106 protein-coding genes and 3 pseudogenes (2 of these 109 running past the window's edge) are annotated in these 115,343 nt (G+C 66.4%); 72 read left to right on the top strand and 37 right to left on the bottom strand.

Annotated elements, in window-relative coordinates; translation table 11 throughout:
* The 6 genes from ACOGJB_RS06930 to ACOGJB_RS06905 all read left to right on the top strand — a co-directional run.
* Nucleotides 1-413 carry the 3' portion of an SDR family NAD(P)-dependent oxidoreductase gene (locus ACOGJB_RS06930; protein ID WP_419840081.1) on the top strand. It extends 364 nt beyond the left edge of the window, so only the last 413 of its 777 coding nucleotides appear in the window; the start codon falls outside the window, past its left edge; its stop codon occupies nt 411-413.
* 48 nt (nt 414-461) lie between these two features.
* Nucleotides 462-908: a glycine/sarcosine/betaine reductase selenoprotein B family protein gene (locus ACOGJB_RS06925; RefSeq protein ID WP_419840080.1), complete on the top strand. Its 447-nt coding sequence runs from the start codon at nt 462-464 to the stop codon at nt 906-908.
* An 18-nt stretch (nt 909-926) separates the two neighbouring features.
* The gene (locus ACOGJB_RS06920; protein ID WP_419840079.1) at nt 927-1,607 is read left to right on the top strand and encodes a hypothetical protein; all 681 of its coding nucleotides are present in this window, start codon (nt 927-929) and stop codon (nt 1,605-1,607) included.
* A gap of 158 nt (nt 1,608-1,765) precedes the next feature.
* Nucleotides 1,766-3,067, top strand: a complete 1,302-nt coding sequence (locus ACOGJB_RS06915; RefSeq protein ID WP_419840078.1) for an MFS transporter — start codon at nt 1,766-1,768, stop codon at nt 3,065-3,067.
* Nucleotides 3,068-3,229: 162 nt separating this feature from the next.
* Complete coding sequence (locus ACOGJB_RS06910; RefSeq protein WP_419840077.1) at nt 3,230-6,805, top strand: indolepyruvate ferredoxin oxidoreductase family protein; 3,576 nt, start codon at nt 3,230-3,232, stop codon at nt 6,803-6,805.
* Between the two features lie 48 nt (nt 6,806-6,853).
* Nucleotides 6,854-7,792 carry a phenylacetaldoxime dehydratase family protein gene (locus tag ACOGJB_RS06905; RefSeq protein ID WP_419840076.1) on the top strand — a complete coding sequence of 313 codons (939 nt, stop codon included), beginning with the start codon at nt 6,854-6,856 and terminating at the stop codon, nt 7,790-7,792.
* 21 nt (nt 7,793-7,813) lie between these two features.
* On the opposite strand, the gene ACOGJB_RS06900 is transcribed toward ACOGJB_RS06905, so the two are convergent.
* Nucleotides 7,814-8,173, bottom strand: a complete 360-nt coding sequence (locus ACOGJB_RS06900) for a DUF5615 family PIN-like protein (protein ID WP_419840075.1) — start codon at nt 8,171-8,173, stop codon at nt 7,814-7,816.
* A gap of 42 nt (nt 8,174-8,215) precedes the next feature.
* The gene (locus ACOGJB_RS06895; RefSeq protein ID WP_419840074.1) at nt 8,216-8,638 is read right to left on the bottom strand and encodes a CopG family transcriptional regulator; all 423 of its coding nucleotides are present in this window, start codon (nt 8,636-8,638) and stop codon (nt 8,216-8,218) included.
* Between the two features lie 208 nt (nt 8,639-8,846).
* Between ACOGJB_RS06895 and ACOGJB_RS06890 the strand changes: the two are divergent.
* From ACOGJB_RS06890 to ACOGJB_RS06870, 5 genes and pseudogenes are all read left to right on the top strand, one after another.
* Nucleotides 8,847-9,803 (top strand): annotated as a pseudogene (locus ACOGJB_RS06890) (PLP-dependent cysteine synthase family protein); the annotation flags it as partial.
* 169 nt (nt 9,804-9,972) lie between these two features.
* The gene (locus tag ACOGJB_RS06885) at nt 9,973-11,004 is read left to right on the top strand and encodes a hypothetical protein (RefSeq protein WP_419840073.1); all 1,032 of its coding nucleotides are present in this window, start codon (nt 9,973-9,975) and stop codon (nt 11,002-11,004) included.
* 1,676 nt (nt 11,005-12,680) lie between these two features.
* Entirely contained in the window at nt 12,681-13,022 is a 342-nt protein-coding gene (locus ACOGJB_RS06880; RefSeq protein ID WP_419840072.1) for a hypothetical protein, read from the top strand.
* Between the two features lie 53 nt (nt 13,023-13,075).
* Nucleotides 13,076-14,275 carry a cystathionine gamma-synthase gene (locus ACOGJB_RS06875; protein ID WP_419840071.1) on the top strand — a complete coding sequence of 400 codons (1,200 nt, stop codon included), beginning with the start codon at nt 13,076-13,078 and terminating at the stop codon, nt 14,273-14,275.
* A gap of 226 nt (nt 14,276-14,501) precedes the next feature.
* Nucleotides 14,502-17,897 (top strand): choice-of-anchor R domain-containing protein, encoded by a 3,396-nt coding sequence (locus ACOGJB_RS06870; RefSeq protein WP_419840070.1) that lies wholly within the window; start codon nt 14,502-14,504, stop codon nt 17,895-17,897.
* Between the two features lie 62 nt (nt 17,898-17,959).
* Here ACOGJB_RS06870 and ACOGJB_RS06865 read toward each other — a convergent pair whose 3' ends face one another.
* Entirely contained in the window at nt 17,960-18,088 is a 129-nt protein-coding gene (locus tag ACOGJB_RS06865; RefSeq protein ID WP_419840069.1) for a hypothetical protein, read from the bottom strand.
* Nucleotides 18,089-18,203: 115 nt separating this feature from the next.
* Here ACOGJB_RS06865 and ACOGJB_RS06860 point away from each other — a divergent pair, with 115 nt between their 5' ends.
* Nucleotides 18,204-19,418, top strand: coding sequence for an ammonium transporter (locus tag ACOGJB_RS06860; RefSeq protein ID WP_419840068.1), 1,215 nt, complete (start codon nt 18,204-18,206; stop codon nt 19,416-19,418).
* 80 nt (nt 19,419-19,498) lie between these two features.
* Here the strand turns inward: ACOGJB_RS06860 and ACOGJB_RS06855 are convergent, their stop codons facing one another.
* Complete coding sequence (locus ACOGJB_RS06855) at nt 19,499-20,809, bottom strand: hypothetical protein (RefSeq protein ID WP_419840067.1); 1,311 nt, start codon at nt 20,807-20,809, stop codon at nt 19,499-19,501.
* A 200-nt stretch (nt 20,810-21,009) separates the two neighbouring features.
* Here ACOGJB_RS06855 and ACOGJB_RS06850 point away from each other — a divergent pair, with 200 nt between their 5' ends.
* Complete coding sequence (locus tag ACOGJB_RS06850; protein WP_419840066.1) at nt 21,010-21,756, top strand: histidine phosphatase family protein; 747 nt, start codon at nt 21,010-21,012, stop codon at nt 21,754-21,756.
* Between the two features lie 130 nt (nt 21,757-21,886).
* Here ACOGJB_RS06850 and ACOGJB_RS06845 read toward each other — a convergent pair whose 3' ends face one another.
* Together ACOGJB_RS06845 and ACOGJB_RS06840 are read right to left on the bottom strand one after the other, a co-directional pair.
* Nucleotides 21,887-23,188 (bottom strand): M18 family aminopeptidase, encoded by a 1,302-nt coding sequence (locus ACOGJB_RS06845; RefSeq protein WP_419840065.1) that lies wholly within the window; start codon nt 23,186-23,188, stop codon nt 21,887-21,889.
* A 22-nt stretch (nt 23,189-23,210) separates the two neighbouring features.
* Entirely contained in the window at nt 23,211-24,059 is an 849-nt protein-coding gene (locus ACOGJB_RS06840; RefSeq protein WP_419840064.1) for an LLM class F420-dependent oxidoreductase, read from the bottom strand.
* A 43-nt stretch (nt 24,060-24,102) separates the two neighbouring features.
* On the opposite strand from ACOGJB_RS06840, the gene ACOGJB_RS06835 reads away from it, so the two are divergent.
* Entirely contained in the window at nt 24,103-24,882 is a 780-nt protein-coding gene (locus ACOGJB_RS06835; RefSeq protein ID WP_419840063.1) for a hypothetical protein, read from the top strand.
* A gap of 29 nt (nt 24,883-24,911) precedes the next feature.
* Nucleotides 24,912-26,618, top strand: a complete 1,707-nt coding sequence (locus ACOGJB_RS06830) for a SulP family inorganic anion transporter (protein ID WP_419840062.1) — start codon at nt 24,912-24,914, stop codon at nt 26,616-26,618.
* Here ACOGJB_RS06830 and ACOGJB_RS06825 read toward each other — a convergent pair.
* On the bottom strand, nt 26,615-27,346 hold the full coding sequence (locus ACOGJB_RS06825; RefSeq protein WP_419840061.1) for a DNA alkylation repair protein: 732 nt from the start codon (nt 27,344-27,346) through the stop codon (nt 26,615-26,617). The two genes, ACOGJB_RS06830 and ACOGJB_RS06825, sit on opposite strands and share 4 nt — an antisense overlap.
* A 234-nt stretch (nt 27,347-27,580) precedes the next feature.
* Between ACOGJB_RS06825 and ACOGJB_RS06820 the strand changes: the two genes are divergently transcribed.
* Nucleotides 27,581-28,378, top strand: a complete 798-nt coding sequence (locus ACOGJB_RS06820) for a rhomboid family intramembrane serine protease (protein WP_419840060.1) — start codon at nt 27,581-27,583, stop codon at nt 28,376-28,378.
* A 143-nt stretch (nt 28,379-28,521) separates the two neighbouring features.
* Here ACOGJB_RS06820 and ACOGJB_RS06815 read toward each other — a convergent pair whose 3' ends face one another.
* The gene (locus ACOGJB_RS06815; protein ID WP_419840059.1) at nt 28,522-29,400 is read right to left on the bottom strand and encodes an EamA family transporter; all 879 of its coding nucleotides are present in this window, start codon (nt 29,398-29,400) and stop codon (nt 28,522-28,524) included.
* Nucleotides 29,401-29,568: 168 nt separating this feature from the next.
* On the opposite strand from ACOGJB_RS06815, the gene ACOGJB_RS06810 reads away from it, so the two are divergent.
* The 6 genes from ACOGJB_RS06810 to ACOGJB_RS06785 all read left to right on the top strand — a co-directional run bounded on the left by ACOGJB_RS06810 (nt 29,569) and on the right by ACOGJB_RS06785 (nt 36,406).
* Nucleotides 29,569-30,828 carry a branched-chain amino acid ABC transporter substrate-binding protein gene (locus ACOGJB_RS06810; RefSeq protein WP_419840058.1) on the top strand — a complete coding sequence of 420 codons (1,260 nt, stop codon included), beginning with the start codon at nt 29,569-29,571 and terminating at the stop codon, nt 30,826-30,828.
* Between the two features lie 23 nt (nt 30,829-30,851).
* Nucleotides 30,852-31,961 (top strand): branched-chain amino acid ABC transporter permease, encoded by a 1,110-nt coding sequence (locus ACOGJB_RS06805; protein WP_419840057.1) that lies wholly within the window; start codon nt 30,852-30,854, stop codon nt 31,959-31,961.
* Nucleotides 31,958-33,892, top strand: coding sequence for a branched-chain amino acid ABC transporter permease (locus ACOGJB_RS06800; RefSeq protein WP_419840056.1), 1,935 nt, complete (start codon nt 31,958-31,960; stop codon nt 33,890-33,892). Before ACOGJB_RS06805 ends, ACOGJB_RS06800 begins: the two co-directional genes overlap by 4 nt.
* Nucleotides 33,889-34,725: an ABC transporter ATP-binding protein gene (locus tag ACOGJB_RS06795; RefSeq protein WP_419840055.1), complete on the top strand. Its 837-nt coding sequence runs from the start codon at nt 33,889-33,891 to the stop codon at nt 34,723-34,725. The genes ACOGJB_RS06800 and ACOGJB_RS06795 overlap by 4 nt, the downstream gene beginning before the upstream one ends.
* 113 nt (nt 34,726-34,838) lie before the next feature.
* On the top strand, nt 34,839-35,558 hold the full coding sequence (locus ACOGJB_RS06790; protein ID WP_419840694.1) for an ABC transporter ATP-binding protein: 720 nt from the start codon (nt 34,839-34,841) through the stop codon (nt 35,556-35,558).
* The gene (locus ACOGJB_RS06785) at nt 35,555-36,406 is read left to right on the top strand and encodes a DUF1932 domain-containing protein (protein ID WP_419840054.1); all 852 of its coding nucleotides are present in this window, start codon (nt 35,555-35,557) and stop codon (nt 36,404-36,406) included. Before ACOGJB_RS06790 ends, ACOGJB_RS06785 begins: the two co-directional genes overlap by 4 nt.
* Nucleotides 36,407-36,426: 20 nt before the next feature.
* Here the strand turns inward: ACOGJB_RS06785 and ACOGJB_RS06780 are convergent, their stop codons facing one another.
* The 3 genes from ACOGJB_RS06780 to ACOGJB_RS06770 form a co-directional block, all read right to left on the bottom strand.
* Nucleotides 36,427-37,323: an LLM class flavin-dependent oxidoreductase gene (locus ACOGJB_RS06780; protein ID WP_419840053.1), complete on the bottom strand. Its 897-nt coding sequence runs from the start codon at nt 37,321-37,323 to the stop codon at nt 36,427-36,429.
* A gap of 147 nt (nt 37,324-37,470) precedes the next feature.
* A complete protein-coding gene (locus ACOGJB_RS06775) occupies nt 37,471-37,629 on the bottom strand; it encodes a hypothetical protein (RefSeq protein WP_419840052.1) in 159 nt (52 codons plus the stop codon).
* Between the two features lie 4 nt (nt 37,630-37,633).
* A complete protein-coding gene (locus tag ACOGJB_RS06770; RefSeq protein ID WP_419840051.1) occupies nt 37,634-38,125 on the bottom strand; it encodes a hypothetical protein in 492 nt (163 codons plus the stop codon).
* A gap of 201 nt (nt 38,126-38,326) precedes the next feature.
* Between ACOGJB_RS06770 and ACOGJB_RS06765 the strand changes: the two genes are divergently transcribed.
* From ACOGJB_RS06765 to ACOGJB_RS06755, 3 genes are all read left to right on the top strand, one after another.
* On the top strand, nt 38,327-39,121 hold the full coding sequence (locus ACOGJB_RS06765) for an SDR family NAD(P)-dependent oxidoreductase (RefSeq protein ID WP_419840050.1): 795 nt from the start codon (nt 38,327-38,329) through the stop codon (nt 39,119-39,121).
* A gap of 78 nt (nt 39,122-39,199) precedes the next feature.
* A complete protein-coding gene (locus tag ACOGJB_RS06760) occupies nt 39,200-39,850 on the top strand; it encodes a GGDEF domain-containing protein (RefSeq protein WP_419840049.1) in 651 nt (216 codons plus the stop codon).
* A gap of 136 nt (nt 39,851-39,986) precedes the next feature.
* Complete coding sequence (locus ACOGJB_RS06755) at nt 39,987-43,088, top strand: N-6 DNA methylase (RefSeq protein WP_419840048.1); 3,102 nt, start codon at nt 39,987-39,989, stop codon at nt 43,086-43,088.
* Between the two features lie 26 nt (nt 43,089-43,114).
* On the opposite strand, the gene ACOGJB_RS06750 is transcribed toward ACOGJB_RS06755, so the two are convergent.
* The 3 genes from ACOGJB_RS06750 to ACOGJB_RS06740 all read right to left on the bottom strand — a co-directional run bounded on the left by ACOGJB_RS06750 (nt 43,115) and on the right by ACOGJB_RS06740 (nt 46,204).
* Nucleotides 43,115-43,606 (bottom strand): hypothetical protein, encoded by a 492-nt coding sequence (locus ACOGJB_RS06750; protein WP_419840047.1) that lies wholly within the window; start codon nt 43,604-43,606, stop codon nt 43,115-43,117.
* A 49-nt stretch (nt 43,607-43,655) separates the two neighbouring features.
* Entirely contained in the window at nt 43,656-44,447 is a 792-nt protein-coding gene (locus ACOGJB_RS06745; protein WP_419840046.1) for a hypothetical protein, read from the bottom strand.
* A gap of 143 nt (nt 44,448-44,590) precedes the next feature.
* Nucleotides 44,591-46,204, bottom strand: a complete 1,614-nt coding sequence (locus ACOGJB_RS06740; RefSeq protein ID WP_419840045.1) for an acyl-CoA dehydrogenase family protein — start codon at nt 46,202-46,204, stop codon at nt 44,591-44,593.
* Nucleotides 46,205-46,333: 129 nt separating this feature from the next.
* On the opposite strand from ACOGJB_RS06740, the gene ACOGJB_RS06735 reads away from it, so the two are divergent.
* Together ACOGJB_RS06735 and ACOGJB_RS06730 are read left to right on the top strand one after the other, a co-directional pair.
* Nucleotides 46,334-46,855 carry a MaoC family dehydratase gene (locus tag ACOGJB_RS06735; protein WP_419840044.1) on the top strand — a complete coding sequence of 174 codons (522 nt, stop codon included), beginning with the start codon at nt 46,334-46,336 and terminating at the stop codon, nt 46,853-46,855.
* Between the two features lie 35 nt (nt 46,856-46,890).
* Entirely contained in the window at nt 46,891-47,799 is a 909-nt protein-coding gene (locus tag ACOGJB_RS06730) for an A/G-specific adenine glycosylase (protein WP_419840043.1), read from the top strand.
* A 104-nt stretch (nt 47,800-47,903) separates the two neighbouring features.
* Here ACOGJB_RS06730 and ACOGJB_RS06725 read toward each other — a convergent pair whose 3' ends face one another.
* Both ACOGJB_RS06725 and ACOGJB_RS06720 read right to left on the bottom strand, forming a co-directional pair.
* The gene (locus ACOGJB_RS06725) at nt 47,904-48,422 is read right to left on the bottom strand and encodes a UGSC family (seleno)protein (RefSeq protein ID WP_419840042.1); all 519 of its coding nucleotides are present in this window, start codon (nt 48,420-48,422) and stop codon (nt 47,904-47,906) included.
* A gap of 86 nt (nt 48,423-48,508) precedes the next feature.
* Nucleotides 48,509-50,053: a thioredoxin family protein gene (locus ACOGJB_RS06720; protein WP_419840041.1), complete on the bottom strand. Its 1,545-nt coding sequence runs from the start codon at nt 50,051-50,053 to the stop codon at nt 48,509-48,511.
* A gap of 96 nt (nt 50,054-50,149) precedes the next feature.
* Between ACOGJB_RS06720 and ACOGJB_RS06715 the strand changes: the two genes are divergently transcribed.
* Nucleotides 50,150-50,644: a flavin reductase family protein gene (locus ACOGJB_RS06715; RefSeq protein ID WP_419840040.1), complete on the top strand. Its 495-nt coding sequence runs from the start codon at nt 50,150-50,152 to the stop codon at nt 50,642-50,644.
* A 36-nt stretch (nt 50,645-50,680) separates the two neighbouring features.
* A complete protein-coding gene (locus ACOGJB_RS06710; protein ID WP_419840039.1) occupies nt 50,681-51,055 on the top strand; it encodes a MauE/DoxX family redox-associated membrane protein in 375 nt (124 codons plus the stop codon).
* 166 nt (nt 51,056-51,221) lie between these two features.
* On the opposite strand, the gene ACOGJB_RS06705 is transcribed toward ACOGJB_RS06710, so the two are convergent.
* Complete coding sequence (locus ACOGJB_RS06705) at nt 51,222-53,315, bottom strand: S9 family peptidase (protein WP_419840038.1); 2,094 nt, start codon at nt 53,313-53,315, stop codon at nt 51,222-51,224.
* A gap of 266 nt (nt 53,316-53,581) precedes the next feature.
* On the opposite strand from ACOGJB_RS06705, the gene ACOGJB_RS06700 reads away from it, so the two are divergent.
* From ACOGJB_RS06700 to ACOGJB_RS06685, 4 genes are all read left to right on the top strand, one after another.
* Complete coding sequence (locus ACOGJB_RS06700; RefSeq protein ID WP_419840037.1) at nt 53,582-54,787, top strand: ATP-binding protein; 1,206 nt, start codon at nt 53,582-53,584, stop codon at nt 54,785-54,787.
* Nucleotides 54,788-54,822: 35 nt separating this feature from the next.
* Nucleotides 54,823-55,341 carry a gamma carbonic anhydrase family protein gene (locus tag ACOGJB_RS06695; protein WP_419840036.1) on the top strand — a complete coding sequence of 173 codons (519 nt, stop codon included), beginning with the start codon at nt 54,823-54,825 and terminating at the stop codon, nt 55,339-55,341.
* A gap of 69 nt (nt 55,342-55,410) precedes the next feature.
* Entirely contained in the window at nt 55,411-56,316 is a 906-nt protein-coding gene (locus tag ACOGJB_RS06690; protein WP_419840035.1) for an LLM class F420-dependent oxidoreductase, read from the top strand.
* 193 nt (nt 56,317-56,509) lie between these two features.
* Nucleotides 56,510-57,787 (top strand): ATP-binding protein, encoded by a 1,278-nt coding sequence (locus tag ACOGJB_RS06685; protein ID WP_419840034.1) that lies wholly within the window; start codon nt 56,510-56,512, stop codon nt 57,785-57,787.
* A gap of 78 nt (nt 57,788-57,865) precedes the next feature.
* On the opposite strand, the gene ACOGJB_RS06680 is transcribed toward ACOGJB_RS06685, so the two are convergent.
* Together ACOGJB_RS06680 and ACOGJB_RS06675 are read right to left on the bottom strand one after the other, a co-directional pair.
* Nucleotides 57,866-58,126: a DUF4160 domain-containing protein gene (locus tag ACOGJB_RS06680; RefSeq protein WP_419840033.1), complete on the bottom strand. Its 261-nt coding sequence runs from the start codon at nt 58,124-58,126 to the stop codon at nt 57,866-57,868.
* 2 nt (nt 58,127-58,128) lie between these two features.
* Nucleotides 58,129-58,428 (bottom strand): DUF2442 domain-containing protein, encoded by a 300-nt coding sequence (locus ACOGJB_RS06675; RefSeq protein ID WP_419840032.1) that lies wholly within the window; start codon nt 58,426-58,428, stop codon nt 58,129-58,131.
* Nucleotides 58,429-58,548: 120 nt separating this feature from the next.
* On the opposite strand from ACOGJB_RS06675, the pseudogene sufB reads away from it, so the two are divergent.
* The 14 genes and pseudogenes from sufB to ACOGJB_RS06605 all read left to right on the top strand — a co-directional run.
* Nucleotides 58,549-59,439 (top strand): annotated as a pseudogene (gene sufB, locus ACOGJB_RS06670) (Fe-S cluster assembly protein SufB); the annotation flags it as partial.
* Between the two features lie 144 nt (nt 59,440-59,583).
* A pseudogene (locus tag ACOGJB_RS06665) lies at nt 59,584-60,393 on the top strand (LAGLIDADG family homing endonuclease); the annotation flags it as partial.
* A gap of 57 nt (nt 60,394-60,450) precedes the next feature.
* Nucleotides 60,451-61,188, top strand: coding sequence for a SufD family Fe-S cluster assembly protein (locus ACOGJB_RS06660; protein ID WP_419840693.1), 738 nt, complete (start codon nt 60,451-60,453; stop codon nt 61,186-61,188).
* Nucleotides 61,188-62,246: an HpcH/HpaI aldolase/citrate lyase family protein gene (locus ACOGJB_RS06655; RefSeq protein ID WP_419840031.1), complete on the top strand. Its 1,059-nt coding sequence runs from the start codon at nt 61,188-61,190 to the stop codon at nt 62,244-62,246. Before ACOGJB_RS06660 ends, ACOGJB_RS06655 begins: the two co-directional genes overlap by 1 nt.
* 132 nt (nt 62,247-62,378) lie before the next feature.
* The gene (locus ACOGJB_RS06650; RefSeq protein WP_419840030.1) at nt 62,379-63,254 is read left to right on the top strand and encodes an HpcH/HpaI aldolase/citrate lyase family protein; all 876 of its coding nucleotides are present in this window, start codon (nt 62,379-62,381) and stop codon (nt 63,252-63,254) included.
* A 14-nt stretch (nt 63,255-63,268) separates the two neighbouring features.
* The gene (locus tag ACOGJB_RS06645) at nt 63,269-63,682 is read left to right on the top strand and encodes a hypothetical protein (RefSeq protein ID WP_419840029.1); all 414 of its coding nucleotides are present in this window, start codon (nt 63,269-63,271) and stop codon (nt 63,680-63,682) included.
* Nucleotides 63,683-63,748: 66 nt separating this feature from the next.
* The gene (sufD, locus tag ACOGJB_RS06640; RefSeq protein WP_419840028.1) at nt 63,749-64,999 is read left to right on the top strand and encodes a Fe-S cluster assembly protein SufD; all 1,251 of its coding nucleotides are present in this window, start codon (nt 63,749-63,751) and stop codon (nt 64,997-64,999) included.
* A gap of 69 nt (nt 65,000-65,068) precedes the next feature.
* The gene (locus tag ACOGJB_RS06635; RefSeq protein ID WP_419840027.1) at nt 65,069-65,401 is read left to right on the top strand and encodes a non-heme iron oxygenase ferredoxin subunit; all 333 of its coding nucleotides are present in this window, start codon (nt 65,069-65,071) and stop codon (nt 65,399-65,401) included.
* The gene (gene sufC, locus ACOGJB_RS06630) at nt 65,398-66,288 is read left to right on the top strand and encodes a Fe-S cluster assembly ATPase SufC (protein WP_419840026.1); all 891 of its coding nucleotides are present in this window, start codon (nt 65,398-65,400) and stop codon (nt 66,286-66,288) included. The genes ACOGJB_RS06635 and sufC (ACOGJB_RS06630) overlap by 4 nt, the downstream gene beginning before the upstream one ends.
* A gap of 99 nt (nt 66,289-66,387) precedes the next feature.
* Complete coding sequence (locus ACOGJB_RS06625; protein ID WP_419840025.1) at nt 66,388-66,684, top strand: 4a-hydroxytetrahydrobiopterin dehydratase; 297 nt, start codon at nt 66,388-66,390, stop codon at nt 66,682-66,684.
* A gap of 76 nt (nt 66,685-66,760) precedes the next feature.
* Nucleotides 66,761-67,249 (top strand): NUDIX domain-containing protein, encoded by a 489-nt coding sequence (locus ACOGJB_RS06620; protein WP_419840024.1) that lies wholly within the window; start codon nt 66,761-66,763, stop codon nt 67,247-67,249.
* Nucleotides 67,250-67,260: 11 nt separating this feature from the next.
* Entirely contained in the window at nt 67,261-67,467 is a 207-nt protein-coding gene (locus tag ACOGJB_RS06615; protein WP_419840023.1) for a hypothetical protein, read from the top strand.
* Nucleotides 67,468-67,651: 184 nt separating this feature from the next.
* Entirely contained in the window at nt 67,652-67,939 is a 288-nt protein-coding gene (locus ACOGJB_RS06610) for an AbrB/MazE/SpoVT family DNA-binding domain-containing protein (RefSeq protein ID WP_419840022.1), read from the top strand.
* Nucleotides 67,939-68,328: a PIN domain-containing protein gene (locus ACOGJB_RS06605; protein ID WP_419840021.1), complete on the top strand. Its 390-nt coding sequence runs from the start codon at nt 67,939-67,941 to the stop codon at nt 68,326-68,328. Before ACOGJB_RS06610 ends, ACOGJB_RS06605 begins: the two co-directional genes overlap by 1 nt.
* Nucleotides 68,329-68,430: 102 nt before the next feature.
* On the opposite strand, the gene ACOGJB_RS06600 is transcribed toward ACOGJB_RS06605, so the two are convergent.
* The 5 genes from ACOGJB_RS06600 to ACOGJB_RS06580 form a co-directional block, all read right to left on the bottom strand.
* Nucleotides 68,431-69,612: an acyl-CoA dehydrogenase family protein gene (locus tag ACOGJB_RS06600; protein WP_419840020.1), complete on the bottom strand. Its 1,182-nt coding sequence runs from the start codon at nt 69,610-69,612 to the stop codon at nt 68,431-68,433.
* 189 nt (nt 69,613-69,801) lie between these two features.
* Nucleotides 69,802-70,308, bottom strand: coding sequence for a Fe-S cluster assembly sulfur transfer protein SufU (sufU, locus tag ACOGJB_RS06595; protein WP_419840019.1), 507 nt, complete (start codon nt 70,306-70,308; stop codon nt 69,802-69,804).
* Nucleotides 70,309-70,339: 31 nt separating this feature from the next.
* Nucleotides 70,340-71,587: a SufS family cysteine desulfurase gene (locus ACOGJB_RS06590; protein WP_419840018.1), complete on the bottom strand. Its 1,248-nt coding sequence runs from the start codon at nt 71,585-71,587 to the stop codon at nt 70,340-70,342.
* Complete coding sequence (sufC, locus tag ACOGJB_RS06585; RefSeq protein ID WP_419840017.1) at nt 71,584-72,366, bottom strand: Fe-S cluster assembly ATPase SufC; 783 nt, start codon at nt 72,364-72,366, stop codon at nt 71,584-71,586. Before sufC (ACOGJB_RS06585) ends, ACOGJB_RS06590 begins: the two co-directional genes overlap by 4 nt.
* A gap of 75 nt (nt 72,367-72,441) precedes the next feature.
* Complete coding sequence (locus ACOGJB_RS06580; protein WP_419840016.1) at nt 72,442-73,815, bottom strand: M20/M25/M40 family metallo-hydrolase; 1,374 nt, start codon at nt 73,813-73,815, stop codon at nt 72,442-72,444.
* 148 nt (nt 73,816-73,963) lie between these two features.
* Between ACOGJB_RS06580 and ACOGJB_RS06575 the strand changes: the two genes are divergently transcribed.
* Entirely contained in the window at nt 73,964-75,403 is a 1,440-nt protein-coding gene (locus tag ACOGJB_RS06575; RefSeq protein ID WP_419840015.1) for an amidase, read from the top strand.
* Between the two features lie 131 nt (nt 75,404-75,534).
* On the opposite strand, the gene ACOGJB_RS06570 is transcribed toward ACOGJB_RS06575, so the two are convergent.
* From ACOGJB_RS06570 to ACOGJB_RS06560, 3 genes are read right to left on the bottom strand one after another with little or no spacing between them, the layout of a single operon-like run.
* Nucleotides 75,535-77,298 (bottom strand): ATP-binding protein, encoded by a 1,764-nt coding sequence (locus ACOGJB_RS06570; protein WP_419840014.1) that lies wholly within the window; start codon nt 77,296-77,298, stop codon nt 75,535-75,537.
* 17 nt (nt 77,299-77,315) lie between these two features.
* Nucleotides 77,316-78,389, bottom strand: a complete 1,074-nt coding sequence (locus tag ACOGJB_RS06565) for an SIR2 family protein (RefSeq protein WP_419840013.1) — start codon at nt 78,387-78,389, stop codon at nt 77,316-77,318.
* 31 nt (nt 78,390-78,420) lie between these two features.
* Entirely contained in the window at nt 78,421-81,480 is a 3,060-nt protein-coding gene (locus ACOGJB_RS06560) for a class I SAM-dependent methyltransferase (protein ID WP_419840012.1), read from the bottom strand.
* A 61-nt stretch (nt 81,481-81,541) separates the two neighbouring features.
* Here ACOGJB_RS06560 and ACOGJB_RS06555 point away from each other — a divergent pair, with 61 nt between their 5' ends.
* Genes ACOGJB_RS06555 through ACOGJB_RS06545 form a run of 3 tightly spaced genes read left to right on the top strand, consistent with a single transcriptional unit; the run spans nt 81,542 to nt 83,670 of the window.
* A complete protein-coding gene (locus ACOGJB_RS06555) occupies nt 81,542-81,676 on the top strand; it encodes a hypothetical protein (protein ID WP_419840011.1) in 135 nt (44 codons plus the stop codon).
* Nucleotides 81,677-81,727: 51 nt separating this feature from the next.
* Nucleotides 81,728-82,834 carry an ATP-binding cassette domain-containing protein gene (locus tag ACOGJB_RS06550; RefSeq protein WP_419840010.1) on the top strand — a complete coding sequence of 369 codons (1,107 nt, stop codon included), beginning with the start codon at nt 81,728-81,730 and terminating at the stop codon, nt 82,832-82,834.
* On the top strand, nt 82,831-83,670 hold the full coding sequence (locus ACOGJB_RS06545) for an ABC transporter permease (protein WP_419840009.1): 840 nt from the start codon (nt 82,831-82,833) through the stop codon (nt 83,668-83,670). The genes ACOGJB_RS06550 and ACOGJB_RS06545 overlap by 4 nt, the downstream gene beginning before the upstream one ends.
* 12 nt (nt 83,671-83,682) lie before the next feature.
* On the opposite strand, the gene ACOGJB_RS06540 is transcribed toward ACOGJB_RS06545, so the two are convergent.
* Both ACOGJB_RS06540 and ACOGJB_RS06535 read right to left on the bottom strand, forming a co-directional pair.
* On the bottom strand, nt 83,683-84,324 hold the full coding sequence (locus ACOGJB_RS06540) for an MBL fold metallo-hydrolase (RefSeq protein ID WP_419840008.1): 642 nt from the start codon (nt 84,322-84,324) through the stop codon (nt 83,683-83,685).
* 141 nt (nt 84,325-84,465) lie between these two features.
* Nucleotides 84,466-86,232 carry a molybdopterin-dependent oxidoreductase gene (locus tag ACOGJB_RS06535; RefSeq protein ID WP_419840007.1) on the bottom strand — a complete coding sequence of 589 codons (1,767 nt, stop codon included), beginning with the start codon at nt 86,230-86,232 and terminating at the stop codon, nt 84,466-84,468.
* Between the two features lie 218 nt (nt 86,233-86,450).
* Here ACOGJB_RS06535 and ACOGJB_RS06530 point away from each other — a divergent pair, with 218 nt between their 5' ends.
* From ACOGJB_RS06530 to ACOGJB_RS06515, 4 genes are all read left to right on the top strand, one after another.
* Nucleotides 86,451-87,563 carry an acyl-CoA dehydrogenase family protein gene (locus ACOGJB_RS06530; protein WP_419840006.1) on the top strand — a complete coding sequence of 371 codons (1,113 nt, stop codon included), beginning with the start codon at nt 86,451-86,453 and terminating at the stop codon, nt 87,561-87,563.
* A gap of 67 nt (nt 87,564-87,630) precedes the next feature.
* Nucleotides 87,631-88,077: a hypothetical protein gene (locus tag ACOGJB_RS06525; protein WP_419840005.1), complete on the top strand. Its 447-nt coding sequence runs from the start codon at nt 87,631-87,633 to the stop codon at nt 88,075-88,077.
* A gap of 2 nt (nt 88,078-88,079) precedes the next feature.
* Nucleotides 88,080-88,301, top strand: coding sequence for a hypothetical protein (locus ACOGJB_RS06520; RefSeq protein ID WP_419840004.1), 222 nt, complete (start codon nt 88,080-88,082; stop codon nt 88,299-88,301).
* A gap of 176 nt (nt 88,302-88,477) precedes the next feature.
* Nucleotides 88,478-89,242 carry an alpha/beta hydrolase family protein gene (locus ACOGJB_RS06515; RefSeq protein WP_419840003.1) on the top strand — a complete coding sequence of 255 codons (765 nt, stop codon included), beginning with the start codon at nt 88,478-88,480 and terminating at the stop codon, nt 89,240-89,242.
* A gap of 25 nt (nt 89,243-89,267) precedes the next feature.
* Here the strand turns inward: ACOGJB_RS06515 and ACOGJB_RS06510 are convergent, their stop codons facing one another.
* Together ACOGJB_RS06510 and aceE are read right to left on the bottom strand one after the other, a co-directional pair.
* Nucleotides 89,268-89,729: a MaoC family dehydratase gene (locus ACOGJB_RS06510; protein ID WP_419840002.1), complete on the bottom strand. Its 462-nt coding sequence runs from the start codon at nt 89,727-89,729 to the stop codon at nt 89,268-89,270.
* Between the two features lie 97 nt (nt 89,730-89,826).
* The gene (gene aceE / locus ACOGJB_RS06505) at nt 89,827-92,529 is read right to left on the bottom strand and encodes a pyruvate dehydrogenase (acetyl-transferring), homodimeric type (protein ID WP_419840001.1); all 2,703 of its coding nucleotides are present in this window, start codon (nt 92,527-92,529) and stop codon (nt 89,827-89,829) included.
* A gap of 21 nt (nt 92,530-92,550) precedes the next feature.
* Here aceE and ACOGJB_RS06500 point away from each other — a divergent pair, with 21 nt between their 5' ends.
* Nucleotides 92,551-93,612: an RNase H family protein gene (locus tag ACOGJB_RS06500; protein ID WP_419840000.1), complete on the top strand. Its 1,062-nt coding sequence runs from the start codon at nt 92,551-92,553 to the stop codon at nt 93,610-93,612.
* A gap of 65 nt (nt 93,613-93,677) precedes the next feature.
* Here ACOGJB_RS06500 and ACOGJB_RS06495 read toward each other — a convergent pair whose 3' ends face one another.
* From ACOGJB_RS06495 to ACOGJB_RS06485, 3 genes are all read right to left on the bottom strand, one after another.
* A complete protein-coding gene (locus tag ACOGJB_RS06495; protein ID WP_419839999.1) occupies nt 93,678-94,139 on the bottom strand; it encodes an SRPBCC family protein in 462 nt (153 codons plus the stop codon).
* 8 nt (nt 94,140-94,147) lie between these two features.
* Nucleotides 94,148-94,372: a TlpA family protein disulfide reductase gene (locus tag ACOGJB_RS06490; protein WP_419839998.1), complete on the bottom strand. Its 225-nt coding sequence runs from the start codon at nt 94,370-94,372 to the stop codon at nt 94,148-94,150.
* 69 nt (nt 94,373-94,441) lie between these two features.
* Nucleotides 94,442-94,777: a hypothetical protein gene (locus ACOGJB_RS06485; protein ID WP_419839997.1), complete on the bottom strand. Its 336-nt coding sequence runs from the start codon at nt 94,775-94,777 to the stop codon at nt 94,442-94,444.
* A 247-nt stretch (nt 94,778-95,024) separates the two neighbouring features.
* Here ACOGJB_RS06485 and lpdA point away from each other — a divergent pair, with 247 nt between their 5' ends.
* From lpdA to lipA, 3 genes are read left to right on the top strand one after another with little or no spacing between them, the layout of a single operon-like run.
* Complete coding sequence (gene lpdA, locus ACOGJB_RS06480) at nt 95,025-96,488, top strand: dihydrolipoyl dehydrogenase (protein ID WP_419839996.1); 1,464 nt, start codon at nt 95,025-95,027, stop codon at nt 96,486-96,488.
* Nucleotides 96,489-96,533: 45 nt separating this feature from the next.
* Nucleotides 96,534-97,928 (top strand): dihydrolipoamide acetyltransferase family protein, encoded by a 1,395-nt coding sequence (locus ACOGJB_RS06475; protein WP_419839995.1) that lies wholly within the window; start codon nt 96,534-96,536, stop codon nt 97,926-97,928.
* Between the two features lie 4 nt (nt 97,929-97,932).
* On the top strand, nt 97,933-99,675 hold the full coding sequence (lipA, locus tag ACOGJB_RS06470; RefSeq protein WP_419839994.1) for a lipoyl synthase: 1,743 nt from the start codon (nt 97,933-97,935) through the stop codon (nt 99,673-99,675).
* A gap of 78 nt (nt 99,676-99,753) precedes the next feature.
* Here the strand turns inward: lipA and ACOGJB_RS06465 are convergent, their stop codons facing one another.
* Nucleotides 99,754-100,020: a hypothetical protein gene (locus ACOGJB_RS06465; RefSeq protein WP_419839993.1), complete on the bottom strand. Its 267-nt coding sequence runs from the start codon at nt 100,018-100,020 to the stop codon at nt 99,754-99,756.
* A 377-nt stretch (nt 100,021-100,397) separates the two neighbouring features.
* Here ACOGJB_RS06465 and ACOGJB_RS06460 point away from each other — a divergent pair, with 377 nt between their 5' ends.
* The 5 genes from ACOGJB_RS06460 (at nt 100,398) to ACOGJB_RS06440 (ending at nt 104,552) form a co-directional block, all read left to right on the top strand.
* Nucleotides 100,398-100,625 (top strand): hypothetical protein, encoded by a 228-nt coding sequence (locus tag ACOGJB_RS06460; RefSeq protein ID WP_419839992.1) that lies wholly within the window; start codon nt 100,398-100,400, stop codon nt 100,623-100,625.
* Complete coding sequence (locus ACOGJB_RS06455) at nt 100,622-101,035, top strand: type II toxin-antitoxin system VapC family toxin (protein ID WP_419839991.1); 414 nt, start codon at nt 100,622-100,624, stop codon at nt 101,033-101,035. The genes ACOGJB_RS06460 and ACOGJB_RS06455 overlap by 4 nt, the downstream gene beginning before the upstream one ends.
* 170 nt (nt 101,036-101,205) lie before the next feature.
* Entirely contained in the window at nt 101,206-102,741 is a 1,536-nt protein-coding gene (locus ACOGJB_RS06450; RefSeq protein ID WP_419839990.1) for an Eco57I restriction-modification methylase domain-containing protein, read from the top strand.
* Nucleotides 102,738-103,688 carry a BsuBI/PstI family type II restriction endonuclease gene (locus ACOGJB_RS06445; protein ID WP_419839989.1) on the top strand — a complete coding sequence of 317 codons (951 nt, stop codon included), beginning with the start codon at nt 102,738-102,740 and terminating at the stop codon, nt 103,686-103,688. The genes ACOGJB_RS06450 and ACOGJB_RS06445 overlap by 4 nt, the downstream gene beginning before the upstream one ends.
* 12 nt (nt 103,689-103,700) lie before the next feature.
* Nucleotides 103,701-104,552, top strand: a complete 852-nt coding sequence (locus tag ACOGJB_RS06440) for a hypothetical protein (RefSeq protein ID WP_419839988.1) — start codon at nt 103,701-103,703, stop codon at nt 104,550-104,552.
* Between the two features lie 17 nt (nt 104,553-104,569).
* Here the strand turns inward: ACOGJB_RS06440 and ACOGJB_RS06435 are convergent, their stop codons facing one another.
* The gene (locus ACOGJB_RS06435) at nt 104,570-105,394 is read right to left on the bottom strand and encodes an enoyl-CoA hydratase/isomerase family protein (protein WP_419839987.1); all 825 of its coding nucleotides are present in this window, start codon (nt 105,392-105,394) and stop codon (nt 104,570-104,572) included.
* Nucleotides 105,395-105,644: 250 nt separating this feature from the next.
* Here ACOGJB_RS06435 and ACOGJB_RS06430 point away from each other — a divergent pair, with 250 nt between their 5' ends.
* From ACOGJB_RS06430 to ACOGJB_RS06405, 6 genes are all read left to right on the top strand, one after another.
* Nucleotides 105,645-107,021, top strand: a complete 1,377-nt coding sequence (locus ACOGJB_RS06430; RefSeq protein WP_419839986.1) for a 4-hydroxyphenylacetate 3-hydroxylase N-terminal domain-containing protein — start codon at nt 105,645-105,647, stop codon at nt 107,019-107,021.
* Entirely contained in the window at nt 107,018-107,965 is a 948-nt protein-coding gene (locus tag ACOGJB_RS06425) for an ABC transporter ATP-binding protein (RefSeq protein ID WP_419839985.1), read from the top strand. Before ACOGJB_RS06430 ends, ACOGJB_RS06425 begins: the two co-directional genes overlap by 4 nt.
* Complete coding sequence (locus tag ACOGJB_RS06420; protein ID WP_419839984.1) at nt 107,962-108,912, top strand: hypothetical protein; 951 nt, start codon at nt 107,962-107,964, stop codon at nt 108,910-108,912. Before ACOGJB_RS06425 ends, ACOGJB_RS06420 begins: the two co-directional genes overlap by 4 nt.
* The gene (locus tag ACOGJB_RS06415) at nt 108,909-109,925 is read left to right on the top strand and encodes an ABC transporter ATP-binding protein (protein WP_419839983.1); all 1,017 of its coding nucleotides are present in this window, start codon (nt 108,909-108,911) and stop codon (nt 109,923-109,925) included. The genes ACOGJB_RS06420 and ACOGJB_RS06415 overlap by 4 nt, the downstream gene beginning before the upstream one ends.
* Nucleotides 109,922-110,722, top strand: a complete 801-nt coding sequence (locus ACOGJB_RS06410) for an ABC transporter permease (RefSeq protein ID WP_419839982.1) — start codon at nt 109,922-109,924, stop codon at nt 110,720-110,722. The genes ACOGJB_RS06415 and ACOGJB_RS06410 overlap by 4 nt, the downstream gene beginning before the upstream one ends.
* Before the next feature lie 66 nt (nt 110,723-110,788).
* The gene (locus tag ACOGJB_RS06405; RefSeq protein WP_419839981.1) at nt 110,789-111,805 is read left to right on the top strand and encodes a glycosyltransferase family 2 protein; all 1,017 of its coding nucleotides are present in this window, start codon (nt 110,789-110,791) and stop codon (nt 111,803-111,805) included.
* A gap of 105 nt (nt 111,806-111,910) precedes the next feature.
* Here the strand turns inward: ACOGJB_RS06405 and ACOGJB_RS06400 are convergent, their stop codons facing one another.
* The gene (locus ACOGJB_RS06400; RefSeq protein ID WP_419839980.1) at nt 111,911-113,674 is read right to left on the bottom strand and encodes an acetyl/propionyl/methylcrotonyl-CoA carboxylase subunit alpha; all 1,764 of its coding nucleotides are present in this window, start codon (nt 113,672-113,674) and stop codon (nt 111,911-111,913) included.
* A 153-nt stretch (nt 113,675-113,827) separates the two neighbouring features.
* Between ACOGJB_RS06400 and ACOGJB_RS06395 the strand changes: the two genes are divergently transcribed.
* Together ACOGJB_RS06395 and ACOGJB_RS06390 are read left to right on the top strand one after the other, a co-directional pair.
* Complete coding sequence (locus ACOGJB_RS06395; protein ID WP_419839979.1) at nt 113,828-114,808, top strand: biotin--[acetyl-CoA-carboxylase] ligase; 981 nt, start codon at nt 113,828-113,830, stop codon at nt 114,806-114,808.
* 117 nt (nt 114,809-114,925) lie between these two features.
* On the top strand, nt 114,926-115,343 hold the beginning of the coding sequence (locus ACOGJB_RS06390) for a leucyl aminopeptidase (protein WP_419839978.1). It continues 1,079 nt past the right edge of the window; 418 of the gene's 1,497 nt are visible here — the first part of the coding sequence; the start codon lies at nt 114,926-114,928; the stop codon falls past the right edge of the window.

The following is a 115,343-nucleotide window of genomic DNA, read 5'->3' as shown; positions in this document are numbered from 1 at the left end:
CGATGCTGGCCCGGGGCGAGGGCTACCTGGTCCACACCGCCAGCGCAGCCGGCCTGCTGGCTGCGATGGGCTCGGCGCCCTACTCGGTCACCAAGGCTGCCTGCATCAAGCTGGCCGAGATGGAAGCAATCCTCCACGGCGACGACGGCATCCGCGTGTCGGTGCTGTGCCCCCAAGGCGTCAACACGGCCATGGCCCCGCAGCGACTCGCCGACGGCGGTACCGACGGCATCGTCGAACCCGAATTCGTTGCCGCAGTCATCACCGAGGCCATGGCCGAAGAGCGATTCCTCATCCTGTCCCACCCAGAGGCCCAGACCTACGTAGAACGCAAAGCCTCCGACCCAGACCGCTGGCTGCGAGGAATGCGCCGCCTCCGCCAACGCTCCCTCAATCTGGAACAACCCGCCTGAGCCCCCGCTTCCGAGCGAGGGACTGCCTCACGTCCTAGCGTTGCCGCCATGGCTGATTCCGATGTCAAGGCACTGACCGGCGGGCTCGAGATGCCCGACTTCGAGACGACCGCGTTCGCGACGCCCCCACCGTTGGCCGAGGCCACGGTCGCGATCGTGACCTCCGCCTCGCTGCACCATCCCGACCAGGACGACTTCGCACCGATGGACACCGGCTACCGCATGCTCGATGGCAGCCGGCGCGACTACATGTGCGGCCACTGGAGCCCCAACTTCGACGCCACCGGCATCGCCCTCGACCTCAACACGGTGTTCCCGATCGACCGTCTCGATGAGCTCGCAGCCGACGGCACGATCGGCAAGGTTTCCGACATCCACCTGTCCTATGCGGGCAACCAGTTCGACCTCTCGGCAGTCCGGATGGACTCCGGGCCTGCGGGCGCAAGGTTCCTCCGCGACCAGGAGGTGGACGTCGCTCTGTTCACCCCTGTCTGACCGTTGTGCACGCGTACCGTGAGTACGCTCGCCCACGTCTTCGAGGAAGCCGGAATCGCCACGGTGGCGCTGGGCTCCATCGGCGCCCACATCCAAGGCACGGCCCCGCCCCGTGGGCTCTGGTGCGAATTCCCGCTGGGCCGCCCGCTCGGCAAGCCCAACGACGCGGATTTCCAGCACCGGGTCCTGGCCCACGCCTTCGGGCTGCTGCGCTCGCCCGAACCGGTCGTGGAGAAGTTTGCCGAGTCCATCACCGACGACGGCAGCGAGACCATGTCGTGCGAGCTGCCGCCCCGCCACGATCCCAGCCTGCATCCCGCTGTGGACGAGGCCAACGGGCTGCGGCCCGCCTACGACCGGGCAGTGGCCAAGCTCGGCAACCGGACTGGCGCAGGCCGCACCGTCAGCGCGGACGACATTCCCGCAGCGGTGCAGTCGTTCATCAATGTTGCCGAGGGCACCCCATGGAAGGAAGCCGGCATTCCGGGCATTCCCGCGCGTGTGGCCCAGGACATCCGCGGCTACTACGAGACGGCTGCACTGGCACTCGCCGAGCACGCACCCGCCGCGTGGGCCGGCGCTCGGTGGTTCTTCACCTCGACGGAGGCCGGCCGCACCATCCTGGCTGCCCGCAAGTCCATGGCCGATGCCGGCGAGAAGCACCCCATCTGGTTCTACATCACGCCCGGCGACATGTAGCGATGTGACCGCAGCCGACCGCTGCGGCGCTCGTATCACCCCAGAGCCTTCCCCGTGACTTCGCCTGCCGCTCCACCGTCTGACGCAGCGGCATGCTTGGCGTCGCGCCAGTGCGCGGCTGGCGCAGCTCCGATGGCTGTCCACGCCCCAGTCGACGCATGCTGATCGGCCAGCCGTTCCACGGCTGGCGCGTGGCGTGGGCCGGCTTCTGGGTGCTGTTCATCGTCTACGGCATCCAGTTCAGTTACGGCACCTTCGAGGGGGCCATCAGCGCAGACAAGGGCTGGTCGGCAACGTGGCTGCAGCTGGCGTATGCCTCCTACATCCTCGCCTACAGCGCCGCCAGCGCCTTCACGGGGCAGCTCACCGACCGGTTCGGCCCGCGCAGGGTGATTGCCCTGGGCGCAGTGCTGCTCGCAGCGGGCTACCTGGTGCTCTCAGCCGCAGGGAGCCTGGCCGTGGTGTTCATCGGCCTTGCGGTGATCGCCCCCCTCGGGATGTCGTCGTCGTGGGTGCCTGCGAACGCCACCGTGGTGCGCTGGTTCACCGACCGGCGTGGGCTGGCGACCGGCATCGTCGGCTCTGGCGGGAGCGCAGGAGGGATCGTTGCGCCGCCGATCGCCGCCTGGCTCGTCTCCCAATACGGATGGCGGACCGCCATCGCGGTGATGGCGGTGACGGGCGGCGTGCTCATGGCGGCAACCGCGATGGTGTTCGTGCGCGACCCCGAGTCGATCGGCCAGCGACCCGACGGGCGCACGCCCGATCCTGCCGAGCGTCCGCTCAGGCGGTCGCGGGTCGCATCCCAGCCGACGGCGTTCGTCGTGGACGCCGAACGCACGAGCGAACCGGACGGCGAGAATCCCGCAACTGCGTGGACCGCTGCCCAAGCGTGGCGCAATTCGGTTTTCTGGCGCATCTTCGGCATGTTCGCCCTGACGTTCGTCGTGGTGTTCGTGCCCTTCGCACATGGCGTTCAGTACGCCCGAAGCCTCGGCTTGGGGCCGCTGTGGTCGGCAGGCGTCATCAGCTCCATCGGCATCGGCGGGCTCGTCGGGCGCATCGTTACCGGCCCGCTGTCGGACCGCATCGACCGTCGCCGCGCCGTGATGCTGGCATTGGCGGTGGAAACGTTCTCCTTCGTCGGCATCGCGGTGTCCGACGGGCTGGTGCTGCTCTATGCCTCGTCAATCGCGTTCGGCCTGTCCTACGGCGGCAGCGTGGCGGTGTTCCCGGCACTGGTCGCCGACTACTTCGGCCGCACCAACGCCGGCGCGATCGTGGGACGCTTCTTCGCGACAGCCGGATCGTTCGCTGCGGTGGGTCCCTACGTCGCTCAGCTGCTGCTCGGGACGACCGGCGGCTACGGCTGGACGTTCTCCATGGCTGCCGCCTCGAATGCCTGCGCGCTCGGCTTGGCCTTCACGCTCCCGCGCCCGGTCTTGCTGCCAAAGCGCTGATCAATCAGCGAGCCGTCGCAACGCCTCATGCTTCCCGCTCTTGTTCGCTGTCGCTCACGGGCTGCTCGGGCCCCGGCCTCCGGCGCCCTCACCTCCCGGGCAGGCTTTTGGGCTGACGGGTAGCCTCCGCAGGAAGCCATGACGGCGGATCAGGGGGATTCGATGGCACTCGCAGACTTCAAGCTCGAGGATCGCTTCGACCGCGCCGAAGGCGATGTCGCAATGTCAGGTGTGCAGGCCCTGCTGCGGGTGCTGCTCGACCAGTTGCGCGCCGACCGCCGAGACGGGCTCAACAACGCGGCGATGGTGTCGGGATACCGCGGCTCGCCGCTGGGCGGCATCGATGCGCTGATGACCGGCAATGCCGAGGAGCTGAAGCAGAACAACATCAGCTTTGTGCCCGGGCTCAACGAGGACCTCGGCGCAACCACCGTGTGGGGCAGCCAGCTCGCCAACCGCAACTTCCAAGGCATCTACGACGGCGTGCTGGGCATGTGGTACGGCAAAGCCCCCGGCGTGGACCGCTCTGGTGACGCCATCAAGCATGCGAACGTCTGCGGCGTCGATCCCAAGGGCGGCGTGCTGCTCGTAGCGGGCGACGACCCGGCTTCCAAGTCGTCCACGCTGGCGTCGGAGTCCGAGCCGGTGCTCATTCACTTCCAGACGCCGATCCTGTATCCCGGCTCGGTCCAGGAAGTCATCGACTACGGCCGCTGGGGCTACGAGCTGTCCCGTTACTCGGGCTTCTGGTCGGCGCTGAAGATCGTCACCAATGTGGCCGACGGCTACTCGACCGTCGAGGTCGGCCCCGGACGGGTGAGTGCCACGCGCCCCGCCTTCGAATGGGAAGGCAAGCCCTGGGCACACACCCAGCAAGACGCCCTGTTCGGCCCCAACGCCGTGCGCATGGAACTCGAGATCCATGAGGGCCGCATGGTTGCAGTCGAAAAGTTCGTGGCGCAGAACAAGCTCAACCGCCAGACCGTCACCAGCCCCGACGCCAAGGTGGGCTTGGTCGCGGCCGGCAAGACCTACTACGACCTGCGCGAGGCGCTCGACCGTATGGGCCTCAGCCCCGCAGAGCTTTCTCGCCGCGGCATCCGCATCTTCAAGCCGACAGTGGTGTGGCCCCTCGAGCCCACCAGCCTGCGCGAGTTCGCCCGCGGGCTCGACGTGATCGTCGTGGTCGAGGAGAAGCGCTCGGTCATCGAGACCCTGGCCCGCGAGATCCTCTACGGCACCCCCGATGCTCCGCGCATCCTGGGCAAGCGCGACGCCTCCGACGGCTTCTGGTTCCCCGGCCATGGCGAGATGGACGCGGATCTCATCGCCCGCAAGATCCGCCCGTTCCTGGTGGACCGGTTCGGCGGTGACGGCATCGGCCCTGCGGTGCCCGAACGCATCACGATCCCGCTGGCGGTGACCACCAAGGACGGGGCCAAGGCCGCAGGCCGCACCCCGGGCTTCTGCTCGGGCTGCCCGCACAACCGCTCGACGTGGGTGCCTGAGGGCTCCGAGGCCGGCGGCGGCATCGGCTGCCACGGCATGGCGGCCATGACGCCAACCCGCAACGTCCGCGGCACCACTCAGATGGGCGGCGAGGGCGTTCAGTGGGTAGGCGCAGCGCCGTTTGTGACGATGGATCACCGCTTCCAGAACATCGGCGATGGCACGTTCCATCACTCCGGCTCGCTGGCCGTCCGCCAGGCCGTCGCGGCAGGCACCAACGTCACCTACAAGATCCTCTACAACGCAGCGGTCGCGATGACGGGCGGCCAAGACGTGGACGGCGGCATGGAGGTGCCGGAGCTGACCCGTTCCCTGCATGCCGAGGGTGTGGCCAAGGTGATGGTCGTTGCCGACGATCCCTCCAAGTACCCCTCAGACGCGCAGTTCGCGCCCGACACCGACGTCTGGCACCGTGACCGTCTCGACGAAGCTCAGCGAGTGCTGCGTGACATCGAGGGCTGCACCGTGCTCATCTACGACCAGGCGTGCGCCGCCGAACTCCGCCGCGACCGCAAGCGCGGCAAGGTAGCCGAGCCTGCGACGCGGGTCTTCATCAACGAGGCTGTCTGCGAAGGCTGCGGCGACTGCGGCGAGAAGTCGAGCTGCCTCAGCGTGCAGCCGGTCGAGACCGAATTCGGCCGCAAGACCCAGATTCACCAGTCCTCGTGCAACAAAGACTTCACCTGCCTCGACGGCGACTGCCCGGCGTTCATCGAGGTGGTCCCCGGCGGCAAGGTGCCCACTAAGGCGACCGCAGCCGTCGACGAGATCGGCGACGACCTGCCCGAACCGGATCGGCTCGACGAGGGCAACATCTTGATGATGGGCATCGGCGGCACCGGTGTGGTGACCGTGAACCAGATGCTGGCCACAGCGGCGCTGCTCGACGGCAAGCAGGCCAACGGGCTCGACCAGACAGGACTTGCCCAAAAGGGCGGCCCGGTGGTGTCAAACCTGAAGGTCCGCCGCCGGGAGGCTGAGCCGAATGGCGAAGCCGGGGCCCGAGCGGCCCGTGAGCGAAGCGAACAAGAGCGGGAGACAATTGGCGGCGACAACGCCGATCCTGATGCCGGCGAGGCCAACAAGATCGGCACCGGCGAGGCCGACGCGTACATCGTGTTCGACCTGCTGTCGGGCACCAACCCGGTCAACCTCGAGAAGGCCCAGGCTGGCCGCACGGTTGCGCTGGTGTCCTCCTCGAAGGTGCCGACCAGCGCGATGGTGCGCGACACCTCAGCAGAGTTCCCGGAGTGGACCGAGTTCCAGCGTTCCATCGACGATGCCACCACGCCCGAGCGCAATATCTACTTCGATGCAGGCACGCTGTCGGACAACCTGTTCCGTTCGCACATGCCGGCCAACGTGCTGGTCCTCGGCGCCGCCTACCAGTCGGGCGTGGTGCCCATCAGCGCCTCGGCGATCGAGCGGGCCATCGAGCTCAACGGCGTTGCCGTCGAGATGAACACCCAGGCGTTCCGCATCGGCCGCAAGATCGTGCTCGATCCCGACTTCATGGCGACGCTGCATGTCGACCGTGTCGGCCGTGTGAGGCGCGACAGCGGCCCGTCGAAGCGTGAGCAGAAGCTCATCGACGCGGTCTCCGATCCGTCCGAGGAACTGGCACGGCTGCTGCGCATCCGTGTGCCCGACCTGGTGGGGTACCAGAGCGTCGACTACGCGGCGGCCTATGCCGAGTTCGTAGCCAAGGTGCGCGAGGCCGAGGCTGCTGCGGGCGACGACACAGCGCTCAGCGAGACCGTGGCCCGGTACCTGCACAAGCTGATGGCCTACAAGGACGAGTACGAGGTTGCCCGCCTGCATCGCAACAAGGCCTTCCAGCAGGCCGTTCGCGACCAGTTCGGCGACAAGACCGAGGTCACCTACAAGCTGCACCCGCCGATCATGCGGCGCATGGGTGTCGAGAAGAAGATCGGCCTCGGCCGGTCAGGTGACGTTGCGTTCGCCCTGCTGGCGCGGATGAAGGGCCTGCGTGGCGGGGCGCTCGACATCTTCGGCAAGACCGCTCATCGCAAGATGGAGCGAGAGCTGATCGACGAGTACCGAGGGATGATCTCCCGGGCACTCGACACGTTGACGAGCGGTGACAGCGCCGCCTACGCCCGTGCTGTCGAGATCGCCGAGCTGCCCGACATGATCCGCGGCTACGAGGACATCAAAGAAGCCAACGTCGAGCAGTTCCGCACCCGCGCCGCCGAACTCAACGCCTGAGCGGAACTCGGCGAGCGGCCGCCGCAGCATGACGGCACCTGCTGGCTGATGGCAGCGAACCGGCCCGAGGGGCATACGCCCAGCGCACCGGCGTGGTGCGTGGTCGATTTTCCTGAGGTGACGGCTTATTCGATGATCTTCTCGAAGGGTCCCGGCAATGACGAGACCTTGGCAGATCTGCAAGCGGCACTGGCTGGTGGCGACGACCGGCCCGATCACGTGGAGCGGGCGCGCATCGTCAACTTCACCGACGAGGGCGACGACGCGGCCGAAGCGCAGGGCGATGTCGAGACCGTGTTCATGGCCTACTGGGTCGATCCGGCGGTCTACGAGCGTTGGCGGCAGGCCTGCGATGTGCTCCACCGAGCCGGGGTCTATTGCGAGACGGCCGTCATTCCGGCAGATCGCTGGGAGACCATCGCGGGGACCAAGCGGCCTCTGCCCGGCGTGCGCAACTTGACTGAGGTGGACATCACCGAGCTGCACGACTACTGGGGCGCCGCACGCGATCGCATGGCGGCCAGCGCTGAGGATCCCTTCGAGGCGGCGCCGGGGTCACCGCTGCCGGCCAACTTGTGCCTCATCCGGTCGGGCCAGAAATGGGACGAGTGCCTCGACGACGAGCGCGAGATGTACTTCACCGACATCGAACCGAAGCTGCGTGCCGGCATCGACTTCCTGGCCAACAACCCCGACACCGGCTGCATCTCCAGTCGGTTTCTGCGGGAGCAGACGATCGACGGCGAAGACCTGGAGTCCACCAGCTTCGTCGGATGGTTCGAGGACCTGGAGTCGCTCGAAGCGTGGTCGCGTTCGCACTCCACGCACTTGGCGATCTTCCACTCGTTCCTCTCGACGGTTCAGCTCCTCGGCCGCCCGCCCAAGCTGCGCCTGTGGCACGAAGTCTCGGTACTGCCCGAAGGCGGAGTCGAGCTGCTCAACACCGACCTCTCTCCGCTCGCCAACCTCGTCGACCCCGCCGCCTGACCCGCCGGCACAGCGACGACCTCACCGCAGCCACCAGATCCACGAGTCGCCTTCGAACGGCGGTGCCGCGAGGAAGTGGCGCAGCGCGTCGATGACGTTGTTGGGGTAGGCGGGCGGCTTGCGGAAGAACCTCGCCCGGTCGGTGACAACGATGCCGCAGTGGCTGTGGCCAGCGGCGATCGTCTGCGAGGCGAGTCTGGCAAAGTCGTTGCCGTCTTCGGTAACGATCACACGACCGCTCTCGGTCGCGTACTTGAGCAGAGCGACGTCTGGACGACCGCGAAGTGAGCTCTCCGTCGCGACGGCTACGACGTCCCAGCCGTCGGCGCGCAGCGCCTCAGCCACTCGCGGCGAGTGCATCTCGTCGATGAGCAAGCGCACGCTGCTCGATGTCCGGCTGGCAATCGGTGCGGTCGGGTGCTGTCAGGTCGCGAGCAGCTCTTGGTGCTGTCGCCACTCCGTTTCCAACTCGGCCGCGACCCGCTGCCGATCGGCGATGTCCTCGTCTATCTCGTCGGTGTATTCGGCGTAGTACGCGAGCGCGGCGTCGACCTGAGTCAGACTCAAGTTCATCACCTCGGCGGCCCAGGCGCGGCCCTGTTCGCGAGTCATCTCGCCATTGACGATCACGTCGATCACCCAGACCAGGAGAGGTCCGCCGACGAGCGCCGGATAGCGGCCCGTGGACTGCTCGCGGAAGTGGATAAGCGGATGAGCGTCCATGCGCAGCCCTTCGTCGATCAAGCGTTGCGCGAGCGTAGAGATCGACACTTTCTGGCGTCCAGCGATTTTCTTGAGCCGCTCATGCAGCCGGCCGTCCGAGAACCTGATCGACACGACCGGCATGACGACAGAGTAGTTGTACGCCGCCCCTGGCCGAGCTCGCCGACCCGGCTGCCTGACCCACCGGCACAGCGACGACCTCACCGCAGCCACCAGATCCACGAGTCGCCTTCGAACGGCGGTGCCGCTTCGAAGCGGCGTGTCGAGTTTGCCTTTCGTAGGCTGTGACGCCGTGACTGACGCCGGTCCGATGCCCGGGGCCCTCGAGGGCTTGGACATAGCGCCTTCGGTGCTCGATCTCGTCGGTCAGACGCCCTTGGTACGGCTGGGTCGGGTGGCGCCCGACATTGCCACCCCGGTGGTGGCCAAGCTCGAGACCGCCAACCCCGGCGGATCAGTGAAGGACCGTGCCGCGGTCGCCATGATCGACGCCGCTGAGGCCGACGGGAGCCTGCAGCCCGGCGACACCATCGTCGAACCCACCTCGGGCAACACCGGCGTGGGCCTGGCCGTAGTGGCCGCTCAGCGGGGTTATCGCTGCCTGTTCGTGTGCACCGACAAGGTGGCGCCCGAGAAGGTGCAGCTCTTGCGGGCCTACGGCGCCGAAGTGATCGTGTGCCCCGCCAAGGTGGACCCTGAAGATCCCCGCTCGTACTACTCCACTGCGGCACGGCTGCGCGACGAGACGCCCCGAGCCTTCTCGCCCGATCAGTACTCGAACCAGAACAACCCCCGGGCGCACTACGAGACCACCGGGCCCGAGATCTGGGCCCAGACCGGCGGGCGGGTCACCCACTTCGTCGCCGGTGCTGGCACCGGCGGCACCGTCAGCGGCGTCGGCCGCTTCCTCAAAGAGCAGAACCCGGCGATCGAGGTCATCGTGGCCGACCCGCCCGAATCGGTGTACGCAGGCGGCGACGGGAGCCCCTATCTCGTGGAAGGCATCGGCGAAGATTTCTGGCCCACCACCTACCACGCCAAGATCATCGACCGGGTGCTGCCGGTGGCCGACGCCGATTCGTTCGCCATGGCCCGCCACGTCACCCGCGCCGAAGGGCTGCTCATCGGCGGCTCGGGCGGCACCGCCGTCACCGGCGCCTTCCGCATCGCCGCCGAGCTCGACGCTGCAGGCCAGGCCGCCGAGTCGCTCGTTGTCACCCTCATCCCCGACTCGGGCCGCCTGTATCTCACCCGCTTGTTCGACGACGACTGGCTGGAGTCCCGCGGGTTGCAACCGGGCCACGAGGTTGACCTCAACCCGCCAGCTGATCGCGAGGAGGCGTGATCTCGAGCCTCGGGTGTCAAATCGGCTGTGTTCCGAAGGCTGCCCCTAGTAGAACTAGCAGTGTGGCAGGCAATCGGCACCAGAATGGTCGGACGACGGTGCGGCCGGTGACATGTCTGGTCTGAGGTTGTCCAAGCTGGCGGCTGAGCCGTCACAACCGCTTGATCTTTCCAGTCTCCGAGACACCGCGACCATCCAGCCCGGCGATCTCGCACATGCGCTCTGGGTACTAGGTACACCGCAGCCGCCGTCCAAGATCATCCTGCCTGAGTCGCAGAAGATCAGACGCCGTCTCGCCCGTGCGGGCGTCGTTTTTGCGGCCGATCGACGGCAGATTCCACTGGAGATAGAGCGGGAAGCAGTCTCGGTGCCGGAAGCCATCGGAGTCGCGGCTATCGATCAGCCATTCGCGCTCGGCTACTACGACTTTGGAGTTTCCGACCGTCTACGCGTGATGTCGCAGCTGGAGTCCGAGCGACGCAGGCCTCCGGCGCCAGATGATCACGGCAGGCGATACCACTGGCTCGACGGGCTGCATGTCGCCAACGGACATCCGGAACGGAAGCGCTTCGAACGCCAAGCCGACCAGTGCCTCTATGAGTTGGTGGACAACGTTCACAGGTGGGCAAGCGCCGGCCGAGCAATGGCGTTCGTCAGCGCGACGACCGGAGGTGGGGAAGAGAGCCACAACAGGCTTCAAGTAGTGGTCGCAGACGACGGTGTCGGCATTGTCGCCTCAGCGAAGGCCAAAGCTGCAGCGCTGGCTGCCCGGGGCCGACGAGTCAGATGTCTCTCCAGCGGGGACGGGCCCTCCGCCGAAGTTGCGCAGGCAGTAATGACGAACCTCGTTCGAGCCGTGTATGAAGAGCGTGAAGTTTGCGGTGCCAGGGACGGCCACGGTCTCTGCACCATCAGCGGATATGTCTCGCGTTGGAATGGGACCATCAACCTCATCTCGTCGTTTGGGCTCGACCACGCGATGCACATTGGAAGACGGGGCAGGTCCGGAGACTGGAGCCCCACCGAGTACATCGCCCGAGGTCTCCGAGGCACGATTGCTCACCTGACCTTGGACGCCACGAGAAGCGAGACCACGCCTGCGTCGGAAACGCGCCAGGACGCACTCGCACTCGCACTCGCGTGAGTCGCTGAACGGCCGATGATCGAGAACCGAGACGCGTACGCGCGCCTTCCGTTCCGATCTGATCGAGCACGGCGTGCGAGCGACACCGGAGGTGGCTTGACATTTCTGGATCTTGCAGATCGAGACGCGAATGTGGACACCGTCGCCGGCCACCTCAGAGAAGTACCGCTCGATCTCATCGGGCGGCTGCGCCCGACTCCTCAGCCGAGGTTCGACCTGTGGTTGCGCTGGACCGCTATCCATCCAACGCACTGGGCCTTCAACGGAATCTGTTTCGCGTCTCGCCTGACAATCCCGTGCTTGGGTTGGTGTCCGTCACCGACAGCGGGGGGGTTTCGCCGAACGGCTCCTGAGCGCTTGTGCAGCGTTGGGTGTCCCAAGAGTTCGAATCGAGCAACTGGTCTCGAGACAGCTTCCCGCTAGCACACGCGTTCACGGAGTGACCGCGTTCGCTGAGGGCCCAGCGGGCTCGGAGACCCACCCCGAGGAACGTCCGTTAGCGGCGGTGGCGGTCGCTGCACCAAGCAGGACTATCGAGGACCCGTGGTTCAGCCTGGGCGACTACGACGAGTCAGGTTTCGCCAACCATGACTGTCCGCTGTGCCGAGACTCGAGCACGGCTCGGCTCGTCCGCATCAACCCACGCGCGATGTCGGCCATGGTGTTGCCCGAACCCGAACTCGTCGTGCCGGACATCTTCGACGCCCGCCGTAACGCGACCCTTTGGGAGGCATACAACGAAGCCGGAAGGCCGCGCGACTGCATCAGTCTGCTCGGACCGACCGGCACACGACCGGATTCGGAATCGGGTCGCGTCACTCACGAGTCCGTTTTCTTTGAACCTGCGCGACTCGTCACGCAGGACGCGAGCGGCTTGATTGGCGGCCGCCTCGCTGAATTCAACAGTTATCCGAAGCGGAGTGGAGAAGACCCGGCACGCGCCCGGGTACAGGACGCCCTCAGACTCGTGGCCACTGGCGCGTCAGTTGTTATCTACGAGCAGCAGGAGCGAGAACTTCTCTCAGACGACGATTGGCATGGACTGCGCAACGCTCTGGTCGAGCACAGATTCGTGGCAGAGGGAGCCAGGTGGTGCGACTACTCATTTGATGATGGGTTGGAGGCGCCGACGGACCCAGTGGAGGCGGACACGTCGGGCGTGTTGGTGCTCTCGATTGGGACCCGCACTGGTCTGTCCTGCCAGCGCATGTTCCTCGCTGGACGTCGACGATGGCCAGACGCCAGTTTCCGAGGGCTGGTCATTCACGCGCATCCCGAGGACGCTCGAGTGTGGGCGAGTATCCGGAACACCTTTACCGACTCGGATGGCCAGAGACGTCTGCTCGCCTTCTGGTTGACCCACTTGCCCGACGAGTCGCCCCTCGCCGACGAGCGGGCCACTTACCTGGCTGCACAGCGGCGGGGTCTCGACACGCCGGAACTGGCGGCGCGCCTCGACGAGTTGGGGACGCACGCGCAATTGGACGGCCAACCGCCCACCGGTACGGCGCTGCTGGGGAGGATCGCGCCCAAGCTTCAACCGCACTCCTATCTCGGCGAGGAACTCGGGAGCAGCGAGGCACTTTGTGCCATCGGAGCGTCGATGCAGTCTGCCCGCATTCGAGCGATGACACCCGGCGCACCTTCTTGGGCGCAGTTCGATCTTCGGAGAATCCTTGAGGTCGTACTTCGACGGCCTGATCCATGCTTGTGTGCTCCGCTGGTGCGAACCGCAGGAAGCGTGGTGGGGACCCAAGCGAGACGACTGCAAGGATTTTCTGCAGGAACTCGAAGGCGTCGATTTCGACTTCGACTTGCTCTTGCCCGAACTCTTGCTTGCGTGTGCACAGGGGAAACTCCCGCAGAGCGCCCTCGCGCACCTCATTCTCGTCGCGAACCAGCGGCTCAGTTCCGTCAGCGAGTCGCTTGACCAACGCACTTGTGATCACCTCCGGCTCGGCGTCGACGTCGGAGAATTGGCACTCGAAGATCCGTTGGCGTCGCCGCACGCTCCGTAGGCTCCAACAGCGATGCGCGTGGAAGTGGTCGCCGTTGGGCGACTGGAGGGCTGATGCTGGGTGGTAATCCGCAGGTTTCGGGGTTTGAGGATCCTGACGAGTTCGGCTTTGAGACTCGGGCGATCCGGGCAGGCCAGCCCCACGATCCCTACACCGGTGCCGTCGTCACACCGATCTCGCTGGCCACGACCTTCGCCCAGGAAGCTGTCGGCCAGCCTCGTCATGGCTATGAGTACGGTCGCACCGGCAATCCGACGCGTCACGCCTACCAGGTGTGCGTGGCATCGTTGGAGGGGGCCCGGCATGGCTTCGCCTTCGCCAGCGGGTTGGCGGCATCCGATGCGTTGCTGCGGGTGCTGCGGCCTGGTGACAGCCTGCTGCTCGGCGACGACGCCTACGGCGGCACCTTCCGGCTGATCGACACGGTGTTCGGCAACGCAGGCATCGGCATGGCGGCAGCCGATCTCACCGCGCCCGACAAGATCCGCGACGCCTGGACGCCCAGCACCCGCATGGTGTGGCTGGAGACGCCTACCAACCCGCTGCTCACCGTCTTCGACATCGAGGCCATCTGCGCCGTCACCCACGAGCTGGGCGGCATCGTCGTGGTGGACAACACATTCGCCACGCCGTACCTGCAGCAGCCGCTCGCGCTCGGCGCGGATGCCGTGGTGCACTCGGCCACCAAGTATCTCGGCGGCCACAGCGATGTCGTGGGCGGCTTCGTGGCCACCAACGACGACGAGCTGGCTGACCACCTGGTGTTCACCCAGAATGCCGTGGGCGCCGTGCCGAGCCCGTTCGACTGCTACATGACGCTGCGCGGCGTCAAGACCCTCGGCGTGCGCATGGACCGCCACGGTGCGAGCGCGCAGGCGATCGTCGAGCTTCTCGACGCGCACCCCGCCGTGCGCTCGGTGCTGTACCCGGGACGCCCCGATCACCTCGGGCACGACATTGCCGGCCGCCAGATGAGCGGCTTCGGCGGCATGGTGTCGTTCCGACTCCACGGCGGGCGCGCGGCAGCCGAGCGTGTGGTCACCTCGACGAGGGTGTTCACGCTGGCGGAGTCGCTGGGCGCGGTCGAATCGCTGATCGAGCATCCCGGTGCCATGACCCATGCATCGGCCGCCGGCTCGGCGCTCGAGGTGCCCGACGATCTGGTGCGCTTGTCGGTCGGGCTCGAGACTGTCTCGGACCTGACCGATGATCTCGGCGCTGCGCTCGACGCCGCATCCAGCGGTGCTGACTAGACGGTGAGTTCCATGGGTTGGGATCCACCCGTTGTGGGTGGGGGCACCCGAGCCGGCCGGGTCCTTGTCGCCGACAAGGGCTTCGTGTCTGATCTTCCCTCTTGTGTGAGGGTGTAGTATCCCGTGTTGCTCATCGTTGTCCGTGGAGGCCCTTGATGTCTGTGGTACGTACGTTCCGGGGGGGGGGGGGGGGGGGCTTCTTAGGAGCCTTGTAGCGGTTGCTGTGGTGGGCGCGTTGTTGGCGTCGGTGCCGTTGTCGTCGGCCGGCGCGCAGGCGCCGACGACGCAGGTGCTGGTGAGCAATCTGGGCCAGGCAGACCAGAATCACTTGAACAACAGAGCGTTTGATTATGCGCAGGCGTTCTCGACGGGCGGCAACGCGGCGGGTTACACGCTGAGCAGTGTCGATGTGCGGTTTTCTGAGTTGGCCGATGCTGCTGCGGCTTCGAAGTTGTCGGTGTCGGTGCATGCTGAGGCGTCCGGCCGCCCGGGCGCGGTGGTCGGCACATTGACGTGGCCCGCATTCACGCCGTTCAACGGCGATCAGACGCTGCGCTTCGCGGCGCCTGAGGGGGGCATCAGCCTCGCGGCGGACTCCACGTATTTCGTGGTGTTCGACACCGCTGGCTCTGACGCTCCCAGCGGTCATAACTCGCTCATTGACACGGCCTCGGACGGCGAGGACGCGGGCGCGGCGTCCGGTTTCAGCATCGCTGACGGCAGCTTGTGGCGTCTGGCGATCGTGACCTCTTGGCTCAACGGCGGCAACAGCCTTAAGATTGCGGTGAACGGCGTGGCGGTGGGAGCGGCGCCGTCCGGTTTGGTGTCGGCGCCGTCGGTGGTGTTTGTGCGTGAGGGTCAGACGGTGTCGGTGCGTTTGGATTTGGCGCAGGAGGTGACGGCCAGGGTGCCGGTGTCGGCGGCGTCGTCTGATTCTTCTCGTTTTTTGGTGAGTCATCCGCGGTTTTTGCATATGCCGGGGGGCCGTCGGGTGCAGACGCAGTTCGAGGCGTGGGGGTCGGGTGTTGGTACTCGCGGGATTGATTACGGGATTCGGCAGTTGTCGCCGTCGGGGTCGATCGATCTCAGCTTCGACGCTCAGGACTGGGCGGGTTACGGGCCGGATTCGCAGAAGGGCTATCGGGTGGTGGAGGTCACGGCGTTGCGCTCGGGTGCGGGCGGTCAGCCGGGCACGTCGCCGGATGCGGTGTTCGATTTGGTGTTGTCGTCGACCGATTCGTCTGTGGTGTTGCCGTCGGTGAAGGTGGTGGTGCAGCGCGGTCAGGGTGCTCTCGATCCGCGGTTCGATCCTGATCCGCTCGGGGACGCGGAGTGCCGTTTGGTGGAGTGTCTGAGTGTGGTGGAGGGCGGTTCGACGTCGTACACGGTCCGCAATTTCGTGGTGCCACAGCCGGGTTCGCCGTTGACGGTCACTCCTACGGCGCTGGGCGGGGGGCTGTCGTTCTCGCCGTCGTCGGTGTCGTGGTCGTCGGTTGACGATTTCGGCGAGGAGCGCACGATCACGGTGACCGCCGCCCACGACGCGGACGCGAAGGACCGCACGGTGGTGATTCGTCATGTGTTCAGCGACAACTGGGACACCAACGGTGCGTTGAGCGAGGCGTTGTTGGACACGTCGCGGGCGTTTCATTATTCCAAGGCGCAGCAGGACAGCCAGTTCGACATGGCGGTGCGCGTCGCGGACGACGACAAGCTGGGCTTTGCGACGTTCGCGAACGCCGGTGCGCACGACGACCGGCTGGACGGTGCGGCGACGGCGCAGGTGAAGGTCGATTCGAGTGCGGGGATGGGGCGCGGCTCGTTCGACGTGAGGCTGAATCAGCCGTTGGACTGCTCGTCCAAGACGCGGCCTCGTTACGGCCCGGAGCTGCAAGAGGGTGTCGGCCCGATCGCGACGCCGTGCTATGAGACGCTGTATGTGCGGCTGCAGTCCCGCACTGACGGGGGGTGGGTGAACAGTCACGGCATCGAGGTGAACGTGACGCGGACGCTGCCCATCAGCGGCCGCAATGTGACGCGCACTTATTGTGAGTGGCTGCCGATCATCAACAGCCTGCCGTCACGAAGAGACTCCGCGCTCGCTGCGATACAGGGCAATGTGAGGGGCCAGAACGCCGATCCGCGGGCTTTGGAGTGCCACAAGGTCGTGAGTTTCCACAATGCGCCGATGACGGCGTCGGTGACGCGCTGGGCGCCGGGAGGAGCGAGCTTCGAGGAGGTGTCGCCCAGCGGCCGTTTCCACGCGATCCGTGTCACCCCCGACACGTGGGATCACACGTTCCGAGTCAACGTCGACTTGGACGCTTCGGTGATCGGCGGCAGCGACGGCCATTACGACGTGTCGATGAGCCTGACCCGACCCGGCGAGCCGTCCGCGAAACGCAAGCTGAGAGTCAGCTACGGCGCCAACCCCGACACGCTGCCCGACTACGCGCCGTCCGCTGACGACGTCGGCTCCTGGGCCGAAGCAGACGACAACAGCGGCGACTTCTGGGTGCCCGACAACGCCCAAGCCCACGGCGACGGCACCCCCCAAACCGACAACCAGCAACAGCAGCCCGCCGACAACCCTCAGCAGACCGACAACCAGCAGCAGCCTGCGGACCCGCAGCAGCCTGCGGACTCCCAGCCCGAGCCGGCGCCGTTCGCGGCGGACCCCCAGGTCGTCGCTGCGGTGCAGTATCTGGCGTCGCAGACCCATCACGGCTTCGCGCACGTGAACCGCTGGCAGCGCGCACTCGCCGCGATCGGCGCACTGGACCCCGCCGGCATCGACGGCGGCGCGCTCACCCTCGCCGAAGCCAAGCAGAACACCCGCAGATACAGCAGCCCCGTGTGGGCACAGATCGTCACCGAGATCGAGGCCCGACAAGCACACGACACCGCACAGCAACAACAACAACAGCAACAACAACCACAGCAGCAGCAGCAGCCGCCGCCGCCGGTGGTGCCGACGGTGACCGTCACCGCCGACGGCGACGTCACTGAGGGCGACCCGGCGACCTTCACCGTCACCGCGGACGCTGCGCCCGCAGCCGACCTGGCGGTCATCGTCGAAGTGACGGCCTCAGGCGACTACGGCGTCACAGCCGGCGTCCGCACCGTCACGATCCCCGCAGGCGCCACGACCAAGACGCTGACCGTCGCCACCGTCGACGACACCGCGGACGAGCCCGACGGGTCAATCACAGCGACCGTCACAGCCGGCGACGGCTACACCGCCGGCTCCGCCGCCGCGGCGACAGTCGCCGTCGCCGACGACGACCCGCCGCCGCCGGTGCCCGAAGTCGTGCCCGACACCGACCAGGCCCCCGACACCGACCAGGCCGACCCGCCCCAGCCGGTGCCGTACACAGCGGACCCGCAGGTCGTGTCCGCGGTGCAGTACCTGGCGTCGCAGACCCATCACGGCTTCGCGCACGTGAACCGCTGGCAGCGCGCACTCGCCGCGATCGGCGCACTGGATCCCGCCGCGGTGGACGGCGGCGCGCTCACCCTCGCCGAAGCGAAGCAGAACACCCACAGATACAGCAGCCCCGTATGGGCACAGGTCGTCACCGAGATCGAGGCCAAAGCCGCCCACGACACCAGCACCGGCTAGACGGCCCGATCCACAGGGTCAGCCTCGTCGCGCCCGACGGTGCACGGGAACGCGTCTGGGGTTCAGGCGTCGCTGAGATCGAACAACGGGATGCCCATCGCGTCGGCGGCATCGTTCATGCGATGGTCATATGAGGCCAGTTCGATGCTGCGGCCGTGGCGGTGCAGGTAGTCGCAGGCCGCCAGGTGCAACGCGTCGAGCGTGCGTACCGATGAAGATGTGTGCGGGGCGGTTGACCTGCCATGATGTGCGGATCAGCCCCAGAAGTGTCCACTGAAGCGCTGACGCGCGACGAGGAGGAAATTGATGGAAGGCAACATCGCCTGGGTACTGACAGCAGCGGCATTGGTGCTGTTCATGGTGCCGGGCCTGGCCCTGTTCTACGGCGGCATGGTCCGTGCCAAGAACGCACTGAACATGCTCAACATGAACATGTGGTGCCTCGGCATTGTGCCGGTGATCTGGGTGCTCGTGGGCTTCAGCCTCGCGGCGGGCGAGAGCGGCCTGCCGATCATCGGCGACTTCTCGTTGATGGGAATGGCCGGCATTCACGACGCCGAAGGGCTGGCCACGTTCGCCTTCCTCATGACGTTCGCCGCCATCACCCCGGCGCTCATCTCGGGCGCAGTCGCGGACCGCATGAAGTTCTCGGCCTGGATGGTCTTCGTGCCAGTGTGGTCGCTGCTCGTCTACTCGCCGGTCGTGTACTGGGTGTACGGCCCTGACGGCTGGATCCTCAACCTGCCGGCGCACGACTTCGCAGGCGGCACAGCCATCCATGTGAACGCCGGCGCAGCAGCCATGGCGCTGGCGCTGGTGGTCGGCAAGCGCTCAGGCTGGCCCGACAACCGGCCCGTGCCCCACAACGTGCCGTTCGTCATGCTGGGCGCAGGCATCCTGTGGTTCGGCTGGTTCGGGTTCAACGCCGGCTCGGCGCTGGCAGCCGACGGCGCCGCGGCGCAGGCATTCGTCAACACGTTCATTGCCGCAGCAGCCGGCATGGTCGGCTGGGCGTTCGCCGAGTACGCACGGCACCAGCGGGTGTCGACCATCGGCATCGCCTCGGGCGTCGTTGCGGCGCTCGTGGCCATCACGCCCGCAGCGGGCTTCGTCGGCTCGATGCACTCGCTGGCGTTCGGCGCGATAGCCGGCGTCGTCTGCTTCTTCGCCATCGAGGCCAAGTTCCGGGTCGGTTTCGACGACAGCCTCGACGTGGTCGGCATTCACTGGGTGGGCGGCGCCGTCGGCGGCATCCTGCTCGGCTTCCTCGCCGACTCGTCTGCGGTGCCCGCCCCTGCGGGGGAAACTCAGGACTTCATCGACGGGGTGTTCTTCGGCGGCGGCGTGCTGCTGTGGAATCAGGTCCTGTCGATCGCCGTGGTCACCTTGTACTCATTTGCGGCCACATGGATCATCGCAACGGTGATCAAGTTCACCATGGGCATCCGGGTCTCCGCGGAGGTGGAGATGGCCGGCATCGACGTCAGCGACCACGGCGAAGCCGCTTACCAGATCGAGTAAGCAGAAAACTCGGTGTGTTGCCGCATTGCTGCGCAGATGTCGCTCGCACGGCGCAGAATGGAAGCAGTCGTCCGAATTCGTCAGCGTGAGCGGTGCCGACCTTTGTGGCCTGCGGTCAGGATGCATCGCGCCTGCGCACGAGGCATCGGTGCATTGCACTTCGGACGACGAGAACTCCGAACCGGCGGCTCGGAGTTGTCGTGTTCGGCACGGCACGCCAGGAAGCGGGCTTCGCGCGACACGAGCTGGTTGACGTTCCCTGCTGACATCAGGCCCGCGATTTCGATGGATCCGTCGGGCTGTACGGTTGCACACCCAATGTCGACGAGGTGCCGTTCCGCCTTGGCCAGCACCGAAGGTGTCTCACCTACTCGAGCCGCAACCTGCTCCGGCGCTGCGACGCCGCCCAGTTCCGCGACGGCCTGCAAGACAGCCTGCTCTGTCGCGCTGAGGCTGTGCCAGGTGGGCGTCGCGATGCGTTCATGCACCACTCGACCGGTCTCACGAGCGGCCATCGTGGCAGCTTGTTCATCGATCGGCGAGAACGGAGCGTCGGCGATCAGCCATCCGTGGTAGCCGGCGAGCTGCATCCGGTAGGGCAGCGTCCCCGAAGCCTCCGCGAGGATGGCCAGCGCATCGCCCTCAAAGGCGCCGCCGGCGTCGCGGACAGTCTTCGACAGACAGCGCATGGCATCAGCCGGGCTGAGCGGCGGCATGTCGAAGCGTGTGCACCGCTGGAAGAAGGTCATCTTCTTGTCCTCCAGCAGCGTGTGTTTCATCTCGGACAGTCCTGCACCGACGAATGCCAAGGGAAGCTCTTCGCGCTTGGTCATGTGCTGCATGTCGGCTGACAGCCGCCGCAGTTCTTCCCGGATTCCGCTGTGCATTTCGTCGAGGGTGAGCAGCACCGCTGACCCGCGCGCTGCTGCGTGTTCCGCGAGTGTGGTCAGCTGCCGCCGCAGGCTCCACTTCGGCTGGACGACCTTCGCCACTTCTCGCTGCCACTCCACTGCCCACAGGCGCACTCCAATCGAGGATCGCACTGTTGCGGAGGTCTCAGACCCGGGCAGCGAGCCGTGGCGCTCGCGCGCCCACGAGATGAACTCGTCAAGCCTGTCGTGAATGCCGGCGGTGCTCGCATCGAGGGGGAGCACGATCCAGCCGGCCTCATATGCGATGTCCTCGATGAGGTTCAGCGCTACGGTCTTGCCCGATCCGCGCGGTCCGAGAAGCAAGGATGTGAAGCGATTGTCTCGCGGGCCCGCGCCGAGTCCGGCTTTGAGCGAGCTGAGCAGGTCGTCACGTCCGACATAGGAGTGCGGCTGTTTCCCGAAATCCGGCGTGAAGAGATTCGGCGGAGACACGGGACTGCTTCCGAGAAGATCTGCCACGAGCGAACTGTAGCGCAAATCAGCGCACAAACGCACAAAGTGGCGCACAAACACACAAACTGGCGCACGTACCTGCCGAGACGGCCTTGGAAGCCTGCAAAGAGTGCCGATGTAGCGCTGTCGTCTGAACAGAGCCACTAATCCGAGACTCGTGATGGCGGTCAGCCTCGAACCATTCAGCAGGCAACTAGCGTGCCGCCGTGACCCAATCCGAAGACGGCCTAGCACCCTCCGGCGAGGTATACGACGACGACCTCGTGGCCTCCGACGCCGAGGTGCGACAGTTCGAGCAGCAGCGGTGGATCCGGCCGCCCGGCGCCACCGAAGTGCTGCTGGTACGCCACGGTGCGTCGCAGGCGTTCATTCCCGGCGAGTCCTTCCCGATGCTTGGCGACCAAGGCGATCCCGCGCTGGCCCCGGCGGGGCACACCCAGGCTGCGATGATGGCCCGCCGCTTGGCTACCGAGCCAATCGACGCGCTCTACGTGTCATCGCTGCAGCGCACCCAGCAGACCTTTGCGCCGCTGGCTGAGCGATTGGGCATGACCCCCGTCGTCGAGCCCGACCTGCGTGAGGTGGCCCTGGGGGAGTGGGACGGCGGGAAGATCCGCCAGTTCGCGGCCGAGAACCATCCGCTGTACGAGCGGCTGCACACCGAACGAAGATGGGACGTCATTCCCGGGGCTGAGTCGAACGAGCAGCTCATCGCACGGTGCATGGGCGCGCTCGGGCGCATCGCCGACACGCACCCCGATCAGCTCGTGGCCGCCTGCGTCCACGGTGGGGTGATCGGGGCCGTTCTCGCGCACATCACGGGGTCGACGCCATTCTCATTCGGCGGCGCCGACAACTGCTCGATCACCCAGGTCGTTCGCTGCGACGGCGACTGGGTGCTGCGCCGCTTCAACGACTGCTCACACCTCGACGACCACCTGCACCACGGCTGAGGCGAAGCCGGGGCCGCAGCGGCCCGTGAGCGCAGCGAACCAGAGCCGGGCGCAAGGCGTTCGGCATCGTGAGGTGTCAACACTTGCCCCTTGCCGGGGGCGAAGCCGGGGTCTCATCGCTGGGCCGGCTTCAGCCGTTGGCGAGGAAGGCGCCGAGCGCTGCGGTCAGCATTGCGGGGTCGTCTGCGCCGCCGAGTTCGCGGGCGGAGTGCATCGACAGCTGCGGCGAGCCCACATCGACCACGCTCATGCCCAGCCGGGAGGCCGTTATCGGCCCGATGGTCGAGCCGCACGGCAGGTTGCCGCGGTGCGAATACACCTGGTGTGGCACCCCGGCCGCATCGCATGCCGCCGCGAAGCGGGCGTGAGTGCGTGCATCGGTGGCGTAGCGCACGTTCGCGTTCGTCTTGACGACCGGGCCGCCGTTCAGCACCGGCAGGTGACCGGGCTCGAGGCGCTCGGGATAGTTCGGATGCACGGCGTGGGCCCCGTCGGCCGACACGCACAGCGAGCGAGCCACGGCTCGCAGGTACTGCTCGCGGTCGCCGCCGAGGCTGTGAGCGATGCGCTCCAGCGCATCGGCCAAGATCGGGCTGCCGGCGCCGGTAGCAGAGTCGCTGCCGATCTCCTCGTGGTCGAACAGCACGACGACCGCTGCCGTGTTCGCCGGCACGGCCTCGAGCCCGGCCAACGCCTCGATAGCTGCATGGCACGAAGCCAGGTTGTCGATGCGAGCGGCTGCGTACATCTCGCCGTGTCGGCCTAGCCGGGCTGGCGGGGTGAGATCGTGCGCCATGACATCCCACGCCAGCACTGCGTCGGGCTCGACGTCGAGATCGGCGGCCAAGAACTCGCGGAACCCATCCGCGCTCGGCGCGCCGAGGCCCCACACCGGTGTCATGTGCTGCTGGCGATCCAGCTTCAGACCGTCGTTCACGTCTCGGTCGAGATGGATCGCGAGCTGCGGCACGCGCAGCAGCGCCCGGTCGCAGCGCCACAGCACCGTTGCCGTGCCACCCGACATCGCGTCGCGTACGACGACTCGGCCCGACAGGCCCAGGTCGCGATCCAGCCACGAATTCAGCAGCGCACCGCCGTAGACCTCCACGCCGAGCTGGTGGTAGCCGAGCGTGCCTGCGTCGGGCAGCGGGCGAATGCGCAAGTTGGGGCTGTCGGTGTGCGCGCCGATCACGGTGAAGCGCAGCTCCTGCGGATTGATGTCCGGGCTGGCACGTACGGCGACCACCGTGCCGCCGTCCCGAACTGCCAATCCAGCTGTGAAGTCGAATTCGCTCCAGTTGTCGCTGCGCCCGGCTTCGGCGAAGCCAGCAGTCCTCAGCCGCTCCACGGCCGCTGCAGCTGCGTGGAACGGCGACGGTGACGCCTCGATGTAGTCGAACAGTGCCTCGAGCGCAGAGTGAGCGTCAAGCACGGGTTGAGCCTCGCTTGCAGGTTCAAGCGTCGGCGTACGCGGTGATGATGTCCCGGCTGAAGTCGTCGAACTTGGACCGCGACATCGGATTGGTGATGAGCCGGGTCACGCCGATTGCTGCGTACTTCTCGACCCACTCGGGAGTAGCCGCCCCGATTGTCGTGAAGTCGAGCCCGTCGGGGTCTCGCCCGGCCGTCTGTGCGCAGCGCTTCGCGTGGTCGAAGAGCATCGCCATCTCGTCGAGGTCACCCGACACCGGGAAGAACCCGTCGCCGAACTCGCCCGCCCGCCGCGCAGCGCGCTTGCTGTCGCCGCCGACAATGATCGGGATGTTCCCTCGCGGTTGGGGCCGGCAATACACGCGGTCGAACGAGACGTGCTCGCCCTCGAACGAGCAGACGTCTTGTTGCCAGAGCGCGCGGTACGCGCCGAGATGCTCGTCGGTGATGTAGCCCCGGTCTTCGAATGGCACGCCGAGCGCGTCGAACTCCTCCTTCATCCACCCTGCGCCGATGCCGAGCAGCACCCGGCCGCCCGAGAGCCGATCAAGCGTCGCCACGGCCTTTGCGGTGACGGCGAAGTTGCGCTGCGGCACGATGAGAATCCCGGTTCCCAGCTTGATCTCTGAGGTGACCGAGGCGACGAAAGCCATCCACATCAAGGGGTCCGGAATGTCGATGTCGTCCCGCTTGCCGGGCATCTTGCCGTCTTCGGAGTACGGGTACGGCGTCTGGTAGCCCTCGGGCACGACGACGTGTTCGACCGTCCACAGCGACTCGAAGCCGGCTGCCTCTGCCGCTTGCGCATACGCAATCGCCGATTCGCCCTCGATGTTGGGGCCCGTATTGGCCAGTGTCATTCCGAATTTCACTGTGCATCTCTTTTCGCTTCGCTGCAGGCCATAGTCTGCCCGTATGCGACGCATCCCTGCTTTGTTCGCGATGCTTGCCCTGGTTGCTGCCGCATGCGGCGGCTCTGACGACGATCCGCCTCCCACCACCGAGGCGGCTGCGGCGACCACCACCGCGGCGACCACGGTTGCCACCACGGAAGCGCCGCCGCCCCCCACCACGGCGGCCCCGCCCCCCACCACGGCGGCCCCGCCGCCCACCACGACTGAGACGCCGCCCCCGACGACCGAGGCGCCGCCTCTCACCACCGAGGCTGCACCGGCGGCGAACGCGCTCCCCCCCGCCGTCGAGGGCACCCTGCTGGAAGGCCAGACGCCCGAGGGATTCGACACGCTCCGGTCGGAAACGAACGCTGTGCGAGCCGAGACCTGCCCCGGCACCCCGGCCTACGACGGGATCGTGCCGGTGGCGTATTCCGAGTCGACGTGGGCGGTCGATCCGCTGACGGGGCCGTTCCTCGATGTCTCCGTCGCCCGATTCGAGTCGCCCGACGTGGCGTCGGAGGCATTCAACGACTATCGCGAGGAGATCGTCGCGTGCGGTGCGTTCCCCGAGCCGTCGAGCGGCGCGGTGGGTGCCTTCACCTACGGCGAGGACCCTGAACTCGGTGACGAGTCCTTCGGCACCGACTGGGAGGCAACGCTCCAGGGGCTTCCCGTCAACCGCTACGGCGTCCTCGCACGCGTCGGCGACTCGATCTACAGCGCGGGTGCCACGTACATCTTCGTGGATCCAGACAAGGCTCTCGTGCTCGCGGCGTTGGACACCTTCCTCGGGCAGTAGTCGGACGACCGACGTGACTCGGCGGTGACATGTCGAAGCTGAAGGCGCCAAAGCTGAGTTACAACGCAGAACAGTTACGCGGCGATGTGTTCGGCGGTCTCACCGCGGCGGTGGTCATGCTGCCGCTGTCGCTGGCGTTCGGCGTGGCCTCGGGCCTCGGCGCGATTGCCGGCCTGTACGGCGCCATCGCCGTCGGGCTGCTGGCATCGATCTCGGGCGGCTCCAGAACGCAGATCTCGGGACCGACTGCACCGCTGTCGGTGGCGATGTCTGTCGTGGTCATCGACTACGCCGGCGAGGACCCGGCAAAGGCGCTCGCGATCGTCGCCTTTGCCGGAATCATCCAGATTCTGCTCGGAGCGCTGCGGCTCGGCAGCTACGTGGCCTACACGCCCTACCCGGTGGTGTCAGGCTTCACCTCGGCCGTCGGCGTCATCATCGTGGTCGTACAGTTGGTGCCCTTCCTGGGCAGCGACGTGGCGCTCGGCGGAGTGTCGGCCTCCATTCGCTCGCTTCCCGACGCCATCGCAAGCGTCGAGACCGGAGCCTTGGTGCTCGGCGTGCTGACCATCGTCGTGTGCATGTTCTGGCCCCGGCGACTGCGCCGGATGCTTCCCCCGTCAGTCGCGGCATTGCTCATCGGCACGCTGGCCAGCGTTCTGTGGTTCGACGACGTGGATGTCATCGGCCACGTTCCTTCCGGGCTGCCTGAGTTCGCGATGCCCGAGTTCGGCTGGGGAGACCTCGCAGGTGCCTTGGCGCCCGCTGTGACGCTGGCGCTGCTCGGCTCGATCAACAGTCTGTTGACGGCCATGGTCGCCGATTCGATGACGAGAGACCAGCATCAGCCGAATCGTGAGCTGATCGGGGTCGGGTTCGCCAACATCGCCGCCGCCTTCTTCGGTGCTGTGCCCGGTGCGGGCGCCACCTCAGCCACGGTCGCCAACGTGAAGGCCGGCGGACGGTCACGGGTCTCAGGCGTGCTGTGCGCGCTGGTGCTGCTCGCGCTGGTGCTCGGCCTCGGCAGCTACGCGGAACTGATCCCGCACGCGGTGCTCGCCGGCATCCTCATCAAGATCGGCTTCGACATCATCGACTGGCAGTACTTGACTCGGGTGCGCCGGGTTCAGCTCGATCAGTACGGCGTGATGGTGTTGACGCTGGGCCTGTCGATGGTGGCGGACCTCGTCGTGGCGGTCGGCGCAGGCCTCATCGCAGCGGCGATGACCGCTGCCCGGCAATTCGAGCGATTCGAGCTCGACACGGTGGTCTCGACCCCATTGCTGGACATGACGTTCCTGAACGCTCCTGACGAGAGCGACGGCGATGTTGCCGGCGGCGGCCTGCCCAGCTATGACCTCGACGGTCCCGATCCGTTCGCTGCGCGCACCGGGCTGCTGTCACTGCGCGGCACCTATACCGCCGCGTCCTCCATCAAGCTGCTCAAGTCGATTACCACCGATGTGGCCGAACATGAGGTGGTGATCTTCGATTTCACCGACACGCGCTACATGGACGACAGCGCCGCCTACATGGTGGGTCATCTGGTCGACGTCGCCGTCGAGGGGGGCGCGAACTGCATCGTGATGGGCATCGAGGCGTCGCAGGCGGCGAGCATCAGGGAGCTGAACGTCCTGCGTTCGGTTCCCGTAGAGCACTTTGTGGCCGACCTGGACGAGGCCCGGGTCGTCGCCCGTCGACTGCTTGACGAGCCTGGCGGCTGCGACGGCAGCTAGGCGCTGGCTCTCGCAGCTGCCTTGGCCGCAGCCTTTTGGGCCCGCCGCTGCGCCATCTTGCGCCGATGCGCCAGCGTGCGATCGACGTAGGGCGCGATGGCGGGTGTCTTGCAGCCCGTCTCGCCGTGGTCCACCTCAATGGGGCCGATGCGGCTGTCCACTTCGAGCACCGAACGTCGCAAGTTGTCGTCTCGCAGCGCGATCGCGATGAGCACGCCGTTCATCTCGTGACGCACCCGGTTCGGCCGTTCATCGATCTCCGATTCGATCTGGGTGAGGAGTCCTCGCAGCTCGCCGGTCGACCACACATCGGTCTGCTCTGCGGTGCAAGTCACGATGAACCAGCCCACCGAGGCAGGCCACTCACGGGGCGAGTCTCGCCATTCGTCGCTGAGCTCCCGGGCGTGCGGCGATTGTGCGAGCAGCCCGCCGAGCGCCTCGGCCAAGATGTAGTTGTGGACATCGCGCAGCCAGCGTCGTGCCCGCGTCTTCGTCATCGCAGCAGCATCGGCGATGCGCAGCGCCAGCACACGGGCATCGTGATTGCCGGAGTCCCACAGGTCGCCTGCCAGCGAGTGATCGGTCTTCAATGGCTTGGCAATGCGGCCGAGGTCCTTGTAACTCACGCCGAACATCGGCTCGGCGGCACCGTGGCGGGCGTACACCTTGCGATTCTGCGCTGTTCCGGCGCTCTGCAACTGCGCCATGAGATCCGCCAGATTCGACATCTCACTCGTCTCTCTCAGCAATCGGTTGAATCGCGCTGACGAGCAGGAAGGCGCTGTCGGCAGCACATGCCTGCGCGCTCGGGGAGTCCGAACGCTACTGCTGTCTGCGTAGACCCGCTGCCCCCGACGTGGGAGGAGCGTGGGCCTGCCGAGCATGCACGGTGCCGCGTTCGCGTGCGCGAGAGCCGAAGGCCGTGCCGGTGTGCGCCGGCGCAACTCGTAGGGTTCAGGGCCGTGCGCGGGCTTGGTGTTCGACGCGGCGGGCAGCCGGCAGCAACCATTGCGCTCGCCGCCGTCTCGGTGGCAGTTTTCTTCGGGACCCACAATCTCGCGCGGATCGTGCCGTTCGCACGATGGTCGCTGCGCGACTCCCCGTTCCAGGACTACGCCACCTACGGGCCTCTCATTTCTGAGTACTACGAGACGCGGCGACTCATCACTGGAGCATTCCTGCATACAGACTGGTGGCGGATCGTGACCGGCACGGTCCTGCACGCCGATCTGCGACACCTGCTGTTCAACATGTTGGTGCTGTACCTGCTGGGCCGTCGGCTGGAGCCTGCAGTCGGACCTGCCCTGCTGGTGGGCACCTATGTCGTTTCCCTGCTGGGCGGCTCGGCGGGCGCCCTGCTCCACAAGCCGGAAGTGCCAGTGGTGGGGGCTTCAGGCGCCGTGTACGGCCTGATGGGCGCGGCCTTCGTCGTGGAGTACCTCCGTGGCGGCAACCCGTGGCGGGACGGGCTGGGCAGCCTGATCATCATCAACGTCTTCATCTCGCTCTTCATTCCGAACATCTCCATCGGCGGGCATCTCGGCGGTCTCGTGGCTGGCGTGCTGGCCGGCTTCGCGATCGGCGATACGAGCCGGCGGCAGCACCCGCCCACGCTCGCCGAGCGGCTCTCGGGCGAGCCTGTTGACGCACGTATGCGCCGCTCGCCCTTGGTGGTCTGGGGCTTGCTGGCACTCATCGGATCGGCGTCATTCGCAGGAGCGCTGGCGGCGGCGTCTACTTGGCGCAACCCGCTGTTCTAAGAGGCAGCGCCAATAGGTGAACCCTTGCGTTGTCGCACCAGTCGTTTCCCGCTCTTGTTCCCGATTTCCATTGACTCGGCGCTCACGGGCCGCTCGGGCCACGGCATCGCCTGTCGGCTCAGCCGCTGAGACGGTCGCGCTGTTCAGGGAAAGACGTCGCCTGGCGCGGGATCGGACTCGCGGTTGATGACGATGGCGGCGATCACCGCCGCGATGCCTGTCACCTCACGCACGTTCGGAACCTGGGAAAGCCACACCAGCCCGATCAGCGTTGCCGTCACGGGCAGCAGCGCTTGCAGCAGCGCGAATCGTGCCCGTGAGAGACGCTGCATCACGAGCTGGTCGATGCCGTAGGGGATGACGTTCGACAGCACGCCCGCTGCGACGCCGCCCAACAGCAGCAGCGGTGCTCCCACCGCGGCATCGAGGCCGTCGAAACCGGCCGGGCTGATGACGACGGCGCCGATGAGCATGCCGACGCCTAGCCCGTCAACCGCCATGCCTGAGCGGGCCACCCGGTGCCCCAGGATGATGTAGCCCGCCCACAGTGCCCCCGCGATCAGCGAGAACAGCGCGCCGAGCTGTGCCTCGGGAGGCGCGAAACCGGCCAGCACCACGACTCCGGCAATTGCCAGCGCCAGCGCCCAACCTGATCTCAACGTGCGGGTGCCAAACGCTGCGACGGCAATCGGGCCGATGAACTCGATGGCAACCGAGTTGCCGAGCGGCACCCGCTCGATGGCGAGGTAGAAGAACAAGTTCATCGAGGCCAGCGAGATGCCGAACGCGGCCGTCCACGCCAGCTCGATGCGTGACCAGTGTCGCCGCCACGAGCGCCGCAGCACGACGAGCACGGCACCGGCGCCTGCGACCCGCAGCAGTGCGACGGTGCCCGGCCCCATCTCGTCGAACAACTCGAACGCCGTGGCGGCGCCGAGATACTGCGACACCGCGCCGACGGCGAACAGCGCCTCAGGCGAGATCCGGCCCAGCCCCCAACTGCGTTCGACAGATGCGCTCAATGAGTGCCTTCCGATGACTGGCGTCATCTAGGGTCTGGACGAGACGCATTCAGCTTGGCAAACCATGCTGGCACTTGTGCACGAAGCCGACGGCTGCGGCCGCAAGTGCCGGACGCGCTGGCACATTGCGCAGGGTCGACAAGCTGACTCACCGGGGAGGATTTGCGCATGAAACGAAAGCTCTTGACGCTTGTGGTGGCGCTGTTCGCGCTCTCGCTGTTTGCCGCTGCGTGCGGTGACGACCGACCTGAGGCAGGTGCACTCGGAGTGGTCGAGATTGACGAAGGCGAGGCGGTGCAGATCCGCTCGCTCAATGCGATCACCGGCGACGTCGCCTTCTTCGGCCTGCCGCTCGAACGTGCGGTCATGTTGGCCATCGAGGACTACGGCCCGATCAACGGATTTGAGGTCGACCTGGGCACCGGGCTCGATGACCTGTGCTCAAACGACGGCGGGCAGGCGGCCGCTCAGATCATCGTCTCGGACGAAGACGTGCTCGGTGTCATCGGTACCTCATGCTCGGGCGCGGCGGTCGCTGCGGCACCGCTCATCACCGACGCCGGCATGGTGCTGATCTCAGGGGGCAACACGTCGCCTGCGCTCACGTCGGACCTGGCGGGAACCGCTGGCGAGAACTACAACGTCGGCTACTACCGCACCGCTCACAACGACCTGTTCCAGGGCGCCGCGATGGCGAAGTTCGTCTTCGGCGAGCTGGGGCTGACCACGGCCGCGGCGATCCATGACGGCGACCCCTACACGCAGGGACTCGCGCAAGCCTTTGCCGACGCCTTCGAGGCCGAGGGCGGCACCATGACCGGGTTCTCAGCGGTCAACAAGGAAGACACCGACATGGTGCCCGTGCTGACCGAAATCGCTGCGGGCGGACCCGAGGCGCTGTTCTTCCCGATCTTCCAGCCGGCCGGCGACTTCATCGCCGATCAGGCACCGGGAGTCTCAGGCTTGGAGAACACGGTGCTGCTGGCCGCTGACGGCCTGCTCAACACGAACTACCTGGCGCTGTCGCAGACCGTCGGCATGTACTTCTCGGGCCCGGACACACGCTTCGGTGAGAACGTGAACCAGAGCACCGACAAGACGGCGCAAGACTTCTTGGCGGTCTACGAGGAGCGCTGGGGCGAGTCTCCGGCAGCGCCGTTCTGGGCGCACGGCTACGACGCGACGACGTTGTTGCTGGACGCGATTGCGGCGGCCTCGTTCCTCGACGGTGACACGCTCGTGGTCGACCGCCAGGGCATCCGCGACCACCTCAACAGCGTCGAGGGATACAGCGGCCTGATCGGCACGATCAACTGCGACGAATTCGGCGACTGCGGTGCGGCTCGGATCACGGTTGTGCAGAACATCGGCGGGGAGGACAACGCCGAAGCCAGCATGGACAACGTGGTGTTCTCCTTCGCTCCGTGAGCAAGGGAGGAAAGTTCTAGGCTGTGAGCGCTCGGCTGTTCCGGCCCCGCACCCGGGTCGACTGGTTCCTCACGGTCATCCGGACGGCGGTGCTGATTGTTCTCACGGTCGGCTTTGCGGCCTTCATCGCCCAGGAGATCAACCCCGACAATCCGTTCGCCCAATGGGCGAATCCCGATGCGACCGGCCTGACCGGCGCCCAGTTCCGGGGGCTGGTCGTATCGGGCATCGCCCAGGGCTCGATGTACGGGCTGATCGCGCTGGGCTACTCGATGGTCTACGGCGTGCTGGGGTTCATCAACTTCGCCCACGGCGAGGTGTTCATGGTTGGCGCCATGACCGGCATGATCACCTCGAACAAACTGGCCGACGCCGGGCTGTGGGAGTCGAACTTCATCGGCTCGCTGATGTTCATCGTGGTCGTGTCGATCATCGTGTCGTCGCTGACGGCGGTGATCATGGAGCGGGTCGCGTACCGCCCGCTGCGCGGCTCGCCGCGGCTGATCCCGCTGATCACCTCGATCGGCGTGTCGTTCTTCCTGCAGAACGCTTCCGTGGTGCTGCTGGGGCCCGCCAGCAAGTCCTACCCCGACGTGCCGGACTGGGTGAAGGCCAAGCACACGTTCCTGCAGATTGAGGGGGCGAAGATCCTGGTGGTGGTCGTGGCTGCGCTGTCGATGGCGGCGCTGTGGTATTACGTCGACCGCACCAAGACCGGCAAGGCGATGCGTGCCGTGGCCGAAGATGCCGAGATAGCGGCGCTCATGGGCATCGACGTGAACCGCACCATCGTGAAGGTGTTTGCGGTGGGCGGTGCCATGGCGGGGATGGCTGGGATTCTGTGGGGGATCCTGTTTCGCAGCGTCATCCACACGACGGGATTCCTGCCGGGCATCAAAGCGTTCAGTGCTGCGGTGGTGGGCGGCATCGGGCACCTGGGCGGTGCGATGGCGGGAGGGCTGTCGATCGGCGTGGCCGAGTCGGTCGGGCCGCTGCTGATCTTGGAGCCGCTGGGCGTGAGCGGCGTGTCGCAGCTGCGCGACGCGGTTGCGTTCTCGATGCTCATCATCGTGCTGCTGGTGAAGCCCGCCGGCCTGTTCGGCGAGCGGTTGCCTGCGGAGGACCGGGCATGAGCCTGACCGAACCGATGCCAGCCGGTGCGACGGGGCCTGGGCCAGTGCTGGCTGGCAACGATGCGCCGCCGCGCCCGCCGTTCGCCCAGGACTGGCGCCGCATAGCGCGCATGGGCGCGGTGGGTGCTCTCGGGCAGATCTTCATCGCGCTGTCCAACATGCCCGTCAAGCTCGACGGCCGGGCGATCATTGAGGGCATCCTCAGCTTGGGGTACCTGTCGCTTGTGGTCCTGCCGTTCGCTGTGGGAAGCCGCGTCGGGTATCAGGTCCGCCGCGAAGGTGTGCCGTTCCACCGACCCGGCGCGTACGAGGTCGTCGGCGGGACAGCGTGCGGCGCGGTGGTCGGCGGGGGTCTGTCGCTGCTGGCGATCCTGATCGCCAACTTCGACTTGCGCGAGCCGCTGGTCAACTGGAGCCCGATCCTGGCGGACCTGCTGGCGTTCAACCGCGGCACGGCGTTCGCGGTGCTGATCTGGCTCGTTGTGGGCGCGGCAATCGGTGCCTTCGGCGGGCTGCTGCGCGTCATACCACCCCTCGCCAAGCGGATCATGTGGACGGTGGTGCTCACGCTGTTCGGCGCTGCCGTCTTGGAATCGCTGACCACCGACCTGGCCGAGGGCATGGGCCTCGAGGGGCCGGTCGAGTGGTTCTACGCCCCTCGCGGCGGGCTGACCGTCACCGGCGCGATCGCATTGGCGATCGGGTCGGCCGTGCTCGCCGTGGTCGGACGCGGCCGCGTCAAGGGGGCAAAGGCCCGTATCGACTCGCTCGAAGGCCCGGCCCGCACCCGAGCGCATCTCGGGCTGATCCTGGCTACCGGCGCGGTGCTGGTGATCCTGCCGATGTTCGCGGGCAAGCTCACCAACGAGCTGCTGGCCAACGTGGGCCTGTTCGTGCTGCTGGCGCTGGGTCTGAACGTGGTGGTCGGGCTCGCCGGCATCTTGGACCTGGGTTACGTGGCGTTCTTCGCCGTCGGCAGCTACAGCACTGCAGTCCTCACAGCGGCTGCCTCACCGCGGATCAACCCCGAGCTGCCATGGTTCGTTGCGCTCATCGGCGTCGTGATCCTGACCGGGCTGGTCGGGCTGTTCATCGGCGCGCCGGTCATCCGCATGCGCGGCGACTATCTCGCCATTGTCACGCTCGGCTTCGGCGAGATCATCCGGCTGCTGTTCCTGTCGGACTGGCTGTCGGGCTGGTTCGGCGGCTCGCAGGGCATCACCAACATTCCCGGTGCGGAGATCTTCGGCCTCGCTGAGGTGTCGGGCACCGATCCGCGCAGTGTCTTCTATCTGGTGCTGGCGTTCTGCGCGATTGCGATCTATGTCTCGTGGCGGCTGGAGCGATCGCGTATCGGGCGGGCCTGGATGGCGGTGCGCGAGGACGAGACCGTGGCCGAGGCCATGGGCATCAACACGGTCAACGTCAAGCTGCTGGCGTTCGTGGTGGGGGCGGTGCTCGGCTCGTTCAGCGGGGCGATCTTCTCGGCGAAGGTGGGCTCGGTGTTCCCCGCCAGCTTCCTGATCCTGGTTTCGATTGTCATCCTGGTGGTGGTCATCTTCGGCGGGATGGGCAGCATCGTCGGCGTCATTGCCGGCTCGGCCGTGCTGATCGGCGTGCTGGGAGGGCCCAAACAGCCCGGCCTGCTGGCAGAGTTCTCCGAGTTCAAGCTGCTGATCTACGGGGCGCTGCTGGTGTGGATGATGCTGGCCCGACCCGAAGGGCTCATCCCGAGCGTGCGCCGCACCCGCGAGCTGCATCAGGAGGAGATGGCCCAAGACGCCTGGCTGCGAGGCCAGGCAGCCGATGATGCGTCCGGCGATGACGGTGCCGGGCACCACAACGGGTCACACGCCACCAGCGGCGCCGCCGCACGCGCCGACGGCCACAGTGGCCCCGGTGCGGACCAGGCTGGAGGTGAGCCGGCATGAGCGCTGTCACCGCGGATGGCGCTTCTGAAGCGCAGACAGCAGCCTCACGCCAGTCTCCGCTTCTTGAGACCGTCGGCCTCAGCGTGGAATTCGGAGGGTTGCATGCGCTCGACGGCTTGGACCTGGCCGTGTACCCCGGCGAGATCGTCTCGGTGATCGGGCCGAACGGCGCCGGCAAGACCACGCTGTTCAACGCCGTCACGGCCACCGTGTCGGCCTCGGCGGGCGACATCGTGTTCGAGGGCGAATCGCTGATCGGTCTCGACCCCAATCGGGTCACCTCCCGCGGCATCGCGCGCACCTTCCAGAACGTCCGCCTGTTCGCCAACATGACTGTGCTTGAGAACGTCATGGTCTCCCAGCACTGCCGGACCCGCCAGAGTGTGTTCGGGGCGCTGCTGTGCACCAAGGCGTTCCGCGACGAAGAGGCCGAGATCACCGAGCGAGGCAAAGAAGTGCTGTCGTTCTTCGGCCACCGGCTCACCGGCTACCGTTTCGACCAGCCCGCGTTCACCCTGTCTTACGCGAATCGCCGCCGGCTGGAGATCGCCCGGGCTATGGCCACACAGCCCAAGCTGATCCTGCTGGACGAGCCGGTCGCGGGCATGAACCCCACCGAGTCGGCTGAGCTGACCGGCCTGATCGGGCGGCTGCGCGACGAGTGGGGATTTGCCATCGTGGTCATCGAGCACGACATGGAGGTGGTGCGCGAGGTCTCGGACCGGGTCGTGGTGCTGGACCATGGCGTCAAGATCGCCGAGGGCGACTACGCCGATGTGTCGGTGGACCCCCACGTCATCGAGGCGTACCTGGGCCACGGGGCCGCAACATGAGCAGCGCGGCGGGCAGTGCCGAGCAGCGCGATGACTACAGCACAGCGAGCGGTGCTGAGCGCATCGACACCAGCGACACGGCGATCAGCACCGAGCAAGTGCCGCTGCTGGAGATGCGCAAGGTGAACGCGCACTACGGCGCCGTGCATGCCCTGCGCGACGTGAACCTGTCGATCTACGCCGGCGAGCTGGTATGCCTGCTGGGCGGCAACGCCAGCGGCAAGTCGACGACGCTCAAGACGCTGCTGGGAATGCTGACGCCCACCTCAGGAGAGGTGGTGCTCGACGGCGAAGTCGTCAATGGCCGGCCCACGAGCTATCTGGTCGCCCGTGGCGTCACGATGGTCCCCGAGAATCGACGGCTGTTCAAGCGGCTCACGGTGCGGGAGAACTTGCAGCTCGGCGCTTACCTCCGTAAGGACTCTGAGGCGGTTGCATCCGACTTGGAGCGAGTCTTCGAGCTGTTCCCACGTGTCAAAGAGCGTCTCGGCCAGAAGGCGGGCACGCTGTCGGGCGGCGAGCAGCAGATGGTGGCCATCGGCCGGGCGCTCATGTCGCAGCCGCGTGTCCTGCTCATGGACGAGCCCTCGATGGGTCTCGCTCCGGCGCTGGTGCAGCAGAACTTCGAGCTGATCTCTCAGATTCACGAAGCCGGCATGACGGTGTTCATGGTGGAGCAGAACGCCAACATGGCGCTGGGCATCGCGGATCGGGGCTGGGTGCTGCAGACGGGCCGGGTCGTGCTCGACGACACGGCCGAAGCACTGCTGGCCAATCCGGCCCTGCGCACGTCCTATCTGGGCGGCGGCAAGGACGACTCCGACCCGTCGTGAGCACTGGAATCCTGCACCCCGGGGCTATGGGCGCGACCGTGGCGGCTGCGTGCGGCGGCACGGTGCTGTGGGCGGGCGAAGGCCGCTCGGTCGAAACCTGGCAGCGGGCGGAAGGTGCTGAGCTCACCGATGCGGGCGACCTCAAGTCGTTGGTTGCTGAGGCCGACATCGTGATCTCGGTCTGCCCGCCGCATGGGGCCGAAGCGCTAGCGGGCTCGGTGGCTGATGCCGGATTTGTGGGCTGCTACGTCGATGCCAACGCCGTCTCGCCGGCAACCGCACGCCGCATCGCCGAACGCTTCGAGGACTTCGTCGACGGCAGCCTGATCGGCCCGCCGGTGCGGGAGCATGGAACGACCCGGCTCTACCTGTCCGGAGCTTCGGCCGACCGGGTAGCTGCACGATTCGAAGGCTCCGCGCTGGACGCCCGAGTGCTGGCCGGGGGCGAGCCGGGTGCTGCCTCGGCGCTGAAGATGGCCTACGCGTCGTGGACCAAGGGGACGAGTGCCCTGTTGATGGCGGTGGCGGCGCTGGCGGCGGCCGAGGGCGTGTCCGACGAGCTGACCGCCGAGTGGGCTTTGTCGCAGAGCGGCCTGTCGCAGCGCTTGGCGTACACATCCATTGCCGTCGCCCCCAAGGCATGGCGCTGGGTGGGCGAGATGGACGAGATAGCAGAAACGTTCGCCGCGGCAGGTCTGCCAGACGGCTTCCACCGTGCCGCGAGCGAGGTGTACGAACGTCTCGAAGCCTTCAAGAACGCCCGAAGTGCCTCCGTTGAGCAGATGCTCGAGGCACTGCTGAGTCCCGCCGCAGAGGTCGAAAACGAGTCACCCGATAACGCTGGCTGACGCCGAGCGCTTCGGCAGGGCTAGTTCTGCAGCGGGAGGACGGCGTCGGCGACGCCTTCGAGCTCGGCGAACCAGTCCTCGGGTTCGCCGACCAGGATCGGCACGAACTTGGACGCGCCTACCTCGATGAATCGCTGCAGTTGGTCGCGCAAGCCGTCCCAGCCGGTCGGGATGATCTCGCTCGGATCGATGCCGGGCGCACGACGTTCGAGGATTGCCTTGTAGCCGGCGGTCATCTCCCCGTGGGTGTAGGGGACGAGGACGCCGAAGTGCTCCGGGTCGATCCAGCGCTCGTGCTCGTCGGCGGCCTCGTTCACGATCTTCCAGCCGGCCGCTGCGATGTCGGGCGTGCAGAACGACGGCAGCCAGCCGTCGCCGAAACGGCCACAGCGGCGCAACTCCACTTCGGCGGCACCGCCCAGCCAGATGTCCATGGGCTTTTGGGCCGGCTTTGGCAGCAGCGACACCTCGTCGTAGTCGTACCAGTCGCCGTGGTGTGTGACTGGCTCGTCCTCCCAGAAGCGCTTCAGCAGCGGCAGAGCCTCGTTGAACATCTTCGCCCGCTCGCGGCGCTCGACGCCGAAGGCAGCCTGCTCATGCACATCGGCGACGCCGAGCCCGAAGGCCGGCAGCAGCCTGCCGTCGGACAGCCGGTCGAGGCTGGCGAGCTCCTTGGCCAGCACCGCGAGGTTGCGGCCGGGCAGCACCAGCACCGACATGCCGAACTTCATGCGCTTGGTGCGACCGGCGGCATAGGCCAAGCCCACAATCGGGTCGGGGCATTCGCCGCCGAGCCGCTCGCTCAGCCACAACGAGTCGAAGCCCAAGTCCTCCAAGGCGTCCACGAACGGGTCGAAGGTGGCGTGGTCGTTGGTGAAGCTGCGCGTGCCCAGCCCGAAGCCGATCCGGATCTTCATGGCCCACACGCTAGGACACCGCAGCCGCGTCGGCCCGGGTCAACCTCACGGCGTCTGGCCCCAAGGACTGCGCTGCTGTGTGGCTCGGCCGGATTGCGGCTCGACGAGACGGACCGCCCGAACCGCTCAAAGCCGCCCGGGCGATTCTCAGGTCTTCGCGTCGCGCCGGTGCTTCTCGGTCCAACGGCGCCAGAAGAACCACGACTCCGGAATGAAGCCTTGATTCTCCGTGATGCTCCTGATCCGCGGGACATCGCCGAGCAGCTCGTCGCAGTCCAATTCGATGTCGGCGTCGTCGTGCTGCATGGGCTCAAACTACCGCGACGAGGCCGCCGAGCAGAACTGCGATCCCGGAAAATGCCATGCATGCCTGAATGGCCACGAGCCCGCGGGTCCTCCTCAGCGCAGCATCGTTTCGCCGGTAGTCATCACGCGCAGCGATGACGAGCGCGAGCACAAGTTCCTCGGGGGTTCGACGCGGTTGATGAAACAGTTTCAGGAGATCATCGACATCAGGCCCCGCCTGCCATCGGTGGGCAATTCCCTCAATCGGGATCATGCTGAGGCCCAGAACGAGCGCGACGACGAACACGATGATCGCGGTGAGCACGGCGAGATCGTCCTTGAACACGGCGACCGCAATGGTGCCGGTGGTCAAGAAGACCGTCAGCGTTCCTCCCGCCAGTCGCAGCAGTGCGCGCAACTTGGCGTCTTGCTTGTCTCGCAACTCCCGTTGCTCGCGCATGATGAGTCCGAGCACCGCCGACTCCGTCGGATCTGCGTGCGAACCGGTATCTGCCACGTCAATGTGAAACTATATCAATATATATTCATTAGTTTCAGATGCATTCATATTCGACTTCGGGTGTGTGCTTGGGGAGATGGACCAGTCGCATGATGCCGAAGCGCCGGTGTGCGACCAGGCCACGGCTGCAACAGAACCGGACAACGCCGTACCCTCGGGCGCCGACAACCAGGTGCCATTGCCGATGAAGGGGCGTCGATGAACCAGCCAGCAGCGAACGGGCAGATCGACCTGACCTCGCCGTTCCGGCTCGACGGGCAGGTCTGCTTGGTGACCGGTGCATCGAGCGGCTTCGGTGTCCGGTTCGCCGAGGTATTCGCAGCGGCGGGGGCTCAAGTAGTCGTCGCTGCGCGGCGGGCGGATCGGCTCGAATCACTGGCGTCGCGTCTGCCCGATGCTGTGGCCGTCCCGTGCGACGTCGGCGACGACGATGCTTGCCGCGATCTTGTCGCCCGAACCATCGAGCACTACGGCAAGGTTGACGTGCTGGTCAACAATGCCGGCGTGAGCGACGCCATCAACCCCGGCGAGCAGGCCGACGTGGAGAGCTTCCGGCGCGTGGTCGACATCAACCTGAATGCGTGCTTCTTGCTGGCGGGGCTCGTGGCCGCCGACATCATCGGCCGGGAGGCCGCCGGCAGCATCATCAACGTGGCGTCGGTGCACGGGCACGTGGCCTCGGCGCCGAATCTGCAGCCCGCCTATGCGGCTTCGAAGGCCGGCCTGGTGAACCTGACCCGCGACCTGGCCGTGCAGTGGGCGACCCGGGGCGTGCGGGTGAACGCCCTGTGTCCCGGCTACTTCGAGACCGAGCTGACCGCACCGATGTTCGACGACGATCGCTCGATGGCGTGGATCAGCCGCAACGCCCCGATGCGGCGGCCCGGGCACACCCACGAGCTGGACGGGGCGCTGCTGTTCCTGGCCAGCGAGGCCAGCAGTTACGTGACCGGCAGCTCGCTGATGGTGGACGGGGGCTGGACAGCACGCTGAGGTGCGCGGTACAACGGTCTGGGTTCTGTCGGATGAATCGCCCTGTGAGCGGGCGTGGAAGAACCCAGGGGATAGACGATGAACGTGATCGTCGCGGCACTCGCCGCTGCCGGAATCATGTGCTTCGCGCTCGGTGCGCTGTGGGGCGCCAAGAGCGGGCGCACCACCAAGATCGACTCGCTGACCGGAGCCGTGAGCCGCAAGGACGCCTTGCGGCATCTCGATGGGCTGCTGCGCCGCCCCCGGCGGGGCGACTACGTCGTCGGCGTCGCGTTCTGCGATGTCGACGGGCTCAAGGACGTCAACGACAATCACGGTCATGCTGTCGGCGATCAGGTGCTGCAGCATGTCGCGGCGCGCCTGCGCAATGCGCTTCGACCGTCCGATGTGGTCACACGTCTCGGCGGTGACGAATTCCTCGTGATCTGCGATGGAGTGCGCACGCGCGCGGACATGGACCGCATCGCGCTCAGGCTGCGCGAAGCCGTGTCGCCGGCGATCCTGCTTGACGACGCACAGGTCGGTGCGGACCAGCACGGACTGGTCGCGGTGTATGCGAGCATCAGCATCGGGACGGCAGCCTCTGATGCCACCACGCGCGATGCCGAGCATCTCATCGCCCGCGCTGACCGAGCGATGTACCACAGCAAGCGCATCCGCGAGGAACTGCCGATCAGCGGGGGACCGCCGTCGCCCATTCGCCTGCGCGCCCGCCTCGACTCCCGCTGAGGTCGCCGAGCTGGCCGGGTTAGCCCAGGGCGGGAGTGCCTTCGAAGTTGACGGGGGCTGGACCGCCCGGTGAGCAGGCCGCTGGCTCCGTTCTCGATCACCGTTGGCGTAGCAGCCAGATGACACACTCACAGCCGTGGCCTCGTCGACCGAATTGAGCGCGGACGATCCTCGTTTCGTCGAGTTGGCTCGTGAGCTGCTCCATTGGCACGGCACAGATGCGCACGAGGACAACGTCAGGTCGGCTGTACGAAACTTCCTCGTCGGCACCGAGCTGACGGACTTTTATGAGATCGAATCCGAAGCCAGTCCCAACCCTCAGCGCATCAGGCGAAGTCGCGTCGATCTCGTCCTGTTCGATGCGTTCGTAGAGGTCAAGACGCGGATCGGCACCGCAGCAGATGCGGCGATGCCGGCCGCCGATCACGTTGCCCAACTCGACGGCTACCTCGATTCATCTCAAGATGTGAATCTCGGGGTGCTCACCGACGGGCGTCACTGGCTCCGCAGGACAACCGGCCAGTTGGAGGTGCAAACTGCGTATCCGTGGGCCTTCACGTTGCGCGAACCTGGCGACGGCGTGGAGCTCTACCGATGGCTCAACGAGTACATCTTCAGCGGCCGACGGGCAAAGCCAATTGATGCGGACTCGGTCGGTACGGAATTTGGTCCTTCCAGCCCGGTTTACGCGACCCACATCGAACTCATTCGGCGACTCTTCGAGCAGTGCGGCGACGATCGCACGGTTGCGATCAAGTACGACCTCTGGCAAGAACTTCTGGAAGTTGCCCTTGGAGAAGTGGTCGGAGCTGGAGAGACCGAATCGCTGCACAGCCTGTTCGTCCGGCACACGTACTTGGTGACCATGATCGGCATGATCACCCAAGCGACGTATGGGGTGGACGTCGAGCGTCTGTCCGCCCAGGACCCGTTGGACCTGCTTGTCGGGCGTCTTTTTGCCGCCGATACCGGCCTCGTAGGCGTCATCGAGACTGACTTCTTCACATGGCTGGGCGAAGTCGATGGCGGCGTGGACGTCATTCGGGAGATGGCGGCGTGGACGGCCTCGTACGACTGGTCAACTGCTGAACTGGGGATGGCGTCGACGCTCTACCAGAGCGTCATACCCGCAGCGGAGCGCGAGCAGCTTGGCGAGTACTACACGCCCGGTTGGCTCGCCGACGCCCTGGTCCAACAGGCCGTGACAGACCCGCTCTCACAGCGAGTGCTGGATCCGGCGTGCGGCTCGGGGAGTTTTCTTGTTGCTGCGATTCGACATCTGCTTGCAGCTGCGCGCGGAGCGGAACTGACTCCCGCCGAGACCCTTGCCAGGCTGCGCCGCAATGTCATCGGTGTTGATGTGCACCCGGTGGCCGTCCACCTCGCACGGTCTGAATGGGTGCTTGCTTCACGCGAGGCCATCGCAGCTGTAGCCGGCCGACCGGACTTCATGCCACCCGTCTACCTCGGCGATTCCCTGCAACTGTTGACGACGGCCGATCAACTGCTGGGCCGCGCAGAAGTCAGCATCCCGGTGACAGGCGATCCACTGCGCCGCGAATTGCGCTTCCCTCGTTCGCTGATCGAGCGTCCGGAGATTTTCGATGCGGCCATGGAGCAGGTGGCCGATCAAGTTCGAGTCGGCGGCGATCCCCGACGACCTCTTGACGATGCCGGGATTTCTGAGGCGGAGCGCGCAGCGCTGGCGCCAACGCTCGCCCTCCTCGAGGCACTTCATGCTGAAGGCCGAGACCACATCTGGAGCTACTACACCCGCAACGTGGTGCGTCCTCTCGTGCTCGCTGAAGAGACAGTTGATGTTGTCATCGGGAACCCGCCGTGGATCACCTACAACCAGACAGTCGATCGCCTCGGCGAACGCCTCAAGAAGCTCAGCACCGAGTACGGCATCTGGATGGGTGCCCAGTTTGCTGCCAACGCCGACCTAGCTGCACTCTTCTTCACGCGTTGTGCGGATCTCTATCTCGCCCCCGGCGGTATCTGCGCCATGGTCATGCCGCACTCCGCGCTCGCGCAGGGCCACTACGCGAAGTGGCGGACCGGGCGATGGACCAAGCCTGACGCACCGCTCAACATGAATCTCGCGCATTCGCTCCCCTGGGACTTGGAAACGCTGGATCCAAATGACTTCTTTCCGGTTCCCGCATGCGTCGTCGTTGGCAGCCGGGCGGAATCCGGCAGCGCGCTGCCCAACGAGGTGGAGCGGTGGACAGGCGTGCCGGGCACTCACGGAGTCGAGCGAATCGTGTCTCGGCTCGCACACGACGAGGAGCTTCAATCGCCGTATGCGAACAGAGCGCGTAATGGAGCGACAATCTTCCCCCGCCGGCTCTTCTTCGTTGTTGAGGACCCGCTCAGGGGTCCGGTGGTCGCCGCCAACTCAATTCGCACCAACCCGCGACGAGGGGCACAGGACAAGGAACCTTGGCGGTCTGTGGACCTCGGCGCGATCCATCAGCAGACCGTGGAACGGACTCATCTGTTCGATGTCGCTCTCGGCGAGAGTGTCGCGCCCTATTGCATGCTCGACACGCTTCCTGCGCTGCTGCCGATCAGTGACGAAGGCTCAATTGTCCGGCAGGTCAGCGATCGTCGTCGGATCGACCCGGCATCATTGCGTTGGCGAATGCGGGAGCGCTGGAGCTTCGTGTCGGAAGTGTGGGAGCAGCGCCGCTCGACGACCCTCGCGGATCAACTGGACCACATGGGCAAGCTCTCGGCGCAACTTGCCTGGCGCTCGTCAGGCGCAGGCGATGATGCCGGTCCGCGGGTGCTCTATTCAGCATCCGGGCATCCCACTGCGGCGATGTGTTCCAACGCGGAGATCATCGTCGAGAACTCCCTCTACTGGTTGCCGACCGATTCGGGTGATGAGGCTCTTTACCTTTGCGGAATCCTGAACTCGCTCACATTGCGGACTCTCCTTGAGCCACATGTGCCGAAGGGGCAATGGGGCCCGCGCCATGTGCACACACATGTGTGGAAGCTGTGGATACCGCCGTACGACGCCGCGGACCGGACGCACTTTGGACTCGTCGAAGCAGCGAGCACTGCTGCCGACGGCGTCGCAGATCTTCTCAGCCAAGAACGACGACAGCGTGCGCCGGATGGCCTGAACGTGCGATCGGCAAGGCAGCTAGCCCGTGAGTGGCTTGCCGCATCCGAGGAAGGTGTGGCAGTGGAAGAGGCTGTCAGGCGGGTGCTCGACGGCAGCTGAAGGTGGGGTAACCGGGCTCCGCGGGGCTAGACGAGCGCTGGGGTACCTTCGAAGTTGCCCGGGTCTTCGGCGGTGGGCAGCACCGGCCGTGCCCGCCAGTCCATGGCGTCTTCGACGCCGTTGATGACGTCGGACCACTCGGCGGCATTCCAGCCTTGGGCTGAGCCGAGCACGCTGGCGTCCTGGGCGAGGTGCACGAGGGCCGGCAGCCGCTCGAGGCCGAGCGAGCGCACGAACTCGCGCTCGGGGTCGAGCAGCACGAAGTGCTCGTCGGCGAAGCGGCCCAGGAAGCTGCGAGCGCCTTCCGCATCGCTGCACACCACGAAGGCGCAGCGCACGTCGGCCTCCTCGTAGACCACGAACAACCGCGACGCCGTGGGCAGTATCCAGCCGCTCTGGTGGGTGTAGGGGTCGATGACGACGCCCATGAGATTGAACACCACCAGCCATTCGCCCAGCGTGTGGGTGTGGCCGGAAAGCGTCTCGAGCTTGATGTCGGTGGACGGCGCGTCAAGCACGGCAGGCAAACTAGCGCTCCCGGTCGGCTCGGCCACGGTTCACCAGATTTCAGATCGCAGGCCGCAGCAGTTCCGCGGCGAGGGGACAGTCGGCTCGCTGCCAGCCGGCGGCGGGCTCGATGCCGTTTGGGCCGACGACGTGGCTGAACAGGCCGAGCGGCACCACTTCCTCGTCGCATTCCCACGGCTCATCTGCGACGGTGCTCGCTGCGGCCTCGAAGAACTGCTGGGGCAGTGCGCGACCCTGCCCGGCAATGCACCAGACGTCGACCCCCGACACGTACCCGACAGCGGCGGCAGCGTGGGAGCCGCCCGCAGCGATCACCGCTTCGGGCCCAGCGACGGCGGCCTCCACCAAGATGACGTCTGCGTTCGAGCACGCAGCCGCCAGGCCGGCGAGCGGCACGTCGGTCACGTCGCAGCCGTTGCCGGCGAGCCGTCGCGCCAGGCCGGCACCCTCGCCGTAGGCGTCGATGACGCGCACGGTCACGTCTGATCGTCGCCCCAGTCCTTCGGCGGCAAGGTCGGGCCAACCCAGCAGGCAGACCGTCGCATCGGCAGGCAGCGCATCGGCAGCGTGATGAGCGGTGTCGTCGGCACGCAGCTCGGACGAGAACTCCCGTGCAGCCCGGTAAGGCTGCGCAGACGTGCACACCCGGGCCGCCATCGACCACAGCGCCCCGGCGACCGGGTACTTGTCGAGAATCCGACGGCACACGGTGACCAGCTCCAGCGGGTCAGACGCCAGCGCGCCCAGAGCCGAGGCCGTCTCGCGCACCAGCACGTCCTGGGACAGGTCGCCCGCACGCGCCACATAGCGCAGGTGCTCGATCGGGTGCACGCGCCGAAGCTATCCCGTGCCCGGTCGTGTCTTCCTGCACCGAGCCGTTGCTGCAGTGTTTCTGTGTGCACAATCGCCGCCTCAGGCGGCGTTTCTGTGCAGAAAATGAACGTGAGTCCGCCCCTGCACGCCCGCGGGAGTGTTCAGGCGCTTTGAGTTTGCAGCCGGCGCGCAATCACCTTGAGGCACAGCGTCTCGTCTGCGCCCTCGAAGATTGACAGCACCCGGGCGTCGACGAACAGCCGACTGACCGTGTATTCCTCGGCGAAGCCGAACCCGCCGTGGATCTGCTGTGCCTCGCGGGTCACCCACTCTGCGGCCTTGCAGACGTACGCCTTGATCATCGACGCCTCGAGCGCCCCGCTGCCTCGCGCCATCATGCGAGCTACCTCGTGGCTGTACTGGCGGGCCGCGGCGATGATCGCGGCCATGCGGCCCAGCTTCGCCTGCGTGAGCTGGTACTCGGCGATCGGCTGGCCGAACACCTGGCGCTCGTCGGCGTACGAGCGGGCCTCGTCATAGGCCGCCTGCATGACGCCCACGGCCCGCGCCGCCGTCTGCAGCCGACCGTTCTCGAACCCGGCCATCTGCAGGTAGAAGCCCTGCCCGATGCCGTCGTCGCCGCCGATGAGGTTCTCTGCGGGCACGAACCAGTCGTCGAAGGCGATCTCGAAGCTGTGCATGCCCCGGTAGCCCAGCGTGGCGATGGCCCGCCCCTCGGTGGTGCCGCCCCGATCGTCGGTGAATTGGAAGTCGTGACCCTCCGCCTGGGGCTTGGGCACGATGAACAGGCTGAGGCCCCGGTGTGCCTTGCGCCGGTCGGGGTCGGTGCGGGCCAGCAGCATCAGCACATCGGCCCGGCCGGCGAACGTGCACCACGTCTTGGTGCCCGAGATCAGCCAGCCGCCCTCGGTAGGCGTCGCCGACACGACCAGATTGGCCACGTCGCTGCCGTAATCGGGCTCGGTGACGGCGACCGCCACCATGGTCTCGCCGGTGGCGATCTGGGGGAACCAGTGCTTCTTCTGCTCCTCGGTGCCGCCACGCTCCAGCGCCCGCGTGAGGATCTCGGGCCGGGTGATGAGCGAGCCGCCCGCACCCAGCGATGCCCGTGACAGTTCCTCGGTGGCGATGACCATGCCCAGATAGTCGCTCTCAGAGCCTGAGGCGAAGCCGCCGTATTCCTCGGGCACCGACAGGCCGAAGCAGCCCAGCTCGGCGAGGCCCGCGATGAGGTCTTCGGGGATGTCGGTGTCGCCGCGGTGGATGTGCTCGGCGGCCGGCACGATCTTGTCCTCGCCGAAGCGGCGGAACGTCTCCGCGACGAGCTCGAAGTCTTCGTCGAGGTGGCTGGGCGGGGCGAGCTCGGCGAGCGTGGCGACGTAGGCAGGGTCGCGGTAGGCGGCCACGAAGTCGCGGGCGCTGTCGAGTGCGCCCGATTCGAGGCCCCATTGGGCTTCGCGGGCGAACAGCCGGGCGTGGAACTCGCCGAGCGCGTCGGCGATGAAGCCGCACGCGAGGCGGGCCTCGGCGTCGCCCAGCGCGCCCCAGTCGAGCAACGATTCGCAGATGCGCAGTGCCGAAGCGGTGTGCGCCAGGTCGTAGAGGAAGCACTGGTGATCGTCGCCCTTGCCGACCGCGTGCGCGCAGGCTCGGCTCACGGCCTCGGTGCCCGCCGCCAGCGCGTCAGCCGCCGCCTGCATATCCGGCTCGGCAGGTGCCGCAGCCGTCCCAGCGATTGTCCCCGTCGTCGTCACAGCCGCACAGGCTAAAGCCGACTCCCGCAAGCGACCCCGCCGCAGCCCGGTAGCCGCGAGCCGTGCGCCGTACGATGACTCGACCCACCCACCAGCACCACTGCTCCAAAGCACCGCACGGAGGTTCCCGTGACCGTCCATGACCGCCCGTTCGGGCGCTACTTCGAGGATTTCGAGATCGGCGACGTGTACCGGCACTGGCCGGGCAAGACGATCACCGAGGCCGACGATCACCTCTTTTGCATGATCACCATGAACCACCACCCGCTGCACACCAACGAGTGGTTCGCCCAGCACGAGACGGTGCACGGCAAGAATGTCGTGGTCGGCAATCTCGTGTACTCGCTGGTGCTGGGCATGAGCGTGCCCGACGTCAGCGGTGCGGCCATCGCCAACCTCGAGGTCGAGACGCTGACGCACTCGCGGCCGACCTTCCACGGCGACACCATCTATGCCGTCACCAAGGTGCTCGACAAGCGGGAGTCGAGTTCACGGCCCGACCGGGGTGTGGTGACGGTCGAGACTCGGGCAGTCAACCAGCGATCCGAAGAGGTCTGCTACTTCCGGCGCAAGGTGATGATCTGGAAGCGGGATGCATCGCCTGAGCGACGCTTCCCCTACAGCGACGAGGCTGCAGTCGGGCAGGGCTGAGCTGCCGCTCCACGCCGAGCTGGGATGAGCGTGGCGTGATCCGCGCTGAACGAGATAAGCGCGGCGAGCGCTGCACCGTGCCGGATGCGCATGGCTCGCGCCACGCCGATTTGCTCCAGTGGTGGGCGACCGAGCGACGGGACTTGCCGTGGCGGTGCACCCGCGATCCGTGGCTCGTGCTGGTCTCGGAGGTCATGCTGCAGCAGACCCAGGTTGATCGCGTGCTGCCCTACTTCGAGTTGTTTGCTGAGCGCTGGCCTACGCCTGGGCACTTCGCGCAAGCGGAGCTGTCTGACGTTCTGGCTGCTTGGCAGGGTTTGGGGTATCCCCGGCGCGCTCGCAACCTGTGGCACGCGGCGAAGGTCATCTCCTCCGATCACGGCGGTGAGCTGCCCGTCGATCTGGACAGCCTGCTGGGGCTGCCTGGCGTAGGTCCCTACACCGCTCGGGCCGTGCAGGCGTTCGCCTTCGGCATCGACGCCGGTGTGGTTGATACCAACGTGGGCCGCATCCTGGCCCGCTGGACGGGCCGCCGGCTCAGCGGGGCGGAAGCCCAACAGCTCGCCGACGAACTGGTGCCGCCGGGCGAGAGCTGGCGATGGAATCAGGCAATGATGGATCTCGGCGCACGGGTTTGCACCAAGCGAGACCCGAGCTGTGGCGGGTGCCCTGTCGAGCAGTGGTGCGCGTGGGCGGGGTCGGACTCACCTGACCCGGCTGATCGCAGCGCCGGGGTCAGTGCGCGGCAAGCGCCGTTCGAAGGCAGCGACCGCCAAGCCAGGGGCCGCCTGCTGGCCGCGCTCTCCGGCGGTGCAATCAAGCGATCCCAAGCTGCTGAGGCGATGAGGCTCGGACGCGATGAGACCCGGGCGTACCGGCTCATCGATGGATTGATTGCGGAGGGCTTGGTCACCGCAGACGGCGACCAGCTCCGGCTTGGCTAGCTCAAGCAGCTATGCCGTGCCCTTTGGCTCGTAGCTCAAGCAGCTACGCCGTGCCCTTTGGCTCGTAGCTCAAGCAGCCACGCTGTGCTCGATTGGCTCGTAGCTCAAGCAGCTACGAGCTGTTCAATCAGCTCGTCGAAGGCTTTGTCGGCGATGGAGACCATTTCATCGTCGGTGCGGTCCTGGATGGGATGCTCCACCCACACAGCGGCGGGGTCGAAGCCGAGCGCCTTGCCCTGCACCTCGGCCCCGTCAATGAATTGGACGGTGGCCACGAAGACAGACGGGATGCCGCGGCGTTCCAGATCAGCGATGTCGTGCACACTGCACGACGTGCAACTGCCTCAATCGGCTAGCGCTTCGATCACCACGTCGCACTTGGTGGCAATCTCGTGGCGCAGGTCGACAGGCGCCGGCTTGGTGAACGTGGGCTTTGAGTAGCGCTCGACCCGCAGTCCACGCTCGGTCAGCCGCTCCTCCAGCCGATTCAGGAAGCGGTCGCCGCGAGGCTTGCTGATATCCAGCAGCCCGACGGTGAGGCCGTCCAGCTTGTCGGGTCGGGCCACACGCTCGCGATGCGAAGGCGCTGCTTCGTTCGTGGGGTCCAAGACAACAGTGCTCATGTGGTTCCCCCTGGGTTGGATCCGGTGGGCACGTTCCGACCGACTGTAGCCGCTGATCTGCAGACCTCTCCGGCGAACGAGCCGTGCTAGCGCCAGGGATCGATCTCGACGCAGACCGGCTGAGCGCCTACCTCGCCGTTCACCCAGCCGCCGATGACGGCCGAGAACAGGCCCGCACCGCCGCCGCAGTGCACCAGGTGCAAGCCGCCCTCACGGAACTTGGGCAGGTCCGTCTCGGCCAGGAACTCGGGCACGCCTTCGGCGATGTCGCCAGCACCGCGCACCAGCTCGGCGCCCGGTCGGGTCGTCAGTTCATTGATGCGCTCGGCAGTCTGCTGGCGTGACCAGCCGCTTTCGATGAAGACGCGGGAGTGGTCGGGGGCCACCGCCAGGATCGCATCGAAGCCCAGCACCAGCTTCGGGTGATGGATTGCGTTCAGCGCGGCGGCCAAGGTGCGGGCCAGCGACTCAGGATCGCGAGAGAGCTGGTCAACCACCGAGCGGGGCGCCTCGCCGGGGAAGGCCGTCACCGAGTTGGTGCCGGCTTCGAAGCCAAAGTCGGTGCACAGCGGATCCCAGCCCGTGCTGGGGCCGCTGCCGCCGTTTTCGCTGGCGTTTCCAGAGGTCCCGGCGGGCGCAGCCTCGGCACCGCCTTCGATCTCGGCGAAGCAGAAGCCCACCTTGCCCGGCTGGCCCAGGGCAGCCCGGTCCACCTCGCCGGGGCGTCCGCCGCCGACGTTGCGCACGATCAACTGCACGGCCCGCCCGATCGTGCTGTTGGCGCGGTTGCCCTGGCCGAACACGTTCATCCCGCTGTTCATGCCGATCTGGCGGGCGATCGGGCCGTTGACGATGAAGACCGGTCCGACCGGCATGGTGGTGGCCAGCATCCCATGCATGTTGAACGTGTCGTTGCAGACGGCGGTCAGCGCTGCGAGCACAACGGGGAAGTACTCGGGCTGGCAGCCGGCCATCACGGCATTGACGGCCGCCTTCTCGACGGTGCAGTCGGCAAGATCCGGTGCGACGTTGGCCACCATGTCGCCGGGTGCACGCGACGTTCCCGCCAGCATGGCGGCCACCCGCTCGGCAGTCGGGGGAACGAGCGGCAGGCCGTCTGACCAGCCGCGGTCGTACATCGCCTCGTGGATGTCCTCCTGGCTGCCGAACTCGACGCGGCGAGCACTGAGTCCTGAGCTCCCGAAACGAGCTTCCAAGGCGTCGGCGTGGGCTGGATCGACCGACAGCGAGCCGCAGCCGGGGCGATGTTCGGGCAAGTCGCTGCCAAGTGCGGTCAGCTCGGTGAAGGCTTCCCATTCGGGCCGTGACCAACCCAAGATGCGGCCGGCCTCGTCGCCGCCGGCAAAACGCATGAGCGTCGGGACGGTCTCGATGTCGTGATGCCAGGAGAACCCGAGGTCGTCGTCGTGCACCTTGGCGGAGACCGCCTCGGGGAAGGCGGGATCGTCCTGGGTGTACACGGTGAGCGAGGTGCGGGCCTCGATGTCTGCAAGCACGGGTTCGACGAGCTCGCACGTCGGGCAGTCCCGCTTCACCACGGCCACCAAGCCGTCGTGCGGGGCGCTTGCCGCCTCGCCGTTTGAGGTGTCGCCGCCAGCGCTCGAAGTCATGGTCGGAGGCTACATACGGCCATCGCAGCCCGACCGAGGGCGGCAAGCGCCTCGGGGCGGGGAAACTGCCCCAGCGCCGTGTCTAGGGTTGCAGCCGTGACTGACGCAAGCGACCAGCCGACCATCGACAGCAGGCTCTTCCGGGACGCACTGGGGCACTTCCCGACAGGCGTGACGGCCGTGACTGCCGTGAACGAGGGCCGGCCCGTCGGCATGGCCATCGGCTCGTTCACGTCGGTGTCGCTGGACCCGCCGCTCGTGGCGTTTCTGCCCACCAAGGACTCGTCTTCGTGGGGGGACATCCGTGCTGCGGGCAGCTTCTGCGTGAACATCATGGCTCAGGACCAGATGGCCACCTGCGGCGTCATGGCCAGCCGGGCCGACGACAAATTCGCCGATGTCGAGTGGCATCCGGGGCCGACGGGCGCACCAATTATCGACGGCTCGATCGCCTACATCGACTGCACCATCGAGGCGGTGTACGACGGCGGTGACCATGACATCGTGGTCGGCCGGGTGGTGGAGCTCGAGGTGCTCGATGCGAAGGACCCACTGCTGTTCTGGAAGGGCGGCTACGGCACCTTTGCCTGAAGGCGGTGCGGCGTGGTTCGGTGATCGGGCGGTCAGGTGATTGGCACTGTCGCCCGCGTGGTACTCGGCGTGCTGTTCCTGGCGTCGGGAGCGCTGAAGCTACGTGATCCGTCCTGGCCGGGTGCTGCGCAAGCGATGGGGGCACCCCGCTGGTCGGTCTGGTTCATTGCTCCGGCTGAGATCGTGCTGGGTGCCGGCCTCGCCGCCGGCCTGGCCGAGCCGTGGCCGGCCTGGTTGGCGCTCGGTGTGCTGGCGGCCTTCAGCGCTGCGCTGGCGCGGGTGCTGCGGCGGCCTCTCGCTGACCGGCCCGCATGTGCCTGCTTCGGACGCTGGTCGGCGAAGCCGGTGGGCGCTGGCTCGCTGCTGCGCAACGGCGGGCTGGCGGTGCTCGCTGTAGCGGCCCTGTTCTGAGTGGGTCACGCCGACCGTCTTGCCTGCACGTGGCTTACGCCACCCGTGTTGCCTGCGCGTGGCTTAGGAGCCTGGTCGGAAAGTCGCATTTCGGGTGTTTGGTGCATGCAAAACCGCAGGTCAGGGGCTTGCAGATTGAGTCCGGCACCCGTTTCCGACCAGACTCTTAGGTCACGTCGAGCACGTCGCAGATGAATGCGAGAATGAAGGCCTCGTCACGCCAGGCGTCGTAGCGGCCTGACGGTCCTCCGTGGCCGGCTCCCATCTCGGTGCGCAGCAGGATCGGCTTGGTCGAGGTTGTCGTCGCTCGCAGCTTGGCGACCCACTTCGCTGGCTCCCAGTACTGCACCCGCGGGTCGTTGAGCCCTGCGGTCACGAGCAAGGCCGGATGGTCGACGGCTTCCACGTTCTCGTAGGGCGCGTACGACCGGATGGTCTCGAAGACTTCCGGATCGTTGGGGTCGCCCCACTCGTCGTATTCGGTGACTGTCAGCGGGATGTCGGGATCGAGCATCGTGTTCAGCACATCCACGAACGGCACCTCGGCGACGATGCCGCAGAACAGCTCCGGGTGGCGGTTCGCCACGGCGCCCATCAGCAATCCGCCGGCGCTGCCGCCACGGGCGACGATCCGTGCTGGGTCGGCCCAGTCGGTTGCGGCGAGGTGTGCGGCGCACGCAGCGAAGTCGTCGAACGTGTTCGACTTGTTGGCCAGCTTGCCGCCTTCGTACCAAGGTCGGCCGAGCTCGCCGCCGCCTCGGACATGGGCAATGGCGAAGAGAACTCCCCGGTCGAGCAGCGACAGCCGCGCCGTCGAGAACGATGCTGGCATCGGCATCTCGTACGCGCCGTAGCCGTACAGCAGGCACGGCGCAGGCCAACGCACGGCGCTCGGCTTCCACACCATGCTGACGGGAACTTCGGTGCCGTCGGGCGCAGTTGCCCTGATTCGCTCAGTTCGGTATGCCGTCAGATCGATGTCGCCGAGCACCGGAAGCTGGTCGAGCAGCTCTCGCTCGGCGCTGTCGAGGTCCAGCTCGAAGACCGACGGCGGCGTGACCATCGAGGTGTAGCCGAAGCGGTACCGCGTGGTCTCGTATTCGGCGTTCGAGCCGCCTCCTGCTTCGTAGACAGGCTCGGGCATCTCGATTTCGACTCCCGGACCCAGCGGGAGTTCTTCGCTGGCCTTGCTGGTGTCGTGGACGCGCATCGTCACCAGGCCGTCCTTGCGCTCGTGAACGACGGCGAAATCGGCGAAGCAGTCCACGCCGTCCAGCCGAATGCCTGGCCGGGCACCGATGAGCTCTCGCCACGGCAGGCCCTCGCCGCCGGAATCGGTCGGCAGCGGTGCCTCCAAGAGACGGAAATCCTCCGCGCCGTCATTGGTCACGATGAGCAGGCGATCGCCTTGATGGTCGATGCCGTACTCGATGCCCTCTCGACGCTCCTGCACCAGCAGCAGCGCTGAGGTCGGATTGTCGGCGTCGAGCAGGCGGTGCTCAGAGGTGGTCTTCGACTCGCACCCGATCCCGATGTACCGCTCGCTGCGAGAGGCGCCGAGGCCCACCCAGAACCGCTCATCGTCCTCCCGGTACACCTCGACGTCGTCGGCGGGGTCGGTGCCCACGACGTGGCGGATCACCCGGTTGGGGCGCTGGGCTGGGTCGGTGCGCACGGCGAACAGCGTCGAGTTGTCGTTCGCCCAGACCAATCCGTAGCTGAGGTCGGTGAGCCCGCAGCCGGGTGCGGGCGCATCGGGGCCGTCGAGCACCTCGCCGGTCGCGATGTCGACGACGGTCAGTGCGTACTTCTCGTCGCCGGCGGTGTCGACGGTGTAGGCGAGCAGCAGATGATCAGGGCTGACCGAGAGATCGCCGACGGCGAAGTAGTCGTGACCCTCGGCCAGCTCGTTCTCGTCGAGGAGCACCGTCTCGTCGTCGTCGGCGCCGCCGCGGGGTCGCCGCACGTGGATGACGTACTGCTGCCCCTCGATCGTGCGTGCCCGGTACTCCCAGTCATCCTTGGGCGTCGGCAGCGACTGGTGGGTCTCCTTGGTGCGTGCCCTGATCTCGTTGAAGATCTGCTCGCGCAGCCCCGCCAGGTGCGCCGCGGCTGCCTCGGTGTAGGCGTTCTCAGCCTCGAGATAGTCCCGCACGGCGGGATCGTCCCGGTCGCGCAGCCAGTGCCACGGGTCGGCGGTCTCGGTGCCGTGAATACGCCGGATGTGCGGCCGCTGCGGTGCCACCGGAAGCTGCGTCATGGAGTGCGCACCGTACCCATCCAGCGCTGGTGTTCATCCGCGCAGCGCACGGTGCCGCGTCCGAGAGCGTGATGCACCCGTTCAGCGTCCACTGTCGCCCAAGGGTGTCTCACCCACTCCGCCGTTCAGAATCTTCCGCAAGCAAAGAAAATCCCGCAGGAACAGAATTCTCCGCAGAATGGCGACGATTTGCTATCGTTCTGAAAGACGCGAACCTGGGCATGCAACGCCCACCTGCATCTGCCGGCTGAGTCTCGATTGCCGGTATGTCATCACACTGCGCCGCTGCTGACGAAAGCGGGACGGAAGTGCAACCACCCAACCCATTCTCACCTTCCTTCGGTATCACCCCACCTGTCCTCGTAGGCCGCAATGCCGTGCTGCGAGATTTTGACGAGGTGTTCGCCAGCATCCGCAGCGCGAGCTACGCAACGTTGCTGTGGGGCCTGAGGGGCACCGGCAAGACGGTGTTGCTCAACGCCATAGAGGATCGGGCAGCCGAGCACGGATGGGTGTCGATTTCGGCTGCGGTCGCGAGACCCCTCGGCTTGATCGAGCAACTGGCATCGAGGGCGGATCGAATGCTTCGCTCGTTGGCCGAAGAGCCTGAAGGCGGGCCGAAGCGAGAGCTGAGCGGCGTCTCCGTGCTGGGCCTCGGCATCCATACCGAGCGTGCGCCACAGGAGCAACGCGCTGCGATGCCTTCGCTCGATCTTGAGGCGTCGCTCGCTGCGCTTGGCGATCTCTTGGCGAATCGCGGCGCAGGAGTCGTGATAACCCTCGACGAGTTGCATGTCTGTGATGTCGAGGAGATCAAGGAATTCGGCAGCGTGTTCCAAATTGTCTCGCGGCGGGCAGAACGGCCCATCGCGTTCGTCGGCGCCGCGCTGCCTGAGCTCGAGCACAGGTTGCTGCCAGGACCAGTGGGTACGTTCCTGCAACGCTGTCGCCGCCATCAGATCGACAACTTGCGGGCGTCGGAGGCACGAACAGCGCTGCGTCAGCCGATCGAGGACGTCGGCGCGCGCATCGACGACGAAGCGCTTGATCTAGCGGCTACAGCGTCGCGGGGGCAGCCCTACCTCGTTCAGCTGGTCGGTGCCTGCGCATGGGACAACGCTGCGGACCCGGTGGCGGGCATCCGTCTGGCTGACGTGTCCCCTGCTGTGTCAGATGCCATTCAAATGTTCGGCGACCATGTGTATGGGCCGGTCTGGTATCGACTCTCCGACCTAGACAAGGCGTTGGCTGTGGCGATGCTTGCTGATCGCGGATCCAGTTCTGTCGCCGATGTCGGTGAGCGCTGGGGGCACAGTTCCCGCAGCCTCAGCAACTACCGGCGGCGTCTCATCTCCGCTGGTCTCATTGTGTCGGTCGGGCGTGGCCGGATCGCGTTCGTGGACGATGCGGCGCGAGCATTTGTGCAGCAGCAAGCTGAAGCTGAAGGCTGGCTCGACGCCGCCCCTGCGTAGCGCCCATCGGCGGTCGCCCCGGTAGCTTGCGCTGCGTGCCTATCTATGCGCTTGGCGACTACGAGCCCGACATCCATCCCGACGCCTTCGTAATGCCCGAGGCGATCATCATCGGCAGGGTGACGATCGGCGCCGAGGCGTCAATCTGGTCGGGCGCGGTGCTGCGTGGCGACGACAACGACATCGTCGTAGGCGCCGGGACCTCAGTGCAGGACAACGCCGTGCTGCACGTCACCGAGGAATGGTCGACGACGGTGGGGGAGCGCTGCACCATCGGCCACCTGGCCCACATCGAGGGCGGCGTAGTGCACGACGAGGCGCTCATCGGCACCGGGGCGATCGTGCTGCACGACGCCGAGATCGGCGAGCGGGCGCTGGTGGGCGCCGGTGCCGTGGTGCCGGGTGGCATGAAGGTGCCACCGGGAACCATCGCCGTCGGCACCCCCGCAAAGATCCGCGAGGGCGTCGACACCGCCCCGCTCATCCTGCCCGGCGTGCAGAACTACCTCGACCGCCGAGTCCGCTACATGGGCGACCTCCGCCGCCTCGACTGACCCGGCATCTCGCTTCAGGCACAAATTTGCCCTGACGCGTCTTCAGCGGCGGGGGTAGCGTCACGGCTCATGAGCATGGGAAGCATCGACCTGGGACGTATCGGCATCTGGACGGGGGTGCTCGACGCACTGCCGTCCTCGCAAGGCGTGGAATTTGTCGCTGAAGCCGAAGAGCTGGGCTACGGGGCGTTTTGGGTTCCCGAAGCCGTCGGGCGTGACCCGTTCGTGGCGTCCGCCCGGCTGCTGGAAGGCACCAGCACTATCAAGATCGCCACGGGCATCGCCAACATCTACGCCCGTGACCCCATGACGATGGCCAACACGCTGCGGACCATCGACGAGGCCTACCCCGGACGCTTCCTGCTGGGCCTCGGCGTCAGCCACCACCACCTGGTGGAGTACATCCGCAAGCACGACTACTCCCGGCCGCTCAGCTACATGCGTGAGTACCTCGAGCGCATGGGCAAGGCCCGCTTCATGGCACATGGCCCCCAAGAGCTGCCCGAGATCGTGCTGGCCGCGCTCGGCCCCAAGATGCTGGAGCTGTCAGCCACCGCGACCGCCGGCGCCCACCCCTACTTCGTGCCGCCCGAGCACACCGCAGTCGCCCGCGACACCATGGGCCCCGACGCAGCGCTCTACCCCGAGCAGATGGCCATCCTGGACACCAACGCCGACTCAGCCCGGGCGCTTGCTCGCAAGAACATGGCCATCTACCTGGGCCTGCCGAACTACGCCAACAACCTGCTGCGGCTGGGCTTCACCCAGGCCGACGTCGACGGTGGCCCCGACGGCGGACCGTCCGACAAGCTGGTCGACGCCATCGTGGCCTGGGGCACCGAAGACGATGTCAAGGCCCGCGTGGACGCCCATTTCGACGCCGGCGCCGACCACGTCTGCGTGCAGGTCCTCGCGGCCGATCCCGCAACCGCATTCGACGGCTGGCGCCGCCTCGCCCCCGCCCTGCTGAGCTAGGTCAAGCAGCGCAGCGACGCTGTTCACGCTGGCTCGTTCCCGCGCAGCTCCAGGGACCGGTCGGAGGCCGGATTTGCGCGGTTGAAGCGATCAGAAAAACGCGACTGATACACCCCTGAAATCGCGGTTGAAGACATCGCAAAATCGCGGTCGACCTGCCTGCGAGCCTATCGTTGCGGTGTGGGGAGCACCTGTGCCCGATGAGTTGACACCGCAGGGTTACCGTCAGCGCGTCGTCGACGACGAGATGGCTGAAGCGCTGGCGGCGTCGCCTGCGGTGGTAGTCGAAGGGCCGCGTGCGTGCGGCAAGACGTGGACCGGTCGCCGCTTTGCTCGCAGCGAAGTCCCGTTCGATGCCACGTCCGCCAGCCGCCTCGCTGCGCAGGTCGCGCCGGGCGAGCTGCTGGCGGGGCCGGTTCCGCGGCTGCTCGATGAATGGCAGCTCGCGCCTGACATCTGGAACGCCATGCGGCGAGCTTGCGACGACCGTGGCGCTGCGGGCCAGTTCATCTTGACCGGTTCGGCGAATCCGCCTGACGACACGACCCGCCATACCGGCGCAGGTCGGATTCTGCGGGTCCGCATGCGCCCGATGAGTCTGCACGAGAGCGGCGAGTCCGATGGGAGCGTCTCGCTGGGCTCATTGCTCGCTTCGGAGCCGTGTTCCGCAACGGAGGCAGCTCTGCATCTGCCCGACATAGTCGAGTTCGTCTGCCGCGGGGGCTGGCCAGGTCTGCTCGGCGATCGACCGCCGGTGGCGCAACGGCGCCTTCGCAGCTACCTCGACGAGATCAGCAGGACCGACATCTCCCGTGTCGACGGAGTCGCCCGCGACCCCGACGGGGTGCGCCGGCTGCTGCTGTCCTTGGCGCGCAATGCCTCCACTGAAGCAACGCTCAAGACGCTGGGCACCGACGCCGGCATCAATGGTGATCGGCTGCATACCGAGACGGTCAAGAGTTATCTCGGGGCGCTGAGGCGGCTGTTCGTGGTCGAAGAGCTGCGGTGCTGGCGTCCGCACCTGAGGTCACGGGCGGAGCTTCGCAGCAGGCCCAAGCGCTACTTCGTCGATCCGTCGCTGGCCGTGGCTGCGCTGCGCACGAATCGAGACGCCCTGATGGGCGACCTCGGCTTCTTCGGTCAGCTGTTCGAGTCGCTGGTGCTGCGCGACCTGCGCATCTACGCCCAGTCGCGTGACTGGGAACTGTCCTACTACCGAGACAGCTCAGGCCTCGAAGTCGACGTCGTCCTCACCAGCCTCGACTACCAGCAGTGGGCAGCCGCGGAGATCAAACTCGGCGGCGAGGCCTTGGTACTGCAGGGCGCGGAGGCGCTGCGCAAGCTCCGCGACAAGGTGGACACCTCCCGCATGGGCGAGCCGGCGAAGCTCATGGTCATCACCGCCGGCGGCTACGGCTACGAGTTCCCCGACGGAATCGCCGTAGTGCCCATCACCGCCCTGTCCCCCTGACCGGTTCTTCGTCAGGACAGACGCCGCCTCGCCTTCGCCGTGCCGCGGCCCCGGTCCCCGCGGGTCGCCGATGCCGTGTTATTCCAGCGGCGCGATTCCTGCCGGCGGCCTACCGCTGCGCAGCGCCTCCCACGCGGCCCGAAGCTCAGTCCGGTGCAGCGCGGACCACTCGTCGACCATGTCCTGAGCACGTCGAGGAAGCGAACCGCGCAAGAGCTGAGAGTTCTCGACATCGACCAGCACCTCGTGCTCGCCGTACCGGGCATGGAAGTGCGGCGGTGGGTGATCACGTGCGTACATCGTGATCACGATGCCGAAGAATCGGCTGAGTTCTGGCACCGCTAGCGCACGGCTGCTGCGTTTGAGTCGCTGCGGAAGTCGTTGAACGACTGGCCGGTCAGGTCCAGGTACAGGCTGAGCGGGCAGACATCGACCCCATCGTCGTTACCCCAGGCCACCGCGCCGCTGTCAGGGACGATGTGAGCGCTGCGCCAATAGGCCGGGTCGGACCATGCGGAGAAGATCCCGCCGGTCTCGGCACTGTCTGACAGGTCGACCTCGCCGGCGGCACCGTCGTCGAACCGCACCCAGATGGCGTACGGCTGGCGGACCTCGAGTTCGACGACATACGGCGAAAGCACAAGCCCGAGCGTAATGATGACAGGCGCCTTGAAGAAGCCGTTTTTCGCCGTCCTCGGGCCGAGCGCCCGACGCCGGTGCCTGCACTCGGACCCCGGCCGGGGCGGCGTTAGGCTGAACCTATGACCGACACCGCTCAGCCCGCCGTTGGAATCGACCTCGGCAAGTACAAGCTGGGGTGGAGCGACGAGGAAGACTACGTCTTCAAGCCGCGCAAGGGCTTGAACGAAGAGATCATCCGCGAGATGTCCGCGCTCAAGAAAGAGCCGCAGTGGATGCTCGACTTCCGCCTGCGCGCCTACAAGATCTTCCAGCGCAAGCCCATGCCCAACTGGGGCGGGGACATGTCGCAGATCTACTTCGACGACATCTACTACTACATCAAGCCCACCGAGGGCCAGGTCGACGCCTGGGAAGAGCTGCCCGACTCTGTCAAGGACACCTACGAGAAGCTGGGCATCCCCGAGGCCGAGCGCAAGTACCTCGCGGGGGTCACCGCCCAGTACGAGTCTGAGGTGGTGTACCACCGCAACCGGGAAGACCTCGAAGCCCAGGGCGTGCTGTTCAGCGACATGGACTCCGCCGTCAAGGAGTACCCCGAGCTTGTGCAGCGCTACTTCGGCACGATCATCCCGCCGGGCGACAACAAGTTCTCGGCGTTGAACTCGGCGGTGTGGTCGGGCGGGTCGTTCATCTACGTGCCGCCCGGCGTCGAGGTGGAGATGCCGCTGCAGGCCTACTTCCGCATCAACGCAGAGAACATGGGCCAGTTCGAGCGGACGCTGATCATCGCCGACGAGGGCGCCACGGTGCACTACATCGAGGGCTGCTCGGCCCCGGTGTATACGACCGACTCGCTGCACTCGGCCGTCGTCGAGTTGGTGGCGCTGCCGGGCGGGCGCATCACCTACACCACCATCCAGAACTGGTCGAACAACGTGTTCAACCTGGTCACCAAGCGCGCCGCCGCCTACGACGAAGCCCACGTGGAATGGATCGACGGCAACATCGGCTGCCTGGCCGAGGGCTCGCGTGTGACCACACCGGCAGGCACCAAGCCCATCGAGGCAGTGGTGCCCGGCGACGAGGTGCTGTCCTACGACGAAGCAGCCGGCGAGCTGTGCTGGCGGCGGGTGACCGCCAAGCGCTTCTCCGGCATGCAGCCGGTGCGCACCGTCGGCGCTGGCGAGCGGAAGCTGCGAGTCACCGACAACCACCCCTTCTACTCCTACACCTACGACCCCTCACGCCCCCGCAAGCTCGGGCGTTACCAGCTTGCCTACGTGCGGGCCGACGAGCTCTCCAAGGCGATCATTCCGGTGTCGAGCCTGGACTACGGCGTCCCCCACAAGCTGACGCTTCCCGACGCACAGACGGTCTTCGCCAGCAGCAACCAGTACAGCGACAGCTTCGAGGCCACCCGGCGCTGTCCCGGCCGCCTCGACGTCGGCGAAGAGACCACCGACAACCTGATGTGGCTGTTCGGCCTGTTCACCGGCGACGGGTCCATCGAATCTGAGCCGTCGAAGTCGGGCGGACGCCGATGGGCCAAGGTGATCTTCTCGGTGCCCCGCGCCGACCGTGCCCGTCAGCGCCTCGTCGACGTGATGGGCGCCGTGATGCCCGGCACCGAACCGAACGAGCGGGCCGATGGCGTGACGCTGACCTGGAGCAGCGTCGATCTCGCCGACCTCTTCGAGGCCAACGGCTTCACCAGCGGTGCGGTCCACAAGCGAGTGCCCGACTGGGTGATCGATCTGCCCGAGTCGCAGCGGCTGTCGTTCATTGCCGGCTGCCTCGACTCTGACGGGTGCGCCCTGGCCGGACGGCGAGGCTTCTCGATCAAGTCGGTCAACTGCGAGCTGCTCGAAGGCATCGGCGAGATCCTCACCAGCCTGGGCATCGCGGCCCGGTTGCACACCGAGTTCAGCGACGAGCGAACAGTTCGCATCCTCGGCTACGACGCGACAGCGCGCGGATCGCACCGGATCGAATTCCCCTGCGACGCCCGGCTGTTGCCGGCGGTGTCGCCTGGGCTGCGAGAGGCTGCGCTGCGCCAAGAGCCGGTGACGCTCCGGCATTTCCGCCACGTCGGCCGGTCTCAGATCGTGCTGCCCGACAGCGTCGAGATCCGACCGATCAGCATCGACGACCCCGCCGACGCCGAAGTGGTGCCGACGTGGGACATCGAGGTCGAGGGAACCGGCAACTTCGTCTCCGAGGGCTTCATCGTCCACAACTCCCGCCTGACGATGAAGTACCCGGCGGTGTACCTGATGGGTCCCAAAGCCTCGGGCGAGGTGCTGTCGGTGGCCTACGCCGGCAACGGCCAGCACCAGGACGCCGGGGCGAAGATGGTCCACGCCGCTCCCGAGACCACCTCCAAGATCGTGTCGAAGTCGATCTCCAAAGACGGCGGGCGCACCACCTACCGCGGTCTCGTGCGAGTGGAAGAAGGCATGAGCGGCTGCCGCAGCCACGTCCAGTGCGATGCGCTGCTGCTCGACCAGGACAGCCGCTCGGACACCTACCCGTACCAGGAGATCGGCTCACGTGACGCCGAGATCGGCCACGAGGCCACGGTGTCGAAGGTTGCCGACGAGCAGCTCTTCTACCTGATGAGCCGCGGGCTGTCGGCCGAGCAGGCCATGGGCATGGTGGTGAACGGCTTCATCGAGCCCGTGACCCGCACGCTGCCGATGGAGTACGCCGTCGAGTGGAGCCGGCTGATCGAGCTTCAGATGGAGGGATCGATCGGCTGATGCGCAGTCCAAGAGACTTCTTTGCCCCGCTCGCGCTCGGGGCGCCACAACCGCTGCACGAGATCCCCTTGCGGCCCTCGCGCATGATCCACTTCTTCGACCCGTCGAATGAGCGGATGCGGGCCAAGGTGCCCGACATCGCCCCCACCGTCGACGTGCTGCTGGGCAACCTCGAAGACGCCGTGTCTGCCGACAACAAAGACGCCGCCCGGGCAGGGCTGATCGAGGTCGGCAAGGCCTGGGAACGGGGCCACACTCAGCTGTGGACCCGGGTGAACAGCCTCGACTCGCCATGGTTCCTCGACGACGTGTGGGCCCTGTGCCACGAGATCGGCGACAAGCTCGACGTGATCATGGTGCCGAAGGTGGAAGGCCCCGAAGACATCCACTACGTGGATCGGCTGCTGGCCCAGCTCGAAGCTCGGGTGGGCATCGAACAGCCGCTGCTGGTGCACGCCATCTTGGAAACCGCCCGAGGCGTGGCCAACGTGGAGTCGATCTGTCTGGCGAGTCCCCGCATGCAGGGGCTCTCGCTGGGGCCTGCGGACCTCGCCGCGGATCGCCGCATGAAGACCACTCGGGTCGGCGGCGGGCATCCGGGGTACCTCGTGCGCACCGACCCGGTGCCCGGCACCGACGACGACGCCCGCACCGCCTTCCAGCAGGACCTGTGGCACTACACCTTGGCCCGCATGGTCGACGCCTGCGGCACCGCCGGGATACTGCCCTACTACGGGCCGTTCGGCGACATCGCCGATCCCGTCGGCTGCGAGGACCAATTCCGAAACGCCTACCTGCTGGGCTGCGTCGGGGCGTGGAGCCTGCACCCCAGCCAGATCGCCATCGCCAAGCGGGTGTTCAGCCCCGAGCCTGCCGAGGTGGCGTGGGCGCAGCGAGTGGTGACCGAGATGGGCGACGGCACTGGCGCCGTGATGATCGACGGCAAGATGCAAGACGACGCCACCGTCAAGCAGTGCCGGGTGGTGCTGCAGCTCGCCCGTGACCTTTCTGCGGCCGACCCTGAGCTAGCAGCCGCCTACGGGCTCGAGACCGCCTGAGAGGACGCGCGGAAACGTGAACCTTCTCGTTGTCGCACCAGTTGATTCCCGCTCTTGTTCGCTGGCGCTCACGGGCCGCTCGGGCCACGGCTCCGCCTATCGGCGCAGCCTCCAAGCAGGCTTGGACTTCCCATGAGCACTGCCGATGCTTACCCCCGCCCGCGCCGGTCGGTGCTGTACATGCCGGCGGCAAATGCCCGGGCGCTGGAGAAGGCTAAGACCATCGACGCGGATGCGCTGATATTTGATCTCGAAGATGCGGTGGCGCCCGATGCCAAAGAAGCTGCCCGCGAAGGTGCGTGCGCAGCGGTGGACTCCGGCGAGTACGGCCACCGTGAATTGACGATTCGCTGCAACGGGCTCGATACGCCATGGGGTCGTGACGACATCGCTGCTGCAGGTGCTGTGGCCCCTTCGGCGGTAGTCATACCCAAGGTCTCGAGTGTCACGGATTTGGCAACCGTGTCGGCCCTGCTCGACGGAGCGGGTGCGCCCGACTCCACGCGCATCTGGGCGATGATCGAAACCCCGGGAGGCATTGCCAAGGCCCGTGCGATCGCTGGCTTCGAACGCGTCGACACCGTGGTCATGGGAACGAACGACATGGCCAAAGAGCTGCGGGCCACGATCACGCCGGACCGGGCCGCGCTCGTGCCGCATCTGGCAACTTGCCTGGTGGCCGCACGGGAGGCCGGCGTCACCGCGCTTGACGGCGTGCACAACGACATCAGCGACGCGGAAGGGTTCGCAGCAGTGTGCGAGCAAGGGGCCACTCTCGGCTTCGACGGCAAGACACTCATCCATCCGAGCCAGGTCGAACCGTGCAATGACGCCTTCTCGCCCAGCCTGGACGAGCTCGACTTTCACCGCCAGGTCATCGAAGCGTTCGAGGCGGCGGTTGCAAATGGCCGTGGGGTGGTGACCGTAGACGGCAAGATGGTCGAGAATCTTCACGTAGACGAAGCTCGGCGGGCCATCGCGCTCGCCGACGCGATTGCGCAGCGCTGAGGGGAGCAGTTGCCATGCCGATGCGAACGAACTGCCGCCACTACGAGAGCCGCACGTATCCGAACGGCGACACGGTGCGCAAGTGCAATCTCGACCTCGCTCCTGAAGCTCCCTGGCGCTGCCCCGAGGACTGCCCGTCCTATTCGCCCCGGCGCCTCGATGCCGGCTGGCAGCACGGGTCGCTGGGTGTTCAGAACTTCGCCAAGGAACCTGCCAGCATCGGCGAGGACGACTCCATCGCGGCCCTGCTGGACGAAGCCGAGGACATCGTGAACACCGCAGGGCCGCGCATCCTCGAAGAAGTTGCTGCGGAGCGGTCGAAGCGCAAGGGGATTCGCGGCAGATCGAAGAATCGCAAGGCAGCGCGCAAGGCAAAGCGCACTCGGCGGCGTCGCGACCGCGACGACCGCAAAGACGGCGAAGTCTGATCACGGCTCGGTACGGCCCGTCGCGGCCCGCTAGGCCCTGACGGGCGCGCCGGTAGCCTCCGCAGCGTGTTCACCCCTGATCTCGTCGACGCGCTCGACGGCTCCGACGCTTTGACCAAACGGCGCCGCGCTGCAGCTGATCGGGCGGTCGCCACCGGCATGCCGTCGTTCACCGAAGAGGTGTGGCGCTACACCCCCATCGACGACCTCGAAGCCGGGCACTATGCGTTCGGGGCACCCGGCGGTGCCGCCGGGCCGCCGGGCTTGATGGCAGGCGTCGATGGCGATGCCGCAGCGGTCGTACACATCACCAACGGTGCTGTCGCAGACGTCTCGGTGCGGGCCGATGGCGTCCGCGTGAGCACGCTCGGCGATGGCGCTGACGACCTCATCGGCACGGTGGCGCCCGAGGGTCCCGACGTTTTCGGTGACTGGAACTTGGCACTGGCCACAGCGCCGGTGGTCGTCAGCATCGATCCGAAGGCGGTCGTCACTGCGCCGATCGTCGTGCACGTCCACACCGATGTCGAGGGGCTGACTTGGTTCCCTCGGCTCGTCGTGATGGCCGGGCGCACCAGCGAGGCGACGGTTATCGAACATCACACCGGCGGGGAGACTGCGGCGCTCATCTGCCCGCTGACCGAGCTGAGCGTGAGCGACGGCGCGCACCTCGGTCACGTCACTGTGCAGGAGCTGGGCGGCGCCGCGTGGCAGATCGCCAACCTCTGCTCAGATGTGGGCCGCGACGCCAACCTGCGGATCGGCCATGTGGCCATGGGCGGCGCATACGCCCGAGCCCGCATCGGCACCGACATGACCGGCCGGGGCGGCCACAGCGAGATTGATGCCGTGTACTTCGGCCGCAACACCTCCACGCTTGACTTCCGCACGTTCCAGACCCATGTGGCGCCCCACACCACCTCAGACCTGCTGTTCAAGGGGGCGGTCGACGATCACGCTCGGGCCGTCTACACCGGTTTGATCCGCATCGAAGCAGACGCCTCCCACGTTGTTGCCAACCAAACGAATCGGAATCTGAAGCTGTCGCCGAATGCGTGGGCCGAGTCGGTGCCGAACCTCGAGATCGAAAACAACGACGTGCAATGCAGCCACGCTTCCTCCATCGGCCCAGTCGACGCCGACCAGCGCTTCTACCTCGAAAGCCGGGGTGTGCCGACCGACGTGGCCGAGGCGCTGGTGGTGCGTGGCTTCTTCGACGAAGTGCTCGACGCGCTGCCGTCTGAGCAGATCTCTGCCTCGGTGCGCCAGCGCATCGACGAGCTGGTGTCCGACGCCGACTTCGCGGTGGCGCAATGAGCCCTATCGCCATAAGCCCAGTCGCTGCGGAGGCGGGGCGATGAGCGCTACCGCCATGGAGACGGTGCAATGAGCACTGCAGATGAGACCCGCGCCGTCGTCCTGTGCCAGCGCGATGATGTGCCCGACGGCGAAGCCCGTCGCTTCGACGTCGACGGTCATCGCATCGCGCTTGCACGCATCGGCGACGACTTCTACGCCATCGGCGACCGATGCAGCCACCAGAACTACTCGCTGGCCGACGGCTGGGTGTGGCCTGGCGAGTGCGCGCTGGAATGTCCCCAGCACTCCTCCAGCTTCGACCTGCGAACGGGGCGGCCGAACTGCTTCCCCGCCACCCAGCCGGTCCCCGTCTACGAAGTGCGCACCCAAGGCGAGGGCGTGGCGGTGGTGCTGCCATGAACGACAACTCCACTCACACACTGCGCATCGAAGGGCTCTGCGCCTCTGCGGGCGGCCAGGAGATCCTCCAAGGCGTGAACCTTGCGGTGTCCTCGGGGCGGGTGCATGCGGTCATGGGGCCCAACGGCTCAGGCAAGAGCACGCTGGCGCATGTGGTGATGGGCCGGCCCGGCTACGAGGTCACCGGCGGTTCGGTGACCCTCGACGGCGTCGATGTCTTGAGCCTGGCGCCCTGGGAGCGTGCGCAGGCCGGTCTGTTCTTGGCCATGCAGCATCCGACGGAGGTGCCCGGCGTCTCAGCCGCACAGGCACTGGCCGAGGCGCTTGCGCTGCGGGCCGGCGACGACAGCCCGAGCGTGGAGCAGCTCGAGCGCACCCGCGGGCTGCTCGAAGCCGAGGCGGCTGCCGTGGGGCTCAAGGCCGAACTGGTGGCGCGGCCGCTCAACGTCGACATGTCCGGCGGCGAGAAGAAGCGGAACGAGACGGTGCAGCTGGCGGTGCTGCAGCCGCGCATTGCCATCCTCGACGAGATTGACAGCGGCCTCGACATCGACGCCTTGCGCGCCTGCGCCAACCGCATCGAGGCACTCACCGAGGCGGGCCTGGGCGTGCTGGCCATCACGCACTTCACCCGGGTGTTGGAGTACCTCCGGCCCGACGAGGTTCACGTGATCGTGGACGGCCGCATCGTCGACTCCGGCGGTCCCGAGCTCGCCGACGCGCTCGAGGAGGACGGTTACGCGCCCTACCTTCCCGAAGAACCCGATGCCGGGGTGGCGGTGTCGATCGGCGGGCTCGGCAGCCCGCTCGCGGCGGAAGCGGGGCCGTCTCCCGCTGAGGACCCGTTCGCTGACCCCTGGGCCGACCCGCTCGACGAGCTGGGCTGAGCGCCGCAAAAGCTTGGCTTGACGTGAGCGGCAGAGTGCGCGTTCGATGGGCCTGCCGGGTCGTGTTGACTGGGCACTCAGCAACCAGGAGGGGGATCGATGGCACGTGAGCTGTTGTCCCAGGATGAACTTGCATCGCTGGCAGCCGAGCTCGCGGCGTGGGAGGTGTCGGGCAGCGAATTGCGCCGCACATTCCGCTTCGGGAACTTCGTGGAAGCGTTCGGATTCATGGCTGCCGCGGCTTTGGTGGCCGAGAAGATGGATCACCATCCCAACTGGTCGAACGTGTACAGCACGGTGGAAGTTGCGCTGAACACGCACGACCGTGGCGGCGTGACCGAGCTGGACGCTGCATTGGCGCGGGCGATGAACGGCCTGGCAGGCAGCGCAGGCTGATAGCTCGTCGATGGCTTGGCTGCGCCTGAGGCGCCGCACGAAGGCGGATCGCCCCGGGCGATCCGCGTCTACGCCCATGGTGGAGGGAACCGTCGAGTCGAAGCCCGGCGCGCGCCGGTTGCTGCATCAGCTTTTCGAGGTATGGGTGCGCTTGCGGCCCGCACGCGTCACGCTCGGCGTGCGTGGCCTGGCCGTCGACCCGAAGGGCCGCGTCTGCTTGGTGCGCCACACCTACCGTGACGGTTGGTTTCTGCCCGGCGGCGGCGTGAAGCCCCGCGAGACGCTGTCGGCGGCGGCGGCCAGGGAGCTGCGCGAGGAGACCGGGATCGTGGTCACTGAGGCTCCCCGCAGCGTGCTCGGCGTGTACTCGTCACGCCACGGGCACCGCAGCGACCACATCGTCGTATTCGTGGTCACCGACTGGCGGGTGGAAGAGTCGGTTTCACCGGAAATCGCCGAGGTGGCGTTCTTCCCGCCCGACGAACTGCCCCCCGGCACCACGCCGGGCACCTCACGACGCATCTCCGAATGGATGACCGGCGTCCCCCCCGGCCACCGCTGGTAAGACTGGGTGTCGTGACACTTCATCAGGGGGAGCCCGAAGACCAAGACTCGTTTGATGTTTCCCGCAGCGACCTCGCCCCGCACGTCTGGACCTCCATCAGCGACCTCGCCCCACGCGCGAGGCATGAGGCACGGCTGCTGGGTGATCTGCTGAGTCATGATGAGCATGCAGCGTTCGTCCGTTCGCTTGACGACGACCCGGACCTCGCCACGACATAGGTGATGAGGCTGACCCCGCACGTCTGGGTATCCGTTTTGCACATCGATCCGCAGTTCTGCAGCATCCCGATCTGAGGATTTGCAGGGCTCAAGTCTGTGGAAACGTCGGGCTGAGATACGTGGGCACGCAGGAGCGTACGCACAGGTGCAGTTGTTCTTCAAGGTCAAGGTTATACTGATTGGTATGACTCACAAGGTGGGGCCGAAGGGCCAGGTGGTGATCCCGAAGGAGATCCGTGATCGGCTCGGCATCAGGCCGGGTGACCGTGTGAGCTTCTGGTGCGATGGAGACGCAGTCAGCGTTCGGCGCATCGACGACATCCGATCCTTGATCGGCATCTTCGCTGACGGTCCCAGCCTGACCGAGGACCTGATGGCCGAGCGACGAGCAGACCGCGAACGCGAAGAAGCCCGCCTTGCTGCATTCGGGGTTTCGCAGGCAGAATTCGACGCAGATGCTCGAACTCGCTGATGGCAGTGGTGCTCGACACCTGGCCGGTGATGAGGATGCTCGACGGAGAGCAGCCAGCCGCTGCGCAAGTCGCTGATCTGATCGGTCGCGAGACTCCATGGATGTCGTGGATCAACCTTGGCGAGGCCTACTGCACCATGCGCCGACAACAAGGCGCATCGGCCGCGGGCGAGGTGCTGCACATGCTGACCGGTGGCATTCTGGCCGAGCTGCCGACTCCTGAACGGGTCATCGAAGCTGCGACGATCAAGTCGGCGTACCCAATGTCCTACGCCGACGCATTCGCCGCTGCCACCGCCATCGCGCACGACGCCGAGTTGTGGACCGGTGATCCCGAACTTCTCGTACCCGACGCCCCTTGGCGCTGGCGCGACCTGCGCCAAGTCTGACGACCCTCGGCTTCTAGCCGAATCCCGGTGGAGGCGAGAGCAGCTTGCGCCGGTTATCAGACCTCCGGCGGCTGCCCTGTCAACCCATTCGTCGCCGTAACGCTAGAGGCGGGGGGTGCGGGGTGGGTGGCCCATGAGGATGCGGCCGTAGGCCTCTAGTGCGGGATCGAGCGCTGTGATCGCGTGCATGTTGATGGCCTGCAGGTCGGCTTGGAGGCGGCCGATCCGGTTGGTGTCTCGCACGCCTCGGCCGCCGGTTGCCAGGTAGAGCATCTCGACGGCTTCTAGACAGCGGCGGACGGCGAAAGCACAGTCGAGCCGCACTCGTGCCCGCAGCGGAAGCTCGAGCGGTTCGCCGTTGCGGGCGCCCTCGATGAGAAGTTCGGCGGTGCGCCGCATCAATAGTTCGCCTTGGTCCACCAGCGCATGGGCTTCGGCGAACTGGCGGTGTGTCAGCGGCCAATCGGTCTGCAGAACGTCGACGTGGCTGATGACTTTGCCGTCGACTTCTTCGGCGAATGCAGCCAGCGACGCCCGAGCGGCCCCGAGCGCCGGCGGAACCAGCGCGTAGGCCAGCGTCGGCATGAGCGAGCTGCGCTGGATCCAGCCGACGTTGCGGGCCATGCCCGGTGTGTCGCCTGAGGCCAGCACCTCACCGGGCACGAATCGGTGTTCGGGCACGAAGGCGTCCTTCACCACGATGCTGCTGCTGCCGGTGGCACGAAGCCCATTGGCGTGCCAGTCGTCGAGCGCCGAGACATCGGTTGCGGGCAGGACGAACATGCCCGAAATCGGCCCGTCGCCCTCGGGGGACGGGAAGTGCCCTCCCAGGACCACCCAGTCCGCGTGATCGATGCCCGAGCCGAACGGCCAGAAGCCGTTGAGCGTCCAACCGCCGTCGACGGGGGTTGCGTCGCCGCGGTCGACGAGCACCCCGGCGACGTACTGGTCGGCGCCTGGGCCGTAGATGTCTTCCTGGCAGGCATCGGGCCAGTGGCCCACCAGCCAGGCGTGCGCATTGCCGACGCAGGAATGCCACGCGGTCGAGGGGCAGCCTTCAGCCAGCGCTGCGTTCACCTCGAGGTAGGTGATCCAGTCGAGCTCCTGGCCGCCGTTGGCACTCGGTTGACCGATGGTGAGCAGCTCAGCGCCTCGCAGCTCGTCGATAACGTCGGCTTCGACCCGGCGGGCCCACGGATCAGCCGCGGCCCGGGCGGCCAGCTTGGGAGCGAGGTGCCGCGCCCGTTCGATGAGTTCGGCGCGACGGTCAGCTTCCTGCGACATGGTCCCCATCCAAGCAGGCCCCTCAGACTCGATGCACGCCTAGTGCCGCGTCAACAAACGTTTGCGTGGTTGCACCACCCAGCTCGGCCAGGGCCAGGCGCACTGGGAACTCCGGCGCAGCGTCGCACATCGAAGGTTCCCTGACACGGCACTAGCAGAACGAGCAGGCGAGACGATGCGTCGGAGGACTCAACTCGCGTCGACCGTCTCGTCGAGGCCGCTTGCGAGCGCATTCCAGCCGAGGGTGGCGCATTTGATGCGGACCGGGAACTTCACCACGCCTCGCAGTGCTTCGAGGTCGCCGAGTCGGAGTGCCCCGCCGTTGGCGTCAGAGCCGCCGTCAGCCCCGCTGCCGTCGAGTGATTCGCTGCCGTCGCCGCCGATGGTTTCTTCGTGGATCGACATCATGGCCTTGAAGGCCCGCGTGAGGTCGCGGATTTCCTCTGCCGATCTGCCGATGACGGCCGCAGACATCATCGACGCCGATGCCTGGCTGATCGAGCAGCCCTGCCCGCCGACTCGCAGGTCGGTCACGGTGTCGCCGTCCATCTCGAAGGTCAGCACCACCTCGTCGCCGCACAGCGGGTTGAAACCCTCGCTGCGGTACGCAGGCGGACTCTCCAGTTCGCCGCGATTGCGCGGGTTGCGGTAGTGGTCGAGGATGATCTCGCGGTACAGGTCTTCGAGCCCAGCCATCGGATCTTGTCTCGTCTCGGTCCTGTTGCCTCTAACGGCCGAACAGGGCGCCGACTTCGTCGAGCGCCTCAGCCAGCGAATCTACGTCTGAAGTGTCGTTGTACACGTACAGCGAGGCCCGTGTCGTGGCGGCGACGCCGAGGCAACGCATGAGCGGCTTTGCGCAGTGGTGACCCGCACGCACGCACACGCCGCTCTGGTCGAGCACTTGGGAGATGTCGTGGGGGTGCACGTCGCGGTAGACGAACGACAGCACGCCGCCGCGCTGGGCCGGCTCTGAAGGGCCGTGCACGGTGATGTCGTCGCCGTGGCGGTCGGTCAGCGCGCGTAGGGCGTAGCCGGTGAGGCTGACTTCGTGTGCCCGCACGGCGTCCATGCCGAGCCCTTCCAGGTAGCGCACTGCAGCGCCGAGGCCCACGATCTCTGCGATGGGTGGGGTGCCGGCTTCGAACTTGTGCGGCACCGTGTTGGGCCGGAAGCCCTCCTTGGTGACGTCGAGGATCATCTCGCCGCCGCCGAGGAACGGCGGCATGGCGTCGAGCAGCTCCGAGCGGGCCCACAGCACGCCCACCCCGGTCGGGCCGCACATCTTGTGCCCGGTGAACACCATGAAATCGGCGTCCAGCGCACCCACATCGGTGGGCAGGTGCGGCACGTACTGGCTGGCGTCGACGCTGATCAGCGCGCCGGCGTCATGGGCGGCGGCCGCAAGGCACCCGATCGGGTTGAGCGTGCCCAACACGTTGCTCATGGCGGTGACCGACAGCAGCTTCGCCCCGTCCAGCAGGCGATCCAGATCGGAGAGGTCCAAGCAGCCGTCAGCGGTGATCGGGATCCAGCGAATCTCGAAGCCCCGCTCGGCGGCCATGATGTGCCACGGCACGATGTTGGCGTGGTGCTCCATCTCGGTGAGCACGATTGCGTCCGCGGGGCCCAGATTGGCGCCGCCCCACGATCGGGCAACCAGGTTCATGGCCTCGGTGGCGTTCTTGGTGAACACGATCTCATCCGCGCTGGGGGCCGAGATGAAGCGAGCGACATCGGCTCGGGCACGCTCCATGAGCTCGGTCGCGGCTGCAGCGATCTCATACGCGCCGCGATGGACGTTGGCGTTGACCGTGCGGTAGTAGTCGTCCATCGCATCGAGAACGGCGGCCGGCTTCTGCGACGACGCCGCAGAGTCGAGGTAGACGATCGGGTTGCCGTGGATGCTGCGCTCAAGCAGCGGGAACTGCGCCTTGACGGCCCCGTCGATGTCCCCGCCGGCGCCGACGATCACGCTGCGGCCTTGCGTTCGAATGGCTCGTAGCCGTCGCTCTCCAACTCGGCGGCCAGTTCGGGACCGCCCGAAGCCACGATCCGCCCGTCGACCAGCACGTGGACGTGGTCGGGCTCGATCTCGCTGAGCAGGCGTTCGTAGTGGGTGATGAGCACCACGCCCATGTGCGGCCGCTCGGCGCGGACCTGCTGCAACCCGGTCGCCACCACCCGCAGCGCATCGATGTCGAGGCCTGAATCGGTCTCGTCCAGAACGGCCACGTCGGGTTCGAGCAGTGCGAGCTGCAGGATCTCGTTGCGCTTTCGCTCCCCGCCGCTGAAGCCCTCGTTGAGGTAGCGGTCCATGAAAGATTCGTCCATGCCGAGCCGTGACATCCACTCGCCCATGGCGACGTAGATCTCGATGGCGGACACGTCCTCGCCGCGCCGTGCCGAGACTGCCTGGCGCAGGAAATTGCGCACCGACACACCGGGGATGTGCTGTGGGTACTGGAACGCGAGGAACAGGCCGGCTTTCGATCGGGCGTCCGGGTCCCACTCGGAGATGTCGTCGCCCCGGTAGCGGATCTCCCCGCCGGTTACCTCGTACTCGGGAGACCCGAGGATCGTGGTGGCCAGCGTCGACTTGCCCGAGCCGTTGGGGCCCATGATGGCGTGGCACTCGCCTGCGTTGACCACCAGATCCACGCCGCGGAGGATCTGCGGGCCCTCGACCGCCCGGACGCCCAAGTCGTCGATCTCGAACAGGGGTGTGCCCGACGCTGTGCCGTCCAATGCCATCAAGCGCAGTGTATGGCTGGCCCCAAAAGCCCCAACAAGCGCGGCAGGGATTGCGTCGGGCCGATTGGCGGTTGCTCAGTCCCAGAGGCTATTGACCACGTCGAGCCACAGCTGGGTGGTGAGCGCAAGCGATTCGATGTCGATCCGCTCGTCGTTGCCGTGGAACCGTGCGCCGTAGTCGCCGCCGTCGAGCTCGGGGCTGAACAAGCCGGCGCCGTACGCGATGGCACCCATGTCCCGGTACACCCGAGAGTCGGTGAACCCGATGATGAGCTGCGGGGTCAGCCGGGCCGTGGGGAAGCGCCTCCCGACGGCGACTTGCAGAGCGTCCCACAGCGGCGTCTCCACCCGGCTCACCGACGCCGGGTCGTTCATGATGATCTCGACTTCGACGTCGTCAGCGAGGTCGCCGAGTGCCTCATCCAGATGCGCTTGCACTTCGGCGGCGCCTTCACCGGGCAGCGTGCGTACGTCCACTTCGATGTCGACGTGATCGGGGATGACGTTCGTCTTCATCGTCGTGGGCGCGCCGATGACGTTCGGCGAGAACGAGGTGTGAGTGCACGAGTAGAGATGCGCCGCAACCGAGGCGCTGGGGTGGGCGTCCAGCCAGTCCTCGACGAGGTTCTCGTCGAGCATGATCGCCCGGGTCTCGTCGTCGACGCCGAGTGTGTCGACCTGCTCGCGCCACAGCTCGTGGAACCGCGGCGGCGGGCGGTACTGAGAGATCCGGTGCACGACTGCAGCCGCCCGAACGAGCGCGTTCTCCTGCCGGAACGGCCGTGACCCATGTCCGGGCACGCCGCGTACTCGCAGGCGCCGCCAGGCCACGCCCTTCTCGCCCACGTTCATGCCGATGAACGGGGCGTCCGGCGAGCCTGAATGCAGGCCGCCGTTCTCGGTCAGCACGTAGTCGGCGCCGATCGCGTCCCAGTGATTCTCGGCCATCCAGCGGGCTCCGTAGGCCGAGCCGGCCTCCTCGTCGGCGCAGGCGAAGTAGATGAGATCGCCCTTGGGCCGGTAGCCGGTCTCGGCCATGTGCCGGAATGCGACGGCCATGGACGACGTGAGGTTCAGCATGTCCACCGCGCCGCGGCCCCATACCTCGCCGTCGATGAGCTCCCCGCCAAAGGGATCGCGGCTCCAGCCGTCGGCGTTGACCGGCACCACGTCGGTGTGGCCCATCAGGCACAGCGTCGGTGCATTCGGATCGCTGCCTTCGATGCGGGTGGCGAGCGATCGTCGGCCCGGTGCGGCGTCGAACACCTCCAAGTCCAGTCCGGCACCTTCCAGGTAGGCCTGAATCGTGTCGGAGTTGCGGACTTCGCCACCCGACTCCGCCGTGCCGTCGTTGACGCACTCGTTGCGGATCAGGGTCTGCAGCAACTCGACGGTCTGGCCGGTGCGGCGGTTCTCATCGCTGGTCCCCGCAGTGAATGACTCGCTCATGGGCTGCAACCTAGAGGCTGGGCCGCAGGCGAAGCCGTGGCCCGAGCGGCCCGTGACCGCAGCGAACAAGAGCGGAACACGACACTTGGCCGGAGGCAAGTTTCACGAATCCCTGTTTCGGTATGGGTGCCTGTGGTCGAATGACCCGATGGACACGAACGCTGAAGGGGATGCGGGCATCTGCGGGCTGACTGCCACACGTATGGCGGCGATGCTGGCGAGCGGCGAGATCTCGGCACGCGAGCTGCTGGCAGCACACCTCGAACGCATCTCCGAGGTCAACCCCGCCCTCAACGCCATCGTCACGTTCACACCGGAGCTGGCGGCCGAGCGTGCGGCCGCGGCCGACGAGGCGCACGCCCGTGGGGAATCACTCGGGCTGCTGCATGGGCTGCCGGTGGCGCACAAGGACTTGGCGCTCACCGCCGGCGTCCGCACCACGATGGGATCGCCGCTGTTCGCCGACTTCGTCCCCGACATCGACGCCTTAGTGGTGGAGCGTCAGCGCGAAGCCGGCGCGGTGATGGTCGGCAAGACCAACACGCCCGAGTTCGGTGCGGGCTCGCACACGTTCAATCCGGTGTTCGGCATCACCCGCAACCCGTACAACGTCGACAAGACCTGCGGTGGCTCCAGCGGGGGAGCGGCAGTGGCGCTGGCCGCCCGGATGCTGCCGCTGTGCGACGGATCGGACTTGGGCGGATCCCTGCGCAACCCGGCGGCGTTCTGCAACATCGTGGGCTTCCGCCCGTCGCCGGGACGGGTGCCGTCGACCACCTCACAGGACGCTTGGTTTCCGCTGGCGGTCGAGGGCCCGATGGGCCGGACCGTGGCCGACGTGGCGTTCTTCCTTCAGGCACTCGCCGGCCCAGATGACCGCTCGCCGGTGTCGAACCAGGAATCGCCGGCGGTCTTCGCGGGTTCGCTGGAACGGGACCTGCGCGGCGTCCGGGTCGCTTGGTCACCCGATGCGGGCGGACTGCCGGTCGATCCTGCCGTGCGGGCCGCCACGGCGAACGTGCCTGATGTGCTCGCCGATCTGGGCTGCGAGGTGGTCGAAGCCTGGCCCGATCTGTCCGATGCCCCGCAGGTATTCCAGGCACGCCGGGCCTGGGTGTTCGCTGTCGGATTCGGGTCGCTGCTGTCCGAACACGGTGACCAGATGAAGGAGACGCTGGTCTGGAATATTGAAAAGGGCCTGTCGATGTCGATTGCCGACTACGCCGACGCTTGCCGCCGCCACACCCAGCTGTTCGCAGCCGTCGACGATTTCATGTCGGGCGACGGCGGCTTCGAGTTTCTTGCATGCCCGACCACCCAGGTGCCCCCGTTCGATGTCGAGGTCGAGTACCCCACCGAGATCGAGGGTGTCGAATTCGGGACCTACATCGACTGGATGCGCTCGTGCAGCGACATCACGGTCACCACGCACCCTGCGATCTCGGTACCGGCCGGCTTCACCGGCGACGGCTTGCCCGTCGGCCTGCAGCTCGTCGGCTGCCACCGCGCCGACCGCTCAGTGCTCGAGCTGGCCTACGCCTGGGAAACAGCAACCCGCCACATCGACGTGCTCCCGGGGTTGCAATGATGGATCTTGGAAGTCTCACGTCTGGCGGCTTGGTACATCCCTCGTCTACTACAGGAGCGATACACGGCATATGTTTGGTGCGTCAGAAACGCTTCTGATGGGCCGACCTCCCGTCTCTTCAGGTGTCCAAACTATTGTTGCGTTTGACGGCGCCAGTTTTCGACTGCTGCCGGAATGGCTCCATCAGATTGGGGAGTTGACCACTCACTCCAGAAGTCGACAGTTGCACTTCTAGGCTTGTGCTCTGGCTCCGATACGAATATGCGTGTTGGAAGCAAACTTGCATCACCGACGACCAGTGCCTCACCGGTATCCAATACAGGAAGAGCGCCAACAAAACCTCCAAGACTGTCCGGCAGCAATCGACGCACTACGCCCTGGTCTTCCGCATTCGTTAGCCGCATCGACACAAAATTGTTGCACTGGCTCAGAACTGTTCGGTTAACTTCAGAAGGGCGTTGGCTAATTACTACCAGCCCGATGCCATACTTGCGTCCTTCCTTTGCGATACGCTCAAACACGGTATTTGATGTAGCTTCGACGGCGCCACTTTGCCGTTCGTTGGGCATATACAGGTGTGCCTCGTCGCAAAATAGGGCAATCGGGTGTCGTTGATCGGCTGGAGCCCACTGTTGCAGCGAAAAGGCCAGGCGAGCGACCAAACTCACCATCAATGGCAAGACATCGGAAGGAACCTCCGAGAAATCGATAACTTTGACACCGCCCGAGCACTCTGATTGGACATGCGCGCCCCCTAGCAAGCGGATTGCTAATTCTTCTAGCCAATCGTACTGGAGAACATCAGGAGCGCCCTCAAACATGAATCCCATTCGACGGTCATTCCGCTTATTTCCGAGCCGCTCTATGAGCCTAGTAAGTCTGCCAAAATGTGGACCTTGCTTTTGGCCACGAGCTCCCTCAACCATTTCGTGGTCGAGGTCTTCAAGCCTTTTGAGAACGGCGTCAAGATCAAAAGGTATTGGACTATCAATCGTGATGTCGGTAGAGCGCTCGTCGTCGACGTGATCAAACAGATATTTTAGCTTGGCGTCTAGGACAATGTTTGACATAAGGCTTCGCTGATTGGGAGCATTCTGATCACTGCGATCGACAAAGACAGCGCCCAGGGACTCGTGATCGAGGAGCCAGAATGGTAGGTAGATAACCTCCTGGCTTGAATCGCCGCTTGTGTCCAGATCGTTCGGACCGGCGATTCTGTATCGCGTTACGCTGTCTCCAGCGAGAGTGCTGTATTCGCCGTGAATGTCCAGCAGAAGCGCATTGGCTCCGGTCAATAGAGCGACTTGCTCGACAATGCGGGCGACGGTCCATGATTTGCCGGCGCCGGTGCTACCCACAATGAGTGCATGCCTTTGAAAGAACTTGTCGCCGTTGAGATATGCGTATGCGTTCTTGTCCAGAGTATAGACACCCAATTCGAGGCGTTGTTCCTCGGAGCCAACGCTAGCGATGATCTGCATGAATCCGCTTAGGTCGTTGCCTTCGATCGCAAAACAGCACGCGTCGATCTCTGGAACTGTTTCGAGAGTTCGCGAAAAACTGTCGTTGACGTCGCCGTAACCCGCGACATGAGTCCCGATGAGGGTGACTTTTACCGTGTTGTCTTCGTCGCTCGCTTGGAGCCCAGATTCTCGAGACTCGGACTCATCGCCTGTCTCATCTTGTACAGTTCGAGCGAGCCTGACGATCTTATGTACGATGCCAATAAGATGTTCGCCAGGCCTACTACTGTGCAAGTACACGAGTCTATTCACTTGAAGGCGTCGCAACCGGTCGATATCGGTGACGTGAACCGTTACGGTAGCCGTGTCAACTGCACTCACTTGGCCCAGAGCATCGCTGTCATCTTGGTCGAACAGTTTTGATTCGGTCATTCTAAATCTTCCTTGCCCTATGTAATGTTCTCGACGAAGGCGCCTAAGTCCCAGAGGTTGACATCTTCTATGTCCGAGACAGGATCGAATAAATTGCTGATGACGTGAGTCCCGTTGATGTCACCGACGCCGCACTCGAGAGCCAAGAATTGCCCATCGCGTGGATTGTCCAACATCGCCCGCGCCTGGGACGTGAGATGGCGCGCGAGAATCAGGAGTCGAGCCTCGCCTGAACGCCAGCGACTGAGTAGCCGTGGGTGAATGTGCTGGTCATTAAATCCATAGCCAACGCACATATATGTGCTCGCAGTGTCCAATGCACTATCAGCACCGGACAATATGGATCGAAACGGTTCTTGGTGTGTTTGCTCATATTTGTGTAATCCTGGTGTAATAATGGCCGGCCTGCAGCCCGTCGGAATATCTCGGGCTGCCGTGATTGAGATTACGTCTCCGTCAATCCGAAAGAACCAGTCAAGTGATCCATGAACCTTCCAAACATTGACCTTCTTGAGGCCAGGGGCATTGCCACTGAGGCGCGGAAGAGAGATCTTGTAGGGTAAGTTTGCATGACGTTGCCGATAGTATCCTGGCGGAAAGCCGGAATAGTGCCATCGATTGGCTATGTCTGCGCTGTATTCGGCGAGCCGGTCATAGTTGGTCGTGACTACCGACACCTCTTGTTCGCTAGTGGAGAAGAAGAAATCGTATAGCCGAGCTAGTGGAGTCCTTAGTCCACTGGAGATGATTTCGTTGAATGCACTGCAATCTCGTTCTTGAATGAAACCCCACACGACCCTGACGATGTAGTCTTGAAGAGAATCGGGTAGGTTTTGTCGCGCCAGAGCCTCCTCGATGTCACTGTCTTCTAGGCGTTCGATCAGGCTTTGCCACGCGCCTAGTTCCTCGCTAGACCAAGACGGGTCAGGGGATTGTAGACGAACAAATTCTGTCACGTCACCAGTGCTCGGCAATTCATGAGCTATTGAAGCACCGCTTCCCAATACAATCACAGGAACCGTTTGAAGGCATCTTCTCGCCGCCGCTGCCACGAGTTCGAGTGGCGTAGATTGGTCGTAGTTGGTTTGCATACGCGCGGTCCTGCCCTCGTTGATCCATTGTTTAGTGGCCCGGTCTTGAACTCTGGCCTCCATGAACAGAGGGTTCGAGGCACCATTGTTCTCGCGTAATGTCAAGTGAACGTAAGTGCTGTCGATCGAGCCCCAGAATGTCGACCAGCATGATCTCATCGAGATGATGTCGTGCTTCGTCACGCCATGACTCATTAGCAGGTAAGAGTGATGTCTCGGCGTACGCGCTGGATGTGGAGTAGGCCAGTGCCTGCTGCGTTGCGTCGAAGCGACGAGGATCAGGTACGAGCAGATCACCGATGCGCGTAAGTGTGAGTATCGCTCGCCCGGACTGCTGTCGGCTACCGAGGAACCAGAAGTTGATGAGGCCAAGGGTCGAATTGAGCCACAGGGCAACAAACGGCTCCCATGAATCATCGTGCAGGATGAACGAGGGCCACGCGCGACCGCCGATCACTGGTTCCGCGGTGAGGCTTGCGGCTAGCGGCTGACTGTTGATTTGGAAGTCCAAGTTGCAGTGAAGGCGTGTGGCGGTATTCCAAACTTGCAGTGCGAGCTCGCGTCGATCGTTATCAATGCGGCCTTGAGTGTCCGGCGCCACCTGCAGGCATCGCTCTCGCGTCGCGTCGTGTCCCCAGAGAATTGGATATGCGGCAGGCTCGTTCTTGGTTAGATCTTGGATGACGAATGGCCCGCGAGCGGTGTTGCCCGTTGACTTGATGTCGAGGTGGTAAGGGCCTGGAACCCCGAGTTCTCGCAGTGGTACAAGGGGTATTGAGACGTCGGCCATGCGGGGCAGGTGGAGTCTTCCTTCGGTGAGGGCCAGTGCCGTCCGAGCAACATCCGGTTCTCGGACGGCGGCGCAGCCGCCGTGGTCCAGCGAGGCCCGGGTACAGGTCCCTACAATTTCGTCCCCCACAACAACGCTTCCGGCGGAATCGGTGCGCAAAGTCGACAAGGCGCGAGCGATCTCCACGCCAGCGACGATTCCAGCGGGACGTTCATAGAGACTCACCCACAAAGCTAGATCCTCGGGCTTGGGGTCACCAGCACCGCCGACAGTGGCTTCGGAGTTCGCCGACGTTGGCCCGTCGGGTGGTAGGCGCTTTGGTGCGCTGCGGCGTGTAGCTACAACAAGCACCTCAGCCATACCTGTGTCAGCCGAGAATGCTCGATCCGTGCTGCCGACTGCGGCAATAGAGATCACAACGACATCGCGGTATTCCCGGGCCAGGATCTGCCTTACGCCGTCCCACGACGCACCGGAGGTGAAAGCGGCAGGAATCACCAGGGCCAAGACGCCGCCCGGCTTGGTCTTTAGGTGTGCGAGGTCGATGAAATTCGTCGCTAATCCGGCGTTGCCGTGGCCGACCTGCCTATGGGGAAGTCTCTTGCCGAGTCGTTTGAGCTCTCGGGACATCGCCCGCTGCTCAGCCTTAGTGGTCTCGAACCCAGCGAAAGCAGGTACGGGCACTCCTTGTTGTTCCGCAGTTTCCTTGGTGGTCGGCCGCGTGAACGGCGGATTCATGATGCAGAGATCCAAGGAAGCAGCCGGCAGGTCGAGTCGGCCGTAGCCGTCTGGGCCGTGGCCGGATACGAGACCGCTACCGCTCAGCGCCTGCTCACCTGTGCCGAACACGCTGAGTTGGACGTCGGTGCCAAGAAGATCGAGCGAGCCGATTGATGTCCGAGGTTTGTCATCGCCTGGCACGGTGTGTCGGCCATACGGCATCGTGTGAATCGCGGTCTGGGTAAACGTGATATCGGGGTGTGCCGCCGACAGCTGCGCGACCGTGAGGTGTGTGGCCGCGGGCATGATGTCGGCGCCGACGAGCACGTCCTCCACCATGTGGCGGTGGAGCGATCGGTCATTGACTCCATGGCGTCGAACCCGCGTCGCTACTCGTCGGTATGCGGCAGATAGCAGCGTGCCAGTTCCACAGGCGAGGTCGGCGATCTTCAATTCACCGGCCAGATGGTCCCCGTCTGGCTCGATTCTGAGTCGTGCGACGGCCAGCTCAGCCAGCATCGCAGCGGAACTCGGCAGCGTGTAAAAGGTCGCTAGAAACTTGCGGTCTGTGATCAGGCGACCGATGGCTTGCCCTGCGAGGTCTCCGGTCGTGACGGTGCTCAAGCCCTCGAGGTCTTCTGCCAAGCCCATCATGCGGAGCAGGACGGGTGAAGCGCTCGGCGACGGCAGTGCTGAGAGGATGTCGAGAGCCAGAGAGAAGATCGGCCAGTAGTCGACTTCGTGCATAATGCGATGCCACTCATCGACAAACTCGAGCTGGCTCACGTGCGGCCTGCCGAGCGCGAGACCCTTGGCACGCATCTGCGTGAAGTTCTTGATGGCGTGAGCGTCTGCAATCGCACGATGCACGATGCACGCATTGGCCAACACGGTCATCGCCATCCGAATGGTCTGGAGGCTTGGCTCCTGCTGTAGGCACTGCGCGATGTTTGCGAGAGCATCAGGTCGCTTCTCAGCTTCGAATATCACGATGTAAGCGGATTCGGTGACGGCTTCTTCGAGCAGAGTTGCTCCTCGCTCAACTGCCTGCTCCGAAATGGCTGTTGTCTCGATGAATCCAACGACATCGTCGAGCGACCCTTCGATCCAGCCGGTTGCTGGGTACCTCTCGGCGGGCGATCCTGCGTGGGCTGCGCCAGGGTCAGCCGACGATGATGCGTCGCCGCTGAGACAGGAGACAAAGGAGCAGTACGAGTAGCGCGTTTGCGCATCTCCGAGAGTTCCCGTGATCGCGGATTGGTCAAGTGCCCCGAGGAATGCCGGAACCCGCAGTGCGACTACATGCTCAACGAGAGCGCCGGTGGCGAGCTGGCTGCCGAGCCTGGCCAATGCATCACCCTCGACGCTCGATGGGGGACTGTCGTCATACTCGATCTCGATGACGGTCGCAGTGCTGCTGCTCGCGTGCAAGACGACGTCGGGCCGCTTGGACTTGGCGCCGCGTATGACACCTGATTGCTCAGCATTGAGGTGTCCCTGCCACCCAGGGGACCGCTGCAGCAGCGCCTGCGCAAACAGCGAGTTGAATGCCCCCTCCTCGGTATGTGCCGCGCCAGCCACGAGAAGCAGTCTGGCGCGGAGGTGTGACACTTGAGCGGACCTGCACGTTCACGGAGATGAGTTGGATCGGCTGCCCGTCGGCCTGCAGCTCATCGTCCGCCACCGAGCCGATCGTTCAGTGCTCGAGCTGGCCCATGCCTGGGAGGCGCCAACCCGCTACTTCGATGTGCTCCCATCGCTGTCCGGATTGTCCTGAACGCCGAAATCAGCCCGTTGGGCGGGCAAGAGACTCGCTAGCCTGCCGCCCGTGTCCGAGGCGGGGTCAGGCGGGTCTGTGACGGCCATCGAAGCCCACGGGCTGGTGCGCGCCTTCGGTGCCAAGCGTGCGGTCGACGGTGTGGATCTGCTGGTCCGCGAAGGCGAGATCTTCGGGTTCCTCGGTCCGAATGGCGCAGGCAAGAGCACCACGGTGCGGATGTTGTGCACGCTGCTGAGCCCGACCGCCGGCGAGGCCAGGGTCGCCGGTTACGACGTCGCGAAGAACCCCGGTGAGGTGCGCATCCGCATCGGCGTGGCCATGCAGGAGGCAGCGCTCGACGAGAAGCAGACCGGCCGCGAAATCTTGGATCTGCAGGCCCGCCTGTACGGGCTGCGCTCCGCAGACCGGGCAGCGTCCATCGCGCAAGCGATCGATCTGGCTGACATCGGCGACGCCATCGATGCCCGCATCGCCACCTACAGCGGCGGCATGAAGCGGAGGCTGGATCTCGCAGCGTCGCTGATCCATGCGCCCGAGGTGATCTTCCTGGACGAGCCCACCACCGGGCTCGACCCAGTCAGCCGAGCCCAAGTCTGGGACGAGGTGCGGCGGTTGAACAGCGAGCTGGGCGTGACCGTGTTCCTCACCACGCAGTACTTGGAGGAAGCCGATGCGCTCGCCGACCGCGTGGCGATCCTGGCCGATGGCCGGATCGTCGAGCAGGGCACACCGACCGAGCTGAAGCGGGCCGTCGGGTCTGACGTCATCGTGGTGGATCTGGAGCCCCACGACATCAGTCGAGCAGCGGAAGTGGCATCGTCGGTGCCCGGAGCAGATGGCGTGACCGCTGGCCGGCTCGGCGTCACGATCTCAACGTCCGACGGCGCCGGTCTCATCGGAGCGGTCGCCGTCGCGCTCGCGAGCGCCGACGTTCATCCGACAGCGCTGACGGTGCGCACACCGTCGCTCGACGACGTGTTTTTGCAGGCGACCGGCTACCGCATGGCCGCAGCCGAGGAGGCTGCGGCGGAGAGTGCAGTCGCAGCCGAGGAGGCTGCGGCAGAAGACGCTGCCGCCGCGGAGGATGCCGCAGCCGGCGCGAACTCGGCCGACGCGACCGACCGGCAGCAGGCAGCGGCAGGAGGCGGATCGTGACCGACACGACGCTCACTCCTGGCGGCGGTCTCACGAACCGCGTCGGCTTCCTGACCGACATTGCGACCATCGCCCGACGAGCCGTGCGCAGCGTTCTGCGGGAGCCCGAGTTCCTGGGTCCTGCACTCATCATCCCGGTCTTCTTCTTCGTGGTGAACGTCGGAGCGCTTGAACCCTTCGTGGAAGCTGGAGCGGCAGCAGCACCAGGCGGCGGAGCGGCGCCGGGCGGCGTCGTCGACTACCGGGCGTTCCAATTGCCAGTGGCGATCATCTTCGCCGTCACCGGGATCTCGCGCGCCAGCGTCCTGGTGATCGACATTCAGTCCGGTTATCTCGACCGCATGCTGGTGACGCCGATCCGGCGATCCACACTGCTGCTCGGGCTGATGGTGGCCGACATCGTGATGGCGCTCGGGCTGGCGCTGTTCGTGATCGTCATGGGCTTGGCGTTCGGCGTGTGGTTCGAGACCGGCATCCTGGGACTGATCGTGTTCTTGCTGCTGTCCGTCGCGTGGAGCCTTGCGTTTACGGGCTTCCCCTACACCGTCGCGCTTCGGACAGGGAACCCTGCCGCAGTGAACTCGGCGTTCCTGATCTTCTTCCCGTTCGCGTTCTTGACCCCGGCCTTCCTGCCGCGGGAGCTGATGTCTGGCTGGCTGCGCGCTGTCGCGGCGTGGAACCCGGTCACCTACTTGCTCGAGGGCATGCGCACGATCTTGTCGACTGGTTGGGACGGCGTGGCGATCGCCAAGGGTGCAGCGGCAATCCTCGGGCTCGCAGCAGTCACCTTCTTCATGGCGTTCAGATCGCTGGCGCGTCGGGTCGCGACCGGCTGAGCAGGGCCGGGCTTACCAGCCGCGGTCGATCCACTCCTGCAGATGCGGCGACTCGGCACCGATCGTGGTGTCGAGGCCGTGGCCGGGAAGCACCATCGTGTCCCCGGGGAACGCTGAGAACATTCGGTCCTCGATGCTGCGGATGATCTGGTCGAAGTCGCCGCCGAAGCCGGTGGCACCAGGCCCGCCCGGGAACAGCGTGTCGCCAGTGAACAGCAGCGGCGTGCCTTCGACGTGGAAGCTCATCGAGCCCGCGGTGTGGCCGGGGTTATGGATGGTGCGGATCCGCAACCGGCCCACTTCGATGACGGAGTCGTCTTCCAGGATGATGTCGTAGCTGGGCATCATCGACGAGTCCTCCGAGGTGATGCCCACCTCGATGCCTGCATCGCGAATCGCCGGCACGGCCTGGATGTGGTCCCAATGGCCGTGCGTTTCGACCACCTTGGTCACGCCGAGCGTCCGGCACACCTCCAGCAGCCGCTCGTGCTCGTTCGCGGCGTCGATGAGCATCGCTTCGCCGGTCTCGGTGCAGCGGATGGTGAAGACGTTGTTGTCGAAGTCGTCAGGGAAGCCGCTGGGCAGATCGCCCTCGAGTGGGCGCACGACGTGCTTGTGGACCTCGATGCCGGTGGCGGACCAATGCAGAGCCATGGCTGCATCCTAAGGAGCCACGCGGGCAAGTTGTGTGCCCGCAGCAGAGGCGGCAGGGTCCTCTGCTCCAGCAATCCAGCAGGTTGCAACGTCGCAGAGTTCCCTGCCGCCTCCGCTGCTCGTACCGCTGTGCGTTTGCTCTCAGGCGGGGTCCACCCGCACGGCGACTCGGTGCCAGCCTTCGGCGCCGTCGGGACGGACGTCCTTCGGGCCCTCGGGCTGCGTCATGCCGGTGCCGTCGATCGCCCGCACCTGCAGCGAATGGGTGCCCGCAGTGGGCGTCCAAGCCCGGTGCCACTGCACCCAGCTCTCGTCGCCGAGTGCCTCGCCCAGATCGCACTGCTGCCACGGTCCGTCGTCAACGCGCACTTCGACGGCGCTGATGCCACGCGTCGGCGCCCAGGCGATGCCGGCAATGGCCGTTTGCGTGCCTGCGACGGGGCGGTCGCCGCTGCCGGGCACGTCGATGCGGCTCTGCGTCTTCATCGGGCCGCGCTTGGACCATCCCCGCGGTACCCAGTAGCCGTCGAAGGCATCCCATGTGGTGAGGTTGATCTCCTCGATCCACTTCACTGCCGAGACGTAGCCATACAGTCCGGCCACGATCAGGCGTGCGGGAAAGCCGTGCCGAGTGGGCAGCGGCTCGCCGTTCATGCCAACGGCCAGCAGCGCATTGCGGCCGTCGTACAGCAGCGGGGTGGGAAAGCCGGCAGTCCAGTCGTCGACTGAGCGGCCCACGACCTGGTCGGCGCCTTCCTGCACACCGGCCCGTTCCAGCAGGTCCACCAGTGGCACGCCGGTCCAGACGGCATTGCCGACGAGGTTGCCGCCGACCCGATTGGACACGCACGACAGCGTGACGACGTGTTCTTGGAGGTCCATCGCCAGGATCTCGTCGAAGGTCAGCTCGTAGGGATTGTCGACCATGCCGGTGAAGCTGAGCTTCCAATTTGCCGGGTCGACCTGTGGCACCGTCAGCGCCGTGTCGATCCGATAGAAGTCGTTGTTGGGTGTCACGTAGCTCGAGATGCCGCTGACCTCGTCGAGTGTGTCCAGCGCAGCAACCCGGGTGGCCACCGAGGGTCCGGCCGCGGTGGTTGCTGCCGGTTCGGCTGCAGTCGCAGCACCTGTGGTGGCGGTGGTGGCGGGAGGTCTGGCCGAACTCAGGTCGATTCCGGCTCGGGCGGTCTCTGCCGCCGAGGGGCCGCGCACCCCTCGACCTAGCGCAACGAGCCCCACGGCTGCCACGCCGGCGCCGCCCACGCTGAGCAGGAAGGCTCGGCGGCTGGCATCGCCAGCGCGGTCAGGAGCCCCCATCGTCGCAGGTTCGGTTGGCTCGAGATCGCCATCGTCGGGTCGTGCCGGACGATGAGCGGGGGCGAATCGCAACAACAGCCGTAGCGTGAGGTAGCCGAGCGCTGCGGCGGCCACGGCCACCACCCACGAGCCCACGAACGGGCTCATCGGGTTGCGGGCGGCAGTCCAGCCGCCGATCACGCCGAATGCGGCGAATCCCGCAACCGGCACCCAGCGACGCCGCGGTGCCATCGCGCACGCGCCCAGCAGGCCGCCGATGATCAGCGACACGCCCACGATGCCGATGGCCAGCACCGCCTTGTCCTTCTCGCCGAACAGCGCGATGCTCAGCTGCACGGCCCAGTCGGGCGAGTAGTCGACCAGCGCCTCGCCGACGGCGACGACCAGTGACGGGATCGTGTCGACCAGCCCGTCGATGAACTCGCCGAATGCCAGTGCCACGGCTGCGCCTGCGATGCCCGCCAGCAGACCGGCGCTGGCGCCGGGCCGGCTGATCAGCCGGCGCACCGCGCCACGGCCGACCGTGGCGGTCGCAGAAGTGTCCGTGTCTGAGGTGGGGGGATCTGGGGCCTGGCTGGACCCGTCGCTCATGGATGTACCGCCTTGCCGGCTGCCGTGCTGATGCGCGTCGAACTGTTCACGAAAGCTAACGCCCGACTTGCGCCCGGGGTTCCACCCCTGTTCGTTTGCGGCGACGACCCGAGGCTGAGCCGATTGAGCCGTTGGGTGATAGAACTTCGCCTGTCCATTGCGCCGGCCGTGCCGGTGCTCAGGCTGCACTGGCTGCACCAGGCCCCGGAGGCGCGTCCGTGAACTTCGCATTCACCGAGGAGCAGGAAGAGCTCCGCAATTTCGTCCGCTCGTTCCTGGAGGAGAAGTCTCCGGAGACCACCGTGCGGGAGCTGATGGAGACCGATGACGGCTACGACCCCGCTGTGTGGTCCCAGATGGCTGAGCAGCTCGGCCTGCAGGCGCTGATCATCCCCGAAGAGTACGGCGGGCAGGGTGCCAGCTACGTGGAGCTCGGCATCGTGCTCGAGGAGATGGGCCGCAGCCTGCTGTGCTCGCCCTACTTCTCCACGGTCGTGCTGGCCGGCAACGCCATCTTGCACTCGGGCAACGAGAAGGCCAAGGAGGAGCTGCTCGAGGGCATCGCCTCCGGCGAGATCATCGCCACCTTGGCGCTGGCCGAGGCCGGCGGCACTTGGGATGCCGATGGCGTCGAGGTGGAAGCCACCGACACTGGCGATTCGGCGACCATTTCCGGCGAGAAGATGTTCGTGACCGACGGCGGCACAGCGAACCTGTTCGTGGTGGCGGCCCGGTGCAATGGCGGCATTCACCTGTTCACGGTCGAGGGTGACGCGGCCGGGCTCAGCCGGGAGAACCTCGCCACGATGGATCAGACCCGCAAACAGGCTCGCATCACGTTCGACAACACGCCTGCGAAGCACCTGTGCGACACCGACAACTTCGCCTACGTCGACCGGGTGCTCGACCTCGCTGCGGTGGCTCTGGCCAGCGAGCAGGTCGGCGGAGCGCAGTTCGTGCTCGACATGGCCGTGCAGTACGCGAAGGACCGTGTGCAGTTCGGCCGCCCGATCGGCTCGTTCCAGGCCATCAAGCACAAGTGCGCCGACATGCTGCTCGAGGTCGAGTCGGCGAAGTCGGCCGCCTACTACGCGGCTTGGTGCGCAGCAGAGATGAATGACGAGCTGCCGTCGGTGGCGTCGCTGGCCAAGGCCTACTGCTCTGAGGCGTACTTCCACTGCGCTGCGGAGAACATCCAGATCCACGGCGGCATCGGCTTCACCTGGGAGCACCCCGCGCACCTGTACTTCAAGCGCGCGAAGAGCTCCGAGCTGATATTCGGCGATCCTGCGTACCACCGGGAGCAGCTGGCGCAGCGCATCGGCCTGTAAGCCCGGCAACCCACAACTCAACGCGGCAGGTGAGCCGCATGGCACCTGTACAGCCGAGGAGGCAACGGTGATCATCGCGGTCATCGTCATCTCGCTCATGATCGGTTTCGTCGTTGCCGCCGGCGTGGTGGGCGTGCAGGCCCAGCGGCTGGGCCGCCAGCGACGAGAGCCGGTGTGGCGCCTTGCCGAAGCGGCGGAATTCGTCGGTCAGCTGGTGCCGTTCGATATCGCCGCGGGGCTGAGAGCTGACGAGCTCGAGGCGCTGCTCCGGGCGCATCTCAACCAGCTGCAGTTCGGGTCTGATGCGGCGCCCGACGACGCTGAGGAGGCCGGCGACGACTCGGGCCCAACGGTCACCGAGGACCGCTCCTCTGGCGCCGATCTGTACCGCGATGTCCGTCGAGCGGGAGTCGAAGTGACGCTCGAGCAGGTCCAAGCCGTCGTGGACGCGCATCTGGAATACTTGCGCCGGATCGGCGCGCTCGCTGCGGTGGATCCCGGCGGCAGAATGTGACCATGGACATCCCCAGGGAGCTTGCCGGCTGCCGGTTCGTCGGCGACAAGCGCAGCCAGATCGTCTACGACATGGAGCTGGAATCCGACGATCGCGCTGTCAGCGAGCAGCTCGCCGCGGCTGTAGCTGACATCGTGACGGCGCAGTCGTATGCCACCTTCGGCCCCGACGAGCTTCCCGAAGCGCGCAACCGCGGCTATCGCCTGTCGCGGCTCTGCCGTTAGAGACTGCTGATGGCGTCGGCAGCCTGGGAGCGCGGCGCGAGCAGCCTGCCCGCTGCCATCCCGGTTGCTTCCCGCTCTTGTTCGCTGCGCTCACGGGTCGCCCGGGCCACGGCTTCGCCTGACGACTCAGCCTCTCGGGCGCTGCGCCAGCACCGTCGGCGACTCCGAGCCGAGCTGTGAGCACCACCGTCACCGAGGTCACTATCGAGGGCAGCCCGAATCTTGCGGCCCTGATGGTCCGGCCGTCTCGTTCGACGGGAAGTGGGCCGGCGGTGGTCCTGTGCCACGGGTTTCCCTCCAAGCAGCGACCTGGCATTCCGAATCGCACGTACCAGCAGTTCGCAGAGCGCATTGCCGAAGCGCAAGGCTGGACCGTGCTCGCCGTCAGCATGCGGGGCTGCGGGGAATCCGACGGCGATTTCTCCCTGCTCGGCTGGATCGACGACGTCGGGCGCTCCATCGAGCATGTCCTGCACGACGGCTGCCGGGGCGTCTGGCTGGTGGGTTCCACGACGGGCGGCTCGGTGGCCATGCTGGCTGCCGCCCGCGATGCCCGGGTGCGCGGCGTCGCCGCAATGGCACCCCGGGCCGACTTCGACGACTGGGCCAGCGATCCCAAGGCGTTCGTGCAGCACTGTCGAAATGTGGGCGTCATCAGGTCCGAAGACTTTCCGCGCTCGGCGAGCGCGTGGAACCGCGAGCTGAAGCAGAACCGGGCGGTCGACGCCGTGAAACGACTCACTGACCGGCCGCTGCTGATCCTGCACGGCATCAACGACCGCCAGGTGCCCTATGAGGAGGCCCGCCACCTGGCGGAGCGTCATCCCAGTGCGGAGCTTCGCCTCATTGCGGGCGCCGATCATCGCATCCGTCACGACCCCCGCGCCGTCGCCATCCTGCTGGGCTGGCTCGAGCACCAGGCCGCTGCCCAGTACGCCTAAAGCGTCGCGCCCCGCTGCGAGGGTTTCACGCGCGGCGGGCGATCATCATGTTGGCGACCGAACGCACCACCGTGGTGCCGTGCTGGTTGACCAATTCGTGGGCCATCTTGATGATGCCCCGGTCGGGCTTGGATCGGCTCAGGCGAACCTCCAGCACTTCGACCACCAGCGTCACGCGATCGCCTGGGTGCACCGGCGCCAGCCAGCGCAGCTCGTCGAGACCCGGTGACCCCATGCTGGAGGGCCCCAGCAGGTATTCGCCCAGCATTCGCATCATGATCGAGCCGGTGTGCCAGCCCGAGGCGATCAGCCGGCCATAGACGGTATTGCGAGCGGCCTCAGGATCGATATGGAACGGCTGCGGATCGAACTTGCGCCCGAAGTCGATGATCTCGGCCTCATCGATCGTCGTCGAGCCGAAGGTGAACCGCTCGCCGGTCTTGTAGTCGTCGAACCATCGCTGCGGGCACGGGATCTCGCTGGGCATCGTGACAGTGTGCTCTGTGCGGCCCGCGGTAACGCCTCAGCCTCCGAGTTCGTCCGGTTGTGTCCCGGCCCCGGCCGGGACAGATCGCACAGCCCGATCAGTGCGTTGCCGACGACCACGGGTCGGCGCTGTCGGTGGCCAAGCCGTAGCGCTTGATGGCCTCTGCGGCGACCTTGGAATCGATCTCGCCGAGCTCTGCGAGTCGCCACAGCACCGCCACGGTGATGTGCTCAGCGGTCACCTCGAAGTGCTCGCGCAGGCGGCTGCGGGTATCGCTGCGACCGAATCCGTCAGTGCCCAGCGAGGTGTAGTCGCGGCCGATCCAGCGCGACACCTGGTCGGGCACTGCCCGCATGAAGTCGGTCACCGCAATCACGGGACCCCAGCCGTCGGCCAGTTGCCGGGTCACGAAGGGCACGCGCGGCGCCTCGTCGGGATGCAGCGTGTTCCAGCGCTCGCACGACAAAGCTTCCTCGCGCAGCGCCTTGTAAGACGTCGCGCTCCACAGGTCGACCGCCACGTCGTGCTCGCTGGCCAGCAGCTCGGCAGCCTCACGTGCGGCGCCCTGAGCCGCGCCCGAGAACATGATCGTGCCCCAGTGCGCGCGTCCGGGCGGCGCCGGGGCGAACTGGTACATGCCGGCCAGAAGGTGCTCGACGTTCAGATCGTCCGGCTCCGGCGGCTGGACGTAGTTCTCGTTGTAGATGGTCAGGTAGTAGAAGATGTCCTCGCCCACGCCGTACATGCGCCGGATGCCGTCGCGCACGATGGCCGCCAGCTCATAGGCGAACGCGGGGTCGTAGGCCTGGCACGGCGGCACGACCGAGGCCAGCAGCGGCGAGTGGCCGTCCTGGTGCTGGAGGCCCTCGCCCATGAGGGTGGTGCGGCCCGCAGTCGCCCCCATCAGGAAGCCGCGCCCGCGCATGTCGGCCAGCGCCCAGATCATGTCGCCGACCCGCTGGAATCCGAACATCGAATAGAAGGTGTAGAAGGGCACCATCGCGACGCCGCGGGTGGCATACGAGGTGGCGGCGGCGGTGAAGCTGGCCAACGCTCCCGCCTCGGTGATGCCCTCTTCGAGAATCTGGCCGTCGATGTGCTCGGTGTAGGACAGCAGCAGGTCGTGGTCGACGGGCTCGTACAGCTGCCCCTGGCTGGCGTAAATGCCGAGCTCGCGGAACAGCGAGTCCATGCCGAACGTGCGGGCCTCGTCGGGGATGATGGGCACCACGCGGTCGCCGAAGCCCGGCTCGCGGGTCATGGCGCGCAGCATCCGGGTGAATGCCATCGTGGTCGACACCGCCATCTCGCCCGAGCCCGCAGCGAACTCCGAGAACGGCTTCGAACTGGGCATCGGCAGAGCCTTGCGGCACCAGTTGCCGACGCGCTTGGGCAATGGGCCGTTGAGCGCCTTGCGGCGGGCCATCAGGTATTCGTGCTCCGCGCTGCCGGGAGCAGGCCGGCAGTAGGGCGGATCGTCGGGATCGAATTCTGCGTCGATCTCGTTGTGGAGCCGCAGCCGCTCCCGGATCGTCATGAGCTGGGTGCGGGTCAGCTTCTTGATCTGGTGAGTGGCGTTGCGCGCTTCGAGGTCGGGCCCGAGCGACCAGCCCTTGACCGTCTTGGTCAAGATGACGGTCGGGCTGCCCTCGTGCTCGACGGCCGCCTGGTAGGCCGCATACAGCTTCTTGTAGTCGTGGCCGCCGCGGGGCAGCGTCTGGAGCTCTTCGTCGGAGAGATGCTGCACCATCTCGCGAAGGCGAGGATCGGGCCCGAAGAACCGCTCGCGGATGTAGGCCCCGCTCTCCACCGAGTAGCGCTGGTACTCGCCGTCGATGGTCTCGTTCATCTTGTTGAGCAGCACGCCGTCGCGATCTCGGGCCAGCAGCTCGTCCCAGCGGCCGCCCCAGATCACCTTGATGACGTTCCAGCCCGAGCCTCGGAAGTTGGCCTCGAGCTCCTGGATGATCTTCCCGTTGCCGCGTACCGGGCCGTCGAGCCGCTGCAGGTTGCAGTTCACGACGAAGATGAGGTTGTCGAGGCGCTCTCGGGCGGCGAGGTGCAACGCGCCAAGCGTCTCGGGCTCGTCGGTCTCGCCGTCGCCCACGAAGCACCACACCTTCGACTCAGCGGTGTTGTCGATGCGGCGGTTGTGGAGGTAGCGGTTGAAGCGGGCGTGATAGATCGCCGTGATCGGCCCGAGGCCCATTGAGACCGTCGGGTATTCCCAGAAGTCGGGCATGAGGCGCGGATGGGGATACGACGACAGCCCGGTGCGGCCGATCTCGCGCCGGAAGTGTTCGAGGTCAGCGTCGTCGAGGCGACCTTCGAGGTAGGCCCGGGCGTAGATGCCGGGCGCGGCGTGGCCCTGGATGTAGATGTGGTCGCCGGGCTCGCCGTCGTCCTTGCCGTGCCAGAAGTGGTTGAAACCCACGTCGTAGAGCGCGGCCGAGCTGGCGAACGTAGACAGGTGGCCGCCGATGCCGTCTGCCCAGGAGTTGGCGTGGGTCACCATCGCGACCGCGTTCCAGCGGATGAAGGCGCGCAGGCGCTTCTCAATGTCGTCGTCGCCGGGAAACCACGGTTCGTCCTCGGGGGCGATCGTGTTGATGTACGGCGTTGACACCGTGGCGGGGAAGTCGACCTGCATCTCGCGGGCCTTCGACATCAGCCGCCGGATCAGGAAACGGGCGCGGTTCTTGCCCCGTTCCTCGACGACGGCGGCGAAGGACTGCAGCCAGTCGTCGGTCTCGTCGGGATCGATATCGGGGATTTGCTCATGCAACCCGTCAAAGAGCATGGGTTCTAGTGTCGCACTTGGATGAGCCAGAATTTGAACGCGGCAGCGCGAGACGTATTCACCGACGGGTCGTGCCTGGGCAATCCGGGCCCGGGCGGCTGGGCTTACGTGGTGGATGGCGGGCCTTGGGCATGCGGCTTCGAGCCCAAGACCACCAACCAGCGGATGGAGGTCGCCGCCGCCGCGCAAGCCGTCGAGGACCTCGACGGGCCGCTACGGATCGTCAGTGACTCCACCTATGTGGTGAAGTGCTTCAACGACGAATGGTGGAAGGGCTGGCATCGGCGCAACTGGCTGAACACCGCGAAGAAGCCGGTGGCCAATCGGGACCTGTGGGAGCCGTTCATCGAGGCCGTGCTGGCGCGAGGTGACGTGACATTCGAGTGGGTGAAGGGCCATGCAGGCCAGCGGCTGAATACCGCCGCGGACGCTTTGGCGGTTCATGCAGCGGGCAGCGGTGCCGGCCAGAGCGGCAATCGATTCGATGACGACGTGCTCGAGCGGCTCGCCGACCCGCGGTCGGGGCCGCACCGTGCACCCAAGGGCACCGTCAGCACCGATGAGCCGACATCGGGAAACCGGGAGATTGCGGGTTACGCAGTGGCCGTGCTCGGACACCGGCCGCCCGAGCTCGGCGGGTACAGCGAGAACCCCGTCTCACGCAAGGTGCTCCGGAAGCTGAGCGATGTTCTTGCCGCCAAGCGCGAGATGCATCCCGATCTCGTCGTGGCAACGGGCCTCGGGCTCGGGGCGGAAACCTTGGGTGCTGAGGCTGCGCTCACAGCCGGTGTCCCCTTTTCCGTGGTGCTCGCATTCGAGGGCGTTGAGCGGCGGTGGCCGGGGCCGTCGCGCCAGCGGTTCGCCGAGCTACGCCAGCAGGCCATTCAGGAATTCGTGCTCGGAAACCGGGTGCCGGTCGATTCCGAGACGTTCGGAAAGGCGATGCGCCGCCGGGACACGTGGTTCATGCACAACTGCGATGAAGCGGTGCTGGTGCGCCGAAGCGACGACCGCACACTGGGCGATCTGCAGCGGCGCTTGGAAGAAGCGCTCGACGACGTGTGGGTGATCGAACCCGACTGAGGCGCCTCAGCCAGCCGGTTCAATCGCGCGACTCGGCTGCTGAGCCGAGCCGGTCGCCGAGCTGGTCAGGATTGATCGCCGGCGGGGGCCTCGACGAGTGCAGCGAGTCGTTCGAGCGTTTTTTCCATTGACGGCACGTTCTTGCGGTGGGCTCTGATGAGCTCAATGCTGCGCGGCAGCTTCGCAGTGGACCAATCGAAGGTCTCACGCACGAGCGTTCCGCCGTCGGGTTGAGGTTCGAGCCGGTAGCTCCAGCGTTGGCCTTGCCAGTGCGCCCAAGTGATCAGGCGGTTCTCCTTGAATTCCAGGACCCGGTTCTTCACGGTGTAGGAGACGCCGGCCTTGATGCGCATCGAGAACGTGCTGCCGAGCGTCAGCGGGGCAGTGCTCGTGGTCAGGCGCGACAGCGTTCCCGAGCCGTCGATCTCGCAGTGCCGGCTGGGATCAGCCAGGACCGCAAAGATGCGCTCAGCGGGCGCCCCGATCAGGCGTTCAACGCTGACGCTGCGCTGTTTCGACGTGGCCACGATTGCCCTCAGGCGGGCGACAGAGCGTCCTGAACGATGTCAGGCGGTGGGGCACCGCCGCCGCGTTCGACGGAGCCGTCAGCTCGTATCAGGACCCACCGAGGCTGGTAGCTCACTCCCAGCTTGCCCCAGAGGTCACCGTCCTCGTTGGCGACTTGCGGAATGTCGCCCAGCTGGTGCTTGGACACGAAGTTCCGGTAGGAATCCTGGGAGTCTCCGCCTGGGACGCCCACCAAGACGAGGCTGTCCCCGTGCTCTGCCTTCAGCGCTGCGACCGCAGGCGCTTCACGGTTGCACGCCGGTCACCATGGCGCCCAGAACCACAGCAGCACGTCGTTGCCGGCCGTCGCAGCCAGATCGAACTGCTGACCGTCGAGCAGTTCGCCGTCGAGCAGCAAGATCTCTGCTCGGGTCTCGGAGGCGGCGGCGGCAGTCGTCCCGCTTGCAGCGGCCGAGGTGGCAGCCGGAGCTGCAGCGCTTGTGGGCGCCAGGGCGTCGGTTGGCGTGGCGGCTCTGGGCTCGGTCGCGCTCGGCTGGCGCGACGAATCAGCGTCGTCGCTCCCGCAGCCGGCCAGAACGCCGGCGGCGATCAGTCCGGCGACCAAGACCGAGGCGGCTCGGGACATCAGGCGCGTCATCCCGCCGAGCCTAACGCTGGCCCGCCAGACGGTTATGCGGGTTGCCGCGGGTTACATTCGACCCGGTGAGCACCCGGACGCTGATCGCTTTGGCTTTCGCCACCGGAGTGTTGATCTTGGTGGCGTTCGCGGTCCGGGTGCTGCTGTGGCTGTGATGCGCTGACCCGCGGGTGACGGGCTTTGAATGCCCCGACTGCGGGCGCCGCGGTGCCAGGGAGCGCGCCCTGAGGCGTACCCTCGTCGCGCGATGGAAGATGAAGCGAATTCAGGCGAAGCGAGCGGCCCGGTTCGTTACGACCTCGTTGTGATCGGCGGCGGGCCGGCGGGCTACGGCGCGGCCCTGTACGCCGGTGCCGCGGGAATGAAGGTTGCGCTGGTCGAGCGGGACAAGGTGGGAGGCACATGCCTGCACCGGGGTTGCATTCCCGCCAAGGAGCTGCTCGAGACCGCAGCGGTGTGGCGCACGGTGGGCGAGGCAGCCGAATTCGGCGTCAACGTCGAGCCGCCCGAGCTGGACTTCGGTGTCTCCCAAGTCCGCAAGCAGCGCATCGTGGACGGTCTGGAGACCGGGGTGAAGGGGCTGCTGCGACGTCGCAAGGTGACCGTGTATGAGGGGACGGGCTGGCTGTGCGCCGACCGTTGCGTCGAGGTTGACGCAGGCGAGTCCGGCATGCTGACGCTGCAGGGAGATCACGTTCTGCTCGCAGCAGGCTCGGTTCCGATCACGCTCGGTGGATTCGACCGCGACGGGGCGCTGATCATGACCTCCGATGAGGTCCTGGCGCTGGACGAGGTGCCCCCTCGCGTTGCCGTGATCGGCGGGGGCGCCATCGGCTGCGAATTCGCCTCGATGCTGTCCGATCTGGGCGCCGAGGTCACCGTGCTCGAGTACGCGCCCCAGATCATCCCGGGCGTCGACGCCGACATTGCCAAAGCGCTGTCTCGGGCATTCTCCAAGCGCGGCATCACCGTGCTGACCGGCTGTCAGGTCACTGGCCACACCCCGGCCTCGGGCGGCGGAACGACGGTGCAGTACACGACGACTGCCCGGTCCGGTGGCGACAGCGAGGAAGCTTCGCTGGAGATCGACGCTGTGGTCGTGTCGGTGGGACGCCGGCCGTACCCCGACCATCTCGGCCTCGACGGCACCGAAGTCAAGCTCGACGAACGCGGCTTCGTCGTGGCCGACGAGAAGTGCCGGACCACCATGGCCGGCGTGTATGCCGTGGGCGACCTCATCAACACCCCCCAGCTGGCCCATGTGGGGTTCGCCGAGGCCATCGTGGCGGTGAAGGACATGCTCGGTGAGGAACCGGCCCCGGTCGACTACGGCAACGTGCCCTGGGCGATCTACTGCCATCCCGAGGTGGCGTTCGCGGGGCTCACCGAGTCGGCGGCTCGTGAGGCCGGGTTCGATGTGGCGACGTCCAAGCATCGCTTCACCGGCAACTCTCGGGCCATGATCGTCAACGACACCGAGGGTCTCGTCAAGATCGTGGCCGAGCGTGACCCCGACGGCGCCGCTGGGCGCGTGCTCGGCGTTCACATGATGGGTCCCTGGGTCACCGAGCAGTTGGGTCAGGGATACCTGGCGGTCAACTGGGAGGCCACGGTTTCGGAGGTGGCGGCGTTGGTGCAGCCGCATCCCACCCTGTCGGAGTTGTTCGGCGAGACGATGCTGTCGCTCACCGGACGAGGTCTGCACGGATGATCCCGGCACCGGCTGCCAAATACCGGAATGAGAGGCTGAGCCGACATGGCTGATCTGGTGCTGCCGCAGCTGGGCGAGACGGTCACCGAGGGGACCATCACCCGCTGGTTCAAGAACCCGGGCGACTCGATCACGGTGGGCGAGACGCTCTACGAGGTGTCCACCGACAAGGTGGACAGCGAGGTTCCCTCGCCGATGGAGGGCGTCATCAGCGAGATTCGCATCCCCGAAGGCGAGACCGTGGACGTCGGAACGGTGCTCGCGATCGTCGAACTGGCCGAAGGTGCCGTCGAGCCGCCGCCTGACGCTGCCGTCGGGGTGCCCAGCGCTGCGCCCCCAGAACCCGCCGCCGCGCCGGCGCCGACCGATGCGCCCGCGGCGCCCGCTGTAGCACCCGCCGGTGCGCCTGCCGCCGCTGCGCCGGCAAATGGCTCGGCGAACGGGCCCGCGACCGACCACGGCAGCCACTTGCTCTCGCCCGTCGTCCGGCGCCTGGTTCGAGAGCACGGCCTGGACCCCGCCGCGCTTGTGGGAACCGGGGTCGGCGGCCGGATCACGCGATCCGATGTGCTCAACGCCATCGACGAGCAGCAACGCGCTGTCGCTGCGAGCGAAGCTCCGGCAGCGTCGGCGGCGAGACCGGCGACAGGCGAACGTCCGTTGGCACCGAACGCGCCGTCGGTGCCGGCGCCGGTCGCCGCCGCGGCCGCTGCTGATTGGACCGACGGCGACTCGCGCTTCGAATCGTTCAACAACATCCGCCGCCGCACGGGCGAGCACATGGTGAACTCTGTGGCCACCTCGCCGCACGCTCTCACCGTCGTCGAGGTCGACTACGAGAATGTTGAGCAAGTGCGCAGAGCGCACCGCGAGGCCTGGCGGGCCTCGGAGGGCTTCAGCCTCACCTACCTGCCGTTCATCGTCGTCGCGGTAGCGGACGCTTTGGCGAATTGGCCGCGGCTGAACGCATCGGTGGAAGAGGGCGGCCTTCGCCTCTGGCGCAGCCGCAACATCGGCGTCGCCGTCGACCTCGACTACGACGGGCTGATCGTGCCGGTGCTGCGCGATGCCGACTCGTTCAGCTTGCGCGGGGTCGCCCGCACGATGAACGAGCTCGCCGCCCGTGCCCGGGAGCGACGCCTGACGCCCGACGACATCACCGGCGGCACCTTCACCATCTCCAACAACGGCTCCTTTGGCACCTACACGACGGCGGCCATCATCAACCAGCCCCAGGTGGCCGTGCTCTCGACCGACGGCGTCGCCAGACGGCCTGTCGTCGTCACGGACCGGTTCGGCAACGAGAGCATCGTCGTGCACTCGGTCGGTCACCTGGCGATGGGCTGGGATCATCGTGCGTTCGACGGCAGCTACGCCGCAGGCTTCCTGGGGCACATTCGCCAGATGCTCGAGCAGCACGACTGGGGAGCGGAGTTCTAACCGGATGTTGCGAGTGCGCTGGCTGGGGAGGGTTCGCTTCCGCGAGGCCCTCGACCTCCAGCGACGCCTGTGGAAGCACAGCTGCGATGACTACCTGCTGTTGCTCGAACACGATCACGTCTTCACTGCCGGTCCGAGTGCCGATGAGGCGAACCTGCTGGTCGATGCTGCTGCAGTTGGCGCCGACTGTGTGCGTATCGACCGCGGCGGCGACTTCACCTATCACGGTCCCGGCCAGCTCGTCGGCTACCCGATCCTGACGCTGCCGGGCCAGCGGGGCGGTGGCTTGGCCGAGACCGCCGCTTACGTCCGCGATCTGGAACAGGTGCTCATCGAAGCGCTGGCCGACGTTGGGCTGCCAGGTTGCGGCCGGCTGCGGGGCTATCCGGGCGTCTGGGGGGACCTCGAGGGCACGCCTCGCAAGCTCGCTGCGATCGGCGTTCGCCTCAGCCGCGGACGAACCATGCACGGCTTTGCGCTGAACGTCGACACCGATCTGGCGTGGTTCGACCGGATCATCCCGTGCGGCATCCGCGAGTACCGACCCACGTCGCTGCGGGCCGAGGGCTGTGAGGCGACGATGCGTGAGGTGGTCGACGCGGTGGTTGGTCGAGCCGCCGAGCGCTGGTCGCCCGCGGGCGACCAGCGTGCCGATGTGGCGTGGCGACACCGCCCATCCGATCTCAGCGCCTTCAGCCGCGGTCTCGGCCTCGGACAGCCGCCCAAACGACCGTCTCGTGGCTCCCGTTTCTCGGCGCCGGCGAGCGCAGACACACAGGGCGGACACGATTCGGGCCCGGTCCCAGTCGCTCCACTGCGCAGCCGCGCCCGTCTCGCGGAAGCCGGCGTCGGGAACGGCCTGCAGATCGCCGAGCGGAAGCCGCCGTGGCTGCGAGCCCCGATGGATCTCAACGAGGGCTACCTCCGGCTGCGCCGAGTGATGCGCCAGCACGACTTGGTGACAGTCTGCGAAGAGGCCGGGTGCCCGAACATTTTCGAGTGCTGGGGGGCGGGCACGGCGACGTTCATGATCAACGGCGAGCGGTGCACGCGGGCATGCGGATTCTGCCTCGTCGACACCCGCCAGCCCGCGCCGATCGACCCCGGCGAGCCCCGCCGGGTCGCCAGCGCGGTCGCCGAGATGAGGCTCGAGCATGCAGTCGTCACCGCTGTTGCCCGCGATGATCTCCCCGATGGCGGGGCTGCCGCGTTCGCCGAGACCATCGCCGCAATCCGGGCCGAGTCGCCCGGCACGACTGTCGAGGTGCTGGTGCCCGACTTCGGCGGCGACGCCGAGTCGCTGCAGATTGTCCTCGACGCGGCCCCGGACATCTTGAACCACAACATCGAGACGGTCGCCCGGCTGCAGCGGGCCGTACGTCCGTCTGCTGCCTACGCCCGCAGCCTCGCGCTGCTGGCCCGCAGCGCCTCGGCAGGGCACGTCACCAAGTCGGGCATCATCGTCGGCATGGGCGAGGAAGACGCAGAGGTAGACCTCACCGTGTCCGATCTGGCGGCGGTCGGCGTGAGCATCGTGACGATCGGCCAGTACTTGAGGCCCACCAGCCATCACATTCCCGTGGCCCGCTGGGTACCGCCCGAGTCCTTCGAGCACTGGCGAGAGGCAGGCGTGGCGCTCGGACTCGCACACGTCGAGTCGAGTCCGCTGACGCGCTCCAGCTACCACGCCGCCTCGGGCGCCGCGGCAGTGGAGCTCGGCGCCCGCACCCGGCCCGTCCCGGCGTAGCGCGTCAATCAGGCAGCGAGAGGCAGAACGGCGATGATTGCGCCGCGCCGCCGCGAGTTCACCCGAACCGTTGCCGTCTCAGACTTCGAGCCTGGGCTGGCCGTACTTGCGTTGGACAGCTTGCTTGGACACGCCGAGCATGGCCCCGATCTCGGTCCAGGACCGATTGGCACGGCGTGCCGAATTGACAGCTTCCGCGAGCTGCCGATCGAGATCGTCGCGTTGTAGTGAAAGATCGGCGATCGCTTGCAGCGCAGCAGTGTCAGCTTCCACCAGATCTTCCGGCTGGATTCGATCGGCCCAAGCTCCCAGTGCTTCTGCCCGTTGCTGCCGTGTCTCGCTCATGTGGGAAACCAACCCTTCAGAAACTTGGCCCTCGCCTGCATCGCATGGATGATTGATGCACCGTCCTCATCGGCGACGATGCCTACCCCGGGAGGGGCACCGTCCCTGGCCGGTCCTATGAACATGGTGACTGCAGGGTCGTCGGTTTCGAATGCTCGCCAATGTTGGCGATACGCGTGGTGCATGTCTTCGTCGGAGATGCCATGTTTGCGGGCAGACGCCTCTACCTCAACGGATCGACGATAGCCGAGCGGCGGCCGTGCGTCAACATATGTTGACGCACCAGACCTCGTCGCCCGCCTCACCCTCGCCGGCTGACCGGGCTTCGTCGGCACCCAGTGGGGGCGCATTGATCCCTACTTTGGTAGGATCGCCGCGTGGCCACGTCGAAGCGGAAGGTCTCGATCTCGCTCGATGAGGACCTTGTCGTAGCGCTGGAAGCGCAGCACGAATCGCTCTCGTCCCAGGTCAACGAGGCAGTACGGATCGAGTTCACACGCCGCCGCCGTCAAGTCCTGCTTGACGAAATGCTGGAGGAATTCGAGCGCAGCGAGGGCCCAGCCGACGAGGCCTTGGTTGACAAGTACATGACATTGCTGGCGTGAGCCGGGCGCTCGTGCTTGATTCAGAGGCATTGTCCGGCCTTGCACGCCCGCAAGGACAGCGCTTCGCCGAGATCAGGGCTGCGTTGGAAGCCGCTCGTCGACTTCGACGCGATGTCGTGGTGCCCGCGGTGGTGTTGGCCGAGTTGTATCGGGGGCCGAGGCTGAACCAGGTGGTCGATGCTTGCCTCAGCCGCGAGACAGGTCTCGAAGTTCGAGAAACAGATCGAGACTTCGCTCGTCTCGTCGGCAGCGTCCTTGCGGCGGCCAACGCAGACTCGGGCGCCCTCGTCGATGCCCACTGCGTCGCCGCCGCGGTCGAGGCAGGCGGTGGCGTGGTGATGACGAGTGACCGTCGCGACCTTGAGCGGCTCGCAGCGCCCTACCCCCATGTCCACATCGCGCCAATCTGACCGAGCCGCCGCCGCTGTGGACCTCGACGCCCGGACTTGGCCTGTCCCGGCGTAGCGCGCCAAGTGCGGGCAGCGCAGCAACTCAGACGCAGAAAATGCTCCGCGAAGCAAACCCGGTGCCTACCTATGCTGCCGACAAGTATCGAACTCGACTTGCTTGATGAGGACGCGTGGCTGCAGTTGTTGATGATCTGCTCGAGGCCGGGCCGCTGACGCGTGCCGAGCAGCGCCGCGTCGCCCATGCCGATGGACCATCCCCGGATTCTCGTTCTGAGCTTGGGCAGTACTTCACGCCCGCCCCGATAGCGAGGTTGCTAGCCGACATGTTCGAACCGCCGGAGGGACCCGTGCGGGTCCTGGATCCCGGTGCCGGCGTAGGGTCGCTCTCGGCCGCGTTAGTTGAACGGGCAGCCCGCGAGGCATGGCGATGCTCGCTCGATGTGACAGCGGTAGAAGTTGATGATCGCCTGATAGATGGTCTTGAGGCGACGCTCGGCGAGTGCTGCGAAGCGATGCCTTCCGTGCGCAGTTGCGCCGTGAATTCAGACTTCTTGACCTGGGCCGCGGCCCAAGCGGCACCGGAGATGTTCCGACAAGAGCCTCAGCAGTTCGACCTCGTCATCATGAATCCGCCCTACGGCAAGCTGCGCACCGCTTCGGCGAAGAATGAGCGGCTTCGGCGCCTTGGTGTCCACACGAGCAACCTGTACGCGGCCTTCGTCTGGCTCGCCAGCCGCTTGCTCGCTCCGGGCGGTCAGCTGGTGGCGATCACCCCGAGGAGTTTCTGTAACGGTTCATACTTCAGGCCATTCCGACGGGCGCTGCTGGACAACTGTGCGCTACGGGACATCCACGTCTTCGAATCCCGCGACACCGCCTTTCGCGACGGCGCAGTGCTCCAAGAGAACATCATCTTCAGGATCGTTCGGTCCGCCCAGCGTCCGCCGGTGCAGATCGCCGCCAGTTCGGGTTCGGGCCTCGACGCACCCCGCCGGCACGAAGTCGGCCCCGACTCCGTCGTCCACCCAACCGACCCTCGCCTCTTCATCCGCATACCCGAGGACCGTGCCAGCGTCGAGCTGGCGGAGCACATGGGAGGCCTCCCGCAGACGCTGGCGGGGCTGGGTGTCACCGCCTCAACCGGGCGAGTCGTGGACTTCCGGTCGCGAGAGCACCTGCGCGATGACTTTGACGGCGATGTGATCCCGTTGATCTACCCGGGACACTTGCGGCGAGGCAGGATCGACTGGCCAGGCGAATCCAACTCCAAGCCGTGCGCGATTGCGGCGGCACCGGCAACCGAAGGAATGTTCCTGCCTACGGGTGAGTACGTGTTGGTAAAGCGCTTCTCATCGAAGGAGGAACGCCGACGCGTCGTGGCGGCAGTGCTGGAACCCGGGGACCTTCCCGGCGATGTCGTAGCGATGGAGAACCATGTCAACGTGATGCACACCGCGAACCGCGGCTTGGAGCGCGATCTCGCATGGGGGTTGGCGGCCTACCTCAATTCAACGGTTGTCGACCGGTACTTCCGGCAGTTCAACGGGCACACACAAGTGAATGCGGCCGACTTGGAGTCACTTCGATACCCAGACGCTCAATCCCTGCTGGCCTTGGGCGACGAGGCACGCGCAGTCGATTTCGATCAGGCAGCGACGGACTTGCTTGTGGAACGCCACGTCCCGGCCCTCGAAGGCGTCCGGTGAACTACCAGGCGACCCAGCGCATCTCCGAGGCGCGGTCGATACTCACTGAACTCGGATTCCCGCCTGCGCAGCGCAATGAGCGCTCCGCACTCGCCTTCCTCGCACTTCTTGACTTGCAGCCCGACATGCCGTGGACAGCGGCGACGACTCCGCTGCGAGGCATCACCGAGATGATGAAGTTCATGAGCGCCCACTACGACAAGAACTATGCGCCCAACACTCGAGAGACAGTTCGACGGCAGACAATCCATCAGTTCTGTGTGGCCGGCTTGGCGACAATGAATCCGGACGACCCTGACCGCCCGACCAACAGCGGCAAGACCGTCTATCAGGTCAACGGCATCGCGTGGACGCTGGCCAAGGCGTACGGCACCGACGCTTGGTCAGAGTGTCTCGCCACCTATCTTGAGCGGGTCGGCACGCTTGCCGACCATCTTGAGCGTCAACGCCAGCTGCGTCGGATCCCGGCGCGTTTGCCTAATGGCACTTCGGTCGATCTCTCACCAGGAGGCCAGAACCCGCTCATCAAGGAGATCATCCAAGGGTTCTGTCCAAGATTCACGCCCGGAGGCATCGTTTGGTACATCGGTGACGCCGACGAGAAGTTCGCGGTCTACGACGAGCGCGCATTCGCGCATGCCCGTATCAATGTCCCCCATCACGGCAAGATGCCCGATGTCATCGTCGAGCACGTGGAAGAGCCGTGGCTCGTCGTCGTCGAGGCAGTGACATCTCACGGACCCATCGACTCGAAGCGGCGGGCCGAGCTGGACCAGCTCCTGCAATCGCCGCGTCTCGGACTCGTCTATGTAACAGCGTTCTCAGATCGCGCCACTTTCCGTCAGTACGTCGCCGACATCGCATGGGAAACCGAAGTCTGGATTGCCGACTCACCTGACCACCTCATCCACTTCGACGGATCCAAGTTCCTGGGTCCGTACAACTGAGGTCGGCGCCCCGTGGGTGAAGGTGCTCCCGTCGATGTGGCAACGGTGCTCTGCCAGTGGGCCACCGGGGGCCTCGCGTACCTGTGGGTGACCACCCGACGGGGCGAAGTTGGGCTCGGGTACGGCTGGCTTCTGCGGTCGCTGTACGGAGTGATTGCCGTCATGGCGGCCGTCACTGGATTCGTGTTCGAGCCCAGTGCTGTACGCGACCTGGCATCCGTCGCGATGGCTGTGTGCGCGGGCGCGACGCTCGTGCGTTCGGCGCTGCCCAACGCGGTCGCAGCGGATTCCCGGCTGCCTACGGGAGGCATGGAAGGTGACGGTGCGGCATCATCTACAGCGTCCCCGCAAAGGACGCTCGAGGGCTTCGACCCGCGTTGGGATCTTGCGGCGCCGCTGGTGGGCGTGGTGGGCGTGGTGGCCGCGGGACTCGGTGCCAACGGCGACGTCAACCCGGTCCTGCACCTAGCGCGTGTGGTCTGTGGCGCAGCCTTTCTCGGTGCGGTCAGCAATTCGATGCTGCTAGGCCACTGGTACCTCGTGCAGCCTGGTCTGCGCAGGGAGCCGCTGCGTGAACTGGTACGGCATCTCGGTGCGACCTGGCCAATCGAAGTGGGGCTGCTGCTGGTGCCCACCGGAATGATCGCCGTGCTGACCGGCAGCATCGACGACGGCTACGGCGGGCTGCTGGGCTGGTTCTGGATCGCCTGCGCCATTACGACCATCGCGCTCGCAGCCGTGGCTATGGCTGCGTTGCGCGAGCGCCAGTACGCAGCCGTCATGGCGGCCACCGGGCTGCTCTACCTGGCGATCCTGACCGGATTCGGCACCGACCTCGTCGCCCGCCTCACCCTCGCCGGTTGACGGGTCGACCGGGTTCGTCAGGCGCCGGTCCATTCGGGCGGGCGTTTCTCGACGAAGGCACGTCCGCCCTCTTTGGCGTCGTCGCTGTCGCCCACGATTCGGCGGATCGACTCGCCCATGCGCAGGGCTTCGGTCCAGCCCATGCGCTGGCTGCGCCAGGCCACTTCCTTGACAGCGCGCACTGCGAGGGGCGCACCCTGGCACAGTCGCTCGGCTAGCGTTCGGGCTTCATCCATAAGCGAGTCGTGCTCTACCACCTTCCATGCGAGCCCCAGCTCGCGGGCCTGCTGCGCGTCGAAGTTCTCGCCGGTCAGCAGGATTTCCATGGCGTTCGCCCAGCCGATCTTGTGCGGCATCCGCATTGAGCCCACGATCGTGGGCACGCCGATCCTCACCTCGGGCATGCCGAAGATCGCTCGGTCCGATGCGATCAAGAAATCCGCTACCAGAGCCCCGGTGAGCCCGTAGCCGATGCATGCGCCGTTGATGGCCGCAATGATCGGCTTGTACAGCTCGAGACCGCTCTCGAGGCTGTTGATGGTGGGAATCTCGAAGTACGACCCCGACCACGTCCCCGCGGAGCCCTTCGTCGGGTCGCGCAGGTCGGCGCCGGCGCAGAATGCCCGGCCCTCCCCGGTCATGATCGCCACCCAGGCCTCGGGATCGTTGTAGAACTCCATCCACGCGGCATTCAGGCACTGGCGCATTTCGCCGTTGATGGCGTTCATCGCCTCGGGCCGGTTGTAGGTGATCGTGGCGATGCGCCCGTCGAGCCGGTACGTCGCAGCGGCGTCAGGGCTCGAGATGTCGGGCACAGGGCCTTTGTAGGAGGGGTCGGTCATGGGAGCCGTTCTAGCGCACAGGCCAGCATCTGCGAGCGGATCCGGTGACGACGAATGAGGCACCTGCAGCCGCAGCGTGGGGGAACTGCGAGTCGGGTGGCGTCGAGCGGGATGCGCGGTGCTTGTGTCCGCGCCAAGGGCTCAGCATTGACAGGACCCGCGCCGCGGGCTGCCTTGCGGGTCTTGGTGGCGGCCCGCCACTAGCGTCGCTGCCGCTTGCACAGCACTCGCGACGGATGGGGGAGCCAAGATGCGCACCGGCCAGCAGTACAAGGAATCGCTCGCAGACGGACGCCTGACCTACTTCGAGGGCAAACAGATCGACGACCTCGAGACGCACCCGATCCTGGGCCAGACGGTGGATGCCACCGCGGCTGGCTACGACCGCTTCTATGACCCGGCGCCCGACGCGTCCTCGCCGCTGATGACGGTGCCGCGCAGCGCGGACGATCTGCGCGAGATGATCCCGCTGCTGCATTCGGCAGGGATGATGGCCCATGTCACCTATACCTCCATCCAGACGCTCAAGACTGCGGCGGGGCGGATGGTCGACACCAAGCCCGAGAACATCGAGCGAATCGATGCGTTCATCGACGAGGCGCAGCGTGACGACGTGCGCATCACCCAGTGCATCACCGACGCCAAGGGCGACCGCAGCCGTCCGCCGGCCCGCCAGGACGACTTGGACTCCTACGTGCGGGTGGTCGACCGCCAGCGAGACGGCGTGGTAATCCGGGGCGCCAAGCTGCACATCACCGGCGCTTCGTTCGGTCACGAGCTGCTGACCATTCCCACCAAGGCCATGAAGCCCGGCGAGGAAGACTGGTCGATCGGCTGCTCAGTGCCGGTGAACGCTCCAGGCGTCAAGATCATCAACACCACCTACGCGCCCCGCCATGAGGACCCTCGGGCGTTTCCCGTGTCGGGCGAGCACCACTATCCCGAGGGCTTCGTGATCTTCGACGACGTGTTCGTGCCACACGAGCGCGTGTTCCTCGACGGCGAGACGCACTACGCTGCAGTGTTCGCCCATGCGCTGGGCCTGTGGGAGCGTCTCGGCGGACTGTCGGCGTTCGTGGAGGAAGCAGACGAGCTGGTCGGGCTGGCGCAACTGGTCGCCGAGGCCAACGGCACTGCTGGCATCGGCCACGTCAAGGAGAAGATCTCCGAGATGATCATCCACGCCACGCTGATCCGGGCCACGCTGGAAGCCGCCATCGAACACTGCTCGATCGGGCCCGAAGGCGCGGCATTCCCCAACGAGCTCTACACCAATGCGGGCAAGTTCCACGCAGCAGCGAACTACAGCGCCATGGTGCGCCACCTCCACGACATCGCCGGGGGCGCCGTGCTGACCTCCCCGGTGCCGGCCGACTTCGAGAACCCCGATGTCGGACCGCTGGCCCGCAAGTACATGGCCACCCGTGCCGATGTCGAGGGCGAGTACCGCGCACGCCTCATGCACACCATTCGCGACCTCACCGCCGATTCCTATGGCGGCTGGAAGTTCGTGACCAACCTGCAGGCCGGGGGCGGCTTGTACGCGCAGCGAATCGTCACCCGCCGGCACTACGACCTCGAAGGCGCCAAGCAGAAGGCCCTGGCTGTTGCCGGGCTGATCGAGTGAGTGTCGCCGAGGCGCAGGAATCGGTGATCGTCTCGACAGCGGCGCTCACTCAACGGTTCGGATCGACGGTGGCGATCGACGCCTTGGACGTGCGCATCCGCCCCGGCATCACCGGGCTCGTGGGTGCGAACGGCGCGGGCAAGACCACGTTGCTCAGCGCGCTGCTCGGCTTGCGCCCGCCGACGTCGGGTTCGGCAACAGTGCTGGGACTCGATCCGCGCGCTCAAGGCGCTGCTCTGCGGGCCAAGGTCGGCTTCGCCCCCGAACGTGACCTGCTTCCCGATGAGATGCGTGCCGTGGACTTCGTGCGCCACCTGTCGCAAGTGCGCGGCCTGCCCCGCAGCGAGGCCCGTACCCGCGCATCGGACAGCCTGTGGCTGGTCGGGCTCGGCGAGGAGCGCACACGCACCCTCGGCACGATGTCCACCGGTCAGCGCCAGCGGGTCAAGCTCGCGCAGGCCATTGCGTCCGACCCCGAACTGGTGCTGCTCGACGAGCCGACGTCGGGGCTCGACCCCACTCAGCGCAGCGAGATGCTCACGCTGATAGGCGAGATCAGCAATGAGTACTGCGTCAGCGTTGTGCTGTCGTCGCACCTGCTCGAAGAGGTCGAGCGGGTCTGCGATTACATCGTCGCACTCGACGCGGGACGTCTGGTCGCTGACGGGCCGATCGAAGAGCTCGTCGGCGACGGCGACGGCATCACGCTGGAACTTGTCGACATCGCCGAGCCGGCGGGAACGGTCGACGTCGTCGAGAGCGCGCTGCGCCGTGGAGGCATCGAAGTGGAGCGGGTGGGCACCACGCTCCGGCTCGGCGGCAGCGACCCCGATGAGCTGAGCGACCGGGTCCGCGACGCAGTTGCGGATGCGGGGGCGCGCATCCGGCGCCTTGAGGCCCGCAGGCGCACGCTGGCCGACTTGTTCGAGGCGTCGGCGAAATGAGCGACGCAACAGGAACCCCCGACCTTCCTGAGCAGGTGGCCGACGACGGCGCTGCACAGATTCTCGACCAGCGTTACCGGCCCTACAGCGGCGCCCGCCACGGTCTTGGCGGCGCCATGCGGGCCGTGATCGGCTCGTCATTCAGGTTCACGCTCGGCTTCGGTCGTCCCGCACGCCACAAGTTCTTGCCTTGGCTGGCCGTTGTCGTCGCCTTGGTTCCCGCGATTGTGTTCGTGGGCATCGCGACGGTGCTCGACATCGATCTGATCTCGGAGAACATCCTGCCCGAGTACCACGAGTACTACGGCTTCATCGAGGCGGCGCTGTTCTTTTTCTGCGGAATCGTTGTTCCGGAAATCCTGGTCGCTGATCGCCGTAACGGGATGCTGCCGATGTACCTGGCCACCCCGCTGCGATTGTGGAGCTATCTGGCCTCGAAGGCCGCCGCTGTCGCAGCGACGCTGGCGGTGATCACTGTCGGGCCGCTGGCGTTCCTGCTCGTCGCCTACACCATCGAGGGATCCGGCCCTGCTGGGCCGGGCGACTGGCTGATCGTGCTCGTGCGCATCTTGGGCGCCGGCATCGCCATCGCCGCCACCATCGCCGCTGCCAGCCTGGCCATCTCGAGCCTGACCGATCGGCGGGCGTTCGCCGTGATCGGTGTCATTCTGCTTCTCTTGGGCTCGCAGCTCGTCACCGGCGTGCTCGTCGAGGTGGCCGAGATGGACCCCCGCATCTACGCGTTCAACCTCGGTGAGATGGGCGAGGCACTCAAGGATCGGATCTTCGGCGTCGGATCGCCGATGCTGGGCGAAGACGAATCGTCGCCGGGGCGGCGCATCAGCGAACTGTCGACGCTGTTCGTCGTGGCCGTGAACGCCGCGTGGGTGGCGGCCGGCGGCGCCGTGCTGTGGTGGCGCTATCGCCGGATCGAGGCGAGCCAATGAGCGCCCGCCCCCGCCCGACGCCCGCACCGTGCTTCGGCGAGCGCGGGGACGCTGCGGCCGAGCTGCGTGCTGACGCCACCGAGGTCCCTGCGCAACCGTCGGGCATGGTCGAGGTGCGCGGTGTCTCGAAGTTCTTCGGCGACGTCGTGGCGGTGTCGGACGTGACGTTCACCGTTCGCGCCGGCGTCACTGCCCTGCTCGGCCCCAACGGTGCAGGCAAGTCGACGCTGTTTCGCATGATGTGCGGCCTCACCCCGCCGTCGAGGGGCACCGTGCGCGTGCTGGGTGCCGATGCCCGCAAAGATCGCGACGTCCGGGGCCGGATCGGGCTGTCGCCCCAGCAGGACGCCCTGTTCGACCGGCTCGACGCGCTCGATTTCGTGAAGATCGCAGCCGCTACGCACGGCGTCGTGGATCCGGGCGCGGCTGCGCGAGCGGCGCTCGGCATCGTCGAACTCGACCCGGACGACGATCGACCGGTATCGGGCTACTCCAAGGGCATGCGCCAGCGCACCAAGCTGGCCGCGGCACTCGTCCACGATCCCGAGGTGCTGATCCTGGACGAGCCGCTCAACGGGCTCGATCCCGTTCAGCGGCGGCGCATGATCGACCTGCTCGAAGATCTCGGCGCGCAGGGGCGCTGCGTGCTCGTGTCGTCGCATGTGCTCGAAGAGGTCGCCCGGCTCGGATCGCGAATTCTGGTCATTGCCCAAGGCCGCCTCGCCGCCAGCGGCGACTACCGCGAACTGCGAGAGCTGATGGACGATCGCCCGCACCGCGTCAGCATCGATGCCGACAGGCCACGCGATCTGGCTGCGGCGCTGGTCAGCTCGGGCACTGTCGTCGGGGTGCGCATAGATGGGGATGTGGTGGTAGCCGACACGCTGGATGTGGACCGGCTGGGGCGCGAGATCGCGCCCCTGGCGAAGGGCCTCGGCGCTCGCCTCCGACAGGTCATCCCGCTGGACGAAGACCTTGAATCGGTCTTCCGCTATCTGGTGGAACGACGATGAGCGCAACGCTCGACACCGCGTCGTCCCCACCCCAGCGGCAACGCGTCGGTGCCCTGGCGGCGACGGCGTTGTGCTATCGGGTCCTCATCCGACAGATCGTCTCGCCTGGCCGTCTAGCAGCGCTCGGAACGCTCGGTGCGATCATGATCGTGGTCGGCTGGGTAGTGGGCAATTCAGCGAGCGGCGAGGAGCCCAACAGCACCGGGGTGCTGTTCCACGGCGCCAGCTATGCCGACGGATTCGGACTCATCGTCATCGTGCCGATCGTGTCGCTGGTCTTCGCCGCGGCGGCGCTGGGCGATGTTCGCGACGACGGCACGCTCGTGTACTTGTGGCTGCGGCCCATCGGCCGCGCCCCGCTGGTGATCGCCGCGGCGGCTGCGGCGGTGACGGTCTCGCTGCCGCTGAGCGTCGTTCCGACCGCGTTAGGCGGCTGGTTCGCGGCTGACTTCGTGGCCGACTCAGGGGGTGTCGCGCTGGGTGCGCTGGCCGCGGCGGCGTTGGGGGCAGTCTCCTATTCGTGCCTGTTCGTGCTGCTGGGGCTGCTGTTTCGTAAAGCCGTCCTGTGGGGGATCGCGTATGTGCTGCTGTGGGAGGGCTTGGCGGTGGGCCTCGGCGACTTCGCCGAACGTCTGTCGCTGCGCGGGTACGCCCGCTCGGTGCTCGCGCAGATCTCCGATGTTGACCTTGGCTTCACGACGTACGGGCTCATCACGGCGATCGCCGTTCTCGCTGGCGTCTCCGTGGTCAGCCTGGCGTTCGCCACGGTGCGACTCGGCCGCCTCAACGTGGATTGACCTCACTCGCCGGGTCAACCCGACGCTGAGTTCCCGTGTGCCGGGTACACCCGACACAATGGGCAGGTGCGGCTGGTCATCCAGATTCCCTGCCTGAATGAGGCGGAGACGCTGGGCGACACGCTGACTGCGCTGCCACGCGAGGTGCAAGGCTTCGGCGAGGTCCTGTGGCTGGTCATCGACGACGGCTCGACTGACGACACGGTAAGAGTCGCCCGCGACCACGGTGTCGATGCAGTCGTCAGCCTGACGCAGAACAAAGGGCTCGCAGTGGCCTTCGCTAGCGGTCTCGACGCCGCACTGCGCATGGGAGCCGACGTCATTGTGAACACCGACGGCGACAACCAATACGACGCCGCCGACATCGCCAAGCTCACCGAACCGATCGTCGCCGGGCAGGCCGATCTGGTGATCGGCTCGCGAGACATCCGCAACCACCCTGAATTCTCACCGCTCAAGAAACGGCTGCAGCGGCTCGGCTCGTGGACGGTCCGGCAGGCTTCGGCGACCGATGTGGCCGACGTCGCCTCCGGATTCCGTGCCTACAGCCGGGAGGCTGCGCTCGCAGCGAACGTCGTGTCGCGCTTCACCTACACGCTCGAAACCGTGATCCAGGCCGGCAAGTCAGACCTCGCGGTCACCGATGTGCCGGTGCGCGTGAATCCCACGACTCGCCCGTCGCGCTTGTTCCGCTCCAAGCGCCAGTACGTGCGCAGGGCCGCGGGCACGATCGTCCGCGTCTATGCCATGCACGAACCGCTGCGAGTGTTCGCCGTGCCCGCTGCGCTGTTCGCCGCCGTCGGTGTGTTCCTGTTCGCCCGATTCGGATGGTTCCTGGTGACCTCCGACGGCTCAGGTCACGTGCAGTCCCTCATCGTCGGTGCCGTCGCGCTGCTCGTGGCCATGCAGCTGGTGATGCTCGGCGTCCTAGCAGACCTGCTGCGCGCCAACCGGGTGATCGCGGAACGAACGCTGCGCCGAGTTCGCACCATAGAACTCGACGTCGGGACACTTCTGAATGAGCGGCAGGCGGCGGAACGACGACGCTTCGAGAACGTGGCCGGTGAGGGAACAGATAACTGAGCGGTGAGGGCGGCAGGGGCACCTGCGACGTTGCGACCTGCCGGATCGCTGGAGCAGGGGACGCTGCCGCCCTCACCGCGGGCGCGCGTCCAGCCCCAGCCGAGTTCAGGAAATAACGACGACCACGTCGCCGGCTCCGACTGTGGCGCCGGGCTCTACCTTGATCTCGCTGACGGTCCCCGAGCGGTCGGCGTTGATGCTGTTCTCCATCTTCATGGCTTCCAGCACCACGACGCCCTCGCCGGTCGTGACCTCTTGGCCGATCTCGACGAGGATCTTGACGATCGTGCCCTGCATCGGAACGGTCACCTGACCGGTCCCGGCGCCGGCCGAAGCAGCACCGCTCGCGCGCCGGGGGCGCGCTGCCGTGTTGGCGGCGCTGGCCGGCGGTGCTGAATCGGGCACCCATGCGCTCACCGAGAATCGCTTGCCGTCGACTTCCACCACTGCATCTCGCCGCACGAGCGGCACGTCTTCGCCGTCGGACCCCCCGGTGGGCTCGGCGTCGATCTTGCCGCTCACGCCGCTCAGATCAAGCCGTTCCTCCACCCACTTGGTGCTGTGGGTGCCGGCCTGAAAGTCGTCTGAGGCCATGATCTCGACGTGTGCCGCGGCGGTCGTTGCGACGCCGCCGACGCTCAGCTCGCCAAGGGCCCGCTGCATGCGGCCGATGGCGGTCGGGCGATCTGAGCCCCACACGACCAGCTTGCCGATGAGGTTGTCGTAGTACTGGCTGACGGTGTCGCCCGCCTCGTAGCCGCCGTCCCAGCGGATGCCGAACCCGTCGGGCACACGCAGTGATGTCAGCGTGCCCGGAGACGGCAGGAATCGGCCGCCCGCGGGATCCTCGGCATTGATGCGCGCCTCGATCGCGTGGCCGACCGAGGTCACTTCCGACTGTGTGAACGACAGCGGCTCTCCGGCCGCAACGCGGATCTGCTCGCGGACCAAGTCGATGCCGGTCACCATCTCGGTGACCGGGTGCTCCACCTGCAGCCGGGTGTTCATCTCCAAATAGAAGAACTCGCTGTCCTGGTACAGGAACTCCACGGTGCCGGCGTTGGTGTAGCTGCAGCCACGGGCCACCGCCACCGCGGCATCGCCCATCGCCTTGCGAACGGCGTCATCGAGCAGCGGCGCGGGGCTCTCCTCCACCAGCTTCTGGTGCCTGCGCTGCGCGGAGCAGTCGCGCTCGCCCAGCCACACGGCGTTGCCGTGGCTGTCGGCGATGATCTGCATCTCGATGTGGCGCGGCCAGGTGAGGTACCGCTCCATGTAGCACTCGCCCCGGCCGAAGAAGGCTTCGGCCTCACGCTGTGCGGACGCCAGGGCAGCTTCGATCTCGTCGGGTCCGTTCACGACCTTCATGCCGCGGCCGCCGCCGCCGTAGGCCGCCTTGATGGCGATGGGATAGCCGTGGTCGGCGCCGAACGCTTCGACGTCATCGCTCGAAGCGATGACCTCGGTGGTGCCGGGAACGCCGGCAACGCCGGACCGTTCGGCGGCAAGGCGTGCTGAGATCTTGTCGCCCATCACCTCGATGGCCTCGGGCGGCGGTCCGATAAAGGTCACGCCCCGCTCGGTGATGGCGCGGGCGAAGTCGGCATTCTCGGAATAGAAGCCGTAGCCGGGATGAACTGCGTCGGCGCCGCACCGCGAGATGACATCCAGAATTGCCTCGGTATTGAGGTAGCTCTCGGCTGCTGTCTGGCCGCCCAGGGCGAACGCCTCGTCCGCGAGGCGCACATGCAAGGCGTCTCGGTCCAGTTCGCTGTACACGGCGACCGTCGGAATGCCCAGCTCGCGGCAGGCCCGGATGACTCGCACCGCGATCTCGCCCCGGTTGGCGATGAGGAGCTTGCTGAACACGAATGAAGTCCTAACTGTGAGGTCCTGGCTGCGATGGCCTGTCGGTGCAGGCCGACCGCTGCCAAGTCGGGCCAGTCGGCATCACTTCATTTTCGACCGGCAGCGGGCAAGTCTGTCGGCTGTCGCCGCGAGTGCCACCGCTACGCTCGGTGTGTGCTTGGTTCGCACGACGCCAGGGCCATCGAGTCCCCGCATTTCGGGTCCGTACCCCGCACCCGCTTCACCCACATCGAGTGGTACGACGAGATCGGTTCGACCAATACCGAACTGCTCGATCGGGCCCGCCGGGGAGCGCCCGAAGGGGTGGTGCTGATCACCGATTTGCAGACCGCCGGACGCGGTCGCCGCGGTCGGCGTTGGACGGCGCCGCCGGGCACATCGTTGATGATGTCGGTGCTGCTGCGACCGCCGCCGGGTCCGCTGCCTCCGGCTCGAGCGGCCTTGGTGACGCTGGCGGTTGCGCTGGCCGCCGCTGACGCCTGTGAGCAATCCAGCGGCGTCAGGCCGCGGCTGAAATGGCCCAACGACCTCGTGATCGCTGACCGCGGCAGTCGTGACTCGGCTGGTCGTGACAGTGCTGGCCATGACTCCGCTGGCCATGACTCCGCTGGCCATGACTCGGTTAGACGTGATCGCAAGCTGGCGGGCATCTTGGCCGAGTCGATCAGTACCCAGGGAGTGCTCAGCGCGCTCGTCGTGGGCATGGGCCTCAACACCGGCTGGCCGGAGGTACCGCCAGACCTCGAGGGCATCGCGACGAGCTTGAACCTGGAAGCGGGCGCGCCCGTAGACCGCACAGCGCTGGCCCGCCGGGTGCTCGAAGGCCTCGAGGCTCGCTACGAGCTGCTGTGCAGGGCCGATCACGGCTTGGGCGGCGGTTCGGGCGCTGCCGCTGTGCTGGACGAGGCGCGCCGGAATTCCGCCACGCTCGGCCGCCGGGTTCGCATCTCGTTCGATGCGACGATCAATGGGCCCGCAACCGACGGACCCGCAACCGATGGTCACAGTCTTGAGGGACTCGCGAGCGATCTCGATGCCGAAGGACGGCTGCTGGTCGCCGACGATGGCGGGACCATCCACACGGTGGCAGTCGGAGACGTCGTGCACCTGCGTTCGGCCCCTCACCGGCAGTGACCACCAACCGAACGCCTTGCGAATATCTCCTGCGTCAAGTGCCGTCGTCAGGTAGAACCGCACTGCGGGCGATGCTCACCGCCGTCCGCGCCCCATCCCCGACTAAGCGAGGACGCCGTGCCGCTCACCGTTTCGCCTGATGCCTTCGAGGTTGTCACCGACCCCGCCGCCGCCCCGCCGACGGCCGCCGCGGACCGGCCGGTGCGCAGCGATGCCCTCGACACGCTGGGGGCCACGCCGAACTACTTGGCCGCCAGCGGCTTCGACGGCTCTGCGGGCAGCACGGCACTCATGGCCGGCATCGCCGGCACTGCGAACGACACGATGCCGATCGCCGTCGGGCTCGGCGCTGAAGATCTCACTGCCGCCGATGTCCGCACAGCGGCGGCGAATCTGTGGCGGGCAGCGTCGAAGGTCGAGTCGCTGACCTCGGCGTTGGCTGCAGTCGCGGCCGACGACCTCGGCGCCGATGTTGCCCTGAGCGCGGTGGCCGAAGGCATGCTCCTCGCCTCCTACGGGTTCTACGAGCACAAGG

The sequence above is a fragment of the Candidatus Poriferisodalis sp. genome (assembly GCF_965208895.1).
Classification (GTDB): Bacteria; Actinomycetota; Acidimicrobiia; order Acidimicrobiales; family Poriferisodalaceae; genus Poriferisodalis.
Note: the sequence above shows the minus strand (reverse complement) of the source record. Positions and strands in the feature narration are given on the sequence as shown.

Coding starts and splice junctions, on each gene's coding strand:
- sufC (WP_419840017.1), bottom strand. CDS start 72,366: ATGGCATTGGACGGCACAGCGTCGGGCACACCCCTGTTCGAGATCGAC.
- ACOGJB_RS06705 (WP_419840038.1), bottom strand. CDS start 53,315: ATGACGCAGCTTCCGGTGGCACCGCAGCGGCCGCACATCCGGCGTATT.
- ACOGJB_RS06430 (WP_419839986.1), top strand. CDS start 105,645: ATGCGCACCGGCCAGCAGTACAAGGAATCGCTCGCAGACGGACGCCTG.
- ACOGJB_RS06910 (WP_419840077.1), top strand. CDS start 3,230: ATGGCACTCGCAGACTTCAAGCTCGAGGATCGCTTCGACCGCGCCGAA.
- ACOGJB_RS06835 (WP_419840063.1), top strand. CDS start 24,103: ATGCGACGCATCCCTGCTTTGTTCGCGATGCTTGCCCTGGTTGCTGCC.
- ACOGJB_RS06510 (WP_419840002.1), bottom strand. CDS start 89,729: ATGCCCAGCGAGATCCCGTGCCCGCAGCGATGGTTCGACGACTACAAG.
- ACOGJB_RS06860 (WP_419840068.1), top strand. CDS start 18,204: ATGGAAGGCAACATCGCCTGGGTACTGACAGCAGCGGCATTGGTGCTG.
- ACOGJB_RS06610 (WP_419840022.1), top strand. CDS start 67,652: ATGACTCACAAGGTGGGGCCGAAGGGCCAGGTGGTGATCCCGAAGGAG.
- ACOGJB_RS06575 (WP_419840015.1), top strand. CDS start 73,964: ATGGACACGAACGCTGAAGGGGATGCGGGCATCTGCGGGCTGACTGCC.
- ACOGJB_RS06415 (WP_419839983.1), top strand. CDS start 108,909: ATGAGCGCCCGCCCCCGCCCGACGCCCGCACCGTGCTTCGGCGAGCGC.
- ACOGJB_RS06905 (WP_419840076.1), top strand. CDS start 6,854: ATGGCAGCGAACCGGCCCGAGGGGCATACGCCCAGCGCACCGGCGTGG.
- ACOGJB_RS06635 (WP_419840027.1), top strand. CDS start 65,069: ATGAGCACTGCAGATGAGACCCGCGCCGTCGTCCTGTGCCAGCGCGAT.
- ACOGJB_RS06485 (WP_419839997.1), bottom strand. CDS start 94,777: ATGACGCGCCTGATGTCCCGAGCCGCCTCGGTCTTGGTCGCCGGACTG.
- ACOGJB_RS06655 (WP_419840031.1), top strand. CDS start 61,188: ATGCGCAGTCCAAGAGACTTCTTTGCCCCGCTCGCGCTCGGGGCGCCA.
- ACOGJB_RS06790 (WP_419840694.1), top strand. CDS start 34,839: ATGCGCAAGGTGAACGCGCACTACGGCGCCGTGCATGCCCTGCGCGAC.
- ACOGJB_RS06830 (WP_419840062.1), top strand. CDS start 24,912: ATGTCGAAGCTGAAGGCGCCAAAGCTGAGTTACAACGCAGAACAGTTA.
- ACOGJB_RS06535 (WP_419840007.1), bottom strand. CDS start 86,232: ATGAGCGACGGGTCCAGCCAGGCCCCAGATCCCCCCACCTCAGACACG.
- ACOGJB_RS06690 (WP_419840035.1), top strand. CDS start 55,411: ATGAGCATGGGAAGCATCGACCTGGGACGTATCGGCATCTGGACGGGG.
- sufU (WP_419840019.1), bottom strand. CDS start 70,308: ATGGCTGGGCTCGAAGACCTGTACCGCGAGATCATCCTCGACCACTAC.
- ACOGJB_RS06700 (WP_419840037.1), top strand. CDS start 53,582: ATGTCATCACACTGCGCCGCTGCTGACGAAAGCGGGACGGAAGTGCAA.
- ACOGJB_RS06420 (WP_419839984.1), top strand. CDS start 107,962: ATGAGCGACGCAACAGGAACCCCCGACCTTCCTGAGCAGGTGGCCGAC.
- ACOGJB_RS06765 (WP_419840050.1), top strand. CDS start 38,327: ATGAACCAGCCAGCAGCGAACGGGCAGATCGACCTGACCTCGCCGTTC.
- ACOGJB_RS06520 (WP_419840004.1), top strand. CDS start 88,080: ATGGACATCCCCAGGGAGCTTGCCGGCTGCCGGTTCGTCGGCGACAAG.
- lpdA (WP_419839996.1), top strand. CDS start 95,025: ATGGAAGATGAAGCGAATTCAGGCGAAGCGAGCGGCCCGGTTCGTTAC.
- ACOGJB_RS06540 (WP_419840008.1), bottom strand. CDS start 84,324: ATGGCTCTGCATTGGTCCGCCACCGGCATCGAGGTCCACAAGCACGTC.
- ACOGJB_RS06915 (WP_419840078.1), top strand. CDS start 1,766: ATGCTGATCGGCCAGCCGTTCCACGGCTGGCGCGTGGCGTGGGCCGGC.
- ACOGJB_RS06565 (WP_419840013.1), bottom strand. CDS start 78,389: ATGCAAACCAACTACGACCAATCTACGCCACTCGAACTCGTGGCAGCG.
- ACOGJB_RS06435 (WP_419839987.1), bottom strand. CDS start 105,394: ATGACCGACCCCTCCTACAAAGGCCCTGTGCCCGACATCTCGAGCCCT.
- ACOGJB_RS06600 (WP_419840020.1), bottom strand. CDS start 69,612: ATGTCGCAGGAAGCTGACCGTCGCGCCGAACTCATCGAACGGGCGCGG.
- ACOGJB_RS06620 (WP_419840024.1), top strand. CDS start 66,761: ATGGTGGAGGGAACCGTCGAGTCGAAGCCCGGCGCGCGCCGGTTGCTG.
- ACOGJB_RS06885 (WP_419840073.1), top strand. CDS start 9,973: ATGTCTGGTCTGAGGTTGTCCAAGCTGGCGGCTGAGCCGTCACAACCG.
- ACOGJB_RS06465 (WP_419839993.1), bottom strand. CDS start 100,020: ATGAGCGAGACACGGCAGCAACGGGCAGAAGCACTGGGAGCTTGGGCC.
- aceE (WP_419840001.1), bottom strand. CDS start 92,529: ATGCTCTTTGACGGGTTGCATGAGCAAATCCCCGATATCGATCCCGAC.
- ACOGJB_RS06500 (WP_419840000.1), top strand. CDS start 92,551: ATGAGCCAGAATTTGAACGCGGCAGCGCGAGACGTATTCACCGACGGG.
- ACOGJB_RS06925 (WP_419840080.1), top strand. CDS start 462: ATGGCTGATTCCGATGTCAAGGCACTGACCGGCGGGCTCGAGATGCCC.
- ACOGJB_RS06570 (WP_419840014.1), bottom strand. CDS start 77,298: ATGACCGAATCAAAACTGTTCGACCAAGATGACAGCGATGCTCTGGGC.
- sufC (WP_419840026.1), top strand. CDS start 65,398: ATGAACGACAACTCCACTCACACACTGCGCATCGAAGGGCTCTGCGCC.
- ACOGJB_RS06625 (WP_419840025.1), top strand. CDS start 66,388: ATGGCACGTGAGCTGTTGTCCCAGGATGAACTTGCATCGCTGGCAGCC.
- ACOGJB_RS06475 (WP_419839995.1), top strand. CDS start 96,534: ATGGCTGATCTGGTGCTGCCGCAGCTGGGCGAGACGGTCACCGAGGGG.
- ACOGJB_RS06780 (WP_419840053.1), bottom strand. CDS start 37,323: ATGAAGATCCGGATCGGCTTCGGGCTGGGCACGCGCAGCTTCACCAAC.
- ACOGJB_RS06720 (WP_419840041.1), bottom strand. CDS start 50,053: ATGACTTCGAGCGCTGGCGGCGACACCTCAAACGGCGAGGCGGCAAGC.
- ACOGJB_RS06895 (WP_419840074.1), bottom strand. CDS start 8,638: ATGCCGGTCGTGTCGATCAGGTTCTCGGACGGCCGGCTGCATGAGCGG.
- ACOGJB_RS06795 (WP_419840055.1), top strand. CDS start 33,889: ATGAGCGCTGTCACCGCGGATGGCGCTTCTGAAGCGCAGACAGCAGCC.
- ACOGJB_RS06810 (WP_419840058.1), top strand. CDS start 29,569: ATGAAACGAAAGCTCTTGACGCTTGTGGTGGCGCTGTTCGCGCTCTCG.
- ACOGJB_RS06645 (WP_419840029.1), top strand. CDS start 63,269: ATGCCGATGCGAACGAACTGCCGCCACTACGAGAGCCGCACGTATCCG.
- lipA (WP_419839994.1), top strand. CDS start 97,933: ATGTTGCGAGTGCGCTGGCTGGGGAGGGTTCGCTTCCGCGAGGCCCTC.
- ACOGJB_RS06410 (WP_419839982.1), top strand. CDS start 109,922: ATGAGCGCAACGCTCGACACCGCGTCGTCCCCACCCCAGCGGCAACGC.
- ACOGJB_RS06580 (WP_419840016.1), bottom strand. CDS start 73,815: ATGAGCGAGTCATTCACTGCGGGGACCAGCGATGAGAACCGCCGCACC.
- ACOGJB_RS06800 (WP_419840056.1), top strand. CDS start 31,958: ATGAGCCTGACCGAACCGATGCCAGCCGGTGCGACGGGGCCTGGGCCA.
- ACOGJB_RS06825 (WP_419840061.1), bottom strand. CDS start 27,346: ATGTCGAATCTGGCGGATCTCATGGCGCAGTTGCAGAGCGCCGGAACA.
- ACOGJB_RS06650 (WP_419840030.1), top strand. CDS start 62,379: ATGAGCACTGCCGATGCTTACCCCCGCCCGCGCCGGTCGGTGCTGTAC.
- ACOGJB_RS06775 (WP_419840052.1), bottom strand. CDS start 37,629: ATGCAGCACGACGACGCCGACATCGAATTGGACTGCGACGAGCTGCTC.
- ACOGJB_RS06875 (WP_419840071.1), top strand. CDS start 13,076: ATGCTGGGTGGTAATCCGCAGGTTTCGGGGTTTGAGGATCCTGACGAG.
- ACOGJB_RS06760 (WP_419840049.1), top strand. CDS start 39,200: ATGAACGTGATCGTCGCGGCACTCGCCGCTGCCGGAATCATGTGCTTC.
- ACOGJB_RS06605 (WP_419840021.1), top strand. CDS start 67,939: ATGGCAGTGGTGCTCGACACCTGGCCGGTGATGAGGATGCTCGACGGA.